Below are 115,343 nucleotides of genomic sequence, written 5' to 3' on the forward strand. Positions count from 1 at the left end.
CTCGATATTGTGAAAGAAATACAGACCAAAATCTACCAAAGAACCACTCATTACTTCGTTGTCAACTAGTATATGTTTTTCGTCCAAATGCAAACCGCGAGGTCGTACTAATAAGACCGCAGTCTTTTCATTTAGATCGTAACGTTTCTGTTTGCGTTCGTCATAAAAGCTGATGGTATTCCTAACAGCGTCCATTAAATTTTGCTGTCCTCCTAAAATATTGGCTACGGTAGGCGAATTGCTATCTTCTAGGTCTGCCATAAAAGTCTTGGCTCCAGAATTAAGCGCATTGATGATCATTTTTCTGTCAACAGGCCCGGTAATTTCTACGCGCCTATCCAACAAATCTTTGGGCAATGGAGCACAAGTCCAATCTCCTTCCCTAATGGCTAGCGTTTCTTTGGGGAAATTTGGAAAATTTCCGGCATCAAAATACGCCTGGTAAATCGTTCGCTCTTCCAAAAGCTCCAATCTCTTGGCGTTAAACTTTCGGTGTAAAGCAACTAAAAATTCGAGAGCAGCATCTGTTAATACCGCACTATAAGCCTCTGGATTAAAACCCATTAAACGCACTTCCTTGGTTAGCATTTCAGTATTCATGAGAATTAGATTTTTTAATGACACTACAATGATATAACTATTTTTTGAACTCCACAAGCGAACGTTCGCTAAATTTACAAAGTTTGCAAAATTTGTTAGTTCGCTTATTTATAGTACCTTTGGTTCTATGCATATAGAAGACGAGTATATACGGCTGATTTTCGGTTTAAAACTGAAACAAATCAGGACCGAAAAAAAATTATCACTTTTCGGATTGGGAAAGCTCACCGGCCTCTCAAAATCGTATTTAAATGAAATAGAAAAAGGAAAAAAATATCCTAAACCGGATAAAATTGCGCTGTTATCGGAACACCTAGAGGTCCCCTATGATCATTTAGTTTCTTTAAAACTAGACAATAACCTCGCTCCTATCGGTGAAATTTTAAAGTCTAAAATTTTAAAAGAGATTCCCCTAGAACTTTTCGGAATTCAAGAGAAAAACTTGATAGACATTATTGCCAATGCTCCGGCAAAGGTAAATGCCTTTATCAGTACCATTATAAAAATCGCACAGAACTACAATTTAACGAGAGAGAGTTTTTTTTTAGCGGCATTGCGTTCTTACCAGGAAGCACACAACAACTATTTTGAAGACATAGAACAGCAAGTACTGGCGTTTGCTAAAGCCTATCACATCGACCTCAACGCTCCTATAAAGGCCTTGGAGCTCGAAGAAATTTTGCGAGAAGAATTTGGTTACCACATCGACAATGAAGAGCTCTCTAAATACGACACACTCGCTGAATTGCGAAACGTATACATCCCGAACAAAAACATCTTGTTGGTGAGTGAAGAGGTATCGGAAGCGCAACGCGCATTTATCTATGCAAAGGAAATTGCCTATAATTACTTAAAAATTTCCAACAGACTTTACACCTTTCCCTGGGTAAAGTTTGAAAGTTTCGATCAGGTATTAAACAATTTTATAGCCTCTTATTTTGCTGGAGCCTTGTTAATTCCAGAAAAGCAGCTCATACAATCGCTCACTACCTTTTTTGGTAAAGAAGCTTGGGATGAAAGAGAATTTCTGGCTATCATGAACCAATTTAATTGTTCTGCCGAATCTTTCTACCAACGTTTAACAAATGTACTTCCCAGTCATTTCCACATAAAGAACCTTTTCTTTTTAAGGTTCACCCACAAGGAACATTCGCCGAAGTACAAGCTTACCAAAGAGCTTCACATTACGCAGCAACAGTCACCACATGCCAATAGAAACAACGAACACTATTGCAGACGCTGGGTTTCTATTAACTCTGTCAAAAGCCTTGAAGCCAACGCTATCGACAGTTCGTTCGGTATTCAAATTTCATCGTATGACGATTCGGACAACGAATATTTAGTATTGGCATCTGCCACATCCGATCCTTTTCGTAAAAATGTCAATCGCAGTGTTTCTATAGGAATGTTACTCTCCTCGCATTTAAAAAGAAAGATCAAATTTGTCAAGGATGCTAGCATTGAAACCCGTAAAGTCGGAATTACCTGCGAATCCTGTGCTATTGCAGCCTGCGACGAACGCATGGCCGAACCCTGGCGCTTAGAAAAACAACAGAATTTCGAAACAATAGACGCTACCGTAAATCACATACTTACTACCTACAGTTAATATGATAAACCGATTGACCCGTAGGAATGATTTTATTATTTTAGCACACGTTTACAAACAACTATAACTATATAAATTATAAATGGACCTTACCTTTAATAAAAACGAAGACCACAATAGACTTTTAGCATCCGATTTAAGAAGAAAATTAAAAAAAGTGCACCTTGGAGGTGGACAAAAACGCATCGACAAATTACACGAGAAAGGAAAGATGACTGCTCGTGAGCGTATCGATTTCTTATTAGATGACGATCGTGATGCTATCGAAATTGGTGCTTTTGCCGGTGAAGGAATGTATGAGGAACACGGAGGATGTCCTTCAGGAGGTGTGGTCGTAAAAATGGGATACGTACAAGGAAAACAGTGTATCGTAGTTGCCAATGACGCTACCGTAAAAGCCGGAGCATGGTTTCCGATTACAGGAAAAAAGAATTTACGCGCCCAAGAAATAGCCATAGAAAACAGACTACCTATCATTTACTTGGTAGATTCTGCAGGAGTATACCTCCCTATGCAAGATGAAATTTTTCCGGACAAAGAACACTTTGGACGAATTTTTAGAAACAACGCAGTTATGAGCAGCATGGGGATAACCCAGATTGCAGCCGTTATGGGTAGCTGTGTTGCCGGAGGAGCTTACCTTCCGATCATGAGTGATGAAGCGTTGATCGTAGATAAAACAGGAAGTATCTTTTTAGCGGGTAGTTATTTAGTAAAAGCCGCTATTGGCGAAACCATCGATAACGAAACCTTGGGAGGTGCTACCACTCACTGTGAAATCTCAGGAGTTACTGACTACAAGGCCAAAGACGACAAAGATGCTTTGACCACCATCAAAAACATAATGGATAAGATTGGCGATTACGACAAGGCTGGTTTTAACCGTAAAGAAGCACAACTGCCAAAAGAAAACCAAGAAGATATTTTTGGAATTCTTCCGAAAGCTCGCCACGAGCAATACGATATGTTAGAAATCATCAAGCGATTGGTAGACAATTCTGACTTTGAACAATACAAAGAAGGCTATGGCCAATCAATTATTACAGGATATGCTCGCATTGACGGTTGGGCAGTTGGTATTGTAGCCAATCAACGAAAACTGGTTAAAACCAAAAAGGGAGAAATGCAGTTTGGAGGAGTTATCTATAACGATTCAGCAGACAAAGCAACGCGATTTATCGCCAACTGTAACCAGAAAAAAATTCCATTAGTCTTTTTACAAGACGTAACCGGGTTTATGGTAGGAAGTAAATCAGAACACGGAGGAATTATTAAAGACGGAGCTAAAATGGTAAACGCTGTAAGTAATTCAGTCGTGCCAAAATTTACGATAGTTATCGGTAATTCTTACGGGGCAGGAAACTACGCCATGTGCGGAAAAGCGTATGATCCTCGTTTAATAGCTGCCTGGCCTAGTGCTGAATTGGCAGTAATGAGTGGAGCCTCTGCCGCCAAAGTATTACTACAAATAGAAACAGCAGCTCTCAAGAAAAAAGGAGAAGAAATTACTCCAGAAAAAGAACAAGAGTTATTCGACAAAATTAAGTCGCGCTACGATGAGCAAATTTCACCGTACTACGCCGCGGCTCGCATTTGGACGGATGCCGTTATCAATCCACTAGACACCAGAAAATGGATCTCTATGGGAATTGAAGCTGCGGATCATGCCCCGATCGAAAAACCATTCAATTTAGGAGTTATTCAAGTATAATTATACAATATTAGTATTCCTATCATGAAAAAGAAGTTATTTATAGGTATTGGTATTTTGGTAGCCCTTTTTTTGGGCTACCAAGCCTATATTTTCACCATAGCCCCTAGTGACAACATCAATCCACTGTACTTAATTCCTGACGATGCCGTATTTGTCATTGACACGGAACGCCCGATTGACACTTGGGATGAAATTAGCGTAAGCCCAATTTGGAAACAGCTATCGAGTAACCCGAGTTTAAAAGAAGTTACTGAAAACTTGAGCAATCTCGACAAGACGTTTAAATCTCAAGAAGATATCATTAAACTTATCGGTGAGCGCGATTTATTAATTTCTGTACACGTTTACAAACCGCAGAGTTACGGCCTTTTTTATACCGTAGACCTGCAAAAATTCTCCAAACTGAGTTTCTTACGAAGCGCCATTGGACAGTTAGCTGGTGACAATTTCAAGGTGACGAACCGCGTATACAAGCAACACGACATTACGGAATTGTACAACAAAGCCACTCGTGAAACGCTGTACCTGTCCTTTATCAAAAACCAACTGATCGCCTCATTTACACATGTCCTCGTTGAAAAATCAATTGATCAATACCAAAGTCCAACTATTGGTAGGGACCTGAATTTTACAGAGATTTACAAAGAGACCCCCAACGACGGTTTTTTCAAATTGTTTGTTCAGTACAAGTACTTACCGAAATACTTGGCTTGTTTTACCAATAAACTACCGGCCAGCACCTTACAAACCATTGAAAAATCATGGTTGTTTTCAGGTTTTAGCGTCGGATTAAAAGAAGGAGCCATTTTACAAGCTGAAGGGTTTACCAACCTTGATTTAACCACAGAAAGCTACCTAAGAGCCCTGCAAAAATCGGGAACAGGAAAACGCAGTATCGCAAAAATAGCACCGCGAAACACGGCGTTGTACTTGAGTTTTGCCTTTGAGTCCTTTGATGAATTTTTAGAAAACTTCGAAGCGATCAAAGAAGAGGACCCGGAAAGTTTTACGAGTTACAACGAGCAAGTAAAAGCCATAGAAGATCGATTAGAAATAAATTTAAAAGAGCAAGTATTTAGCTGGGTAGGTAACGAGGTTGCCCTACTCCACATCAATGATGGTATTTCTAAAAAGAATACCGATATGGCCGTAGTATTGCACACCAAAGACATCGTTGCCGCTAAAAAGCAAATGCAATTTATAGTGGATAAAATTGCCGAAAACACACCTTTAAAGTTTAAAAAAATCAATTACAAAGGTTATCCAATCAACTTTTTAGACCTCAAAGGATTTTTTAAGCTTTTCGCGGCCGATTTATTTTCCAAAATGGAAAAACCGTACTTTACATTTATTGACGATTGCGTAGTATTTAGCAATAGCCCAAACACCTTAAAAGAAATGGTGAATACCCAATTGATGGGCTATACCTTGGCTACCTACGAGCGCTTTAAAGACTTTAACGATCAATTTGACGAAGAGACGAGTTTGTTTGCTTATATCAATACGCCTTATGCTTATGAGGACTTAATTGGTTATGCCGATCGCAAAACGCGCAGGTCCATAGCCAAAAACAAAAACGACGTGATTTCATTTTCTCAGATAGGATTACAACTCGTATCAAAAGGGAGTTATTTTGAAAACTACCTCACAGCTTCGTTTGAAGCACCAGCCGAGGTGAACTCACAATTAGCTATTGATAAGGCTCAGAAAAAGCAATTGAGAACACAGCTAGACACACAGGCTGACAGTACTCAAATTATAGTAGCAGAACAAAAGTTTATCCTTCCTGAAATTTTCCCAAATGATTTGAGTGCCCGTGAATTCATCAAAAAATACGATGACGGTAGTACTCATATCGAAGTAGAACTAAAAAACGGTTTAAAGCATGGAGATTACAAGGAATACTACCGAAATGGTCATTTGAAGTTAAGTGGAAAATTCAAAAATGGCGAATTATCAGGAACTTGGAAAGCTTACAGCAAAGAGGATGAAGACCTCTTATTCAAAAAACGATTTTAAATTGTAAAATTTTCCTGCAATAATTACATTTGCAGGCACTAAAACATAATTATTTAGAAATGGGAAGAGCATTTGAATTTAGGAAAGCAAGAAAAATGAAGCGTTGGGCTGCGATGGCCAAAACTTTTACACGTATCGGTAAAGATATCGTCATGGCAGTAAAAGAAGGGGGTCCGAATCCAGAAACTAACTCTCGTTTGCGTGTAGTCATTCAAAATGCGAAGGCTGCCAACATGCCTAAAGACAACATTGCCCGCGCTATTAAAAAAGCGTCTGACAAGAATACAGAAAATTATAAAGAGGTATTATTTGAAGGCTATGCACCTCATGGAGTAGCCGTTTTAGTTGAAACAGCTACCAACAACAACAACCGTACAGTAGCCAATGTACGTGCCGCATTTAATAAATGTAACGGTAACCTCGGTACTTCCGGATCTGTTGCTTTTATGTTTGACCACACCGTAAACTTCCGTATCAACGAAGCTTCTGTAACTGGTGACTTAGAAGAGTTTGAATTAGAGATGATCGAATTTGAGGTTGAAGAAGTATTTAAGGATGAAGATGGTATAGTACTCTACGCTCCTTTCGGGCAGTTTGGAGCCATTCAGAAATATTTAGAAGAAAATAATTACGAAATCTTATCGTCTGAATTTGAACGTATCCCTACCACTACCACCAAATTAACTGCTGAACAACAAGAAGAAGTAGAGAAATTACTCGACAAATTAGAAGAGGATGACGATGTAAATACCGTATATCACTCCATGGAATTATAAAAACCTAAATCCAAGGTTTACAACTGCTCCCGTAAGTATGCTTGCGGGAGTATTTTTTTTTACTGATTTTCTTTGCAACGAATGAAGCAGTTGTGACTACAAAACACCTATTATTTCGAACATCAATAAACATCCTGGTAATTGATGCCGCAGGCCCTGAAATTGTCATTGTGCAAACAAGCGAGCCCCACGCTACTTACAGCCACTCAAATACTAAGTACCCTCATTAAAAAAAGGGCAGTTTAAATACATTTAAACCACCCCCTACTAACTACTATTTGATTAGGCACTACACCTATCTAAACTAAGTACTACATAAATAAAAATTTAAAATTAATACTGCGTTCAACAGAGCAATCCATTAACATCTAATTAGAGGCTCTGTTATTTTTTATAACTTTTTGATTGGGTTTTATAAAGAAACTGCTGTCCTTACCCAGGAATAGCTGTCTACACTGCAATTCCCTTCTTGAAAAAACAGCACAAGAATGCTATTTCATCAGGGGTACTAAGTAGTTTACTTTGTGTTATTTATTAAAAAATCGATTATTTTAATGTTGAGCGTTTCTAATGACAGGAAGCACAGGTAATTTGATTCATAAGGTTTGACATACAGGAACAAATTGACATTATTCATATACATATTTGATGGTGCATCCGTATTGATGACTCTCTTAAAAAAATCATGTCCAATTTTTACCATCAATGCGCCAAACTTCGAAATAGTATCCAAGGCTTCTTTATCAAAACTTTCAGAATCTGCAGATGCGCTCGTTTGAATCTCCCCTTCCGGTGAGATTAGAAATATGCTATGCGCACCAGACTCATTGAGTAGTTCATCTAAAATCATTTTCCTATCGTCAATTACAAGGCCTCATTTAGTTCCACTCGATGTTTATTCAATAGCGCTTTTACCAAACCAACATTTGTTGACTCCGACTTAATTGCCAAATAGATAAAATACGAGTTACTCGGTGCAATCGAAATAATATGAATCTGAGATTTAAGCGTGATGGTAATTTCTTCGATACTCTCCTTCAAATCCAGTGCCTTAATAGCATTCAGCTTAGACTTTACTACTTCTAGGTTATAGGCAGAAGCAATAGAGGGATCAAAAGTTGGATCAACAGTATAATTGTCCAGAGATTCTCCGTTATCGAGATCGGTCACTGAATAGGCTATAAAATTGGGGATGCTGGTTAAATTCTCTTTTAACCTGTTTAAAATGTCTTGCATGAAATTTGTGTTTATGATTTATTGTTTGAAAAATTATTTTTTCTTGGAAATCAGTGAAAGAGGGGTATCATAAACTGGCTCGAATAAGAGATTCGCCAATTTATTTATGATTTTAATTTTGCTGTATGATTCCTCTTTGGGAAAGGAAGAATAATAGTATTCTTCATATTTTTTGGTAAATAAGTCACCCATAACTAATATTGAATTAACGTAATAAACTAATAGTAAACCTTCTAATACAGGAAGGTTTAAAATGATTTAGAATAATTACATGCAGGTAATAATTCTTATATGTGGGACTTATAAATCGTCAGTTGCTTATTGTAAAACGCAGGTATATTATCGTTATCACAACTACTTCTGACTCAACTGCAGGACAGTCTAAAAAGGTTAAAATTTTTGCGCAAATGTATAAAAAAACATAATAGTAACCATAAATAAAAATTATATTTTTTATCTATGACGCATCGAAAAAAACTATCGAAAAGAGGGTGGCGTACAACTATACTGACATTGTGGAAAAGAGTATTCAACGAGTAAGGCTTAAACTGATTTCTCGTGACTAAACCACCTAAATGTAGCTCTTAAACAAGACATACTACCCGTATAATGGAAAGTAAATAACGAATAGCACTGCCCTATTCTATCCGTAAACAAAAACACTAACAAACAGCCATTGACAAACTATGCCGTGATGATGATGATTGTACAATATTGGTAGGTATACATAAAAAAGTTCCTAAAAGGAAACCTTCGATAGGTAAACCTTCTAGGAACCTTCATATTAACTCGCAGTATTACGACCTAAGTTTACAAAAGTGTAATACGAATACCCTCTTACCAGCTCAGGTGAATGATAAAAATTGCTTTCTTGAAATAGCAATCCTGTCCCATATCCTAAAACTTGATCGTATCCAAAGGCTAATAAAGGAGACTCGTTCAAAGGAAGCACCCCTTTCCCATCTCTAACCCTTAACTCGTACGCATTTGTATGTCCTGGAGCTACATGCATAGAAACGTAGTCTCTATACCTTTTTTGGGTCGTATAAAATGTCCAGGTAGTTAAACTAGCGGTATCCCAATAAAACCATGAACTCCCGTGCTTTGTTTTTGTCAATACGGGTGTGTTGGTATTGATCATCGCTTCTCCAGTTTTTGGTTCAAATACAAACCACGCAGCATTTTCGGCTGTAGTATTCTTATTTTCATTGATCACTAACCTCCTACGATTAGGACTTCTTCTCGATTCAACAAAATAATTATAATTATACCCATACCTTTTAGCTTTTGGTCCATTAATCAATCTAATGGCATATTTGTTTCCGGCTAAAAGAGGGTTCCCATCGGTATCGAGAACGGCGGTCACCTGAGTATAGCTCCTTTGTTGAGCCTCAGTTTGCCCCTTCACTTCTGTGGTTGCAGCCGCTTCTAAGTTTTTAAATGTTTCTTCTTGGCTACACGATGCAAAAGCAGCAACCGCTACAGCCATTAAAAGTAATTTTCTCATTAATCCTTAAATTTTAATTTATCATACATATCATTAATCAACGTTTTAAAACACCTCTATAGCCTTATCCGTTGATGCTGGCCAGCGTGCTCAAAAACGGATTCAACTCATATGGTCTCCTTTGCTTATTACTAGCGCAAACTATATGAAAAGTACTCCACGTGGTTCTTGATAATACTATCCATTTAGTTCCTCTTATATATGTTTATTGAGGAAGCGCAGAAGGTTTGTGTTTTAAAACCATTTCAAAAGTACTACAGTAAGCTAATCGGAAGAAATATAAGAGGTGCAGCAAACTCATTCTGAACAAAGAAGGAGTATACCCCCTTTAAAACAAGCAGCTAACAATAGCTAACCATAAAATATGGTACTTCACTACAGAGACCTAAAACAGGCATTCAGTACTATTGTCCATGCAAATAATTAATAGGGACCAAACAACTTATTCAATAGGCTATCAAATTCCCAATGAGTAAAAAAGTGGTTGAATACGACTTCTGGTTCTATTTCAAAGTTGCCCTTATTCGCGATTATCCAATCGCGAAAAACCGCACATCGTTCAAAAATTTCACAACGTCAAGAGTTGGCTGTAAATATTTGATCACTGACTAAAACTGTGCTTTTCTTGTTAAGAAACTCACGATATTGAGATACCTTGTCTTCAGGGCTGAAATATTAAAGTCCACGAACACTAATAACTTTTTATTGTTGTACCTTTACACAGCTATGAAAACAATATTACCTCAAATTTTAGTCCTACTACTCCTAATGCTATTAGGATGCCAGCCAAGACAACAAAAGGTATACTACCCCAATATTGATCGCTTTCAGGCAACACCTAATAAAAAAATAATCACGCTCAACCACCTACAACATACAGATTCACTGTTTTCTATTCTTACTACCACCGACAGTATTCCTGTACTCGAAATAATTACCCCTATTAAAAAACATTATTTTGTACTTCCCAAAAGGACCTTGGGATGTAGTCCTCACCTCTTAAAACTCCGAAACAGTTTATTTATCACGGAAAGTGCTGTTGAAAAACACAAAAAACTTCCGTTGACATCCCTCCACTTAGCCTTGGAGCGAGACCTTTTAAACAATGGACAGGACCCGGACTACGCCACATCAAGTAAGCAACTTACCTTATACCTATACGTTCCATTACCACAACTGGCAACTGTGCTCGTTGATATTGGTGATGCCTTTAAAACTATAGAAGCCAGCCAACGGAATGAACTCGATTTACAAATTATACCGACACAACGAGACTATAGACTACCTCCTCCCCTTTAAACAAACGAAGACATGGAAACGCACACTGAAGAAAAAATACATCAACAACTCGACGAATTGCTATTGAACTTAGAGCAATTGGTACGAGCATCTTGTACCAATACCTTAGCTAGCAATCACAAATTTACCCTACGAGAAATCAGCTTTAACGAGGAAGTCATCATAACAACTCCTCGACTACATACAAGTCAATTTTCGGAAATAAAAAACGCCTTAGCAGGACAATGGCTAGATTGTTATGACATTAACTTTACTGTAATTAGAAGTACGTATGTAGAAAATCACATTGCCGTTGACATCCTCAAAAGAAAAACATTACAAAAACTGGGTACCCCACAAATAGCAACACAAGCACCCCCTATGCTACACGCTAAGTTGAGACTTCCCCCCTTCCATAAAGCGAATCAAAAATTCGACCTTAACTGGAACCACCAACACGTAAACAAACACTTTAATCAACTCCTAAACAAAAGTTATGTTTACCTTATTAGTTGGTATCGAACTTGCCTAGCGATATTCAGAAAAACGTCTAGCAATACATAGCACAATCAACAGTATCTTTTTTTTTACTACGCATAAAAATGAAACACGAACCCTCGTATTTCTATTATGTCAATGCTTCTTTGAGTACTCTGGCTTGAACCGTATCGTAAATAATGGTAAGTTTTTTAATAGCTCCACGTGTATCAAACTCCAGGATATCAACCACGTCAAAACAGACCTCTTCTCCTGATTTTAACGTCCATTGATAGGTAAAATACAAAGCCAACTCCTTTCCTTCTGTTTTTTCGAAAATACCTTTAGCTGTCAGTTTAGACGCTGTGGTATCCGCTGCCAAAGCAGTGTAAAACTCCTTTGCAGGCATTAATCCATACAAGGGCGATTGCACCATACCTTCAGCTGAAAACAATCCGATCACCTTTGAAACCTCTCCGTTTTCTAAATAGTGTAAATAATCCTCTGCTACTTTTGCTTGTGAACTCATCTGTTATCATTAATAGCTTGTAAAAATAACCACTAACACTGGGGTATTACTTTACCTAGTATTATAAATAACAAGCCTCCCATGTTCAATCACGCCCTACCAAAGTCAACCAAAAAAGTCTTAATTCGTTACTTAAAAAGAAGAAATGACTCATTTTGCGAAAAATGCGAACTAGGGTGTTAAAATTCTAGTTAAAAAGTGGGATTTTGAATACTTTTACCCTCGTTTTGGATAGAAAACGCCTTGAAACCCGGTCAAGTTTCACATCTACAAACACTTAGTGTTTTTTGGGATTGTTCCAAGTAACTCCCCCAAAAAAGCTTCGGCAATAAACCAATATTTTTTTGAAAATTGATATGACATAGGACAGCTATGTCTTTTTTATAACCACAATTGTAAAATGAATAACTATACATCAACTTTACTAGTACTAATTTTATCCTGTTTTGGTATCACGGGATTCGGACAAAGTTTAAAAGGAACTGTTGTCAATGAACAAAACCAACCCTTAGAAGATGTTAACATCGTCAATACTAACAGCGGAATCCATGCGCACACCAACAGTGCTGGCGCCTTTGTTTTAGAGGATGCTAAATCAGGGGACATCTTAAACATCTCGCACTTAGGCTACCGCAGCAAACAATTAACTTTAAACGATTTAAACCAAGAGTTACGCATTGTTTTACAAAGCAAAGCCATCCAACTTACCGAGGTCGTTATTCCGAAGAAGGTAAACGTATTGGAAATGATTACGGATATCGACATTCAAACCAACCCGGTAAAATCATCACAAGATATATTACAGAAAGTACCTGGGTTATTCATCGGACAACACGCGGGTGGAGGAAAAGCAGAACAGATATTTTTACGTGGTTTTGATATTGACCACGGAACCGATATCGCTATCTCTGTCGACGGAATGCCGGTAAATATGGTATCCCATGCACACGGTCAGGGGTATTCAGATTTACATTTCGTGATTCCAGAAACGGTAGCGAAAATAGGTTTTGACAAAGGGCCTTACGAAATGAACAAAGGTAACTTTGCCACTGCCGGATACGTAGCTTTCTCGACCAAAAACAAACTGGATCACAACCGAATTAAACTCGAAGCTGGGCAATTTAACACCCAACGATTATTGGGGATGTTTAACCTAGTAGCAAGCGACCAACACAACGCTTATATCGCTACGGAATATTCTGCCACAGATGGGCCTTTTGAAAGCCCTCAAAACTTTAATCGAATCAATGTATTCGCAAAATACCTAGGACGTGTAAATGCCACTGATCAATTGGGAATTACAGCTTCTTATTTTTCGAGTAAGTGGGATGCCTCTGGGCAAATTCCACAACGTGCGGTAGACCAAAAACTCATTACTCGTTTTGGAGCCATCGACGATACTGAAGGAGGAAAAACGAGCAGAGCCAATGTATTGGTACACTACGATAAATTCATCGATGAAAATACGAGTTTAAAAAACACGGTTTACGCTTCTAAGTACAATTTTGAATTGTATTCAAACTTTACCTTTTTCTTGGACGACCCAACCAATGGTGATCAAATTAAACAGCAAGAAAGCAGAAACATCATTGGATTACAAAGTGAGTTGAAAAATCATTTTTCTTTTGGTAATGTCGATGGTACTTGGCAAGCGGGAATCAATTTCAGAAATGACCAGAGCAATGACAATGAATTATCACACACTCGTAACAGACGAACCACGTTAAATCGATTGAAATTTGGCTCAATTAACGAAACCAACTTCGGAGCCTATGCAGGAACTAGCCTGACATTCAATAAATGGACCATCAACCCATCGGTTCGCTTAGATTATTTCGATTTTCAATACAACGATGCTTTACAAACGCTTTACAGCACACAAACCGCCACAAAAGCCATTGTAAGTCCGAAATTAAACATTATTTACCGCCCACAAGAGTCGTTACAACTGTATTTAAAAACAGGAAAAGGATTCCATTCGAATGACACTCGTGTAGTAGTTGCTCAGAACGGAAAAAAAATCCTTCCTTCTGCCTATGGATTTGATACAGGATTTATGTGGAAACCGAGTTCAAAAACCTTATTAAACGTGGCCTACTGGCATTTATTTTCTGAGCAAGAGTTCGTGTATGTCGGTGATGCCGGAATCGTAGAACCAAGCGGAAAATCGAGACGTCAAGGAGTTGATCTAAGCTTCCGTTACCAACCGCTTTCTTGGTTGTTCTGGAATTTTGACACCAACTATACGCAAGCACGCGCTATTGAAGAGCTCGCAGGAAACGATTTTATTCCACTAGCTCCTAAATTCACATTAGTAAGTGGGTTAAACGTCAATCACTCATCGGGAATCTTTGGTAGTACCCAGGTACGTCATATTGGAGATCGCCCTGCCAACGAGGATAATTCCATCGTCGCACAAGGCTATACTGTCGTTGATTTCAACGTAGGATACCACTGGAAGGACGTAACTTTTGGCGTGCAGATTCAAAACTTATTCGACACTGCGTGGAACGAAACTCAATTTGCAACGGAATCGCGTTTACAAAACGAAGTACAGTCTGTTGAAGAAATTCACTTTACACCGGGAACACCTTTCTTTTTTAAGGCGAGTATCGAGTATAGATTTTAATAGCTTACCTAACAAACAAAAGGGCTGGTGATTACCAGCCCTTTTTTTATATCTAGCATTTACTTACTTTTTCAGAAGTTTTACCGATTTACTAAAGTTATCGGATTGGATATTTAATAGGTACATACCACTTGCGTAGGCAGAGAGATCAAGTTGTTCTTTTCCTGATTTGGATGCACTACGTGTAAGAATTTTACGACCCTTAATATCGAACACCGTTATCTGAGCATTTTGCAAATAGTATTCCGGAATAGCTACTTGAAACACCCCCGTACTCGGATTTGGGCTAATCGTTACCTCGGTTAAGGTTGCTGACTTCTTCATTTTTATGTCCTTGACATCAGCAATAGGATTGTTGACCAAACAGTTGTTCACTCTAAAGGTTTTTAAAGCGCTTAACCACCCCACACAAGGGTTGTTGGCTACCGCTATCTTGATTTGATATTCGTAACCGGGAACAAACACTTCTCCTGGGTGAGCACCTCCGTTCAAAAAGGAATCACGAACATTGATAAGCCCTACAGTTCCTTGTGTCCAACCGTAGTCCGCAAAATGGCTAAAGTTTCCTGAACTTCCAATTGGGCGTCTCCAAGCATCCATAAAATACTGGGTTTCACTTTCACTCGCCACACCGTTTAAAAAGATGGCTTCGTTGGCACAAAAGCTGGTTTTAACCTGACCGTTTGCCGCTTCAAAATGAAACTCAGACTTGATGGACTCTGAAATTTTTGGAATGTATTTTCGGGTTTCCTGCCAACCGTGGTTTGCGCTTGTCACGCCGTGCTTGATGTAATAGAATTTTCCTTGTTGGAGTCCTGTAAAAGTCGCCGTGGTAGCTGAACAACAAACAGCACTACCCACCTGCTGAATAGAAGCCGCATCAGAAGTTGCATTAGCTGCAGACGTTTCAATGAGTCCCCACCAATGGTTTACTCCAGGACGCAGATCCTTGGCAGTCACTTTTACTGTCGTTGTTCCATCACTAGCGCAACTCGTTTCTACAGTGAACAACGAATTATTATAGGCTCGATCTTCAGGATGCAATCCTCCTTCCCAAACACCGCGACCAAAGGTGGCACAGCGAATAATGTTTTGATGTTCATCAATTTCTAAGTCCAATACAGGTACGTTGGGAATTCCATCACTAAAACACTCCCATTGATTCATATTGGTGGTTCTGTAATAAACTCCAAAATCGGTTGCCAAATACAAGAAATCGTGTTTTTTAACCGTATTATTATGGGTTGGTGTCATTACAATCTCATTTACAGGGATCGATGGGAGTCCTTGAGCGTAGTTCGCCCATTTATCGTTCATCCCTCCAGTAGCCGAGTGCAGTACTTTATGTCGTGTATTGTAGTTTCGGTAGGTAATCCATATGCGATTGGGATCGCTAGAATGTACTTCTATACTAGAAATTTGTCCATGGGTCCCCTTCATCAAAGCTCTCGGAGAAATATCGGTCCAAGTGTTCCCCCCATCGGTAGATCTAAACAACTGTCGTTCCATTATCAGGTTCGGATCGTGCCACCAACTCGACATACTACTCAAAGGCACTCCTGTTTCATAGGCAGCGTACAATACATTAGAATTACTCGGAGCTATGGCAAGGGCCGTAATTACCTTTCCTGGAGGCTTGCTCGTATTTGTCAAACTCGTTTGATTACTTCCTGAACGCACCCAAACATCGGTTCTTCCAGCAAACAATCGATTGCTATTATTAGGGTCCAGCTTAAGCGGAGTTACCCAACCGCTGGTTCCCCAACCTACACTGTAGCCCGAAAAACTCACCCCGCCATTCGTTGACCTGCGCACGATACCATTTTGGGCCTCGCTGTATACGATATTGGGATTGTTAGGATCTACGATACAAACCATTCCGTCGCCTCCTGTTCCTAAAGAATGTTTCCAATTAGCTTGGTTATCACGTACCATACAGTTCACATCTTGTAATCCCATTTGAATGATATCAGGTACTCCAGCCGATGTCCTCTTCGACATTCCCAGGTCATATACCTCAGCAACACCAAGTCCTTCAGATGCAATTTGCCAATTCATTCCGTTGTCAGTACTTCTGTACACTCCGGCATCATTGGCCATAAACACCATATTCGGATGCGTTTCCGAAATCTCAAAGTCATTCGTATCCGGATGTACACCACTCAAAGCGCTGTAATTCCAGCTGGTTCCACCATTTGTTGATCGGGCACCCACTGACATGTTTCCGCCAAACAGAAGCACATCTTCGTCAGCATGAGAAACTTCAATAACACCGCGATACCAATTGTGTCCTGGAGTAGTATTGGTATTCTTAGTACTAAAGCTCGTACCTCCATTCGTCGATTTCCACAACACTCTGCGAGGTGCGCCCGTATTATTAAAAAAGTAACCATATACATACAAGACATCTGGATTAGCACGAGTTACCTCTACCTGCATGCGATAAGCATGTCCATTCCAACTGGCTAAATTGTTTATATTCCAGGTATTGGATGCATTGTTGGTATCAACCAAACCTGCAGTTAAATCGGCCAAGTGATAGTTACCGACACCGAGTCTGCGTACCTGCACCAGTTTGTGACCAGAGAGGTATAGGTAATTGGAATTGTTCGTCTTAAACTCTAGGTCCTCAATTGCGAATCCCTCGTAAATTTTTGTCCAGGTAAGTCCGTAGTCTTCTGATACAAACAACTTCCCTCTTAGGTGATCTTGAACATTGGTATTGTTAAAATAATCGTTAATCGGAGTCCATGAAAACTGATTGACACTGGCATATACTCTGTTACGAGCATTGGGATCCACTGCTAACTCAGTAATCGTATTACCGCTGTGATGCGTCCAAGGAGTTCCTTCTAGGTGAATGGTTTTCCAAGTGTTTCCTCCATTGATCGAACGTTTTAAACCGATACTGCGATACGACAATTCACTAGAACTGATTTTTTTTACCCCAGTAGCAGCAAGCAAAATTTCCGTTCCTGAAGGGTCTTGCGTTACAGCAACATCAGAACAGGCAGAGACCTCAAAGTGGTCACTGTTCAAATTCACCCATTTATCGCCATTGTTTTTTGACATCCATAGTCCGGGCTTTCCTCCTGCAAATACCGTTCTGTTGGTGGTTCCATTGTAGTTTGGGTGCAGCTTTACGAAGTCTAATCGTCCAATACCGCGTTGTGTACTGGAAGAGTTCATAGGAAATGACGTTGGTCCTATTTCTGTCCAGTTGGCTTCAGACTTGCAGTAGTAATTGCTACTGTTCTCTGTTTGAATATTCGCTAAAATCTTACTCGTAGTACTAATTTTACCGTATTTTCCTATGCGGGGCTCCCAAAAGTTACGCCATCGTTCAAAGGGCTTTGAAACGCGTTCCTCTCCTTTCTTATAGTTTTTCTTGAGGGTTTGCTCTTGTGCCGTTAACGTTTTAAGCCGTTCGACAATTTCGTAAAAATAGGGTTCTTCCGATGATGAAGTTTCTTTCTCTGTTTGCTGTCCTAAAACGGTACCTGCCGTTAGTACAACAGCCAAACTCATGACAAATTTTTTCATGACATTTGTAGTTTACATTATGGTTATGTGCAGTAGGTAAATCCTTAACAGCTCACTGGCTGTCGCCCCCATAATAGTAAGATACACGTCTTTCTAGCACTTGTACATACTATTTAAAATATACTCTTTTCAGTATTCAAATGGAACACACCCCTATGATCTATTTTTCCGAAAAGAGTCTATTTTATGATCCCTTGGTATTGGATGCATTTTTACTGTGCTTTAAAATTCTTTTCCAATACGCAGGTCAAAGATCAAAGGAATTGACGTTTTTTTACCGCTATTCTTTCCGAATTGACGTTTTGACCTTCTAAACAAATTTTGAGTACTGCTAGAGCTTTAAGATGGTCAAATTTAAAACCGGTGATTTACTCCTCTAAAAACTTCATTTGTAGAATCTCTCTGGCAATCGAAACTTTTAAACCTTGACTTGCAACGCTTATGTTTACCCTTTTGAGCTCTTCTTGTTTTCAAATAATTGCAATGGCCTTCCCTAATTTGTGGAATTAAAAAAACTATGCAATTAATTAATGAAAGAGGTGTAACAGCTTATGAAATAAACAAGAAAACAGGCCTCAATGAAGCTGGGGTTATAAGGATTTTGAAAGAAAAAGTTAAGAAATAATAATAAACTTCGCGAACAGCCTGCTGAATAAAATAGAAACCAATACAAATTCAAATATAATCATTGTAAGAAACATAGAATTAAACGTCGATGGATTTGCTCTGGCAGCATCTCAACACATGGATTTATTAAAGGTAACACCTGTATGCTACAACACTTTCGTAATCGAAGCGATCAAATTAATTAAAGAAGCTCAAAAAGGAGATGGAACTATCGACGTTTCCAAACTTGTAGGAAGAAGTTAAATTGAGTTTGCTAACCGTTATAAACAAACTTCCAGAAATTGCTGTTTTTTTTGAAAAAATAAAACCCTTTTGCTTTATGAATAAGACATACGTAATCGTACTAATATCCTGTATTATAAATTTTATTAGTAGTATCATTATACTTGGCCTCAACTTTAAAGAAAGTCTTATTAATGCACTAATATCAGGTGCAGGGCTATTTCTAGTTATAAAACTTACTCGGTACTACCAAAGTATATACAACGTAAATTAACAATTTTCTTAACCGTCATTTTCATTAAAAAAAAATCCAAACTATGTGCTAAAATGAAAGTCTATATAGTATTTAATAGATAAACACAAAACGGATGTTCCTATACACATCCTCTTTAAATATCAATGGCTTATAAATCTATAGCAAGTTTCCTTCTTTTGATTCTTTGAAGGTTTTTCAAATTAGCTCTTTTAATCGGAAGCTTAATACTATCACTGTAGATTAATACTTCATTACCTTGATACTTCTTTTCTACACTATATATCAAGTTATAAGTAATCTTTTTGAACGCTTCATACAATTGAACTATTTCTTCTTGATTATCATAAGAAAGAACCCATTTTAAGCCTTGAATTTACTAATATTTCGCCTATTTTTTATATACATTGTTATGGGCTTTTATTTTTGTTTTCAGAATGGGAAATTATCATCTTCATTATCATTTCTGTTCTGCTGATAAATCGGATAATCATCTCTTCTTCGATTAGTTTGTGTCCACTTTCTATTAAGCCATTTAAACTTATCTAAATCATATTCAACTTTACATTCTGTGCATTGATAATTGTTTTCATTTAATTCGGTCATCATACCTGAACACTTGTAACAGTAATATTCCTTCTTCTCTAGGTGTCCATTTTGTTGCTCAACATTATCTATTAATTCTTGGTGAATATAACCACCTGCATTATTTAAATTGGCTAATCTTCTTTTAAATAAATCTTCTGAGCAACAAGTACCACAATTATGACAAATGAAAAGTCCGTGGTTACATCTTTTTGAAATTCTACTATCTATTATTGTTTTACACTCGCCATATAAACAATTGTTTAGATAAATTTCTTCTTGTTTTTTAGAGCAAGTTTCTTCAATGCAATAAAACCTAACATCACGGAATAAGGCAAAGTGAGAGGTGTTTTTCGGATAAATTAAATTATTGCATTCTTCGCAGTAAAGTCTCTCCAATAGTCTATTAAAAGCATTAATATGACCTAAAAACTTATAATATTTACCATCTTTTATTTGGTCAAGACCATTGTGTTCATCTACACTAATATTGAGAATTCTTAGAAAGTCAAACAAAGTGTATTGTTCCCAAATATTTTGTTCTAATTCTTTTGTGTATTCTTCCTTTAAGTGGTCTTTTACGCAATTTTGAAAACACTCTTGATTAGCACACCACCAAAATTCTTTTTTGAATCTATTATGCTCATTATTAGCTTTTCTACCTTCGCAATAAACTATACCATTCGGTATATTTTCCTCCCAATTGTTTCTTGAAACCTTAATCTTTCGTGTAAAATTTACTAAATGTAGATTGTTATCATAATGCCTTCTATTTGGAAGTTCAATAAATAATCTGTGTTTACTAGCTATTTGAAATAATTCAGTTTCGCAACTTAACGAAACACCCCAATATTGTTTGTCAGGGTAATATTTTCTCTTTTTATAAGGTAGTTTTTTTAAAGAGTCAACTATATTTTGATTATACTCAAATTCTACTATGAAAAACTCGAATGTTCTTCCGTTCGAATTAGTTGTAATTTTAGAAATTTTCCCTTCCGTATTCCAATCCCAATCAGCAGTTAATCTGCCTTCGCATTTATCAAAATAATGTTCAATTTTGAACTTTTTATCGCTATTATTTCTTAAATCCTTTAGAATCAAATCACTTTCGAAAATAAAGTTCCCTGTTTTTACATAAGACTTTAAGCATTCAATTATTATATGAGTAGAAATATCAAGGACAAAGTCATTATTGTACCGCTCATTCGATAAATACAAGTCCACATCAGATCTTAGTATCTCATCAAGTTTTTCTAAATCGAAATCTATCCGTTGATTGTGTTTTAAATAAAATAACCTTTTGAAAATGTTTACTTGGTCATTTGGCTTAAAGTAAATAAACTTTCCTTTTAGTGTCTCAAAATCAAATTCTTCAATAACTTTTAAGTGCCATAGAATTAAAGGAATGCAAAGGTTTTGTATTGAAATTAAAGAATTGGTAGAAGTGTCGTCAATTTTTAACAATGATTTTATCGCATTGTATAAAGTGTAAAAGTCAAATCTGCTATTTATTGTAGTAGTTTCTTGGATTTTTGAGAACAAAATTTTCTTTGCATCTTCATTTGATATAGTATTTCTCAGAAGCCAATTATCCAACTCACGGTAATTATCTTCATTATGATTGAAATATGTATTCAAATGATTTTCAGGAAGAATCACACCTTTTTTCATTTTCCAAAAAGCAAAGTATTCTTCTTCATTTATGCTATTGAAAATAAGTCTATCATATTTTTTGAATAATTCGTCAGAGTGAGCTTTAGATTTTGCTAAAACTATTTCGTATTCATTTAACTTCAATAATTGTTCAAGTACAATATCTATTTGTTCGGTAGTGGCATTCTCAGAATTCAAGAAGTATTCTAAATCGTTTGGTTTTTGTTCTTTGACTTTTTCATTTACAAATTCATTATTTAGTTCTAATAGGTCTTCATTCCAACTATCTATTACTACTCTAAATGAACAATTCTTAATGATTTTATCTTCAAGTATTTTTTTTATTGATACTAAAATTTCATTATCTAAAAAAGTTGGTTGTTCAGAAATTATTTTTTTTAAATCCCAAATAGAAATTGCCTCATTTTTTGTCGATTCCTCTATGGTTTGATTTATAAGTTCAAGATAATGTGTTTTAGTAATCTTTGTTAAGTCCTTTGTTATTTTGGTTTTGAGTTTTTCAGTATCTATTAAATTTAATATCTGTTCGAAATTTAGAAAATCTTGAAGATTAAAGTTCTCAGCTAAGTTTTGTGTTTTCTTGATTATTACAATGTTTCTTGTTTCATTTTTTTTAATTGCTTTTAACTCGGCTATTTCTAATTCCTTAAAATTATTTGTAAATATTGAATCATTTGGTCTAAAATCGGACAGGATTTTCTCTTTCCAAAATTGAATTATTTGAGTATTACTAAGTTTATTAATTCGGGTATTTATAATCTTAAGAAGTAGGTTTTTAACATTAGCAATTTTTGTGTTTTGATAAGTTTTATAAATCCAATGGTGCTTTTCGAATAATTCACTTTCTGATAGATTTCCGATTACTTCATTAAAAAAGCCTTTAATGATGGAGGAATCGAAGTCCGCATTTAAAGAATTAAATGTAAGCTGAAGTAAATTGAATTCAGAGTACTTTACCTTGATTAAAAAATTATGCTCTTTAATTGTGAAAAGGGTTTCCCAATCAAGTAAGTTATTTTCATCAAAATATTTACAATCTAACGCAGTAGTTTTATTTCTTTGAAATCCTATTGTGAATAGAATAGGATGTTTGTTCTCTGGATTTAAGTTTCTTGAATCCTTCCAATTTGAAATGTGTAAAAACACTTCATTGTTGTCGGCCGTTTTTATCAGTCCAAAACCTTTGCTGTCATCAAACCATTCTATTAATCCAATTTCCATTCTTAAGTAGGTCTGTTTTTTTAATTGCCCATAACGTTTAGTATATTGCAAGTAGGGGACAAGATACAGATAAAGTATCAAGTTTGTACTGAGCCAAAGCGTTATATTTTGTTTTTAATTTTTCTCATTTTAAAAGCCAAATTTAAAAATTTGGCGGTCTTTAAAAATAAGCGCAATCCTTTTGGTTTAGCACTTATTAGCTATGTTTTATACACGTTGTTACCCACTGGCTTTTGCCAGTTTATTTCATCTTTTTCTTCGTTGTAGCCAACACTTTCATTTATTAATTTCTCAACAAATGTTTTGTCTTTAGTCTTTTTAAAAACTGATTTTCGAGCTGCTACAAATTCCAATTTTTTGTCAACAACTTCTGGCCATAGAACAATATTTACACCTTTATACTCCGACTTTACACTCGCATACATAATTCCATCAACTTCTGGTATTTGCTCTTTAATATACATAGCAAATGCGCAAGAGATTTTATAATTAGAATTGTGTTTTTCGATATCAAGAGTAAATTCATTTGCTAAAAATTCATTAAGAATTTTCAAGTCTTCAAATTCTGGACTTTCTTCGAAGCGATTAAAATCAGCCTTCATCATATCAAAGTCTTCGTTATGACCAATAATTTGTTCGCTAGGTAGTATCATTGCTAATGTCAAATTCTCATTCACATCCCAAGCACTAATAGTTAAAACTTCTTCTTCACTATCTTCGTTTCCACGAAATATAGATACAATCTCAGTGATTCCTGTATTTTGATTTTCGTTATCGTTGCAATAGAACAATCCTTGTCCAGATTCGTTTGCACGTCCAAGTTCATTTATATTTAGTATATCAGTTCTGTATGATAACTCTTGAGAACTCTCAAAAAGTTTGTCTCTATTTTCATCATTATGACTTCTATATCTAATTAATTTAAATGGTTTTAGTTCAGTAAAGGCAATAGGAATCCGCTGATTCTTAAGAATATTTTTGATGTGCGGATAGCTTGAAACGGAATTACTCGCTTTTAATTTTGATAGTTTTTCTATAATTTCTTTTGCGGCACTCATTTTCTTTAATTGGAGGTAACGGTCTCGGCTATGAGTAGTTGCGGATTTCTACTCATAAACTTTTCGGGTTTAAACAGACCTTTGTTTTATGTTTATACTTTCGTTTTATCACTTAAACCGCTATTACTTATACACTATGTTGGCTGTAGTATTTTTCTAATGAATCTAGTTTTTCAAAAAGATAATCAATCCTTTGTTCAATCTCTTTTCTCTCATCTTTAGGGAGTTTTTCTTGATTCATTAAGTCCATCAAATGGTCAATCTCAGCTTTTATTTTATTACGCTCAAAAAATGTTTTCTCTTTGAGAATTTCATAATGTTTTAATCTCCTTCTTCTTACTCTCCAAAAATACATAAGTAAAGAAGTCAGAATTAAATACCCACTAATTAAATATATTAGATTTGTTGGTGAACGTAATAGACTGTCAATAAATGATTCCTTTTTTAATTGGGATTTTTGAAGGCTTGAAATTTCCTGTTCATATTTCTGACTGTAACTCAGAAGCATTTTTTTTCCTTCCGACTTATTAGTTTCATTGAATAAAGAAATTATTTTGATTGTCTCTTCTGGAAACCTACTTTCAGAAAACTTATAATTTAATGTATCTGTTTTAAAATCTTTATATAAAGAAGAAATGATTTTTGAATATTCTAGTTTTTTGTCAAAACTTAAGTGTTTACTATTTTGTATATTATATTCCGCCTGAGTAATTAAGTTATATACAGAAGGACGAGTATATAATTTTTCTTCTCTAGTCCTATTGTTAACTAATCGACTAAAACTTTCTAAATCTATACTATCCTTATTAACTATATGCTCTTCGATGATGGAAACTAAGTTCTCTTTAACTTTTTCAAGCCTTTCACTCTCTGCTTGAACTGCTTCTTGCCTATTTATTTCAACTGTATACCAAGTAGCTCCTACAGTTACTGCAATACCAATTAAAATCGAGATTACAGTTGGTTTCCAATCTGTTTTTCCTTTTCTTTTCGGTTCGTGTTCAATTATTTTTTCTTCTGTCATATAGTTTTGATAGTATTACAGCCAACTTGTTTATATACGCATAAAATACGTCGTTATACACCTTACAGTAATTTGTAATCGATGTATTTGTATATCATTATATTTGATTAGTTCGTAAATATAAAGATGTAAGAGTTATGAGAATTACGGAAAGCCGTAATCGAAGCAATCAAATTAATTAAGGAAGCTCAAAAAAGGAGAGGAAACTATCGACGTTTCCAAACTTGTAGGAAGAAAGTAAGTTGAGTTTGGCTGACCTAAAAGAACAAGCTACCAGAAATTGCAATTTTTTCTGAAAAACAAAACTCTTTTGCTTTATGAATAAGACCTACGTAATCCTACACTTATTTTAATACTTGCTTACTTAAATTTTGGACATAAAAAAACACCTTAGTCAAGGTGTTTATAGTAAATAACCTTTAACGTCTCTCTTTAAACTCTGTTACGGATTAGTCAAGCTAAAAGTAAATAAATTATTACTTTTTAGAAAGTCTATAAGGGCTTGCTAAAGTAAGCGATTAACTAGCTATACAGCTTATGCCTTATTAGCAACAGATTATTCCTGTTCTTTTACTGAATTCCAGATAGTATGTATTAAATAATACAACGAAAAAACTATAATACATATCGTTAAAATATACGTTCCTTTTCATATATATGAAACTTAGAAAAACTCTTATATAATTTTCTCAACCATAGATATTCAAAAAAATAAGGTGCTAAGGTTAAAATCACTGTCAAAGGAATAGTAATTATTGCTCCAATGCACCCAACAAATGATGCTTCTTTATGATTTAATTTAAGGATTTCTTCGTATCAAGATATAGGCAACAAAGCTCTAGTAAAATCATCTGTAAATTTAGGTTTTAGCAATTGTATTGTCAATTAAGTAATAAAGCAAAATAACAACAATCATAAAGATTCCAAGTTTGTTATTCTCTTTTGAAATATCTTTCAATTTGTCTATGATAGTAGACAGATAAAACGAAATATCCTCGTCATTGTTTGACTCTATAAATTCCTTAATTTCAATACCTTTCATAAGACCTATTAATTACACCTCGTATAAGAAACGTAGGTACGGTAAGCTATAACTCTAGGTTTATAACAAAGCCAAATATAATGTTTTGTGTTTATCTTTAATATTGAAACACCAAATTTTATATTTGGTAACACAGCGGATAAGCCCCAAATTTTTGAACAAACCAAACCGCTCTATTTTTTTTTAAAGTGTTGGCAATAGTTATTTATTCGAAATTTTGCACCGCTCTACTTATTCCTTCTAGGTCAGGAAATACTAAACTGTCTTTAATTCCTAATATTTTTAGTTCATTTTGTAGAGTCTTTATCTCTTTATGGTTTATTACAATTTTCCTTAAACAATTTTGTCCAATCATCAAATCAACTAAGTTATTATCTTCTCCATCATGAATTGTAAAACAAGAAGCTTGATTTCTCATTCTATCATCTAAATAATATGGGTATATGCATAATGGCTGTTTATTATCTTCAACGTTAACATGTCTGTCAGGTTTATCTTGATGTAAATATAACCTTAGAAATTCAACAAGTCTAAATCTTTTATCTGAATCAAACAGATCAACTTTTTTATCTGTTTCCGGAAAAGGTATAATAGATGATTCTAATTTTCCTTTACTCCAATTTTTCAATACTTCTTTATTCCACCTATAAGGGTTGCAAACCCAGACTACTTTATCATCATTTTTAAACGTATTAGAATTTATTGCAAAGTACAATGAAATTAATGCGCTTTCTGTCCAGTCTAGGAGTCTTGTAGGCATACCATAATGTTGCATCATGAAATATAAATTCCAATCATTAACTTCAATTAGCTTATTCTTTAATTTGGCTACTGCCTCACGTTTAAATCCTGCGCGATACAGATTTTCAAGACTTTTGGCAGAATCATAGTCTTGTTCTCTTAATATTTTTGGAATGAGAGGTGTATTAATATTAGAACTCGGTTCACCTCTGAACCATATTCTAGGAATATCTTCTTTATCTGATATTTCTGAAATTATTTTTTTTATCGATTCTATGAACTCAGAAATATTATTGACTTTATGCATAGAGAATATCTATTTTTTTAAGGATATTGTTGGCAACTTGTTTATATACGCATAAAATACGTCGTTATACAGCTTAAATTAGTTTGTAATCGATGTATTTGTATATCATTATATTTGATTAGTTCGTAAATATAAAGATGTAAGAGTTATGAGAATTACGGAAAGCCGTAATCGAAGCGATCAAATTAATAATTGCTATTTTTTTAAAAAACAAAACTCTTTTGCTTTATGAATAAGACCTACGTAATCCTACACTTATTTTAATACTTGCTTACTTAAATTTTGGACATAAAAAAACACCTTAACTAAGGTGCTTTGTGGTAAGTATGTGTTTTATTTTAAGGCTTAGGATAACAAACGTAGCCTACCGATTGGCGGCTATGCTTTCATATACAGTGTTATCAGTTTTTTATTTCATTAAAGGTTTGGTAAAATTCATCTTCACTAATCAAGTGCTTAATCACTTCTTCTCTGCTATTTCTTGAACAGTCATCGATCAAAATCATATCCGAAACCCAAAAGTACTTACCGTTAAAGCATTCTCCCGTTTTCTTATTTTTTTATATTAAGCTATTGATATTCCCATATGTGAAGAATGTCGCAACGTATTACCTGTTATTATTCAAAGTAATTATTACATCCGTATTATCATCTTCATAATTCCATTCTCCTTCCGCCCAATTCTCAGCCGCTAGTATATTTATTTAATGCCAGTCATATCCACAAAATCTACATTGCTTGGCTTTTGGGGTTCTTGTTATTCTCTCACACTTTGGACAATTGTTATACTCAATAGAATTCGAATCGTCTATACGTTCAGCCACTTTCCTTTCAAATTCATCAATCCCATTTTCTAACAGTTTAAGAATAGTGTCATCGTCAGTCATCCAGCCTTTTTGAAGAGATATCTTTATTCTAATCTCTTTTTGTTTTGGAGAGCAATCACCCATTTTGTAAACAGTTGCCCAATGTCGCCAAGCAATTTTTTCTTCTTTAGTCATTAAAGAAGAATGATAGTTCAATATGTATTTTATTTTGTCCTGGTTCATCCTAATCATTGATAACCGTTTGTGTATGAAACATAGCGTACAAAAAGACACTTACATTCCGGATTAACACAGTGCCGAATTTTATATGTTGTTTTTAATTTTCCCTATTTAAAAGCCAAATTAAAAATTTGGCGAATTTTCGAAAAATACACAAATCTTTCGGTTTTGCAATTATTGGCTATGTTTTATACATGTTGTTGTGTGTTGAACTCTCATTCCCTGAATCATTTTTTGAACTGCTCATAAGACCTACCCTTATTTTCCGCTACAAAATCAAAATAGTGTCGGTCAGTCAAAATTTCTTTTTCTCCGATAACTTGAAAATCATCATCACTTATTGGTAAGTGAATTGGGTATAAGAGAAATAAAACGTGTTAGATATATATACATACATACTCAGGAATAGCACTTTTATTTCACTAGTAAAAAACAAAACACCTTTAAAAAACTAACAAAAAAACTTAAAATAACACTAATTTACTCCTCTTCGGACTCAGTAGTAATTGACACCTGTGGTTGAAAGTCTGCCGGTATGATCATCGGGTCAAAAAAGGGAATAGACTTCGATAGCAAAAAACCACTCGCAGGGCGGGTCAAAGAATCGTAATCACTATTGCTTAACAGGGAACGTTCCGCCTTGCTCAAGGCTGGATTTTTGGTCAACGGTTTCTTGGGTGAGCTGCCATTTATTGTCCTTACAACACATTCCAAAACAAATACTAACACGATTATACTTGCAGTTATTAGTACTGCTAATCGGCTTCTCGGTGTATCCATACTTCTATTGCTTTCTTCAAAAATAGCCTCCTACACAGCTCCAGTAAAAAAACCCTTGTCTACAAATGGTCTACACAGCCAAAACACGCTGAAAAACAGTTCTAAATCTCACCATAGTAGCAAGCACCAATTTAACATAAGGTCGTATATTGCCCCCATGAAATACCCTTCCTTTATCATTTTACTCCTTACTTCTCTCACACTTTGGGCACAGCAAGCACCCATAAATCCCACCCCTTGGCGCATTCCTGCAACAACCTCTGTACCCACTGACAGCTTACCTAAAATTCAACAGTACATACAGCAACTCACAGACAGTTCCAAAGCTGCCTATGTGAACTCGCAAAACACACGCTCTTTAAAACTCGCCTTGAATGCCTTGCAAACTGCTAAACAATACGGTATCAAAGAACACAGAGCCATGCTTAATTTTAGGGTAGGCTATTTACTAGAAAAAATAGAAGCATACGAAGAAGCTGTGATTTTTAGAGCTACTCAAGCCGCTTGGAACCTTAAAAATAACAATCCATTACATGCCTATCACTGTTATTCAGACATTGGAAAACTGTATTACCAACTCAAAAAATTCAGTACCTCACAACAGTACTATCTGATTGCCTTAAAGCTATCCTCGAAACTCGATGATACTGACCTAAAAGGTCATGCTCTCAACAATGTAGGACTTACCTATTTGCGTTCGGACAGCATTACTAAGGCCATTCCTTACTTTAAGGAGGCGCTTCAAGCATTTAAATTAAAAAAGCAATACAAAAATTTCAATGCGCTTATGATCGGTGTCTGTCAGGGGAACCTCGCAGAATGCTACCTACACGATTATACAACAGCCAAACAACTACTCGATTCGTATTTGACAATCGCGCAGCAGCAGCAAGCTTCTGAAAATGTTGCCGAAGCCTATGTTAAACGCGGGACGCTCGCTATGGAACATCACTTGTGGCAACCCGCATTTTCGGACTTACTAAAAGCCTCAGCATTACTCAAATCAAGTGCCCACCCCAAACTGTATTTACGGTGCTTAAAGAGCATGACCAACACTCTAAGTCATCTCAACCAACCCAAAATGATGCAGCAATACCTATCAGCCTACCTACAATTAAACGATTCGTTATACGGTGCGAGTAGGATACAGCAAATAACTGCCTCTAAAGCACTACTGCAACTCGATAAAATTCAATATGAGCTGGACTTGCACCGCATGTCATTAACTGCTAAGAAAAAAGAAATTCACTATTTAAAACAGACAAAAAAAGATCAAAAAGTAAAGTGGTTCCTAAGCTTAGGACTCCTAATTACCTCCGTTGTAGTAGCGATATTGGGTTATATTAAAATGCGCCAAAATCAACGGAAAGACGCTGCCATTCAAGAAATGAAAAAGCAATTGATAAAAGCGGAACTCAAAAATAAACAGCTCGAAAACCTAGAACTCAAAAAAAACCTGAAAACCAAGCATACGGAACTCACTAATTTCGCCATTGAAATTTCAGAAAATTACCACCTCTTAAAAAAACTGAATACCGAATTAAAATCGCTTAAAGAATCGGGAAAATCAGAGAGTCCTGAATACCAATCACTAGTACAACTGCTGGATGGCCAACTCGGTTTAGACAATCAACTCAAAGACTTTCAACGCAAAGCCAACCTATTGCACAAAGAATACAACAATACACTTTTGAGCATTCATCCCAGCTTGACAAAAAATGACTTGTACTTGTGTAGTTTGATACGACTGCATTTAACGAATAAAGATATGGCCATTTTAAGAAACGTTACAGAAAAAGCGGTGCGCATGAGTAAATATCGTCTAAAGCAAAAACTACAACTCGACAAAAGTGCCGATTTACACGCGTATCTGAACAACTTGTAAACTTATGCTTCCACCTACGGCTATTTAGGCCTATATTTGTACTAAAATGCTAGTTCAATTGCCAATGCAAGAGACGAAGTTTCTATCAATATTACAAGGATGCAAAAAACTTTAAACGATTTGAATAAAGACGATTGGAATCGCCTATTCCCCGTTGCATTAGAAAAACACAATCCCCATTGGAAACATCTGTTTGAACGCGAAAAAGCACTGATTCTGAAGCAGCTCTCTCCAAACCAGATCGTACGAATTGAGCACTTCGGTAGTACCGCTATTCCAACAATTATGGCCAAGCCATATATTGATCTCTTAATTGAAATCCCTGAAAACCTCTTGTTTCACCCCACGCTGATACGTGAATTTGAAACACTCGGCTACACCCATTTCAAAGTGCCCGAACGCGATCAAATAGCCGCATATTCTTCTTTTGGAAAAGGGTATTTTCCCGATGGACGTCCAGCGCAAAAATTCCACATTCACCTGTGTCCAAAAGATAATTTCATGTGGCAGCAACTTCAATTCAGAGATTACCTCCTGCAACATCCCGAAAGAGCGAAAGCTTATGAAACGCTAAAGCTAAACTTAGCAAAAAAGCACAAAAATGATCGAGGAGCCTACGTATTGGGAAAAACCAATTTTGTTATGGAAACTATTGCCCTTTGCCACTAAAAATTTAATGCTATGAAAAAACTTATACAACTCTTATCCTTCCTTGTTTTCGGGTACGCCTCTGCTCAAATAACATTTGCACCACTGTTGGAAGCTCAATTGATCAATGAAAAAGATAAAATTCAACTCCACCAAATCTTGCAGCAGTTTGAAAAAACTACTCCTGCCACTATGGTATTAGCTTTACAACAGTTACACCAAAAAAAATTAACCGGTTTCACCGATAGTAGTGACACCAATATCAATTATTCTACATTTCCATACACTACAGAAGACAAAAAACAACTGTTGTTGTGGAACCAGCAACTGTGGAAATCGAAAGTACTAGACACAGCGATGTACAACGAGCAATTAACAAAAATCAATAACGATCGCTATCGACACTACCTAGAATATTTCCAGCACTTATTAAATACCTTGGGGTATCGCGAATTAATATCCAAACCAAGACTGAAACAATTTGCACTTCAACTCAAAAACCTCAAGCTTTTAACGCCTTCAAAACACGCAGATTTCCTTCGTTCTATTCACACTGTGAAATCTCCCTTAGATCTTCTAAAATTCTGTTCGAACGCTGCCGTTTTCGACTTGGCGACCTACCCTAAACATCTGACGGGCTACTTAGAAAAAATACATCACAAAACAGCTGCGCTACTCCCTTCACTAGCTTTTGAAAATTTTGACTATCAAATAAAGCCGCATGAAGTGATAGATGACGGTCAGGAAGTTTATTGTTCGCTAACCATTGACGGAACCCCCTATCATCAAAAGAGTTTTTACCTCAGTCATCGCGAACTCGACAACTCCTATGAGTACTTTGGAAAAGTAGATCACCTAACCTACCTCGCTATTTTCAATAAAGCCCTCCGTGATCAAGGTTCAGCAGTTCGCCTGTTTTCTGTTAGCAGTTTAAGTGAAACCGACCTAAACACCATTGATCACAGATACTACGGCGTTATAGCCCTCAACAAAAAACAGTATGAACAACTGAACAATTTTATGTACGGTCAGTTTTGGTTGTTGTCGCATTCAATTGGTTTTGATAATCAATTCAACACCAAGGTGCTTCAAGAGTTTCAAGAGAAATTGCTGCGCTTGAATTTACTGTCAGCAACATCGGCTAAAGCTCTAAAGCAACAAACGCAATGCAACCCCCTTAATAGCGTGTATGACCTATTTACATATACTCCTGAGCTCACCTGTCCTACTGAATATTATTTCGGAGATTACGACAGTCCTTTAAAAGCCTTTATCACAGCCTTAAAAAAAATCAGCCGAGGAGCTTTTACCCCTGAGAAAATTCAACTTATTGCACAGCCCAATCCGCGCGAACAACTCATTGTATTTCAGTGGAACAACGAGCATCACAGCATTAAACTAACTTCTGATAAACCGGACCTACTCCCACAAATTAATACTATTTTACAGCGAACAGGCAGCCGCGGTAAATTTTACCAGATTGGCAACTTCGATCAACAGTGGTTATTATTTTTAACGGATATACAATACCAAGAACTTCAACAAGATTTAAACTTACACTAAATGCTAGACTTTATTTCACCGATCCTTTTACTCATATGCGGCTTAGCTATTTTTTACGGAATTTTGCTCGGATTAAAAAAGATTGTCTCCCATTTAACGAGACCCCAACTCGTTGTATTACTCCTAGTATGGATCAGTATTGGCTTCTATTTCAACTTGGACTACAACACGCAATTTGGTTGTATGTTGACTACACAATACACTTGGGCTATCCCTAACATTGTATACAGTTCATTGGCCGCAGTTTTAATTTTCTGTTCTTATGCCGTACAAAATCGAAGGTATCAATTGTACCTACTCAATATAGAGTTGTGCATTTGGCTGTATAAACTACTCTTTATCAAAGGAGGTTATTATATTGGGATTGGTGGAGCACCCGACGAAAGCATTTTATTCTACGATGTTATCTCCTTAAATTTGCGCTTACTATTTCGAAGCAAAACCCAAGAAAAGCCTATATCCATCCGTTATCTAATACTTATAAACTTCCTAGTATTCAAACTACTTAAATAGTTAATCATGAAAAAATTACTGGTTTACCTTCTGTTATTTACTACCTACCATCTGTCCGCTCAAAATACCCTTTCTGAGGATATTATTAGCCATAATAAAGAACTCCCTAAACAATGCAGGACTTGTACTAAAAGGCGTATCCGAATTTCCCAGCCAGCAAAAAAAATGATTGCGCAAGATCTCGCATTCATCAAACAAACGCTCAATAAATTACCCGAATTAAACCCATCTCTTAGTTTGTATGCCGAGTACCTTCCTGAGCTGCAAACTCGTCAGGCTCCTCAGTATTCCGCTATTAATCTGAATGACGACCTTCGCTACATCACTGTTTACAAAAACATAAACTACCTTAACTTAACCTTTCGATTTTTGGTGTATAAAGACGCCGTATTGCACAGTCAATATCAAATGACAGTCTATGATGGTATTTTTGAAAATCACTTTGCCCAGGTCTTAGACTTCCCGTGGTCGTGTGCTGGCAATAATGTAGAATACACTCGAAAGTATCCTAAACAGCTCAGCCGTTATCTCCAAAAGTATCCCAAATTTCAATTTGATCTTAAAGAAGCTACTTTAAACGCGTATACTCCTAGCATCCTTACGGCTTTCGTCAATCTGATCTCGATTGAAAACCTCACTGCTACGTTTACAAGCGCTGACACACTGTCGTACGAATTTGACCAAGCGAATCTACTTTTAAAAGCAAAGCAGTATCCACTCTTTGAAAAACTCCTTTACGGACCCAATCCCATTGCGCGTATTTTTGCTTACCACGCGCTTACCAAGGCGCTAAAAGAAGGCTATACGGCCTCAGAAGATTTAAAAGTCAGACTGGCGAAAACAAAAAAAGAAGGCCTGCTATTTTACGATCGTTTTCAGCAATATGAAATCCGAGGCATTGCACAAGAGCAATTTGTCATTCACCGAACGCACAGGACTCATTAGCAAAAAAAACACCCTTTGAAAACTCAAAGGGTGTTTTTTTATATGGCATACTTACCTAGTAATTTCTGTGCTGTGCACTTAGTTCAAATACTTTTTCTAGAATGGCTTTCTCGCGTTCATCAAAATCAATATTACGGCGTTTCATTACCACTTCGGCCACTTCAAATACCTTGTTGGTTTTGTACTCGGTAAATCCTGAAGCTCCTCCCCAGCTAAACGACGGTACAAAGTTTCGAGGAAATCCACTTCCGAAAATATTTGCAGATACTCCTACAACTGTTCCGGTGTTAAACATGGTATTGATACCACATTTAGAATGGTCCCCCATAATCAATCCACAGAACTGTAATCCCGTTTTGGCAAAACGCCCCGTTTCATAACTCCACAAGCGCACTTCGGCATAGTTATTTTTTAAGTTCGAATTATTGGTATCGGCACCTAAATTACACCATTCTCCCAATACTGAATTTCCGAGAAATCCATCGTGTCCCTTGTTGGAATACCCGAATAAAACGGAGTTATTTACCTCTCCTCCAACTTTTGAATAAGGCCCGACGGTTGTTGCTCCGTATATTTTAGCTCCCATTTTTAGCACTGCGTTATCACATAAAGCCAAGGCTCCACGAACCACACAACCTTCCATAATTTCGGCATTTTTCCCGATGTATATCGGCCCCGTTGAAGCATTGAGAGTCGCAAAACTCAACTTAGCTCCTTCTTCTAAAAAGATATCTTCACGTTGAATACAATTCACTGTTTCTGGAATCGGTGCTGAGGTTCGCCCTTCGGTTAACAGTTCAAAGTCGGCACGAATGGCCTGATCATTTAAAGAAAATATGTCCCAAGTATTGCGTACCTGAATACAATCATCTTCAAACTCTAACTGTTCATATTCCTCAAAGTCCACCTCTTCTTGTGACGCTGAGGTATAAAATGCAATCACATCTTCCCCTTTAAAAATGGCTTGATTAGCTTGCAAATTACGGACCATTTCTACCAGTGATTTGGTTGGTAAAAATGACGCATTTAACATAATATTCTCCTCCATTTCTACCATGGGATACTTTTCTTCAAGGTACTCCTCGGTTATCGTGGTGGTTGTAAGACCTAAAAATTTCTCCCATTTTTCTCTAATGGTCAAAATCCCGATGCGGATATCCGCTACCGGACGAGTATATGTAAATGGTAATAAGGCTGTTCGCACATCCCCATCAAATAAAATGTAATTCATTGTTCTACTTTTTTGAAGCAACACAAACTTACCAATTTCCATTCATTTTACAAGTCAAAAATTTAACCTTACTTTTGTTGTTAAAATACGAAGAGCATATGAAGAAAATTTTAGCCCTAATTCTCATCGCGATAGCGCTAATAGCAGGCTTGTACTACGCCTTTATTTACTACGTTCCCTACAGTGAGGGCGTACGATCAGGAGAACTGATTAAGATTAGCTATAAAGGAGTTGCTATCAAAACTTGGGAAGGAGAAATTAGCCAGGGAATCTCCGGAGCCCAAATTTTTTCCTTTTCTGTTGAAGACCGCGAAGAACAGGTAATCGCCGACCTGCAAAAATACCAGGGACATTATGTAAAAGTTCATTACAAAGAGCGATATGGAACTTTTTTCTGGTTGGGAGACACTAAATATTTTATAACGAAAGTAGAAAAAGAAGCCTCTCCTCATTTTAGAGGATTACTCGATGACAATGAAAAACAATAAGTACATACCCATTAACAATACGCGTATCAGTATATCGGAACTCATGCTTCCATCACATGCGAATTTCAGTGGTAAAATTCACGGAGGTTACATATTAAACCTCATGGATCAGATTGCCTTTGCCTGTGCTTCCAAACACTCCGCTACCTACTGTGTTACAGCATCAGTAGACACCGTGGATTTTTTAAACCCCATAGAGGTCGGAGAATTGGTTACCATGAAAGCATCCGTTAATTACGTAGGAAGAACATCAATGGTTGTAGGAATTCGCGTAGAAGCCCAAAACATACAAACCGGCAAAGTAAAACACTGTAATTCATCGTATTTCACTATGGTAGCCAGAGATGAATCGGGTAAAGGCGTGGCCGTACCAGGCTTATTGCTGCAAACCCCAGTAGAAATGCGACGCTTTTTAAAAGCCGCCAAACGTTTGGAAATGAAAAAAACGCGTCAAGATGAATTTGATAGTGACGATTTTAATCCAACCGATTACCTACAGGAACTCACAAAGCACAACGTTAAGATCGCTTTGTAGTCCCCATACAATATTTTACACCCTAAAAGCCAAACCATTGACACCAAACCAACCTAGCTGGAAAGAGAAATTACACGAGATTATCTATGAGGCAGATACCCGATCGGGTAAACTGTTCGATATCGTATTGCTAATAGCCATTTTGGCTTCTGTGGTACTCGTGATGCTAGAAAGTGTTCCTGAAATTCAAAAAACGCATGGAGACCTCCTCAATATAGGAGAATGGATTTTGACAATTTTATTTAGTGTTGAGTACGGTATGCGCATCATCAGCATTAAAAAGCCGCTGCGGTATATTTTTAGCTTTTACGGTATTATCGATTTGCTGTCAACCGCACCAAAATACCTGTCGATATTCTTTGTGGGTACCCACAGTTTGGTTGCGTTAAGAGCCCTGCGACTACTCCGAATATTTAGAATACTCAAATTAGCTCGCTTCATTGGTGAATCGAATAACTTTATCAAAGCTCTCAATGCCAGCAAAGCCAAAATCTCTGTATTTTTGTACTTTGTACTTATACTCTGTATCATTATCGGAACCATCATGTACTTAATTGAAGGAGCGGATAACGGATTTACGAGTATACCGAGAAGTGTTTACTGGGCCATCGTTACCATGACTACGGTCGGCTATGGCGATATTGCTCCACAAACACCTTTAGGGCAGCTCATAGCTAGTATTGTTATGATACTAGGTTACGGAATTATTGCGGTACCTACCGGAATCGTGAGTTCTGAAATGACCAAGCTCAACGACGTACACTTAAACACCCAAGCTTGTCCGAACTGTTCGTATGAAGGACACGACGACGATGCTATTTTTTGTAATCACTGCGGTAGTAAACTACACGATTAATGACAAACACACTCATCACCATAGTTGGGGCAACAGCCATCGGGAAGACCTCATTGAGCATAGCGCTCGCACAACATTTTAACTGCGACATTCTCTCGTGTGATTCCAGACAGTTTTTTAAGGAAATGCGCATTGGTACGGCCGTACCAGAACCCGAAGAACTCGCTGCAGCGCCGCATCATTTTATACAAAACCTCAGCGTATTAGATGAGTATAGCGTAGGTCAGTTTGAGCGTGATGCCTTAGACAAGCTCGACGAGTTATTCGAAAAAAATCCGATTCAAATTATGGTTGGCGGAAGCGGTTTATACGTCGATGCCGTGCTCAAAGGACTGGATTACTTTCCGGATATTGAACCGGCAATTCGAGAAGCGTTGAACCAACGTTTGGAAAGCGACGGCTTGGAAAGCCTTCAACAACAACTACAAAGCTTAGACCCTGAAACTTACAACAATATTGCTATTGACAATCCACATCGTGTGATTCGAGCGCTCGAGGTGTGTATTGGCACTGGAAAAACCTACGCCTCCTTTAAAAACAAACCCAAGAGACCTCGTAACTTCAACAGCATTAAAATCGGACTAAACGCAGCCCGTGAAATTACCTATGAGCGCATTGAAAAACGCGTAGATATCATGATGAATAAAGGCTTGCTAAAAGAAGTTGAACAGCTCGTTCCACACAGGCAACTCAATGCATTACAAACCGTAGGATACCGTGAATTGTTTGACTACTTTGACGGTCGCTGCTCGCTGGAAACTGCCATTGCGGAGATCAAAAAAAATACGCGTCGCTTTGCCAAAAGGCAAGGCACCTGGTTTCGCAAAGATCCCGATACGCTCTGGTTTGATTTTTTAGAAGATCGCAACAATATTATTCATAAAATTGAAAGTATCCTCAAAGAAAACTCCTAAAATTTAACGAATTTTAAGGGCTTTAGCGTAGTGGCTTTTATATATTTGTGCAAAACATAATCTATAATGAAGTTAAAATTATTACTTATTGCTAGCTTATTTACCACGAGCTTGTTTTTTGCTCAATCAAAGGTAGGTACCATTGACACCGAATTGATTGTTGGTAAAATGCCGCAAATGAAAGATGTTTTAGTTCGTATTAATGCCTATGCAAAAGAACTGGATTCGAGCTATCAGATTAAAACAACTGCATACAAAGAGAAAATCGAGGCTTTTAAGAAAGTAGAAAAGACCTTAACAGAACAACAACGCAAAGAGAAGATTCAAGAGCTCGCTGCCTTAGAACAAGAAATGGGGAAATTCCGCCAAAATGGGACAACACTCATGAAATTAAGACGCGACGAATACATACGTCCGTTGTATAAAAAGCTCAACGAAGTAATTCAAGAAATTGCTAAAAGCGAAGGGTACACCCAAGTATTAACTACTAGTGGTAACGAATTTGCTTTTATTGATCCGAACTTCGATTTAACAAAGAAGGTAATGGCTAAATTGGGTATTCAGGAGTAAATCCATGGCTTTTAGCTATTTTCAAATACAACGACAATACAAAGGATTTTATGAGACACCTTTTCTGTGGCAAGGAAAAGGTGTTTTTGATTTAGCTCCTTATACTGCTGTCTATGAACCTTCTCCTGTACGCTTTAGCGATACTATTGACGCCAAGTTACGCCTGGGAAAGTTCGTTGAACGCTTTGTTTCTTTTGAACTCAACCAACGATCAGACACGCAGATTTTAGCAGAAAACCTTCAAATTCAACAAGAAAAAATCACCTTAGGAGAATTGGATTGCCTCCTGTTGCAAAACCACCTTCCCATTCACCTTGAAGTGGTGTATAAATTTTACTTATACGACCCTACGGTAGGTAGCCATGAACTAGAACACTGGATTGGTCCGAATCGCAAAGACTCACTGATTGAAAAGTTGAACAAATTAAAAAACAAACAGCTTCCACTACTCCATCACCCCGTATGCCAACAACAATTGCGAGCAGCAGCAATTGCCTATCCAAATTGGCAACAACAGGTGTACTTTAAAGCCCAGCTATTTATTCCTTTACAAGCACACAAAGCCCCCTCTTTTCATTTGTTAAATGCCGATTGTATACAGGGCTACTACGCAGGTATTTCAGAATTGGCAAACTGGAAAAAAAGCAAGTTCTACTTACCTGTCAAACACGATTGGCTACAACAACCGCATACCGATGTAGCATGGAACTCCTACGAACAATTTTATCACAGTTGCTCAGAACAATTAGCTGATTCCTACGCACCGCTATGGTGGGTAAAGCACCCCAATGGAGAATTGCTTAAACTTTTTGTGGTTTGGTGGTAACCTTTGTTTTGCTCACGCGCTTTCGCGAATTGATAAAATAAACGCCTGTTAACAATACCGCTGATGCAATCATCGATTGCTTGGACAAGCTCTCATCCAAAAAATACCAGCCTAATAGCATTGCAATCACCGGATTTACGTAGGCAGAAGTAGCTACCTTCTCTGTCGAAACTTCCTTTAGTAAATAGTTAAAAGAGGTAAACGCTACGATGCTTCCAAATACAATTAACAAGCCCATGGACCAACGCGTTTCTACTGTCCACAATTCCGGACCTGTCCACGGTTCTCCTATGATACCACTGACGATAAACAACAAGATTCCAGCTATCAGCATCTGATAGCCCGTACTTACGAAAAAGTTTTTCGGTAAGTTAGCCTTCGAAACGAAGACACTACCATAACTCCAACTCAACACACAGCTAAAAATCATGAATATTCCCAAAATACTATCCTCTGATGCAGTGATGGTATCTTGACTTACCAACAAATACATTCCCAGAATTCCCAATGCCACACCTATAATCGATCGGGGTTGCATGCGCTTACCGTCTATCAAACGCATTAGAAACAATACAAACAGAGGTTGGGTTGATGCCAAGAGCGCAGCAAAACCACTGTCAACGTATTTTAATGCCCAAACAAAGACCCCATTTCCATATACCAAAAACAAAAATCCGGCTATGGTTGAATTGGTTAGTTGATGTCGGCTTATGCGTAGCTTTTTACCCAATAATTTGGCGATGAGCATAATCAATACTCCCGCAGTAGTAAAGCGGATGGCTGCCAAAAACATAGGAGCGATTTCCCCTACCGCTATTTTGTTTAACAAGTACGTAGAACCCCAAATAACATAAATAGAAAAAAAGGCCAATACGATGAGAATTACTGATTTTTTCATTACTTGATTTTTAAGTCTTAAATGTATCAATAAACTTTCAGTAAAGACCTTTTAATCTCAATTATTACTGTCTGCCAAAATCGGCGGTTACTACTCTTGAGGTACGACCGCTTCACGTTCATTGATATACGCCATATCACGTGTATTTTTCTGAACAGAGATTGCGGCAAAAACACTTAAGGTAAACGACATTCCATAAAATCCCTTTTCACTCAGTAACAAATCGGCATTCCAAAGTCCAACTACCAAAAGCACTATAGCGGTAATCGTGGTAAACCACGATATTCCGTAATACAATTCCGTTACTTGAATACCCTCGAGCTTATCGCGAACTGCCTTTTGAACTGAGATAACAGAAAACAACCCAAATAGCAATACCGTAAAGTAATACCCTTTTTCATTCAACTCCATGTCGGCGTTCCACAACCCTATACAATAGGCGGTCACACCGATAATCAACACCGCCCAAGAGGCTCCTATATACGCAGGTGTAGGACGCTGATCATACACCTTTACCTTTGCTTGTTTTCTTTTTGAAATTACATCTTTCAATTCCATCTGTTTCATTTTTAAAATTAATTACGGGTCAAAGATGCGGTCCTCATATAAGAGTTTCAAATCAGTTTTTATAAAAAACTCATGATTAAATAAACACAAATTAACGAATTAAACCATCTAAATTAGTATTTTTAAACCTAAAAACTCATGATTTAATGAATGGAATTTCACCTATAATTCAAGCATTTTCGGAACGAGAATACCTGGAATTTGAAGCATTTTTAACTCATAAAAACCGTCGAGGGGACGTAAAGAACACAGCCTTAGTCCGTTTGCTACGCGCAGGAAAAGCAGACACTGCTTTTCTTTGTGAACAACTATATGCAAAGCCTAACAAACAAGCCTTGTACAGTTTGAGAAATCGGGTTTTTGAAGTGCTGATCGATTTTATCGCGTCTAGTAAAATGCAAGGAGAAAACTCCATCGATATCTCACTAGCGAAATACATACTTACAGCTCGTGATTTTCTCTATCAAAAGAACTACAAGCTAGCTTACAAGCTGCTCATCAAAACAGAAAAAATTGCCTTGGCTCATGATTTGTATACCCTACTTACCGAGGTATACCATACACTTATTCAGTACGCTCATCATTTTGAACAGGTAGATTTAAAGGTCCTCATTGAACGATTTCGGAAAAACCAACAGTTACAATACACCGCAGAGGAATTCAACATCATCTATGCAAAAATCAGAAATGCCTTACAGGAACAGCAGCAACAAGGGACTTCGGTGAGCTTTTCAGAGTTGCTTAGTAGGATAAGCTCGGAACACGCTGTGAGCATCAACGACATCCTTTCGTATAAGTCGCTCTATCAAATGATTACCCTGACCAATTTATCGGCATACTTGAGTAAGGATTATTTAAAAATAGAATCGTTTATCATTGCGCAACACCAAGTATTAAAAGCCAAGAAAGATCAGGAAAAACAATTGTTTTACCATATCAGAGTGTTGTTTTTAATTGCCAACACGCTGTTTCGCAACAAGAAATTCGAATCCTCTTTATCGTATTTACAACAGATGAAGCAAGCCATGGTTTCACAACAAAAAAAGTATTACACAACTTTTTTACCTGAATACACACTCCTACTAGCGCTTAATACAAACTATTTAGGCAATCAACAAGAAGCCATTCGCATCTTGGAAGCACGCAGAGCTACAAAAAACATTCAGGTCAAAATTCAATTGGAAAGTGATTTAACCCTGATTATGTGTTACTTTCAAAATCAAAACTATACGGCGGCCTACAAGGCGTATACAAAACTTCAGCACTCCGATTTGTGGTACGAACAACAAGCGGGCATAGAAATCACCATCAAAAAAAATCTCATCGCACTCCTACTACACAAAGAACTCAATCACTTTGATCTCTTCGAATCGAGGTTGCTGAGTTTTCGCAGAAAGTACCGTACATTTTTACTAACGCATGGAGAAGAGCGCGTATTGCGCTATCTGGAGATCGTTGAACGCTTCCATAATGATCCGCAATGGATTCGTTCGGAAGACTGTTTTCAAATGGTCGAAAGTTCTTTTGACTTTATTGGCGCTTTACAAGAAGACATTTTCGCCATGAGTTTTTACGCTTGGCTCAAAAGTAAAATGCGTTCTAAAGACCTATTTGCAACGACTCTTGAACTTATCAAAACTGCACGAATGGATTAGTTTAAAAGTGAGTTGCAGTACAAAATCTCAATTTAATTTCAATTTGTTGCTGTTCTCAAAAAACTAGCTAACGCTACATCGCTGCCTTTTTTTCATGGTCACGGTTTAACCAATTTATGATGACTCCACTCTGTTATGTTTTAAAATCATGCAAATTGGAAAAAAATACATCATTATACATCCCATCAACAAAACACTTGAGACTACAGGTGCTTTAGAGCAAATCACAGTTGAACCTCAAATGTATAACACACATAGCATTTTTGATTACGTAAAGCCGTTATTCAAAACACCATTTTAATTACCTTTGTCCTGTTGAAATCAAAAAAACGTTATGAAAAAAATTCTATTTATCCTGGCACTAGGAATCACTTCTGGTATCCACGCTCAATTCAATCAATCCTATCAAGGAAAAAATCACACAACCCCATCACAGACCCCATTGAATCAATTTTATAGTGGATTTGTTTCTAATGATGGAAGTAACTATCCCGCTAATTATGGATCTCTGTTTGGATATACCAATAGTAGTAATGGCTACGGATATTCTTATCAAATTTTTAAAGGTCATACGATACCCCGTTTAAAAATTCGATTTGCTGATTACTCATCAGGAGGAAATACCTGGTATTCTTGGAAATCAATTTTAGATAGTGGAAACGACATAATTTATGAGGGTAATAACGAAGAAAGCGCTATTACAGGCTATTCAAAAATCATCGGGAGATCATCTGACGGAATCTTACACTTAATGGCAGGTACCCATGACGGTTCTATATATCTAAATTACAACAAAAACGGTAATATTTACTTAGCTAATCAAGGAGGAAATGTCGGTATAGGCACACTCAACACAGGAAATTGGAAACTTTCTGTAAATGGAAATATTAGAGCTAAAGAAATAAAAGTCGAAACCGGATGGTCTGATTTTGTTTTTTACGACTCATATAAACTTCCCACACTAAAGGAAGTAGAAGAACACATTAAAGAAAAAGGACACCTACAAGGTATTCCCAGTGCCAAAGAAGTAGAAGAAAATGGTATCTTTTTAGGAGAAATGGATGCTAAATTACTTCAAAAAATAGAAGAATTAACGCTTTATACCCTACAACAAGAGAAAGAAATAGCTCGTCAAGCTAAGGAAATTGAAGCGTTAAAATCGCTAAACAAAAAACTTCTCGACATTCAAGCCAGACTTAAAAAACTAGAGTTAGAAAAACCTTAAACTTATTGGTTAAAACCTCAACATTAAACATTCATCAGTAAAAGAACCGATGAGGAAATCACCATTTACAACTAGCTCAATTTTCATTGAGCTTTTTTTGTACTACTTTTTATCTAGTACTGATGTTTCCATCTTTGACAGCAGTATTTTTTAACCATGCCCTCCCGAAAAAGAGCTCTTAATTGAGTTCCTTGAATTCAAGGAACTCAAGAGTTTTAAAGTTGCTCCAAAAGCAAGGTTGCTACCTTTTCTGAAGAGGCCGGGTTTTGTCCGGTTATTAGATTTCCATCTACTATCGCATACGATTCCCAGTCGTTGGCTTTGCTGTAAACAGCTCCGCGTTCTACGAGCATGTCTTCCACTAAAAACGGAACCACGTCTGTCAATTGTACAGCCGCTTCTTCGGTATTTGAAAACGCTGTGAGCTTTTTACCTTTCACAAAAGGCATATCGTTTACCACCACATCTTTAAATACTGCTGGGGCATGACAAACAGCTCCTATCGGCTTGTTCGCAGCAGCAAAAGCATTTAATAGATTTACTGAAGCAGTATCTGTAGCTAAATCCCACAACGGACCGTGACCTCCTGGGTAAAATACCGCAGCATAGTCGGCCGCATTTACTTCAGACAACTGTAGTGTTTTAGCTAATAACTCCTGTAATTCAACATCCTGATGAAAGCGCTCGGTTGCCGGAGTTTGAAAATCTGGTTCGTCACTCTTCGGATCAATTGGCGGCTGTCCTCCTTTAGGCGACGCCAACGTAATATCGATTCCCTGATCTTTGAGCACGTAATATGGCGCTGCAAATTCCTCTATCCAAAATCCTGTTTTTAATCCCGTATCTCCTAATTGGTCATGGCTGGTAAGTACCATTAAAACTTTTTTCATACTATCTTTATTTAAATTACTTTCAAAAGTACTCTTTAGGAATATGAAAAAAATTGACCTATGGTAATTTCGAACTACTGAAGCTCTTTTCTTATTCTACTCAAGCTTTCTGTAGTAATTCCGAGGTAAGACGCCAAGTGGTAGTTTTTTATTTGCTGTTCTATATTGGGGTATTGTTTTAAAAATTGCAGGTAACGTTCCTTGGCAGTATAGGCGAGGTTATACAGTATTCGCTTTTGAAATCGAACCGTGGCGCGTTCTAATTTTTTTCGGTAAAAGTTAGTCACTTCAGGTAGGCTCTCCATTAAAATATCCATATCTTCTTTCGCTACCTTAAAAACTACAGCTTCCGAGATGCTCTCGATATACAGTTCTGAGGGTCCTTCTAAAAAGTACCCCATATAGTCACTAATCCACCAATCGGTAATCGCAAACTGAACCGTGTGCTCTTTGGCCTTATCATCGAGAAAGTAAGTTCTTAAGCAACCGTCCATCACATAGTATTGATAACGCGCTTCCTCCCCTGCTTTCAAGAGTTGCTCTCCCTTTTTCAATCGCAATTCTGTAAATACCTTTTGTATGCGGTTCCAGTTCGCTTCTGTCAGGTCAAGTCCCTTAAATGCCGTAGTTACTTGCTGTCTATTCATGCTACAGCAATCCTTCTAGATAGTGTTGTTCAATACCAAAACTTTCTTTTAGCGCCGCAATTTTACTATCATAGAAGTCTGCATCTACTTTTTTACTGGTTCTCGCTCCGACGAGCATCACATTTTTACGCGTGTGCTCATTGCTAATAAACTCAAATACTTTGGTTTGATAGTTGTGCTTTTCCATGATCAACGCACGCAAGGTATCGGTGACCATTTCAAACTGGCGTTCCTTAAAAATACCGTATTTTAAAATAGGACTTTCTTGCTCCTTCCCTTTTACCTGCTGACGAACTTGTTTATGACAACAAGGAGCACAAATAATGAGTGATGCATTTGCCACCAATCCTTTGTAAATTGCATCGTCCGTTGCGGTATCACAGGCGTGTAAGGCAATGAGTATATCGATTTGTTTTTCGTTGTACTCCTCGATAGGCTTAGCGGCGAAATCCAACTTTGTAAAGTTACATTTTTCAGCTAGCTCATTACAATAATTCACCAATTCTGTGCGCAATTCTATTCCTGTCATACTCACCTCGAACCCTTTCTTATTGACCAAATAATCATAAAGGGCAAAAGTCAAATACCCTTTTCCAGAGCCCATGTCAACAATATGAATTTGTTTCGGAAGCTTTACGGACTTTAACTGCGCTTCAATTACCTCTAAATATTTATTAATTTGACGGTATTTATCCGCCATTTTAGGAATGAGATTCCCTTCATTATCCAACACTCCCAACTCTTTTAAATACAGACTGTCTTCTGCTCGTTTTAACTTGGGTTTGTCGTGGCTTTGTGGAGGTTTATTTTTAAAGCTTGCCGCCGTTGTTTTAAAACTCACTTTTTTCTTTTTGGATACAAATGTTAAAAAGTCATTTTCCATTGAAAACAGCGTAGCTGCTCGAAAGTTTTCTGCTAGCAAAGTCACCAGCACTGACACGCCCTCTTCAAACGAGTAATTTTTAACCTGATCGTTGGTCGTATAACGGTATAAAAATTGATAATTTAGCTCGTCTTTGATCAAGACCTGCCTGATGTAAACATTTTGTAATTTTTCGCTCTTGCGGATAGGCTTGCTCAAAGTTAATTTTACAAAACTGTCATCACTAACACGTTGTTCAAAGGCTGATATTAATGGGGTCAATGCTTCTTTCATTTTGCAAAAATACGCAAACTTTAAAGGAAAGTCACAGGAATACCAAAGCAATTTTAAAGAGTAGTTCGGACAAACAAGTCCATTCAATAAAAAGGAAACCGGCGATAAATAACCAACAATTTACCACCGATTTACCAACTATTAAGCTATGAAAAAATAACTGTTACGTTCCTGGAATCAATACTTTGTCAATGACGTGAATTACTCCATTAGCACCTTGTACATCGGTAGCTGTAATATTTACCTCTTGGTTGCTAGCACTTTTTAATTTTGCGCCGTTCGTTAAATCAACCGTTACTTTGGCGTTATTCAACATAGTAATTTCTTGTTTGTCTGTCAATTGTTTTGCCTGTACGTTGGCTGCATTCACTACGTGATACTTCAATACCGCTTCGAGGGTTGCAATCGGAATATCGGCGATCGAATTCCACGATGCATTGCTGTCAAGTAAGTTTTTGAAAGCGGCATTGGTAGGAGCAAATACCGTAAATGGACCATTCCCTTTCAATACAGCCACAAAATCAGTGGTGTGTCGGCTATCTGTCAATGCTGCTACCAAGCTTGAAAAGTCAGGATTGTTTAACGCTAACTCTACAACATTTGGTGGTAACATGACCTTGTCAATTACGTGTACTACTCCGTTTTTAGCGTCAATATCTACACTAACTGGAGCTGCTGAACCGTTAAACTTAACTCCTCCAGTCGTGGCAACTTGTAATGATAAGTATTCAGAATTTGGTCCTGTAGCCAAGGTTGGCGTATATCCATTTGTCAATTGTCCTGATTTCACTTCTGATGACAGTACGTGAAATTTTAACACATTTACCAATACATCTTGTGGAATATCATTTAAGGTATTCCAACTACTATTTGAATCTAATAAGGCTTGAAAAGCTGCGTTGGTTGGTGCGAAAACCGTGAAAGGTCCGTTTCCTTTTAACACACTTGCTAGTCCTGCTTTGTCTACCGCAGCTACTAAGGAACTCAAGTTCGAATTTGCTGCTGCGAGTTCAACGATATCTTTTTGGGTTTCTACTGCTGGTGTATCATCATCGCTGCACGACAATAATACCGTGGTTCCCATCAACATGCTAAGTACAAGAATTGATTTTAGTTTTTTAATAAACATCGTATTAGTTTTAAGTTAGTGCCTACTCGATTATTTGCGTCTGCTTTCGGCATTACCAAGACGTTTGTTTAACTTTTAAAGAGAAAAAATAAACAAAAACTCACTAGTGAAAAAAATAACACTTATCCGTTTGCTTGTCAAAGTGTTACTCCAAAGATATAAATTTTGTTTAACTTTTAATAATTTTTATTAAACATTTTTAACTTCTTGATTTTAAAATTGCTTCAATGTCTGATAAACTCAGGCCTTTTGCATATAATAATATGAGAAAGTGATAAAGTAAATCGGCGGCTTCATTGACAAATAAGTCGCGATTATCGTCTTTTGCCTCAATAACGAGCTCTACAGCTTCCTCTCCTACTTTCTGTGCCATTTTGTTGATACCTCTTTTGTATAGACTATTGGTATATGAGCTCGAGTCGTCAGTAGCAATGCGCTCGGTAATGGTTGCCTCTAGTTGGTATAAAAAGCCTTTCGAACTGGCTTCCCCAAAACACGAGGACGTTCCTTTGTGGCAGGTAGGGCCCTTCGGAATTGCTTGTACCAAAATGGTATCTGCATCGCAATCGATCTTGTATGACTGGAGTTCGAGGAAATTCCCCGATTCTTCTCCTTTGGTCCACAACCTATTTTTTGACCTACTAAAAAAAGTCACTTTGTTACTTTGTACGGTTGTATCAAAAGCTTCTTGGTTCATATAACCCAGCATTAATACTTCTAGGCTTAGGGCATTTTGAACGATAACTGGCACCAGTCCGTTTCCCTTTTCAAAATCTATGTTCATCGTATGGCAATATTTTCTGTTTTTAAATACTTTTTTAAGGTCGGTATTGGAATTTCTCCGAAGTGAAAGATGCTTGCAGCGAGTCCTGCACTGGCTTCTGTTTCAGAAAACACCTCTTTAAAATGGGTTACTGCCCCAGCTCCTCCAGATGCGATAACAGGAATTGACAAGTTTGCACTCACTTCTCGGGTAATGTCAAGGGCAAAACCTTCCTTGGTTCCGTCGTTATTCATCGAAGTCAATAAAATTTCACCTGCGCCTAGCTCGGCAACTTTTCGAGCCCAATCGAGCGTGTTTAAGTTGGTTTCATGGGTACCTCCTTTGGTAAATACTTTCCAAGTTCCATCCACGTATTTTGTGTCAATAGCTACCACGACAAATTGGCTTCCAAATCGCTCTGACAAGGCTACAATTAATTCGGGATTTCTCACCGCTGCAGAATTGATACTCACTTTATCAGCTCCTGCCTCTATCAAGCGCAAGGCATCGTCTACGGTGTTAATACCTCCTCCAACAGTAAAAGGAATATCAATAACTTCACCGATGCGCTCCACCAATGCAACCAAGGTTTTTCTATTCTCCAAAGTCGCTGTAATATCGAGAAATACCAATTCATCTGCTCCTTCTTCTACATAGCGTTTCGCTAATTCTACAGGATCTCCGGCGTCAATAATATCAACGAAGTTCACTCCCTTTACCGTCCGTCCATTTTTAATATCCAAGCACGGAATAATTCTTTTCTTTAACATAGGGCTACGAGTTCTTTTAGGGTGATGTATCCTTCGTAAATAGCCTTACCAATAATAACGCCTTCACAGCCCAGTTCTTTTAGTTTGTATAGATCCGATACAGAAGAAACTCCTCCACTTGCAATCAAACTAACTCCTGTTTTTCTCAAGATCTCAGCATACAATTCAAAGGCGGCTCCTTGCAGCATTCCATCCTTTGCCACATCCGTACAAATTACTTGCTCAACACCTAATTTTTCGTAGGATTTCACAAAATCAACTACGTCCAACTCCGATACTTCCATCCATCCGTGGGTGGCAATTTTCCTGTTTTTGCAATCTGCTCCTAGTATTATTTTGTCTGCTCCATATCGCTGTAACCAATTTGTAAAGAGTTCTTTGTTTTTTACAGCGATACTTCCTCCTGTAACCTGGTTGGCCCCCGATTCAAAAGCGATGCGTACGTCATTGTCAGATTTTAATCCGCCACCAAAATCAATTTGTAAATTTGTTTTGCTGGCAAGGGTTTCTAAAACCTTGTAATTGACAATTTGCTGCGCCTTTGCACCATCTAAATCCACTACGTGTAGATACGTTATTCCGTTTGCTTCAAATTCCTTAGCTACTTCTAAGGGGTTTTCGTTGTATATTTTTTTAGTATCGTAATCGCCTTTGGTCAAGCGCACGCATTTTCCTTCTATTATATCTATTGCTGGTATGATTCTCATAATTCTAAAAAGTTTTGTAATAGTACTCGTCCTACTTGTGCCGATTTTTCCGGATGAAACTGCATTGCGTAAAAATTATCGCGCTGCATCACACTGCTAAACGGAATTCCATAATCACAAACTGCGATGGTTGATTCGCATGGTTCCGCATAATAGCTGTGTACATAATACACATCATCAACAGCATTCATGGACTCTAAAATTGGCTGAGCAGCTAGACTCGTAAAATTGTTCCATCCCATATGAGGGATCTTCTTCCCCTCTGGAAAGCGCTTGGTTTTGGTTTTAAACACTCCTAAACAAGCTACTTCTCCTTCTTCAGAATAGTCACACAGCAACTGCAAGCCTAAACAAATTCCCAATACGGGTTGTGTCAAGGAAGTCAATACTGTATCCAATCCTCTTTTTTGTAAGTAGTTCATTGCGGAACTCGCCTCTCCCACCCCAGGAAAAATTACCTTGTCAGCTGCTTTTAACTCCTCCGGATTGTCCGTAATAATACAGTCATACCCCAAGGCAGTTACCGCATTTTTCACCGAACGAATATTTCCTGCGTTGTATTTTACTATTGCTATCATTACAGAACTCCTTTAGTCGATGGTAAAATCATTTTCTCTGGATCTCTTCGAACGGCTGCCTTCATGGCCTTTGCCATGCCTTTAAAAATCGCCTCAATCTTGTGGTGCTCATTTTGACCTTCCGCTTTGATATTCAAGTTGCATTTGGCGCCATCGGTAAACGATTTAAAAAAGTGATAAAACATTTCTGTCGGCATCTTTCCAATCATCTCTCTCTTGAACTCAGCTTCCCAAACCAACCAATTACGTCCTCCAAAATCGATAGCTACTTGTGCCAAGCAATCGTCCATCGGCAGGCAAAATCCGTAGCGTTCAATTCCAATTTTATCACCCAATGCCTTAGCAAACAACTCTCCTAAAGCAATAGCTGTATCTTCTATTGTGTGGTGCTCATCAACTTCGAGGTCACCTTTTACCTCAATTGATAAATCCATTTGACCGTGACGCGCAATCTGATCGAGCATGTGATCAAAAAATGGGATACCCGTATCGATGGTCGCCTTTCCTGTTCCGTCCAAATTCAAGCTCATGGCAATCTCCGTTTCCGACGTATTGCGAACGAGTTCTGCTTTGCGTACTGTGAGTTTTAAAAATTCGTAAATTTCACACCAATCATTGCTTTCCAGCGCTATGTACTCTTCCAACTCACGTTCTTCTCCAGCCACCTCTTCGGCTCCCAGATACGTTTTATCATTAATAAAAATTGCCTTTGCTCCTAAGTTTTTAGCCAGTGCTACATCGGTGAGTCGATCACCAATCACCAGTGAATTTTCCAAATCATAAGCCTCAGAAAAGTACTTCGTTAATAGGCCTGTATTCGGTTTTCTCGTAGGCTGATTGTCCTTTGCAAAAGTGACATCAATATGTTCAGCAGCAAATTGAATACCTTCATTTTCTAAGGTAGCCATCACAAACTTGTGGACAGGCCAAAACGTAGCTTCTGGGTATACATCGGTTCCTAGGCCATCCTGGTTGGTGACCAATACCAATTCGTAGTCCAATTCTTTGGCTATTTTTCCCAGGCCTTCAAATACTTTCGGGTAGAATACTAATTTTTCAAATGAATCAATTTGTTCATCTGCAGGTTCTTTAATGAGCGTTCCATCTCTATCTATAAATAATACTTTTTGTTTCATTTTACTCAGTTACTAAGCGTTCACTTAATGCTTTTAATGCGTTGATTAATTGTTTGTTTTCTTGCTGGGTACCTACACTTATTCTCAAACAGTTGGCGATCAATGAAGACCTATTTCGAATAATAATTCCTCGAGCTACCAATTGTTCGTATACGGTATCCGCATCGAGCATTTCCACGAGGATGAAATTAGTTTCGGTTGGATAAATTTTCTTTACTAATCCGATTGTAGGCAATTCTCGTAATAGCACTTCACGTTCATTGAGCACTTTGGCTTTGTTACGTTCGTAAAGTTCCACTGCATCTAAGCTAGTCAATACGGCCTGTTGGTTTAGACTACTGATATTGTAAGGAGGCTTTACTTTATTAAAAAGCCCAATAATTTCTGATGATGCATACGCTACTCCAACACGTGCTGCGGCCATACCCCAAGCTTTGCTAAATGTTTGTGAGATAATTAGGTTCGGATACGCTGCCAATTGTTCCGTCCATGAGGTCTGCGTACTAAAGTCTATATAGGCCTCGTCAACGAGCACTACCCCACGAAACGCCTTGGCTATGCTTGCAATACGCTCAACCGACAAACAGTTTCCGGTAGGATTGTTGGGGGAGCACAAAAAGATCACTTTTAAGGACGCGTCGGTTAAATACGGCTGTACCAACTCCAAATCAATATCAAAATCATCTGTTAACGGTAACTCGAGTAACTCAATATCATTGATGGACGCCGATACTTGGTACATACCATAAGTAGGTACAAAAGTCAAGGCTTTCTCTTTTCCAGGTTCACAGAAAATTCGCAAACACAAATCAATTACTTCATCACTACCATTTCCGATAAATACCTGATTTACAGGCAGTCCTTTTAATACACTCAATCGCTCCTTCACTGAACGCTGATAAGGATCTGGATAGCGGTTTAAGTTTCCAAAAGGATTTTCATTGGCATCTAAATACACCTCTGCCTTCCCTTGAAATTCATCTCTGGCGGAACTGTAAGCCTTTAAATTCCATATATTTTTTCTGGTAATCGCTTCTAAATTAAACATTTTCTACTTGGTTTAAGCGCAGGGTTACTGCATTTTTATGTGCATCTAATCCTTCCGCAGCTGCCATGAGTTCAATGGCCGGACCGATGTTTTGAATTCCTTTTTTTGTGAGTTCTTGAAAGGTTATTTTTTTGACAAAACTGTCTAAGGACACTCCGCTAAAATTTTTCGCAAAACCGTTTGTCGGCAAGGTATGATTTGTGCCACTAGCATAATCTCCTGCGCTTTCACAACTGTAATTCCCCAAAAAAACAGAACCTGCATTTACAATAGCATCCATCACAGTACTGGCATTTTCTGAGGCTAGGATAAGGTGTTCCGGAGCGTACTCATTACTAAACGCAATTCCCTCTGTCAACGATTCAACTAAAATAGCACGACTATTATCTAAGGCCTTACTAGCAATAGTTTTCCTTGGTAGTGCTGCTAATTGCTTTTCCAATTCTCGGAGTGTTTTTTCGAGTATCTCAGCTGTTGTTCCTACCAAAATCACCTGACTATCAGGTCCGTGTTCCGCCTGTGAAAGCAAATCGGCAGCCACAAATTCGGGTACCGCAGTTTCATCGGCCAGTACCAAGACCTCACTTGGCCCAGCAGGCATGTCAATAGCTACTCCATCAATCTGAACCAATTCTTTTGCCTTGGTTACATACTGATTTCCCGGTCCTAAAATTTTGTATACTCTGGGTACGGACGTCGTGCCGTAAGCCATGGCTGCAATTGCCTGAGCCCCCCCGACTTTCACTATTTTCGTAACCCCCACTAAATCCGCCGTAAACAAAATTTCAGGAGCGATGCTACCCGCTGCATTCGGAGGTGTACACAATACTATTTCTTTGCATCCTGCGATTCGGGCTGGAATTGCTAACATCAGGATGGTTGAAAATAAAGGAGCACTTCCACCCGGGATGTACAGGCCTACCTTTTCGATCGCCACACTTTTCCTCCAACAAACCACTCCCTCAATCGTTTCTACCTTCTTCTCTTTAGATTGTTGCGTTTTGTGAAAGCGTTCAATATTGTTTTTTGCCAATACAATAGCCTCTTTTAACTCGGTACTCACTTTAGTTTTTGCCTCGGTTATCTCCTCAGGTTGCACCACTAGACTGTCAAGTGCTACGCCGTCAAACTTTTCAGTAAAATCGAGTAAAGCACGATCCCCCTTTAGTTTTACGGTTTCTAAGATATCAGCAACGCTACTCGTGAGTGTTTTACGTTCAATTTGTGTGCGCTGGCATAAGTTTTGCCAAGTTTCACGCTTTGGATACTTAATTACCTTCATCATTACACCACCATTTTTTCGATTGGACAAACCAAAATTCCCTCAGCTCCATTGCGTTTTAACTCATCGATGATTTCCCAGAACTTGTTTTTATCCAACACAGAGTGTACAGAACTCCACCCTTCTTCTGCCAATGGCAATACTGTTGGGCTGCGCATTCCCGGTAAGATGTCTATGATTTTATCAAGCTTTTCATTAGGTGCATTTAGTAATACATATCTCGAATTTCGTCCTTTAAGAACTGCTCTAATTCTAAACAAAAGCGTTTCTAAAAGGGCTTGCTCTTCCGCAGCAATTTTAGGAGCCACAGCAAGCACGGCTTCTGATTTTAGCAATACTTCTACTTCTTTTAAGTTGTTTTTAAACAAAGTAGAACCACTCGAAACTATATCACAAATACCATCTGCCAAACCGATATTGGGTGCAATCTCTACCGATCCGTTAATGATATGTAACTGATACTTTACTCCTTGAGCATCGAGATATTTTTTTACTGTATTAGGATAAGATGTCGCGATACGTTTGTTTTCGAAGTAGTCCAAACCAGCATAAGACTCTGATTTTGGGATCGCAAGGGATACTTTACATTTGGAGAAACCTAATTTTTCCACATAAGAAATACCCGCTCCTTTTTCGACGAGGAGGTTCTCACCAATTATGGCTGCATCGATCACTCCATCTTTTAAATACTGAGGAATATCACCATTTCTCAAATAAAAAACCTCCAAAGGAAAATTGCTAGCCGAAGCCTTTAACTGATCTTTTCCATTATCGATGGAGATACCACAGTCTTTTAATATTTGTAAAGAATCTTGATTAAGTCGACCCGATTTTTGAATCGCTATTCTTAATTTACTCATTGTTATTTTTGTTGGGTTTGAGTAAATCGGAGAAGTATTTTAGATTTCTGGTACCTGGAAATAAAAAACCCGTTCGATTTACTCAAACGGGTTGTTAATATATTTACATTTATTCAATACATCGTCAGCTCGCCTGAGTGCAAGTATGATGATGATGATGATGTAATTGAATAAAACTCATGTCTTTGTTTTTAACGCCACAAATATTTGTAATAAATTTTTAGTTTTCCAAACTTTATTTAAAAATTTAACATTGCCTTTACACTAGGGCATTTCTAAAAGTGGCAATAGTACGACAAATGTACTACATCTTTAAAACATGCAGGAACTCCTAGTATTTTAGCCTTAATAAAGTTCAGGCTTTCTTTTTTCGAAAGAAGGTCTCCCTTTTTAGAGTTTACCGTTGATAAAGTTATCAATTCAATTGTATTGTTTTGATAACTTTTCTTTTTTACAGACTACTCAGTAAATCGTACAAATTGTCTTCGCGTTCTAAACCTAGCTTTTTCTTGATGCGGTATCGCGTTGTTTCCACACTTCTCGGAGACACATTGATCAACTGAGCGACCTCTTTACTTTTCAAATTTGATACGATATACGTACAATGTTTAAGGTCATTGACTGATAAATTCGGTGCAAAATCCTTTAATTTATTAAAGAATTGCGGTCTTATTTTTTCGAATTGTATTTTAAAATCTTCCCAGAGTTCCTCCTCTGAAATTAAATCGAGCAATTTTTTATTCACCTTGCTTAAATAGGGTGATGAACTGGATGCATTATCTTGATAGGCATCGATATCGGCACTTATTTTGCGAATAGTATCGTTGTAGGTAGAAATTTTCAACACCCTTGAAAACATCGCCTGTTCATTCATTTGCAACAACTCTTCAATTTGTTTCTTGTTCGTTACCAAATCGGAATTCTTATTTTTTAGGTCGGCAATCAAACGCTGTAAATCCTCATTTAAATCCTGGATTTTAATTTTTTTCTGACGATTGTTTCGAATTACCCAAAACAACAGTATGAGCAACAATACAAGCAATAAAATTACTGTTGTACTTAACAAAAGACGTTGTTTTTGGCTGGCAATAACGCTGTCTTTTTGAATTTTCACTTTGTTTTCAAGTTCGAGCTCTTTAACAAAAGAAGCTCGGATATTCCCTTGGTATTGCTGATTGTAATCTCGCAAGTTGGAAATTGCTTTTTCATAATACATTAGGGAACGCTCATACTCTTTTTTCGCAGCGTACAAACGGGCATAAGATTCATCTACCAGTCCTTCTGTATAGACATCACCTCTGAGGTGCACACTATCCGACTTTTGAAGGTACTCCTCAACCTTATCGAGCTGATTCATTTTCAAATAATTGTCTCCTATAAAGTAATACAAGCGTTTTACTCCTCCCCTTTTAAACTGATACTGGGCTATGAGTTCAAGGCAGTCTTGTGCGTACCTATTAGACTTATTCCATTTTTGAAGCTTTCGGGAGTTCACTGTCAAATTATAAAAAGCGTCTATTTGCTGGGGTAGCTCGTTGATTAGCTGAAAGTTCGCTATTGCTTCTCGATACAGTTTTTCGGCCGTGACAAAATCTTTCATTCCCATAGAAAATGTAACTCCCCGTGAATTGGCAATGGTCCCTTTTAATAGTACATCATTCGTTTTTTCCGCGAGTACTTTTGATTGTTGGAATAATGATTCTGCCTTTTCAAAACGTTGTAAAAACAGATTATTGACTCCTTGTAAATAGCGTATTTTACTCGTGATGGAATCTTCTTTAAATTCGAGTTTATTGAGCTTTACAAAACGTAAAATACTATCTAACAAGCGTTCATCCTCACTCTTCTGAAAGCGATAGTAATCTTTAATAAGTCGGTCTTTCACCTGCCGGTCATCTGAAGAAGATTGCTGCGCCTGCACAGCCTGCAATAGCCCCGACATAACATAGATACACAAAGAGAAAAAAAGTAGTTTATATTTTACCATATACATCACTTTTAGCAGCACGTCAAACGCACTACATCTGTTTACTAAAAAATGTTTCCCCTTCTCTCTTGTTCTAAAAGATGTTTTAAATATACATCAAAAACACTACACCGTAAATTTTTTACACATATTTTTTACTACTAACAAATAAAAAAATTATCACCGAACCTCCTTTATTTACTCGCTTTTTTCGACATATAACACTGTAATCTACCTCGTTAAAAACCACTGCATTCATACTACACCCTCAAATCCACACTATTTAACCTGTACATTTAGACCAGATTTATTAATTCTTTCCCCTTAGTTATTAATATCTCACAATGAGTTACCAAAGACGTCGTAATGTAATCCCTTGAACCTACTACATTCCTACTTTTGGTAACTTTTTTTTGTTTATACGCCAACGAGGCGACAATACCACTAATTACATCACAATAAATTACGCTTTTCATTAAAAATAAATAAACATCTAGTTAACAATAGGTTAACATTAAGATTTTCTACAGTGTAGTAAAAATATAGTACGCTACAAAACTACTACACCAGCAAAAGCAAGCAATAAAGCCTGTATATTTGTATCAAAGTTTATTAATTTTTTCCCTTATTTATTAATAACTAAGTTATAGTTACCAAAACATAACAAGCGTTTTTCCCTTAAGTTTATTACATCGCAAGTGATTTTGGTAACTTTTTTTCTTTTTTGTCAGTTACGCTAACTGATTTCAATTTCCTTTTTTTTTACAAAAACAACTCACTGATTTACAGTACTAAGCGAAAGAAACTATTATTTACATACATGTTTAGCTAATTTCTTGGCACGCTGTTTGAATATCCAAGCATAAGAATATTAAAAATAACCTTATGAAGTTTCAAACTACACTACTGTATTTCCTCTTACTTAGTACCTTGAGTTTTGCTCAGCAACGTGATTCTTTCAAACAATTTAAAAGCCAGTTACAAAAGCAGAAATCTGCCAAGGAACTAGTTTTGACCAAAGCCTTGGATTACACCCATGATCACGAGTTGTACGTAGATGACCTCATTGATTTATGCAGTTACTTTCCTCGTGAAAAGATGAAATACAAGCTCTGTTTAGAAGCCTACCCAAGAATTCGTGACAAGCGAAACTTTTTTAAGGTCTACGACGTGTTTAGCTCTTTTGCCTATGCAATCAAATTATATCATCATACACAAGGGAAGGCAGTAGTAACTCCAGTACATGAACCTGTTGTTAACTACCCAAAGCTAAAGCACTATCACGGAATACTCAACGACCATTGCAAACAACCTATGTCAAAGTTTGCTTTTAAAGCACTCATGAACACAGCTAGTAATGCACCTAATGATCAAGAGCTCTTTTCGGATTTAAAAAAATTGACCGACGGAAATTGCTTTAGTACTGCTCAACTCATGAAGTTAACCCAAAAAATTGGACTTACAAGCTATAGAATGAGCTTCTTGAAGTTCGCCTTTCCTGGCGCCATTGATGTAGAAAATTACTATTATACCCTACAATTAATCGATAGTGATATGGAAAAGCAACGCCTGCGTTTGTTTATCGATGAACAGATCGAAACGTACAGCACTCCTGAGCCTGTTGACACCTGTCATACACCTCCGAGTGAATTTGACTACATCCTTAAAACGATAAAAGACGAGCGCTTTCCGAAAGACAAACTCAATCTGGCAAAAAAGCAACTTGCCAAAAACTGTTTTAACCCTTCGCAACTGCGTTTAATTATTAAGGAATTCTCATTCGATGATGATAAATTAGTCCTGCTGAAGTACAGCTTTGATTTTGTAGACTACAAAGATCAATTTTACAAGTTCAGAGATTTGCTTCGATTCATCAACAACAAAAAGGACTTTGATCGTTTTTTACTCGAACACAAGCAATAAAAAAACTCCACCGTAAACGGTGGAGTTTTTTTATAATTCTTTCTACGAACTAGCGTACAAAGTTAATTTTACGCATTCTCAAGCTTTCAGGAGTTACTTCTAAGTACTCATCATCCTTGATGTATTCCATACACTCTTCTAAAGACATATCGATTTTTGGAGCAATTTTAACTCCATCATCAGATCCAGAAGCACGTACATTCGTCAATTTCTTTCCTTTAATTAAGTTTACAGCTAAGTCATCTTGCTTTGCATTCTCTCCCACTACCTGTCCTTTGTAGATTTCTTGGTTAGGATCGATAAAGAACTTTCCACGATCTTGTAATCTGTCAATAGCATAGGCTGTCGCTTTTCCTGCTTCCGACGAAACGATTGCTCCGTTTACAACATCAGAAAACTCTCCTTTATACGCATCATATCCACGTAAACGGTGGTTAATAATAGCCTCTCCTTGAGTCGCTGTCAACAACTTATTTCTAAGTCCGATTAATCCTCTAGATGGAATATCAAACTCTAAGTGTTGTAAATCTCCTTTAGGCTCCATTACCAATAAGTCACCTTTACGCATCGTAACGAGGTTAATGGCTTTACTTGCTAACTCTTCAGGTACATCGATTACTAAAGTCTCATAAGGCTCGCACTTTACACCGTCGATTTCCTTTAAAATTACTTTAGGACGACCTACTTGTAATTCATAGCCCTCTCTTCTCATCGTTTCAATTAAAACAGATAAGTGAAGAATTCCACGTCCGAATACGTTGAATTTATCTTCCGTATCGGTATCTTCAATTCTCAAGGCTAAGTTTTTCTCTGTTTCTTTGTACAGGCGATCACGTAAGTGTCGTGAAGTTACGTATTTTCCTTCTTTACCGTAAAATGGTGAGTTGTTAATGGTAAACAACATACTCATCGTAGGCTTATCAACTTCAATACGCGGCATAGCTTCAGGAGCTTCTAAATCGGCGATGGTATCTCCAATCTCGAAATCATCTATTCCGGTAACGGCACAAATATCTCCACTTCTAACTTTATCGGCTTCAGCTTTCCCCATTCCTTCAAAGACGTGTAATTCTTTGATACGAACTTTTTTGGTAGTCCCGTCAGCTTTACAAAGCATATAATCTTTATTCTTTTCCAAATCACCACGGAATACACGTCCGATGGCAATACGTCCTTTAAATGAAGAATAATCTAATGACGTGATTTGCATTTGAGGAGAACCTTCTCTGTAAGGCGCTTCTGGAATCGTTTCCAACACGGCGTCTAACAACGGAACGATATCTTCAGTAGGCTCATTCCAATCGGTACTCATCCATCCGTTCTTTGCAGAACCGTAAATGGTTGTAAAATCTAATTGCGCTTCAGTAGCTTCCAAAGCAAACATCAAATCAAATACTTTTTCGTGTACGAGATCAGGAGTACAGTTCTCCTTGTCTACTTTATTTACTACCACAATCGGAGTCAATCCTAATTCAATCGCTTTCCCCAATACAAAACGCGTTTGCGGCATTGGTCCTTCAAATGCATCTACCAATAAGAGTACACCATCAGCCATTTTTAAAACACGCTCTACTTCACCACCAAAATCGGCGTGACCAGGAGTATCGATTACATTAATTTTAACGCCTTTGTAGTTTACAGATACGTTTTTAGATAAAATTGTAATACCACGCTCTCTTTCTAAGTCATTATTATCTAATAATAAGTCAGTGCGTTCTTTACGTTCATCTAAGATTTTAGCTTGGTCTATAATTTTATCAACCAAGGTAGTTTTACCGTGGTCAACGTGTGCTATAATAGCGATGTTTCTAATTGATTGCATTTTGCTCCGTTAAATTTGCGGCAAAAGTACTATATATTATGTAAATAAAATGGATTTTGGGTTTTGATTTTTAAAAGAAAGCTAAGAATTGCTAAAAATCATCCCGAATTTCTTAGGAATCAGTAGGTAGTTCTGGAAGGGAATCCGAATCATCGCGCTCCTCGTCATCCTGGTTTTCTTCCAATTCTTCGTCATCTTCACGGAACGCACTGGGCAGTATATCCGGAATCAATTTGATTAACAAAGGAAGTAATAGCGCTCCGCCTGGAAGCATAAACACTGTAAAGGCAGGAATGGCCTTACAGATATCTAACATCTGCTCTTTGATTTTGGTTTTTTCTTCAGCAGAGAGTGAGGTAGTTAGTGATTTACGTATTAAATACACCAACTCCTTACTCTCTTGAAGTTCTTTTGCCAAACGTTTTTTATTCTTTCGAATGGCTTCTTTTATTTCATCTACCGTATTCATTAAAGTTTACGGCGAGCTTTTTCTGTTTTTAATAAATTCAATTCTCTGGAGGTTTGTCCAGCAACTGAAGTATTTTCTTCCGCCCTGCGAATTAAGTAGGGCATCACATCGCGAACAGGGCCAAACGGTACGTACTTCGCTACGTTGTATTTTTCTGTGGCTAAGTTAAAACTAATATGATCACTCATACCGTACAATTGCCCGAACCACATGCGTTTATCATCAGCGGCAATTTTATGGTCTTGTGCTAATTTCATTAATAAGTACGAACTCTCTTCGTTGTGTGTTCCTGCAAAGATCGCCATATTTTTATGTTCCATCATATAGGTAATGGCTTCGTTGTAATTAACGTCTGTAGCTTCTTTATCCACACATATAGGCGACTCATATCCTTTTTCAGCAGCACGAGCTCTTTCTTTCTCCATATAAGCCCCGCGAACAACTTTCATTCCGATATGGAATCCTTTTTGATGTGCGCGTTGGTGTAGGTTTCTCAAATATTCCATACGATCGTGTCGGTACATTTGCAAGGTATTGAATACGATTGCCTTTTCCTTGTTGTACTGCTCCATGAGCTCTTCAATAAGGTCATCGGCTGCGTCTTGCATCCAACTTTCTTCCGCATCAATTAACAACGGAACATCTTTTTCAACGGCTGCTTTACACACCAAATGAAAACGCTCAACGACACGTGCCCACTCCGTTTGCTCTTCGTCGGTTAACGTCTCTCCTTCCGTAAGTTTCTGGTACAACTCAAATCGACCAAATCCGGTTGGTTTAAATACAGCAAAAGGGATCGCCTGCTTTTCCGCCGCAAACTCTACTGTTTTTAAGGTCATTTTTAAGGCGTTCTCAAACTGATCCTCTTCTTCCTTACCCTCAACAGAGTAGTCCAAAATACTGCATACATTACCTTTACTATACATCTTTTCGATGTTCGGTAAACAATCTTCTTCCGTTACTCCACCGCAAAAGTGATCAAAAACAGTAGAACGTATCAATCCTTCTACTGGCAAATGAGCTTTCAGCGCAAAATTGGTTACAGCTGTTCCAATACGAACCATTGGCTGACTTTGAATCATTTTAAATAAAAAATACGCACGCTCTAACTCCGAATCGGACTTTAACTTGAATGCTATTTCTGTGTTGTCAAAAAGTTTCATCAACTACGTAATGTTAAGGTTTATTGGAAGACAAATATAATTGTATAGGGTGATATATTTCAATTTTTTCTATTTAATTTGCGACTTTATAAATTAATAGGAAATGACCACTATTCAAGCGGTAAGCTACCCGATACACTTTGAAAACAAAGCCTATGAAGAATTGGCTTTGTTATTAGACCAAAAACAATACTCTTCTATCTTTATTTTGGTAGATGATAATACGATGCGTTGTTGTTATCCTCGATTTATGCAGTTGCTTCAAACAACTTTACCTATGGAGGTACTGCAAATCGATGCCGGAGAGGTACACAAAAACATCGATACTTGTATCGGCTTGTGGAATGCTATGACCGAGCTCGGTGCCGATCGAAAAAGTGTGCTAATTACCCTAGGTGGAGGAGTGATTACCGATCTAGGTGGTTTTGTCGCTTCGACCTTTAAGCGCGGCATTGATTTTATTAATATCCCAACAACCTTGCTCAGTATGGTTGACGCCTCAGTTGGTGGAAAAACAGGTATCGATTTAGGCGTACTTAAAAATCAAATTGGCGTCTTCGCCAATCCGGAATTAATTGTTATTGACCCGGAATTTTTACACACCCTCGACCCTAGAGAAATTCGCTCTGGATCGGCTGAAATCATCAAATACGGAATGACACATGACCAACAGTTATTTCAAGAAATAACTGCGAATCCAGAGGTCAACATCATCGATCTAATTCACCGCTCCATCTCGATTAAAAACGAAGTGGTTTTAGAGGACCCTAAAGAACGCGGATTGCGAAAAGTATTGAATTGGGGACATACCATAGGACACGGTGTAGAATCGTATTTCTTAGAATCTCCTGCCAAGGAAAACTTAACGCACGGAGAGGCGATTGCCATCGGTATGATTTGCGAAACCTACCTCTCTGCAAAGCTATTAGAGTTTCCAACCGAGATGGTATCCGTAGTCAAAGAACGACTGATCGCTATTTTTGGAAAAGCCAGCATCGAAGAAGCCGATTTACCAGCAATTTACGAGCTTATGAAGCACGATAAAAAGAATGTTGGCGGCACGATCAACTTCGTACTTTTAAACGATATCGAAACATTTAAAATAGATTGCAACGTTCCTGAAGAACTCATTCTAGAAAGCATTAGGTATTACGCTAGTTAACACTAGCGTATTGCCTTACTTTGCTACAGCATAGCAACGTTTGTAAATAGCCTCGTACTGGGGTAAAATTTTACTGAGTGAAAACTCTTTCACATGTGCTTTTGCATTGGATTTAAAAGTCGTAAGCACTGTTTCATCGCGCAATACCTCGAGGGCTTTAGCAGCCATGTCCTCAACATCTCCTACGGCACTCAAATATCCGGTTTTACCGGGAATATTAACTTCGGGAAGCCCTCCAGCATTGGTTGAAATAACTGCAGTTCCGGCAGCCATTGCCTCCAAAGCAGCCAATCCGAAACTCTCGGTTTCTGAAGGAAGTAAAAAGACATCGGTATAACAGAGTATTTTTGCTACTTCGCTACTATTTCCTAAGAATAGAACGCGGTCTTCAATCCCAAATTCTTTCACTAAATTTTCTACTTTTAAACGCTCTGGACCGTCACCTACCATAAGTAATTTCGCGGGAATCTCTCGTTGCACTTTCTCAAAAATACGCACTACATCATCCGTTCTTTTCACCGGTCTAAAATTACTGATATGCGTTAAAATACGCTCTTCTGGATTTGCTAAGGCACTGCGTTTACATTCAGCTTCATGGGCTCTATCGTACTTTTCCGCATCGATAAAATTATAGACTACTTTAATATCTTTTTCGATAGAGAAAAGTCGCAAAGTATCTTCCTTTAAGCTTTGAGATACCGTTGTTACCTCATCCGATTTGTTGATGCTAAACTCCACTGCTGTTTTGTAAGTAGGATGGCTCCCTACTAAGGTAATATCTGTTCCGTGCAAGGTTGTAACGACCTTTACATTAATCCCCTTATCTTCGAGCATCTTTTTCGCCATGTAGGCCGCATACGCATGTGGAATAGCATAGTGTACATGCAATACTTCAAGTTCAAATTTTTGAACCACTTCCACCATTTTACTCGACAAGGCCAATTCGTAAGGTTGATATTGAAACAGTGGATATTCTTCCATAACCACTTCGTGAAAATGCAATCTATGAGAAATAAAATCGAGTCGGACGGGTTGGTTATACGTGATAAAATGTACTTCGTGTCCTTTATCAGCCAGTGCCATTCCTAATTCTGTTGCCACGACTCCACTACCACCAAAGGTCGGGTAGCAAACGATACCTATTTTCATATTTGCGTTGATTATTGGGTTTGGGAAATAAAAGTAAATTTACGAGAATAGACTATGAATTATGTAAAATTTATCATAAAAAAAACCGTTGTTTTCACAACGGTTTCTATCTCAGTATTTTATTCTAGTAATCTCCTAAAGTTTCAGGATTTTGAGCTAAAGCACTTTCTAACTGCTCATCATTAGGAGCTTTTCCGTGCCAAGCATGGGTGTGCATCATAAAGTCGATACCATTCCCCATTTCTGTATATAACAATACACAAATTGGTTTACCATTACCTGTTTTTGACTTCGCTTCAGCCATTCCAGCCAAAATTGATTCTACGTCATTTCCTTTTTGAATTTCAACAACATCCCAACCAAAAGCTTCAAATTTTGCTTTGATGCTTCCCATTGCTAAAACCTCGTCTGTAGTACCGTCAATTTGCTTTTCGTTAACATCAATCGTTGCGATTAAATTGTCTACTTTTTTTGCAGATGCATACATTGCTGCTTCCCAAATTTGACCTTCTTGAATTTCTCCATCTCCGTGTAATGAGTACACAGTTTTGTCATCACCGTTAAGCTTTTTAGCTTCCGCAGCTCCAATAGCAACACTCATCCCCTGCCCCAAAGATCCGGAAGCAATACGTACTCCTGGCAAATCTTCGTGTGTTGTAGGGTGTCCTTGCAAACGCGTGTCTAATTTTCTAAACGTAGCCAATTCCGCTACAGGAAAGAAACCACTACGAGCCAAAGTACTGTAATACACTGGAGAAATGTGTCCGTTAGATAAGAAAAACAAATCTTCGTTCTTTCCATTCATATCAAAATCTGTAGAGTAATCCATAATCTCTTGATACAAACAGGTAAAAAATTCTGCACATCCTAATGAACCTCCTGGGTGTCCTGAACTTACAGCGTGAACCATTCGAACAATATCTCTTCGAACTTGTTGTGTGAAATCTTGAAGTTGTTGTGTTGTTGGCATTCTTGTTTTTGTTTTAAGCGACAAATGTAAGTGATTATCGCTTATAGCGCAATTACTTTTTTCTTTTCTTTTCCGTCGCAACAAGGCCCCACTTTTAAGACCTTAGTAGTCCTTAGGTTTTTTGCTTTTTCTTTTTCGCTGCCGGGAACAACACATTGTTGAGTATCAAACGGTATCCCGGTGAAGTCGGGTGTAAATCGAGTTCTGTTTTCGGATCTCCAACGCGATGTTGGTAGTCCTCCGGATCGTGACCACCGTAAAAAGTAAACATTCCTTTCCCCTTGGTTCCGTGTATGTACCGCGCTTCTCTGTTGTGCTTACTCTCTCCTAACACCATCACAGTAGGTTTTACATTGGCGGGGTCAAAAGCCGTAGTCTGCCCCATAAAACCTTTAATTAATTGCGTATGGTTTTGGGTTAACATGGTGGGGACCTGATCCCACTTTGCAGAAAATTCTCCGAGTGTAAAGTAATCCGTTTCTTTGTTGATCCGTCTTTTACGAGTCATATCAATCGAAGAAAACTCATACGTCATCGGGTTGCGTACCAATTCAAAGTTGGTAAAAGCAAAGGTGTTTTGAAAATCAATTTTCGCTTGATAATTAGGTTCTGAAGGATCTCCGTCAAACATCGTTTCACAAATATCAACACCATCCGCTGCAAGGGCTATGTCAAAGCTATCTGTAGCCGAACACATGGCAAACATGAATCCTCCTCCTATTACGTAGTCTCTAATTTTTTTCGCCACTGCTCCCTTTTCATGAGATACCTTGGTGTAGCCAAGTTTTTTTGCCAAAGCCTCAGCATCTTTTTTTTGCTGTACATACCAAGGTGCCGTGCGATAGGCGCCGTAAAAACGACCGTATTGCCCGGTAAAATCCTCGTGATGTAGGTGCAACCATTCGTACATTAGCAGTTTGTCATTCAATACATCTTCATCATACACCACGTCAAAAGGAATTTCTGCATAGGTCAATACCATCGTTACAGCATCGTCCCAAGGCATTTTATCTTTAGGTGAATACACTGCTATCTTCGGAGCTTTCTCCAAGGGTACTGCCTCTTGATTTTTGGCAGGCGAACTAATTTCTTCTAAAATAAGCTGCGCTTTTGCAGCGCTAATCAACTGGTAACTCACCCCACGAATTTTACACTCCTTTTCCAAGCTCGCCTCATTCTCCATTAAAAATGCCCCTCCGTCATAGTTCAATAACCATTTCGCTTTCACTCCTTTTTCGAGAGCGAAGTACACGATTCCATAGGCTTTTAAGTGGTTTTTTTGATTGTCGTGACTCATTGGAATGTACAAGAAATCAGCAAAGGCACTTTGAACTCCCAGAACAAAAAGTACACATAAAATAAGTAGGTTCTTCATCATTAAAAACTAAAATACACAATTATAAGATATAATTGTGTATTTGTATTTATTTTAACGCATTTGTCAATTTTAAAAAGGAACATCGTCCATTCCTCCACCTCCAGTTTCCGAAGGGCCGAAAGCATCTTCTGGTGAGGCAAAATTCCCTGAGCTTATTTCGTCATTAAAGCCAGAGTTCATACTCGATTGGAATTCACTGCTAAAGCCTTCTTCCAGATCCGAGAATTTGGCGAGGTGTCCGGTAAATTTCAATCGTATGTTGTCAAGACCACCATTACGGTGTTTAGCGACGATAAATTCTCCCTGTCCTTCACACGGTGAATGATCATCATCATCCCATTCGGTCATTCCGTAGTATTCTGGACGGAAAATAAAAGATACGATATCCGCATCCTGCTCAATTGCTCCAGATTCACGTAAATCCGATAGTAACGGACGTTTACTACCTCCACGAGTTTCTACCGAACGCGACAACTGTGAAAGCGCAATCACTGGTACATTTAATTCTTTTGCCAAGGCTTTCAAGTTACGAGAGATGGTCGAGATTTCTTGTTCTCGGTTACCTGCCGTTCCTCCTGCTGTCATTAACTGCAAATAGTCAATAACCAAAATACGGACATTGTGTTGCGACACCAAACGTCGCGCTTTTGCACGTAAATCAAAAATTGAAAGCGCCGGTGTATCATCGATAAAGATAGGAGCGTCAGACAAGCGTTTTACCTTGACATTTAACTGCTCCCATTCATGGGGCTCTAGGTTTCCTTTACGCAATTTCTCAGAAGTCAAACCTGTTTCCGATGATATCATACGCGTAATCAACTGTACCGATGACATCTCTAGTGAGAAAATTGCTACGGCATGATTAAATTCAATAGCCATGTTTTTTGCCATCGAAATTACGAAAGCCGTTTTTCCCATACCCGGACGAGCCGCAATAATAATAAGGTCCGTAGGTTGCCAACCCGAAGTCAAGGCATCGAGTTTGGTAAAACCTGTTGCCAAACCACTCATTCCTTCCTTGGTTGAAATTTCTTGAATCTTAGTAATCGACTGTTGTACTAAAGAGTCTGCTCGTTCCGCTCCTTTTTTCAAGTTTCCTTGGGTTACTTCGAACAGTTTCCCTTCGGCGTCGTCGAGTAAATCAAACACATCCATGGTTTCATCATAGGCATTTTCAATGATTTCCGAAGAAATGCTAATCAACTTACGCTGGATGTATTTTTGGAGAATAATTCGCGAATGAAATTCAATATGTGCCGAAGAGGCCACCTTTTGCGTCAAGCCGATCAAATAAAAGTCACCTCCTACGAGTTCGAGTTTGGCGTTCTTTTTTAATTGGTTTGAAACAGATAATAAATCAATAGGCTCCGAATTTTGGAACAGCATGTAAATGGCCTCGTAGATTTCTTGATGCCTTTTATCGTAAAATGCTTCCGGATGCAAGATATCAATAACAGTATCAATACCTTTCTTATCAATCATCATCGCACCTAACACCGCCTCTTCCAGCTCTAAAGCTTGAGGTGGCAGCTTTCCTTTTTCTAAACTTATGATTCTAGATTTATCTATTTTGGTTCCCCGTACCGATTGCATTTTCTCCATGGTGACAAAAGTAAATTTTTATGATGATATTTGCTCGGTTTCCTCCCAACTTTCTTTTTACACAAATCCTGTAAACAAAAATGTTATTAACTTGTTGATAACCTAGTATGTTTCTTATTTTTGAAGCTATGAAATACAGTAAAACAACCCTATTCCTCTGCCTCTTTCTACCTATTCAAATAGTCTTTATTCGCTATTTGAGTGGGCAAACTGAATGGATTGAAACTCATTACAGCCAATCTTTTTATCCGTTTTTATCAGAAACGCTGCGCTATTTATTAGGCTGGATACCGTTTTCTGTGGGAGATGTGATCGGGTTTGTGCTCGCTTTCTATTTCTTAAAAAGCACCGTGCAACTCATCAGAACTAAATTTACAAATTTCATTCCAATATCCTTGAAATTTATCAGCTATTTATCGGTAGTCCACTTTCTTTTTTACACTTTTTGGGGGTTAAATTACTTCAGAGCTCCTATGGCCGAGCGCCTAAAATTACAGCAAGAAGCCTATAGTGACCAGGCGCTGCTACAAACTACCGAACGCATCATTTACGAACTCAACAGCCGTCACTTCCAGTTAACGGCCTCTGACACTGCGGTCGTAAAAGTTCCGTATTCCAGAGCTACTATTTACAAAATGGCTCCGGAAGGATTTGCTGTGTTAGCCAATACCTATCCTCAGTTAGAATACCATCATCGCTCTATAAAAAGTTCTTTAGTTAGCTTGTTCCATTCTTACGGTGGTACTGCGGGCTACTTCAATCCAATTACTGGTGAGGCGCAGGTAAATTACCAAATTCCCTTAAACGGATACGCCGCAACCACCTGCCATGAAATGGCACATCAATTGGGTTGGGCCGCGGAGAACGATGCCAACTTCCTAGGATTTTTGGCCACAATTCACCATAAAGACCTCTATTTTCAATACGCAGGTTACCGCATGGCCTATCGCTACTGCATTGATGAAATGTACAAACGAATGCCACAAGAGGCCGCACATCTGAGGTCGACCTTGCGTATGGGAATTCGAAAAGATTATTACCAAACCCATTTGCACTGGAACAGCTTTAAGAACCCCATAGAACCCCTCCTTAAGAAAGGATACAGTAGCTATCTCAAGGCCAACAATCAAACCCACGGAATTGAATCTTACGATTATGTCGTAGATTTGCTTATCGCATATTACAAAACTAAAACCAACAGTAATGATTAAATACCCCCTACGAATTCTCGGACTCTTTTTATTAATGTCCTGTGCTAACCATACCCTAGACCAAGATTTTAATTGCAGTGGTTATAAAATTATCAGCAAACAAAAAACTGTACGGGATTTTAACAACAAGTTTAGCATAGTCATTCCTCAACATTGGAAGACGAGTTTATACGACGAAGAGGGTTTGTCATCACTCCTCGTTGCAGATACCACTATTAGTTTACAAAACTCCATCCTTATGGATATTAGTTTTTTAAACAATAGCACTCCTATTGACAGCAAGTTTTCGGACAAAATTAGCAGTGACAATAAGAAAATGGGCTTTAAAGAAGTCAAAACAAAGCGATTTACCATTGATGACAGCCCTGCCTATTACACCTTGGCAAAAGGTAAAAAAGGCGCTTACCCTTATACCATCCTGAACATTTTTCACAAACCTTCAGAAGAAGCGCTTCTCCATTCGAAAGTTGAAATTTACGGTGATTCTCTCGTCGATGAGCGCCTTTGTAAAAGTGTTCAACTGATTAAAAAAATTAAAACCTTGTAATTTCACCATAAAATTTAAGTTTCCCCTGCAAATTCAAGTAATTTATAGTTCCAGTATAGCAAGTATTTCAAATCGTATAAGTATTTTTGAAGCCTAAATTTAGACACATGAACAAACAGCATATTATAGACAGATTTATCAAGTACGTAACTGTAGATACAGAAAGTGATCCGAACAACCCTGCATTTCCTAGTACGGAAAAACAATGGGACCTAGCACGTATCTTAGAACAGGAACTCAAAGATATCGGGATGTCAGAGGTTACCCTTGACGAAAACTGTTATTTAATGGCTACCTTGCCTAGCAATTTAGGCTATGAGGTTCCGACCATTGGATTTGTAGCACATATAGACACGAGCCCTGATTTTACAGGTGCCAATGTCAAACCTCAAATTCATGAAAACTACGACGGTCAAGACATCGTTTTAAACGCTGAAGAGAACATCGTTCTTTCTCCGAGTTATTTTGACGATTTATTGCAATACAAAGGACAAACGATCATCACCACTGACGGAACTACTCTTTTAGGTGCTGATGATAAGGCTGGAGTCACTGAAATCGTTTCAGCTATGGAGTACCTACTTCAAAATCCTCAAATTAAACACGGAAAAATACGTATCTGCTTCACTCCAGACGAAGAAGTGGGGAAAGGAGCACACATGTTTGATGTTGAAAAATTTGGCGCTGAATGGGCGTATACCATGGACGGTAGTCAAATTGGTGAATTGGAATACGAAAACTTCAATGCCGCTGGTGCTAAAGTACATATACAAGGTAAAATTGTTCACCCTGGGTACGCTAAAGGTAAAATGGTTAACTCTATGACTATTGCCAGTGAGTTTATCAGCAAACTCCCTAAAGAAGAAGTACCTGAGCGCACTACAGGCTACGAAGGATTTTTCCACTTACACCACATGGAAGGAGCTGTAGAAAGTACTACACTCCACTATATTATCCGCGACCACGATATGGATTTGTTTCAACAACGCAAGGAGTTCATGCTAAACGTTGCTAAGGAAATGAATGAGCACTTAGGAAAAGAACTCATAGAGGTTCAAATCAAGGATCAATACTTTAATATGAAAGAAAAGGTGACTCCGGTAATGCATATCGTAGATATCGCAGAGGAAGTTATGAATGATATGGGTATTACACCTATCATCAAGCCTATACGAGGTGGAACTGACGGTTCACAGCTTTCTTACAAAGGACTCCCTTGTCCAAACATCTTTGCTGGAGGACATAATTTCCACGGACGTTACGAATACGTTCCTGCAGAAAGCATCGTTAAAGCAAGCCAAGTAATCGTAGGAATCGCTGAAAAGGTAGGTCAAAAATTTGCCTAAGCCATTTGCTACATACTATAAAAAGAAAATCCAGAGCTAAGCTCTGGATTTTTTTATTTAAAAGATATAGCGCAAGCCCAATTGCATTTGCCATCGCGACAATAAACTACTGTCAGCACTAAAAGTTTCTTTTAGCTCCGAATCAAAACTGTAGATAGGTTGTTGGGTATAATCAGCTTGGTAAACTGCTGGATCGGGATTTGCATCTGGGAACCTCACCCCTAAAGGCTGTACATTGGTTGGTACTTGTACAACTCCCCAATCAGAATTCAATAAATTCCCGACGTTCAAAATATCTATACTCAATTGAATAGTGTGTTCCTTCTTATCAGTAAACTTTAGTTTAAAGTCTTGCAACACCTTGATATCCCAACGTCCACGCCAAGGAGCCAAAGCACCGTAGCGTTCGGCATACTGCCCTCTTCTCGAACTCAAATACGCGTCCTGCTGTAAAAACGATTCAAAAGCCGTTCTCTGTGCTGGTGTTGTAAACTGCATTTGATTGAGTTCTGTTGTCGTTGGTATGTATAACAAATCGTTGACCGCGGAACCGTCATTATTGATATCTCCTCCGTAAGTATAATTAAAACGCCCTCCTTGAGCATATTCAAAAAAAGCGGTTATGGTAGTTGCAAATCTGTCACCTCCGTAACTGAACTTTTTTGATGCAACCCCTATAATTCGATGCGTATCTCCGTACTTTGAATAACTCAACACATCGGTGTTGGCATTGCCCACTACTGGATTAAAAGCAAAGGCATCACCGGTAATCTCAGCTTCGATAGAGTTTACATCTTTAGCATTCAAATAACTGTAAGCTACATTGGTGTATAAACCGTTGTCAAACGTCTTTGTCAACTTAAACGAAGCGTTGTACACTCGTCCTTTGTCCGAATTGGTGAACACATAGGCATTGTTTCCTTTGTTGGTATAGTACTCGCGATTGTCTACTCCAGTCAATCGCTCTGTAGGTGTTCTAAGTCCCCAATTCTGAACGTGCGCACCATTAATATCTTTGGTATACGACACATCTGCTGTGAACACCACTCCATTCTCGAATCGATAATCGGCTCCCAAATTAGATCGCCAGACCTGCGGGAATTTAAAGTCAGGTGCAACTATCTGGAAAAAACCATCGTCTGCACCACTCACCTGATTTCCTAACCAAACAAAGGGCAATCGTCCTGTAAACACTCCAGTTCCTCCGCGGATTTGAAGTTTATTTTCTTTGTTCACATTCCAATTAAAGCCGAGTCTCGGCGACACCAACCATTGATTTGTCGGCATTTTTGTCGAGTTAAGGCTCACTTCTTGGCCGGTATTCGGATTAAAATATCGAATCGCATTATTTCTGGTCGCACCATTATCGGTATCGATAAACTTTTGAACGAGAGAAGCTGTATCAAAGTACAAAGGTTTATCAAAGCGGATTCCATACGTCAGTTTAAACGCCTCATTAAGCTCCCATTCATCTTGTATATAAAATGCCAATTGCCCTACATTGAGTTCCGAAAGTTTCCAACCTCCGTCATTTCCAGTTCCGTTGGCATTAAATCGGTCATAGGCCTGTTGGGTAGCAGCTAAATACTGCGCTACAACGCCTCCCGGCTGCGCATTGGCCAAGAAAGTCGCAACATCTGGATAAGGATTAAACAATCCGTAATACGGGAATATTCCGAAATTAAACGACTCGTAATTGGTCAGGTTAAAGGAATTTTGAAACATGAATTTTTCAAAAGAAAATCCTATCGTAAACGTGTGATCTCCTTTAAAAAAGTTCATATTATTTGTCAGCTGCCACACGCGTTGATCTAATTTGTTATTAATTGAAAAGGGTTCGTGCCCCGCAATAATATGATTACTTCCGGCCCCGTTTTGAATGGCTATCACCGGAGCTGGAGTTGACAAGGGATTTCTAAAATCATCGAAATAGGTATATCCTATTTGCAATTTATTAGTCGTCGTTTCATTAAACGTCGAGTTCAGTTCCAATAAAAAGGAATCTATATTGTTATTGATTTCATATCCCGAGTTTTGAAACTGCAACATATTCGCACTCGGTCCTCTCAAACCCAATGCTGTCGGATGTGCTGGCTTTTCTTTTGACGCTCGTAAAAAATTATATACTAAGGCCATACGATGCTTGGCATTCAGATTCCAGTCCAGCTTAAACAGCCCTTTGGTTGATCCCGAAGTAAATGTAAAATCTCGATACGCCCCTGTTTCATATCCCAAGGCACGCAACGCTGAACTCACGGCAATTAAATCGGACTCCAAAACAGAAGACTCATTTACTGCTGTTACCCCGTCTCCGTTATTCGGAATCCATCCATTGGTTCCGAGATCTTCTCGATCGTCCTTTTCAAAATTTGCAAAAAAGAACAAGGTATCTTCTATTAGTGGACCTCCAATACTCACTCCGTACTGGCTTTGCGACAACTTAGGCTTTACCACCTCTTGGCCCTTAATCGCTCCTCCTGTCATGTCTTGATTTCTAAAAAATCCGTAAACTGTTCCTTTAAACTCATTGGTTCCGCTTTTCGTAACGGCATTTACAGAGGCTCCAGTAAAACCAGACAAGGTAACATCATAAGGAGCCGTGGCAACGGAAATTTGCTCAATGGCATCTAGCGAAACAGGCTGTGAATCGGTTTGACCACCTGGAGTTGCTGCATCCAAACCAAAAGGATTATTAAAGATCGAACCGTCTAAAGAGAAATTATTGAACTGATCATTTCGTCCTCCAAAGGAACCATTACTAGCTGTGGGCTCCAAACGCGTAAAATCGGCCGCCGATCGTGAAATAGTCGGCAAGGTTTTTAATTGGGTGGCACTCACACTTGTCTGTGCACCTGTGCGATCGCTGTTAAATGTTTTGTTTCTAGATGTCGAAATGACGACCTCTTCCAAAGCCATGCCTTCCTCAGCGAGTACAGCATTAATTTCCGTAGTTTTCCCGAGTGTCAAGAACACGGCTTCTACTTCAAAACTCTTAAATCCTACATAACTAATCGTTACCGTATAGGGACCTCCAACGCGTAAGTTTGGAATGGTAAAACGACCGTTGTCTTGAGCAATTGCTCCTGCAACCGTCCCTGTTGGTTGATGTTTTACTTGCACATTGGCACCAAACAGCGGTTCGCCCGCTGTATCCGTTACAATTCCTTTAATTTTCGAAGTGGTCACTTGGGAAAAAAGCCCGAACCAGGTAAAAAAAAAGAAAACTGTTAAAATTTTTCTCATGTTCATTTGATTTTATTGATACCCTAAAAATAACAAATGCCTCTAAAATATTTTAACAGTTCCCTCTCTGATATTTAACTATTTTTTAAACGCTATTTAATTGATATCCAAACGGACTCCCATAGCTATATTTCGAGTTTTTGAGTTTTTAAACAGTGGATTTAAATCGTATTTAACATAGAGTCCTATGCCTTGATAAGCGACATACGTACTCAAACCGTAGTTGATGGTATTCATATTAAAATCTCCTTTTTGCACTTCTTCAACGCGAATGCCTTCGGCATTAACATACTCTAAATACTGCCTCGTTCCGAGTTTAAATCCGAAAAATCCTCCAATTCCAATACGCAAGGCATCGTGCGTATCATCAATCACTCGTTTATCTGACAACACTTTATTATCCGTAAAATCGAACTCTAAATGCATCGGAAAAGTCATTTGTACGTGTCGCAATCTGCTTTCCGACAAGGGACGACCATGCACTTGTAGACCGAGAGAGTTCGGTTGTAATATGTGGTATTGATTGTTTTTTGCACGTAAATTGTTCCACAAAAAAGACAATCCATATTTAAAATACGTCTTTGATGGTAATTTGGACATACGCGTTTTAAACGTAAAACCAATTTCGTAAAAATGGGACTGCCAAAACTTGTATTTCGAATCGTTTAAACTACTCAATTGATTATTTTCCAACACATTATTCACCCCCATTGCAAACACTATTTGAGTGGTTGTACGCTTGTCTCTTTGGCCTCGAAATTTCTTTTTCCTTCTGTTGGTTTCAAAAACTACAAAATCCTTTTCAAAAAAACTCACCGTGAAGGCATCATCGTCAGAGCTCGCAATTTTACCATCAGTTTTATCTTGTACGAGTTGCTGCAATTTGTACTCCTGAATCCCAACTTTACGAGCAATTTCTTTGGCGTGATACTCAGCTGCTTGTTTCTTTTGTTTTTTCGCTTCTCCTGGAGTAATTTTTTCTTCGGCCAAAGCTGCATTGATGAGGCGCACCTTTTCTTTGAGTGAATCTTTCTGGGTTTTCGTAATTTTATCGATGGTTTTCGATATTTTCTTTACTTCTTTTTCAAAGGTCTTTTCTTGAGAAAAAACCATAGTCGTGCTTAACAACACTAGTATTAATAGTATTCTTATCATAATAATTAGTATTAAATGTTTTGTAAATAGACTGGAGAATACACAGTCCTTTATTTTTATTTATTTCTCTCTGCTACGGCAACAGCGATGTCTGAAATTTTAATTTTTAGTTTATCCAAAAAATCCCCCTTAAACTCTTCATTGATCAATTCCTCCTCAGCCGCCGCCAAGAACTCTTCTGCATCAATGTTCAATTTAAATTTTGTAAATTCTTTACGAATACTGTCGAGCATACTTTTTCTCGTCATGCGTTGTGCGATGTAATATTGCTTTACTTCTTCAGCATTATGCGTCACTGCATACAACAAGTCATCTCCACTCACCTGTATTCTTGATTGCTGTTTTAACGTCTTATTTACGGTACTATGCTCTTTAGAGGTATTAAGTTGATGGTCCCTATTTTCTGCAACTGCTGTTACGGGGGCAGTCACTTCTTCCAAAGGTGTCATTTTTCCAACCTCTTTTAACAAGCGGCTATCCGCTTCAACTTGCGTTACGAGTACAGTCTTCTCATCTTTCGACTTCCTATCAGAGGATGCTTTTATCCTTTTCGTCATGGCAATAGTTGTCGAATTTTTAGCCAATTGCGGAGCAGACTTCTGATGTAGCTGTTCCTTGTTAGAATCCTTCTCTCTTGTCTTCGTTGAATCAATGGAAGTTTCGGCCATTTCTTCTGGGTGTGAAAGGGGCTTCTCAGCAGCGGTAAACCACAAGGCTACACTGAAGAGTACTACTACTGCTGCCGCTATGTTTAGCCATCTCCAATTGCGGCGTTTTGCTGTTTGCTGCTCTTCTTCCTCTAACTTAGACACCATTCGTTCCCAAGCAGAATTGGAAGGCGTTAGCTCTCGATCAGAAAACTGACGCTTTATCAACTGATCAAACTCCTTATTATTTTCCATCTTCTTTAAGTGTATTCAATTTAACATAATTTGTTTGCAACAACTTTCTAGCCTTAAACAATTGGGATTTGGATGTGCTGATAGAGATTCCTAACCTATCAGCAATTTCAGCATGCTTATACCCTTCAATAGCGTACAAATTAAAAACCACTTTGTATCCTTCGGGCAGCCCATCTATCAAACGTTGAATATCTTCTACATGGGTACCTTCCAAATTGTCGGTTGCACTCTCCACAAATTGGTACTCGTCATCAGTATACTCAAAAACACGTTTCTTTTTTAAGTGCGTAAGACAGGTATTCACCATTATTTTACGTATCCATCCCTCAAAACTTCCTTCGTTTTTGAATTTCGCTAGGTGGGTAAATACTTTTAAAAACCCTGACAGCATCATTTCTTCGGCGTGGTGCATATCTTTTACGTACTGTCTGCACACCCCTAACATTTTAGGAGCGTATAGTTCAAAAATTTGTTGCTGCGCTTCTCTGTCTTTTTTCACAGCTTTCGCTAACAATGAACTCGTGGTTTTATGAAGGGCTATTACTTTCAATTCGCTTTAGCTTTTGTTGCTTACACTTATATAGACGATTGCAATTTAAAAAAGGTTGCCTGAAAAGTAAAAACTCCCCAATTAAAAATTAATTGGAGAGCTCTCACTAAAATTAGAATGATAAATACGGGGGGATCACTAATTTCTTATTTTTACTCAAAGATAGCCATATAACTCAGTTTTTTCTCAGGAAAAACACTGATTATCACCTTTTTTTCGTTAAAAACAGAAAAAAAACAATTTTAACTATTTTCCAAAACTTTTGTTTTTCTGATTGGGCTCTACTAGAACGCACTTTCTGCAGAGTATTTAGAGTTCTCACTTTTATCTTATTTGATAAAACCCGATATTTGCAAGCTAAATCAGACAGATGAATTTTATAGTATACCTCATAAGCTACCCAATACTCTGGTGCTTATCAATGCTGCCTTTACGGGTGCTATATGTCTTTTCAGACTTTTTATTTTACATACTTTACTACCTCATAGGATATCGAAAAACGGTTGTTAAGGACAATTTAAGAAAGGCTTTCCCGGAAAAGCCCAACGAAGAAATTGACAGACTTTGTAAAAAGTTTTTTAGTCATTTCTTAGACATAATGATGGAGAGTGTCAAATCACTGACCATCAGCAAAAAAGAAATTGCCAAAAGATATCGATTTAAAAACCCTGAATTAGTAAATAATTTAGCAGCTGAAGGCAGAAGCATTGCCTTGGTTGGTGCGCATCAAGCCAATTGGGAGTGGTTTTTTAGTATTCCGTTGGCCTTAGATCCTCCGGTTTATGCATCGTATACAAAATTGGCCAACCCGTATTTTGATAAAGTAGTCAAAAATATGCGTTCACGCTTTGGTGTGATTACTGTAAAATCAGAAGATACCGTAAAAACAATGTTCAAGAATTACAAAGCTAATAAAACGGGATTGTACCTCCTACTCAGCGATCAGTCTCCTATGTTGTTGCGCGCCACGTATTGGACCGAGTTCTTTGGAATTAAAGTACCAGTACACACAGGAGCCGCAACCCTTTCTAAAAAGTTCAATTTTGCGGTGGTAAACTACTCTGTTGAAAAGGTTAAAAGAGGTTATTACGAAGCCGAGTTGACCTTGATAACAGACGAACCTAAGAGCTATCAGAATTTTGATGTTATCGATGAATACTTACGACTGACAGAAATGGCGATTCGCAAACAACCTGGATATTATTTATGGTCACACAAACGCTTTAAGCACGAGCACAGCTATGACGAATGGCTGGCACATCAGAAGAAGTCATAATAAACAAAAAAACCGAGTGTTTCGAAACACTCGGTTTTTTTTATGATCTTTGGAGAACCGTCTCTTAAAATCTGTACGATAATCCTACAATTATTTGATTTACTCTCGTATCAAATCGTTCTGTATTGCTTCCGCTAATAAACTTAGACTCTACATCAGAAAAAGCGCGTTCCCAACGTACATCCAAACCTATTTTACCCAATTCAACACCAGCCCCCATTTGTAATCCCACAGTTAAACCATCGGCTTCTGTAACGACATTTCCTAGGGTTTGTAAATTAAAATCTCCATTAATTACATACTGAAAAGAAGGACCTGCAAATACATGTGCTACCTTAAGAAAGCGTTTTCCCAACAATACAGGAATATCGATTTTCTGAAAGTTATAGGTAGCCATCGTATTACTTCCCTTTGCTTTGTATTCACTTTTCAAATTGGTATACACCAATTCTGGACGCACGTACAAACCAATTACAGGAATCTTGATTCGAGTCCAAATCCCCGCATGAAAACCTGTTCTACTTTTAGCACCTTCCAAAATATCGGTCGATACTTCACGGAACGAATCCGAGTTGTAGTTAATTCCTCCCTTTATACCAAAGGCGATTTGCCCTTGTGAAGTTTGAATAAAAGCGACTAATGCTATTAACGCTAATGCAAATTTTTTCATAATCGTTTTGCTTTTTAAATTTCTATAGTAGAACGCGAGGTTCAACAAATTATTTTCTGCTTATTACTTTCTCAACAGCAGCAACGATGGCAACATCATTCAATCCGTACTTCTCCATAAGCTCTGCAGGAGTTGCCGATTCCCCGAAACTATCGTTTACAGCAACGAATTCTTGTGGTGTTGGATTGTTGGTTGCTAAACAACGTGCAACGCTTTCTCCAAGACCTCCGAACTTATTGTGTTCTTCAGCAGTTACGATACACCCTGTTTTTGCCACAGACTCTAAAATCGCTTCTTCATCTAATGGCTTAATAGTATGAATATTGATTACTTCAGCAGAAATACCTTTAGCTTCCAATTGCTCGGCAGCCTGTAATGCCTCCCAAACTAAATGACCAGTAGCTACTATAGTTACATCGGTTCCTTCAGTCAATTGAATCGCTTTCCCGATTTCAAACGGCATATCCGTCATGAATACAGGCACCTTTGGACGTCCAAATCTTAAATAAACTGGACCTTCGTGTGCAGCAATTGCTTTGGTAGCCTCTTTGGTTTGACTGTAATCACAAGTATTGATAACGGTCATTCCAGGTAGCATTTTCATCAATCCAATATCTTCTAAAATTTGATGGGTAGCACCGTCTTCTCCTAAAGTTAATCCGGCGTGAGAAGCACAAATTTTCACGTTTTTATCAGAGTAGGCAATTGACTGACGAATTTGATCGTATACACGACCTGTTGAAAAGTTCGCAAACGTTCCAGTAAAAGGAATTTTTCCTCCAATCGTTAAACCAGCTGCGATCCCCATCATGTTAGCCTCGGCGATTCCTACCTGGTAAAAACGCTCTGGATGATTGTTCGCAAAGTCATTCATTTTCAACGACCCTGTTAAATCGGCACATAAGGCAACGACATCCGGGTTCGTTTTACCTAATTCTGTTAACCCATCTCCAAATCCTGAACGGGTATCTTTCTTCTCTGTATACGTATATTTCTTCATTAGTATGTGTTGTAAATACGGGTCAAAAATAAACTTTTAATGCACACCCGAGTTATATTTTTTTTAATTCTTTATAAAGTTTATGAACGGGAAAGCCCATCACTGTAAAATAGCTCCCTTCAATCTTGTCAATTCCTATTTTTCCAATCCACTCTTGAATACCGTAAGCTCCTGCTTTATCGTATGGTTTGTACGTATTTATGTAGTAATGGATTTCATCGAGTGTCAGTGTTTTAAAGAAAACGCGCACGGTATCACTAAAAACAGTGAGCTGATTTCCCCTTCGCAAGCATACCGAAGTAATTACTTCGTGCTCTTTTCCTGACAATTTTAAGAGCATGTTTTCCGCTTCTTTAAAATCTTTGGGTTTCCCCAGGGCTTCATCAGCCAACCAAACAATGGTATCAGAGGTAATGACAATATCCTTTTCTGAACAGTTTGTTGCGAAGGACTCCGATTTTAATTTTGCGAGGAATTCTGTAATCTCGGCACCTTTTAGGGTAGCCGGATACACCTCATCAACCGGTCTGACATCGACGACAAAATCGATGTCCAAATCACGGAGTAGCTGTTGTCTTCGCGGTGATCCCGAAGCCAGTATCAGCTGGTAATCTTTTAAATTATTAAATGACATATCTAAAATAATAGGCTACTACAGGAACACTTAACAACGCCAATGCGTACAATACAGCCGATATTTTTAACAGAAACTGAAATTCTCGCTGTGTTCTGGCGTTGAGTAGGTGATAAATGAAATACATTTCAGGAAAGGTTCCCAATAGTAAAATAGTGGTAAGTATAAATTTATTTTTGATAAAAACTATCGCAAAAGCAAACACTATTAAACTCGCTATAAATGCAATAATTAAGGCTATATTCTTAGCTCTTTTTCTTCCCAAAACTATGGGAATCGTTTTATGGGCATAGGTGTAATCGTGATTGATATTGACAATATCTCTAACCGTTTCTCGGACGATATTTCCTAAAAAAGACACTGAAACATAAAACATCGCTATCAGTTGTAACTTAAAATACACATCCCATTGTTCTTCGTTTAAACCTACAGGAGTATCAAACCACCATACGGTAAGTACGCTTATCGTTTTTACGAAAGCGTTAATAATATTACTAAAAAACGTTTTTTTTGTCACGTATATAGAATATACATTGACTAAGATTACCGCGACGATTCCTATGAGTACGTATAAAGGCTCTTGTATTTGCAGCGATACAAATGTACACAGAGCGAGTGCCGCTAGTACAGAAAGTACTGCCGCGCCTATAGCTCTTTTAACGGTATATTTTAAATGTTTTTGATGGTACTTACGCACCGAATAGCTGGTCAAATACCCCGAGGCCAAGGTAAATACTGTCGCCAAGGACAACAGACCAAAAAGCCAAAACGACAAGCGTGTCTCAAAGCCCTGATCGTGTAAAAAACAAATCTTGAACAAAAATTGTACTAAAACAATGTACAGTAGTTTTTTCCAATGTATTATTTTGAAAAAGTTCAAGCTCATTAATTAAAACTCTTTTTTAGTCTAGCCAAATCGCGTTTGTTATCGCGATCTTTCATCGTTTGTCTTTTATCGTGTGTTTTTTTACCTCTTGCCAACGCAATATCGAGTTTCGCCCATCCATTTTCATTGATAAAGAGTTTCAACGGAACGATGGTATTTCCCTTTGCTTCAACTTCGCGATGCAATTTCTTCAACTCTCTCTTGTTTAACAACAAGCGACGTTCACTTTTGGGCTTGTGATTGTAATGATGACCAAAAGCGTATTCTTCGATATACATATTAACTACAAAAAGCTCTCCTCGCTCATTAAATTCACAAAAACTTTCCGTAATTCTAGCCTTGCTTAAACGAATCGATTTAATCTCTGTACCTGTCAATTGGATACCCGCTGTATATTTATCTAAAATCTCGTATTCAAACCGAGCTTTTTTATTCTGTATATTGATGTTCTTTTGCATAATTAAAAGCAAATATACTCATTAATTTAAGGTAAATAAAAAATTGCTAAACTATGATTTTCATCATTTTTTAAGGTCTTTTCTCCCAGTAATTTTGTCTAGAACTTAAAGATAATTTAAAAATAGAACTTATGAAAAAAGTTTTTACCAGTTTAGCACTACTACTCGTTTGTTTTTCATCATTATACGCGCAAGAAGACACCAAAAAAGACAAAAAATGGCAAGCGCGTTTTCGCTGGGTGACTGTGGTTCCGAACGAATCGGCTACCATCGGTACTATTGGAGGTGATGTAGCTATTAGCAACAATGTTATTCCAGAACTCGATTTTAGCTATTTCTTTACTGAAAACATCGCTGTGGAGTTGATTCTCGGAACGAGTAAACACCAAGTACAAGCCGTAAATACCGCTTTAGGAAATGTCGATTTAGGACATGTATGGCTATTGCCTCCGACCCTATTAGCTCAATACCATTTCAATTTCAACAGCTTCCGTCCGTATGTAGGTGCAGGTGGTAATTATACGTTGTTTTACAACAGCAACCCCGGAGCCGTAGTGGATGTCAGTTACAAAAACTCTTTTGGCTATGCTTTTCAGGTAGGATTTGATTACGATTTAGACGATACCTGGTTTTTAAACGTAGATGCAAAGTACGTAAACCTAGAAACTGATGTTACGGTAAATGCCGGTGTTGCAACAGTACCTGCTGCTGTTAAAATCAACCCTTTACTCATCGGTTTTGGTGTTGGTATAAAGTTTTAACACGTCATATTCATCATAAAAAAAAAGCTCGGAAAATATCCGAGCTTTTTTCTTTCCTGTATGCTTATTCTGCCATTAACAGGGCAGCTGCTTTTTTATAGGTTCCGTTTTCTAATTTCTCTCGAATTGCTGAAAAGGCCTCAATTGTTTCGTTTACATCTTCTACGGTATGTCTCGCAGTTGGAATCAACCTCAGGATAATCAATCCTTTTGGAATCACAGGATAGACTACAATAGAACAGAACACCCCGTGATTTTCACGTAAGTCATGTACCATAGCCATCGCCTCTGGAATATCTCCTTTTAAGTACACCGGTGTAATACAGGTTTGCGTAGTTCCCAAATCGAATCCGGCCGCTCTCAATCCCGATTGCAAGGCATCCGTGATTTCCCATAAGCGATCTTTCAACTCAGGCATCGTACGAATCATATCTAAACGCTTTAACGCTCCCTTCACCATTGGCATTGGTAAAGACTTTGCAAACATCTGAGAACGCATGTTGTACTGTAGGTATTGCACCACATCTTTATCACCTGCAAAAAAGGCTCCTATTCCTGCCATCGACTTTGCGAAGGTTGCGAAGTACACGTCAATACCGTCCTGAACACCTTGCTCAAATCCAGTACCACGTCCTCCTTCACCAAGAGTTCCAAAACCATGTGCATCATCTACCAACAATCTAAAGTTGTATTTTTCTTTGAGGGCAACGATTTCGGCAAGTCGTCCTTGCTCTCCTCGCATTCCAAAAACTCCTTCAGAAACAAGTAAAATTCCGCCACCTGTTTTTTCGGCCATCTTGGTTGCTCTCTTCAAATTTTTCTCACAACTCTCAATATCGTTGTGACGGTATACAAAGCGCTTTCCAGCGTGCAAACGCACACCGTCAATAATACAGGCATGAGTATCCATATCGTAAACGATGATATCGTCTTTAGAAACTAAGGCATCGATTGCTGATACCATTCCTTGGTATCCAAAATTCACTAAATAAGAAGCTTCTTTTCCCACGAATTCAGCACATTCGCGTTCCAATTGCTCGTGGTACTTTGTATGACCTGACATCATACGCGCCCCCATAGGATATGCCATACCATCTTCCGCAGCCGATTCACCATCAACTTTTAACACTTCAGGATGATTTGCTAATCCTAAATAATCATTAATACTCCAAGTAATTACTTTTTTTCCATTGAAAGACATGCGGTTAGAAATAGGTCCTTCTAGTTTTGGGAATACGTAATAACCTTCAGCCTTATCAGCCCATTTCCCTAGCGGTCCCTTATCTCCTTTGATTCTTTCAAATAAATCTTTAACCATTTTTACTTTTTGTTTTTAGTATGATGCGAAAGTAACCTTTTTTGCAACGATTTCAAAACAACAAGCTACTCAACTTATGCCAATTCAACAACTAAATCGTTGGCATCAACCAAGGCCCCTGCCTCCAATTGAATTTTAGCGATGACCCCCGAGTTTACCGAAGTTACTGTCGTCTCCATTTTCATGGCTTCAATGACAAATAAGGGTTGGTTTTCCAGCACTTTTTCGCCCGGCTTAACCAATACATTCGACAACAAACCTTGTAGTGGTGCACCTATCTGCTTCTCATCACCCTCAGAGGCCTTGACGTTCTCTATCTTTTCTACCGCAATGGTTTCATCTTTGATCAGTACCGATCTCATTTGACCATTTACTTTAAAAAACACCTCTACCATTCCGTCTTCATTGGCGGCACTCTTTTGTATCAATGAGATCAAAATGCGCTTTCCTGGCTCAATATCAACCATAATTTCTTCTCCTTCCTCTAAACCAAAAAAGAAGTTCTTGGTAGGCAGCTGCATGATATCTCCGTATTTTTCATGCTTGTTAAAAGCATCGACAAACACTTTAGGGTACAACTTATAGGATAAGAAATCCGTGAGCTGCAATTCCCTGTCAATTCCCGTCTGAAATTGATTTTTAAACACGTCGAACTCCTTTTCAAAATCGATCGGTGCTAAATGTTCATTGGGTCGGTCTGTATAAGGCTTTTCACCTTTGAGGATAATCTTTTGCAATTTCTCAGGAAATCCTCCAACAGGTTGTCCGAGATCTCCTTTAAAAAAGTTAATCACCGATTGTGGGAACGAAATTGTTTCTCCACGTTCCAAAACTTCTTGGACCGTCAAGTTATTCGTAATCATATACTGGGCCATGTCTCCCACAACTTTCGAACTCGGCGTCACTTTGATGATATCACCGAAAAGTTGATTAACCTCTCCGTACATCTTCGTCACTTCATTAAATTTATCTTCCAAGCCTAAAGCTATTGCCTGTCCTTTTAAATTCGAATATTGCCCTCCGGGAATTTCGTGGGTATACACTGCTCCTGTACCCGATTTTAAGCCTGATTCAAAAGGGTAGTAATAACCTCTTACAGCCTCCCAATAGTTGGAGTATTCTGCGAGTTTTTCCGTATCGAAGTGCGGCGCCCTCTCATGGTGAGCCAACACCTCCACCAATGCATTAAAGTTAGGCTGCGAGGTCAAACCTGACAGTCCTCCTAACGCTACGTCTACCACATCAACTCCCGCTTCTATCGCCTTGATATACGTGGCCGATTGCAAGGAAGAAGTATCGTGGGTATGCAGATGGATAGGAATCGAAATTTCTGATTTCAAGGCACTGATTAGTTCATAAGCCGCCTGAGGCTTTAACAAGCCCGCCATATCTTTAACACCGAGAATATGCGCTCCTGCATTTTCAATGTCTTTAGCCAGTTGCAAATAGTACTTTAAGTCGTACTTTGTTTTTGAAGGATTTAAAATATCTCCTGTATAGCAGAGCGACGCTTCTGCCAATCCATTCGTTTTATTTCGTACGTGACTAATACAAGGAGCGATCGATTTCATCCAATTCAACGAATCAAAAATTCTAAAAACATCTACTCCAGTTTCCCAAGATTTTTCGACAAACTTCTCAATCAAATTATCTGGATAAGCTGTGTATCCTACTCCGTTTGACCCTCGAATCAACATTTGCAAAAGTACGTTGGGCATTGCTTTTCTCAGAAGTGCCAGTCGTTCCCAAGGATTTTCTTGTAAAAATCGGAGACACACGTCAAAAGTTGCTCCTCCCCAAACTTCCATACTAAAAATTTCCGGATGATTCTTACTGTAGCCCTCTGCCACTTTTAGCATATCAACAGTTCGCATTCGCGTCGCCAACAAACTCTGATGTGCATCGCGCATGGTGGTATCTGTAAAATGAACTTTCTTTTCACTGCGCAACCACTTTGAAAAACCTTCGGGTCCGAGCTCTGTCAAAAGGTCTTTCGTTCCTTTAGGATGCTTGTCTAGGAGCGGAAATGAAGGAACTATAGGCGTGCTAAATTTGTGATTCGGGTTCACCACCTTGACATCGGGATTCCCGTTTACGATCACCTCACCCAAATAGTTAATTATTTTATTTGCTCTGTTCCTCGATTTTCTGAGCTTGAATAACTCAGGGTGTTCCTTTATAAAGTTCACCGTTACCTCGCCTTTTCGGAAGGTTTCGTGTTTTAATATATTGTCTAAAAACGGAATATTTGTCTTTACGCCTCGGACTCTGAATTCCCCCAAAGCTCGGACCATTTTTCGACAGGCACCATCAAAAGTTCTACTTCGCGCAGATACCTTTACGAGCATCGAATCAAAAAATGGTGAAATTTTCACTCCTTGATAAATACTTCCCGCATCCAAACGAATTCCAAAACCAGAAGCACTACGGTAGGTTGTTACCGTTCCGTAATCAGGTTTAAAATCGTTAGCTGGATCTTCCGTGGTAACCCTGCATTGCAAGGCATGACCAACTACCTTTACCGATGCTTGATTTGGAATTTTAATTTGTTTGTCTGCTAATTTGTAGCCTCCAGCTATGAATAGCTGTGTTTTAACCAAATCTATATTGGTTACCATTTCAGTAACCGTGTGTTCTACCTGAATTCTAGGGTTGACCTCGATAAAATAAATGCTTCCGTCTTGATCCACCAAAAACTCTACAGTTCCAATATTGTTATAATCTACCGCTTTACAAATAGACAAGGCATAATCGTATAAGCGTTCTGTAATCGCGGTATCTAAGTTAATTGAAGGAGCAATTTCTACCACTTTTTGATAGCGTCTTTGAACCGAACAATCACGTTCATAAAGATGTACCATATTCCCGTGTGCATCAGCTACGATTTGGATTTCTATATGCTTTGGATTTTCTATGTACTTTTCTAAAAACAAGGTATCGTCTCCGAATGCATTTAACGATTCTCGTTGCGCTTCAGGAAAGGCTTTGCGAAGCATCTCGTCATTTCGAATCACGCGCATTCCTCTTCCTCCTCCTCCAGAGGCAGCCTTGAGCATAACAGGGTAGCCAATTCTGACCGCTTCTTCAAGAGCAACCGCTACTGAAGTCAAACTTTGGGCATTGCTTTGAATAATAGGCACCTGATTATCAACAGCTACTTGCTTTGCTGTGATTTTGTCACCAAGAGCCTTCAAAACTGACACTTTGGGTCCGATAAAGATGATTCCATGATCCTCACATTTCTGGGCAAATTCAGCATTTTCAGAGAGGAAACCATATCCTGGATGAATCGCATCTGCTCCGGTCTCTTTGGCAACCTTTATAATTGCATCCATGTTTAAATACGGCTTTAACGGATCGTTGTCCGCTCCTACCTGATAGCATTCGTCCGCTTTGTAACGATGGAGTGAATAGCGGTCTTCAAAAGTGTAAATCCCTACTGTTTTGATACCAATTTCATAACAAGCCCTGAATACTCGAATGGCGATTTCTCCACGGTTAGCTACGAGAACTTTTTTGATGTTCATTGTACGTAAATGTTTTGATAAATATTAATTGTGTTGTTGATTTCCAACAAAGTTAGCTCTTTTTTGTATTTTTTATCAAACTATGTTAAAATGATATAAATTTTTAACCAAAAACTAAATTTAAACCATTTTTAAAACAAAAACACACACCAATAGTTATAATACAAAAGAAAAACAACTCAAAATGCAGTAGTATTTCTCAATTTACGAGTAAAAAATTAAATTCTCAACAAAAGGGCTAAAAAAAAAGACGCAAAATGCGTCTTTTCCTTTTGTATATTCAATTCAAAACCCAGAGCTAGCTCTTGAGTTCATTAGTAGAAGTTTCCAATTCTTTTGTAAAGGGTTGTGAATACATTCGAGTATTTAGTGCTTTAAAAACCGCATTGGCCACAGCTCCTCCTGCCGGAGGTAAACCCGGTTCTCCCAAACCTGTTGGAGACAATTCATTGCTCACAAAATGCACCTCGACCGCTGGTGTTTCTTGCATTCGTATTAGACGATACGAGTCGAAATTTTTACTTGATGGTTTGCCGTCCTCAAAACTAAAATCACCGTACATCGCATGGCCTATTCCGTCCAAGACACCTCCTTGAATTTGATTTATAGCACCCGTCGGATTCACTACGATACCACAATCCACCGCTGCCACTACTTTGGTTACACGAGGCTTCCCATCTTCTAGGACTACCTCTGCTACCTCAGCAACGTGTGTATTATGACTGTAATATGCTGCAAACCCCTGATACACTCCCTCTTTGGCTTTGCCCCAGTTTGCTTTTTCGGCTGCTAGTTTAATAGTTTGCTCCATACGCTCACCAGAATATTCAATTTTCTCATCACTTGAGCCTTTTACTTCTTGCAAAAGTTCTAATCGCAATTGAACAGGGTCTTTTGCTAATTTTTCGGCCAGCTCATCGAAAAAACTCTGCTCGGCAAATGCTAAGAAATTGGTGTATGGAGCTCGCCATGCCCCCGTTGTAATAGCACTTTTATAGTTTTGAGTGGATACTTTGTAATTTGGAATACAGCCTGCAGGAAAAAAATGAGGTATGAGTCCGTACATATTTCCATTAATAGCCGCTTCTTTTAAATGATATCCGGTTATTTTACCTTCTTTAATTGCGGCCTTTATTCGATACTTAATCGCCGGTCTGTAGATTCCGTCCGTCATATCATCTTCTCGGGAGAACACTACCTTTACTGGTTTTTTGGCTATATTGGAAATCTCTGCAGCTTCCAGTGCAAAATCTCCGTAAAGACGCCTTCCAAATCCACCTCCCATACGCGTCATTTCGAGTTCGAAATCGCTTTCATCTCGGTTGAGCAACTTTGCTATTCTTCCTGCTGTCCACTGAGGTGTTTGTATGGGGCCTACCAAATGCACTCGTTCTGGGGTGACATCGGCATAAAAATTCATCGGCTCCAAACAATTGTGCGGTAAAAAAGGGGAATGGTAAGTGCGTTCCAGTACTTCATCAGCCTCTTTAAAAGCGCGGGCTACATTTCCATCTTCTCTTCGTACATCAAAATCATCAGCATCCAAAATACCGTTTAAAATTTTATCGTGATCTGCTGTACTTTCCAAACTCCCCTCTGCTTTCCATTCTGCAAGCAAGGCTTTCTTTCCTTTCATGGCAGCCCAAGTACTCGTGGCCAAAACGGCCACCTTATCACCAAAACGGTGTACTTCTTTTACTCCTGAGACTTCTTTTGTCACACGATCGTCAAAACTGACGAGTTTTTTTCCAAACGCAGGAGGTCTGAGTACTGATACATACAGCATTCCTTCGGCCTTATAATCCAATCCGAACAGCGGCTTCCCTGTGACAATTTTACTCAAATCTACATTTATAGCATCTGTACCTATCAAGGTAAACTCACTAGGCTTCTTAAGTTTTACATCTTTCGGAACCTCCAATTTGGCGGCCGCTAAGGCCACCTCTCCATAACCTAAGGTTTTTCCGTCAGCATTACTGATAATTCCTGCACGTGCAGTACACTGGTCAGGACTCACCCCCCACTTTGCAGCAGCGGCGTTCACTAACATTTGTTTGGCAGTTGCCCCAGTTTGACGCAGCGCATCCCAGCCCTGTCGAATACTCTGGCTACCACCGGCTACTTGACGGGTGTATTTTTTATTGTCGTATTTTGCTTGTACCACCTTAACGTGCTCCCAAGGAACATCCAATTCTTCTGCGATGATCATGGGCATTGCTGTTTTCACTCCTTGCCCAATTTCTGGGTTAGGAGAATAAATGCTCACATAACCATTATCCGCTATTTCAATAAAGGCATTAAAGTCGTTAAAATTTAACTGGTCGATATTTACAGGAGGTTTTGCATTGGATTTACAAGCAGTAAACAAATTAAACCCAATGAGCAAACCACCACTGGTAAGCGCGCTGGCCTTTAAAAAATTTCTCCTACTTACACCTGAAGTTTTTACTGTTGTTTTCATGTAGTTATTTTTGTAAAGGTTAGCTCATTTTCTCAGCAGCTATCGCCACAGCTTTCTCTATTCTATTGTAAGAAGCGCAACGGCACAAATTTCCGTGCATCGCCTCTCTAATTTCATCTTTGGTCGGATTGGGATTGTCCTTTAGGAAGGAAGCTGCAGTCATTATTTGGCCAGCCTGACAATAACCACATTGTGGAACATCAACCGCTTTCCACGCTTCTTGTAATGGATGATCGCCTTCAGCAGACAGCCCTTCGATCGTCGTAACCGCCTCGGTCGTCAGTGCAGAAACTGGCAACTGACAACTCCGCATGGCTACACCGTCAATATGGACTGTACAAGCGCCACATTGGGCAATTCCACAGCCAAATTTTGTTCCTACTAAATTGAGTTCATCTCTCAGTACCCAAAGTAATGGGGTATCTGAATCAACGGTCACCTGTTTCGATGCACCGTTAATTTTCAGTGTATAGGTTGGCATTATTTTGAAAGTTTTGTTCGTTCTGTGTAAGTTACAAAAAATCCCATAGCCAAGAAAAGCTACACTCCTTTTTAAGATATTTTTAAATAAAAAAACAGTCCGAAGACTGTTTTTTTGAAATACTCATCTAAGCTCAGTGAGCTTGTTGTAAATGTTTATAGACTATCTCTAAAACGCTGTAAAATCATTTGTTGAATTCTCTTATCGTACTCTTTTCGTCCTGCCAAATACACCTCGAGTTCTGACGTGGAAAACTGGCCAATGACCGTACCTATGAGCGTTGCCTTCACACTTCGCTGTTTTTGAACTAAATTGGTGACTTCTTCTAAAATAGTCTCCTTCGTTCCACGGTATACGTCCAACTTAAACTGTGCAGCATATTCATCTATTAGCCTTAGCAATAATTCGTGCTGTAATTTTAGCACAGGTCGCAATACAGTATTCTGAAACTCCTCAGCTTCACTAGTGCCCGACAAATTCAATTCCGGTCTGATTTTAGGCGTTCTGTTCATTTAAAAAATTTAACACGTTGGTTTCTATTCGCTGCGCCACATTGGTAGTATCGGCTTTCACAAAGCGATCTCCGGTAATTTGCTCGAAAAGTTCGATGTATCGATTCGAAATTTCTGTAATTTTCTCTGTAGACATCTCTGGGATTTCCTGTCCTTCTTTCCCTTGAAAACCGTTTTCGATAAGCCACTGACGGACAAACTCTTTTGACAGCTGCTTTTGTTTTTCTCCGCGTTCCTGGCGTTCTTCATAACCATCCGCATAGAAATAGCGCGACGAATCTGGCGTGTGAATTTCATCGATTAAAACAATTTCTCCTGCAGGCGTTTTACCGAATTCATATTTGGTATCTACGAGTATCAATCCGCGCTCTTTAGCTATCTCAGACCCCCTTTGAAAAAGTGCACGTGTGTACTTTTCTAGTACGAGGTAATCTTCTTCTGAAACAATTCCCTTGCTCAAGATGTCTTCTCTAGAAATATCTTCGTCATGGGCTCCATTATCTGCCTTGGTAGAAGGCGTAATGATAGGCTCAGGAAATTGATCGTTTTCTTTCATTCCTTCAGGCATGGCTACTCCGCACAATATCCTTTTTCCTGCACTGTATTCTCGCGCTGCGTGTCCTGACAAATACCCTCTGATAACCATTTCTACCTTAAAAGGCTCGCAGGCATGTCCGACAGCGACATTCTCATCCGGATTTGCCACCAACCAATTAGGAACCAAATCTTCGGTATCTTTCATCATTTTCGCAGCGATTTGATTTAAGATTTGCCCTTTAAACGGAATTTGTTTCGGTAAAATCACGTCAAATGCAGACAAACGATCAGAAGCGATCATCACTAGCAAATCGTTTTCTAAAGTATATACTTCTCTTACTTTCCCTTTGTAAACGGCCTTTTGCCCAGGAAACTGAAACGCAGTTTCGTTAATTGTATTCATGTATTCTTGTAAGTTGTGTTGTAGCTCACAAATGTAAGTGATTTCGGGAATATTACCGGCTATTTAGATCGGAAAAATCAGCAAATTTCGCTAGGTAGCACTGTCGTTAAACAAGCGCTCCATATTACCCTTAAACACCTCCCCTATAGGAATTTCCTTTTCTCCTAATTCGAGATCGTTTTTGGTATATGCGGTAATTCTGTTTTTGTTTACGATATACGAACGATGAATTCTAACAAATCGATGGTCCAGTTTTTTTTCGAACTCCGAAATGCCGTATTTGACCACGTGAACTTCGGTATCGGTAACTATCTTCACGTAATCTTTCACGCTTTCCACATACGCAATTTCAGCGAGTATCAGCTTGCATTGCTTGCGATTCTTTCGAATAAAGATGCTCTTTTGGCTTCCCGTTTCCGGCGCCGTTGCTCGTACCTTCGTCGGTGTGGTAGTTTGCAATGCTCTGAACTTCTCAATCGCCTGAAAAAAACGATGAAAAACGATGGGCTTTAAAAGGTAATCAACAGCGTTCAATTCGAAACCTTCCACCGCGTAATCCCTGTAAGCAGTCGTAAAAATAACTCTAGGTTTATTTAGTAAATTCTTAAAGAACTCCGTTCCTTTTAACACTGGCATCTCTATGTCTAAAAACAGTAAATCAATCGCCTCTTGTTGCAATACCTTGCTCGCCTCTATCGCGCTCCCACAAGAAGCTACCAACTCAAAATCATCGATTTGTGACAAATGCGTTTCAATGAGTTCTCTGGCTAATTCCTCATCATCGACTATCATACAAGTATACTTCATCGTTTTTCAAGTGTTAATCGGACACTAAACTCGGTATCGGTTTCAGAAATGTCCAATGTATGTGCCTGTGGATACAAAAGCGCCAACTGTTTTTTTACATTCTGCAGTCCTATACTGGGTTTGTTTGTGCTTAATTGTTTTTTGGGTTTTGAATTTACTACCGTAAATACAATTTGATTCGCTACGATCGATAAATGTATCTCAATAGTAGCCTGTTCGAGTTCTTGAGCCACTCCGTGCTTAAAGGCATTCTCTACAAATGTCAATACGATCAACGGGGCTATTTTCACTTCTTCTGTAACTTCGCTCCTACTCACGACCTTGACGCGTTTTCCATAGCGGATTTTTTCTAAGGTGATGTAATTCTCTATCAACAGCCACTCTTTTGACAAACTCGTAAAATTAGCGGTACACCCGTAAAGCATATAATCCAATATAGCCGACAACTTTTCAATAATCACAGGAGCCAATTCTGATTTTTTTAAGGTCAACGCGTAGAGATTGTTGAGGGTATTGAATAAAAAATGAGGATTCAACTGCTGCTTTAGTACTTTTAATTCAGCGATCTTCTTTTGCTCGTTTAACTCTAACAACTGACGCTGTTTACGGTAAAAATCGTACATCAACAACATCGCTGCCGGTGTGACAAACTTAATGGCCTTGCTTAAAATAGCTCTAAAATTCCAGACCTTCTCCCAAAAGGGACGGAGTATAATTTGCTGCTTTTTGATGGGATAATACGAAAGATAACGCGGTTCATACCAATACGTGCGCATGGCTAAATACAGTACATAGGCCAGAAAAAGCAACAGCACGGTGCTCGCGATGAATTTATAAAACTGCCCCTTATTCAAAAATGTAGGTACTAACCACTGACGGATGAGTTGTGCACAAATAAACTGAGCAAATACCAAAATCAAAATGCTTTCAAATACTTGTAAATACCCCGCCTCATAAAAAGAAATATCGGTGGTGAGGTAAAAATAGCTAAAGACCAAAAGCCAAAAAAGGCTTTGCTTTACATAGGTATATTTTAACAGCTGAACATTCATAACAGAAACTCAAAAACTACTTATCTAGCGAATGTACAGTTAATTTTTAAATTTTAGCCATAGCAAAGACGTAAACCCCTTTGACGACAACCAAACCAAGATTTAGGTCGACCAACACCGTTTTCGACTCCTATAGAGTTTCTGTATGCCCTGGTACTAGGTTGGTCTACTTTCCGAAAATAGCTCCTATCAAACTTATAGTTTGGTCCTCAATAAACCTATTACACAAAACCAAATCTATGAAATCATTACTCACCGTCATCGCACTGTTGGCCACATTGCAATTCACCCGAGCACAGGAGCAGACAATTCCTTTTATCAATCAACGCCCCTCCATCGATGGAAAGCTTCAAGAAGCGGTATGGCAAAGCTTACCTTCCTATAGTAACTTCCGCAACTTTATTCCAGAAAATGGCAGTTTATCCGAACAGCAAACTGAGGTTAAAATTTTCCACAATGGACAGTCGCTATTTATCAGTGCTGTCTATCACGATTCGACTGAAAGAACGCAAATTGGCTCCTTAAAAAGAGACGACATCCGGAATTCTGTTGCGAGCAGTGATGCTTTTGTCTTGGTACTCGACACCAATAATCAACATCAAAATGCCTTTTATTTTGCCTGCAATATCGGAGGAGCTCTTTCCGATGCTCTGATTGAACGCAACGGTCAATTTTACAATATCAACAACAGTTGGAATGCTATATGGACTGCTGAAACCTCACAGGAAAACACACGTAAAATCTACGAAATAGAAATCCCGCTCTCTTCTATTGGGTTCTCAGAAAACAGCCCTGAATTTGGTTTGCTGTTTTACCATCGAGACATTAAAAAAAATTCCTGGTCTAGTTATAGCGCCATAACGCGCAACTATCAAATCTTCGATTTGCGGTTTACCAAGAAATTTCACGTTGAAAAACTAAATCAGAGCAGTACTTCTCGAATCACTTTAACGCCTTCTATCACCTCACAATATCAACACACACTCCGTCCAGCACTTCACAAAAGTCAGTTTACCCCGAGTTTAGACCTACAGTATTCCATCAACGCATCCTTGCGACTCGACGCTACAGTGAATCCCGATTTCTCACAGATCGATGTGGATCAGCAAGTAACCAATTTGAGTCAGTTTTCTATTAACTTTCCAGAGAGAAGAAATTTTTTTCTCGAAAACAGCGATCTGTTTTCTAATTTGGGGATCCCTGCGGTAAACCCGTTCTATTCTCGTCGCATTGGAGCAAAAAGCGATATTTTATTCGGTGCAAAACTCTCCGGAAACCTCAGTCCAAAAACGCGTTTGGGATTTTTAGACGTATTCACTAAAGCCAATGCCAATACCTCTGCAGAAAACTACGGAGCTTTAGTACTCGAACAGCAATTAAATCGCAATTTTAGCACAACTGGCTTTATTGTCAATCACCAAGAAATGGACGGGTTTCGGTTTGGAGATCAATACAATCGCGTTGCAGGGGCGAATGTAAACTATCGGTCAGACAACAACAAATGGACTGGCCTAGCCAATTACGCCAAAAGCCTCGGAAACGACTACGACAGCGCCAACAATTTTTATCATTTAGGAATGTGGTATACCAGTAATAAAAGTGAAGTTGGCTTTTCGGCACATCACGTGCAACAGAACTACCTCACCAATATTGGCTTTGTACCTCGTTTGTACACCTATGATGCCGCGAGTCAACAAACCATGAGAGAAAGCTATACCCAGGCCAACGCACGACTTTCCTTTCGAACTTTTTTCAAAAATCACGCATCCCTCGATTCTTACCGTTATTTTCTTTTGCGAAGCAGCGGTACCTGGAATGCTCGTGGGCAACTCATACAATCGTCTTTATTTTTCAACAATGCCCTGTGGTTTAAAAACCTTTCTTCTATCTATTTCAATGCTTTCTACGACTATAACGAACTCCAATACGCCTTTGACTTATTGCGAAATGGGAACTACTTGCAACCCGGAATTTATCATTATGCTGGCGTGCAGGCAGGATACAACTCCGTTCGCAATCGAAACTTTCGGTACAACGCTTCCTTGCGTCATGGTAGCTACTATCACGGCACGCGGTCAAGACTATTTGTAAATGCAGAATATTTAGTACTCCCCACAGCTAAATTCAGAGCTACCTACGAAGTAAATGCCATAGACTTAAAAGCACTGGGAAAACGCACGTTTCATTTATTGCGAATGACCAACGAGCTCTTTTTTTCACGTCGATTAAATTGGACGACTTACATTCAATACAACACCCAGCTCAACAATCTGAACATCAACAGTCGCTTGCAATGGGAGTACCTTCCATTGTCTTATGTATACCTCGTTGTAACGGACAACTTTGACCAGCACGTACACAGAACGAATTGGGGTGTGGCACTTAAACTCAACTATCGCTTTAACATATAGCTAAAAAAAGCGAGTAGTGAACTACTCGCTTTTTTTTATTCTGATTCTATGCTTTTATACGCTGAGATAATTTTTCTCACCAATCGATGCCTGATAACATCTTTATCGTCTAGGTATACTTGTCCGATGCCCTCTATATCTTTTAAGGCCAACAAGGATTCTTTAAGACCTGAAACTTGTTTACGCGGTAAATCAATTTGCCCCGGATCTCCCGTAATAATAAACTTTGCTCGTCGTCCCATACGGGTTAAAAACATTTTCATTTGGGCGTGGGTAGTGTTCTGAGCCTCATCTAAAATTACAAAGGCATTGTCTAGAGTACGTCCACGCATAAACGCTAAAGGTGCAATTTGAATGGTTCCGTTTTCTATATAGGCTTGTAATTTCTCATGCGGGATCATATCTCTCAAGGCGTCGTAAAGCGGTTGCATATACGGATCGAGTTTTTCTTTTAAATCTCCTGGCAAAAACCCGAGGTTCTCTCCAGACTCTACCGCTGGACGCGTTAAAATAATTCTGCGAACTTCCTTTTCTTTTAATGCGCGCACCGCAAGGGCTACTGCTGTATAGGTTTTTCCGGTACCAGCAGGTCCGACAGCGAAAAGCATATCATTTTTCCCCATTAAACTGACCATTTTGCGTTGGTTTTCTGTTTCCGCTTTGATCAATTTCCCACTCACTCCATGCACTAACACATCCTTACTGCTCCCCGATTTCCTCAGTTCTTCTTCTTTACCGGTAGAGGTCAAAATTCGTTCAATACTATTCTCGTCCAATCGATTATATCTGTGAAAATAGCGCACCAACATGTCAAAGCGCTTTTCAAACTCATCCAATATCTCCGATTCTCCGTAAATTTTCAGGGTATTTCCTCTAGCAACTATTTTTATTTTTGGGAAGTACGTTTTTAATTGAGCGATGGTGCTATTTTGCGCACCAAAAAAATCATTTGGGTTGATTTCTGTTAATTCAATAATACGTTCGTTCAAATGTAATAGATTTTAAATATTATTCTGTTTAAAAATACCAATTATTTTTAATGAATTACTTAGTTTTGCTTTAATTTTCGAGTAATTTTTTAACAAAACAATTAACAACACGCTAACGCAATGTCTCTCATCACCTTAACCACCGACTTTGGAATCAAAGACCACTTTGTGGGAGCTGTCAAGGGAGCCATATATTCGGAATTACCCGATGCGAAGATTGTTGATATTACCCATAGCATATCGCCATTCAATATCACGGAAACGGCGTATATCTTAAAAAATGCCTACAAGAGTTTTCCGAAAAACACGATTCATATCGTCGGTGTAGACTCGGAACTCAGCGTCGAAAATAAACACATTGCTATACTCTTAGACGATCATTATTTTATTTGTCCTGACAACGGCTTAATTTCTATGATTGCCTCAGAAATACAACCGACAAAAATTGTCGAAATCAACATCCATAACCACATAAGCACGAGCTTCCCGGTGTTGGACGTCTTTGTTAAGGTTGCCTCTCACATTGCTCGAGGTGGTAGTTTAAACGTTATCGGTAAAGAAATTACCGACTACAAAAAACTGATTGAAATTCAACCCAAAACCAATCAGCGACAAACCATCATCAAAGGAGGTGTTTTGTACATCGACAATTACGGTAATGTTATCAGTAATATACACAAGAGATTTTTTCAAAAAATTGGAAAAGGACGTCCTTTTGTCGTATCGGCAGGACGATACCGCTTCAAAAAGATCTTCAACCGTTACAATGAAATTGTAGATCTCACTTTACCGGAAGAGAAGCGGCAATACGACGGAGAGAAACTGGCCCTTTTTAATTCAGCAGGTTTTTTGGAAATTGCCATTTACCGCAGTAATTTAGGAACTGTTGGAGGCGCCTCTACCCTTTTAGGATTGCAATACAGAGATACTGTAACTATTGAATTTGAAGAAATCGTAAAACCTGAATTTATCCCCATAACTTAATATATGTTTGTAAGAATTGTCAAGCTTAGTTTTGCTCCAGAACACATCGAGGAGTTTTTAGCCAACTTTGAAGAACAAAAAGAACACATACGAAACTTCCCCGGCTGTCGTTTATTAGAAATGTACAGCGATAAGCACGACCCTAGTATTTTTTTTACGTATAGCTATTGGGAACGTGAAGAAGATTTAGAAAATTACAGAAATTCAGAACTCTTCCAAGGAATTTGGGCCAAAACGAAAGTTTTTTTCAATGGAAAACCCGAGGCTTGGAGCGTAGACAAACTAGTGAGCCTGCCTTAAGGTGAGGAACACACGATAACCCTATAAACCGTATATCTCTATGATCTCAATAATTAAAAAAGAGTTTAACTCCTTTTTCTCGTCCCCTATTGCCTATTTGGTTATTGGTGTATTCCTCTTAATCAACGGCTTGTTTTTATGGGTTTTAAAAGACGATTTGAATATACTTCAAGCTGGTTTTGCCGATTTGAGCAGTTATTTTTTTCTAGCTCCTTGGCTGTTTTTATTTCTCATTCCAGCAATAACAATGAAGTCTTTTGCCGATGAATATCAAACGGGAACTATTGAGTTACTCAAAACCCAACCCCTATCAGATTGGCAAATTATCGTCGGAAAATACTTGGCGGCACTATTATTAGTTTGCATTGCTATCTTGCCAACACTGAGTTATACTTATACTATTTACGCGCTTGCAAACCCTATAGGAGGGATTGATTTCGGGAGCATTGCAGGGTCATATGTAGGCTTGTTTTGTATTGCCATTTGCTACACCGCAATTGGGATCTTCACTTCGACACTGACCAAAAATCAAATTGTTGCTTTCATCGCGGCGGTGTTTATTTGTTTCCTGCTATTTTACGGATTTGAAGCAGCTGCAACAACACTTGACAACAATAGGACGCTTCAACTCCTCGGACTCAACGAGCATTATAAAAGCATTAGTCGAGGTGTTATCGATACCCGAGATGTATTGTATTTCGGAAGTTTGACCTTTTTCTTTTTATTTATGACCAAACAACAACTACGCAATGAATAAGAGCATAAAAAACAGTTTACTGGTGCTTTTAGGCATCGCAGTTCTCAATTATATAGCACAACGTAGCTACCTCCGATTTGATTTAACTGAAGACAAGCGCTATACGCTTTCAGAGGTCAGTGAAGACTTATTAGATTCCTTAGACGAATCACTCTATATCGACGTTTATTTACAAGGAGAATTCCCTGCCGAATTTAAACGATTGCAAATCGAAACCGCCCAATTTTTAGATGAGTTACAAGCCAGAAATGGCTCAGTTAACATCCGTTTTATCAATCCTGACGACTATCGTGAAGATCTAATCAAAAGAGGCATGCTACCTAGCAGGCTCACCGTCGAGGAAGATGGCAAGCTGTCAGAAGCCATTATTTTCCCTTGGGCCGAACTCACCTACGGTACCCGACGTACCTCAGTTTCACTATTACCATCAACCCAGGCAAAGTCGCAAGAAGAACAGCTACAACAAGCTATTGAAAAACTCGAATACTCGTTTGCTAATGGAATTGCCACCCTATTAAAGGACCAAAAACCAAGCATCGCCGTATTAGCAGGAAATGGAGAATTGGACGATAAGTATCTCTACAGTTTACTATCTGACATTCGCACAAAATACCGATTGGCAAAATTTACCCTCGACAGTACCGCTTCGAACCCTGAAAAAACGTTAAAAGACCTTCGAAAATACGATCTTGCATTCATCGCAAAACCTACGGAACGATTTAGCGAACGCGAAAAGTTAGTATTGGATCAATTTATTACACACGGAGGAAAATCTTTATGGATGTTGGATGCCAACTACTCCGATACCGACAGTTTGTACAACGAAGGTAAAATGATGGCCTTTCCGAGAGACCTCAACCTCACCGATTTATTGTTTGGCTATCAAGTTCGTATTAATAACAAGTTGATCAAAGACCTGTACAGTGCAAAAATCCCACTTGCCACCGGAAATGTAGGAAACCAATCACAGTTTCAGCAGTTGCCTTGGTTTTATTACCCTTTAGCACAAGCAAATCCGTATCATGTTATTACAAAGAATGTATCGCCTGTACGTTTTCGATTTACAACTCAAATTGACACCTTAAAAGGCGGGCTCCAAAAAACACCTTTATTGGTCTCTTCTCCTTTGAGCAAGAAAATAGGAACCCCTAAAATCATTGAATTACAAAGTATTACTCAGGAACCTCAACAGCGCGATTATTCCGATGGACCGCAATTACTGGCCGTACTGCTTGAGGGGGATTTCGCTTCTGCCTACGAGCACAGAATTAAACCTTTTAAAACTCAAGACTACCTAGCTAAAGGCGGTCCGAACAAAATGATAGTCATCGCCGATGGAGATTTGGCCAAAAACGAAATGCTCAAAGGTAAACCCATGGATTTAGCGAAAGATAAATGGACAGGTGATTATTATGGAAATAAGGAATTTTTAAGTAATGCGATTGATTATCTCATGGATGATGCAGGATTACTTCCGTTAAAAAATAAGACTATCAAAGTAAGACTATTAGACAAAAAAGCCGCCTACGAATCAGCTGACACTTGGAAGCTGTTTAATATAGGAATGCCTTTACTCCTCTTGGGGCTTTTCGGTTTTGGTTTTAATTATCTCAGAAAACGCAAATACAGTAATTAAAAAAAGGAAGTACTGTGGTACTTCCTTTTTTTAATTTTATTACTTTCTTCTAACAACCCGACGCACAACACTGGTCATCTTTTACCAATTTGCAGGATATCACGGCTAACAACGCTCCTAAAAACGGGGCCGTCAAATACAACCATAAATGCTCGTAATGACCAGAAACTATTGCTGGAGCTAGGGATCTAATCGGATTCATAGATGCCTTGGTCATCGGACCGGCAAACATCGCCTCTAACAGCACTACCCCTCCAATAGCAATTCCTGCCATCACTCCTGTTTCTTTACTGCCTGTCGAAACATTGATAATAGTTAGCATTAAAAAGAACGTCAGTAATAACTCCAACACAAACGCTCTCCAAGCATCCATAGCCGGCAAGGTCGCTCCGTAAAATTCACTTGTCGGAAAAAGTATCCAAAGAACTACACTTGCCAATAGCGCCCCTAAAAACTGCGCAGTGATGTATCCTGGAACTCGTTTCCAATCAAACTTTTTTGCGTAGGCAAATGCTACGGTCACTGCGGGATTAAAATGTGCTCCTGAGCTCTCACCAAAAGCGTATATCATGGCCATTACTATAAGTCCCCAAGTCATGGCTACGCCAATATGGGTTAAATCTGCCCCTTGGGTCACCTCACTGATGGTCATGGCTCCTGTACCACAAAAAATCAATGAAAACGTACCGATAAATTCTGCAATTAATTTTTTCATGCTTGCAAATATACACTACCTTATTTTAAGTTTTTGTTAACATTAATAGGCATATTTCGTTGTAATTTTAGCTAAATTTTTAATCAAACACACCATAACATGAAAAAAGTACTTTTAAGTTTGGTAGCGCTGGCTTGTACAAGTCTGCTTAACGCACAGGTGAAAACACCTGCTTCAAGTCCATCTTCCAAATTGGAGCAACAAGTTGGTCTAACAGATGTATCTGTTGAATACTCTCGTCCTGGGATGAAAGGAAGAAAGATATTTGGCGATTTAGTTCCTTTTGGGAAGCTTTGGCGCACCGGAGCAAATGCTAACACTAAAATCACTTTTAGTGACGATGTTACTATTGATGGAAAAGAATTAAAAAAAGGAAGCTATGCAATCTACACCAAACCCAATAAAGATTCTTGGGAGGTAATTTTTTACAACGACACCAATAACTGGGGAACTCCTAGAAAATGGGACGCGTCAAAAGTTGCTTTAACAACCACAGCCAAAGTGGTACCTATGCCCGTGAAAATAGAAACTTTTACCATTACTATTGATGATATCACCAACAATTCAGCAGCAATAGGTATGTTGTGGGAAAATGCTTATGTAGGAGTTACGTTTACAACACCAACTGACAAAGGTGTAGAAGCGAGCATTACAAAAATTATGAATGGACCTTCGCCTAATGATTATTACGCGGCTGCTGTGTATTACTTAACTGAAGGAAAAGACATTAACAAAGCAAAAACTTGGATTAACAAAGCCGTTGACATGACTAAAGAACAGCCAAGATTTTGGTACTTGCGTCAACAATCATTAATCTTAGCTAAAGCAGGAGATAAAAAAGGAGCTATTAAGGCTGCTAAAGGATCTTTGGCGGGTGCTGAGAAAGCGGGAAATGCTGACTATGTAAAAATGAATAAAGAGTTTTTAGCAAAAATGAAGTAATTCGTTGCTTTTGCTATATACCTCAAGAAAAGCCTGCTTTTGCAGGCTTTTTCATTTTAACAACTATTAGTCTAAATTATTTCACTATAAGTAAAATTTATACACTTTTTTTAACAATAACACAACTATCATTTAACTTAGTGAGTAACTAAAAATCACTAACCCAATGATTTACTCAACCCTTCTAATGAAAAGGCTGCTCACAAGCCTTTGTTTCCTTGCGGTTATTCACCTACAGGGACAAACCAATAACTATGAAATTGGTATCGGGATCTCCGATATCACTGGTCAAATTGCACAAAGTAACTTTTTCGGTTACGGAAACCCTTTTTTTAGTAATTCGGGAATCAAAGACCGGCAGTACGCTCGCGCTTTTATTGTCAAAGAACCCAACGGGAAACCGGTAGTCTTTGTCAACATCGACAAAGGAGCCGTGTTTCAATCGGTCAATCAAGCTGTACTGCAAGCACTGCGCAATGAGTTCGGAACACTTTACACCGACAGCAACTTGATTATCAGCGCAACACACACCCATGTGTCACCGGGTGGTTATTCACATTACGAACTGTACAACACAGCTACCGGTGGACATTACAAAACCAATTTTTCCATTCTCATTTCCGGTATCGTCCAAGCGATAAAGCAAGCGCATGAGCACATGAGCCCTGGAAGAATTTACTATAACAAAGGCTATTTAACGAATGCGAGTATCAACCGCTCTTTAGTGGCTTACCAGCTCAACAAAGACGCCAATGCCTACCCTAGTATCGACCAAGAAATGACAGTACTCAAATTTATCCAAGGAAATCGTCCTGTAGGAATGCTTTCATGGTTTGCTGTGCACCCCACTAATTTGACAAAAACGTACAAGTTTTGTAGTGGTGACAACAAAGGGTACGCTGCTCTTGAATTCGAGCGACTCCAAGGTACACAATACCGGGCTTCACACCCACAATTTATCGCGGCATTCGCCAATTCCAATGCGGGTGACATGTCACCAAACCTCCGTCAACCCGCCCCTGACGACCCGCGAACAGATGCCTCAGGACCAGGAGCTACAGAAGAAGAAAGCGCAGCCATAATTGGGATGCGTCAGTATCAAAAAGCCTACGAATTATTTAACAGTGCCACCATTCAATTAACCGGTTCAGTGGTTGCCGTTACTAGGTACAGTGATTATTCAAAGCTGTCCATAGCGCCCAAATTCACCGATGGTGAATGGCGTCAAACCTGTAAAGCAGCATTGGGCTTGTCATTCCGAGCTGGAGCAGAAGATGGTAGAAGTGGCATAGGACGTGAGGGTGAAACTCGAAGCAACCCTACCAGCGGATGTGCCAATGCTCAGTGTCATATGGAAAAACCTATTGATATACTCTTCAATATTGGCGCTAATGACGCCAACCCAAGAACCCCAAAAATACTCCCTACCAGTTTGCTAAAAATTGGTCAGTTAGGAATTTTAGCAGCTCCAGGTGAATTTACGGTAATGGCAGGAAGACGCATGCGTAAAGCCGTGAGTGATGTGCCTGATACCGGTATACAATACACCGTATTCACGGGGTATGCAGATGCCTATGCTGGCTATGTAACGACTCGTGAAGAATACGCCTCTCAACAATACGAAGGTGCCAGCACACATTTTGGCCCTTGGACCTGTGCTGCCTATCAACAAGAATTTGAACGCTTGACTACAAAAATTCGCACGCCTTTGGCCAATCCTTGGCCCGTTCCGGAACCTCAAGCACCAGTAAAGTCCTTTATTGGCCTCGACAAAACGGCTCCTATATTGTTTGATGACAAACCGCTCTTTAAATCTTTTGGGAGTACCATCCAAGACGCTACTTCTTTTTACACTGCCAATCAAACTATAAACGTTAGCTTTTGGGGAGGACATCCGAACAACAATCCCAGAACCAATGGCAGTTATTTAGCAGTACAACAACTCATTGAAGGCTCGTGGATTACCCGATATGAAGATCGTGACAATTCGACCAAAATGGAATGGAAACGCAGTGGCATTGCCAATTCAAAAATTTACATCCAATGGAAAATCCCCACCAATGTCGATGCAGGCACCTACCGCATTGTTCATTACGGAGCATGGAAAAACGGATGGACAGGAGCTGTAAAACCCTATACTGCCACCAGCCGAACTTTTGCCATTGGGCAACAGCGAAAGGCTCTGCAAAAAGAAAATGCCAACACGAGTATTTCGCTTTTCCCCAACCCAGCAAAGCAATACGTCCAATTTGCAAATCCTCAGCGATGGAAAGGCACAGTATTCCTGATGAACACTTTAGGACAAAAAGTATGGGAACAATCCTTGGGAACATCCGATATTGAAAAGGTCCCCTTGCGTACTTTGCAACGCGGTGTCTACCTCGTTCATATCCGTTATGAAAACCAGCCCATAGTAAAAACAAAACTCATTAAGCTATAAACAAAAAGCGTTCCTCTGTGAGGAACGCTTTTCTTATAATGATCGTCTCATTTTTATCAAATGTTGTTTGAATCCAACCTTTTCATAGGCTCTTATCGCTCCTGCATTTTCAGCAAACACATCCAGTCGAACCTCCTCCATTCCTCGCTCTTTACACCAGCTGAGTAAGGCCTCCATAATCATTTTATTTACTCCTTTCCCCCTGCTTTCCGGAACGGTATACATAAACCCGAGGTAGGCAAACTTGTCGTATTTGTAATAATTTTTAAAATCGGCTATCCTAGCATACCCTGAAGCGATGAGTTCACCGGCCTCTTCGGCCACCAAAACCAATACCTCTTCTGCGTGAATCATTGCCTCGATATCGTAATAATGTATGGTCCCCTTTTTAAAGGTGGGCTCAAAAGGTCTTTCTGCAGTTATTAAATCTTGTTCAAAATCTAATAATCTAGGCAAATCAGATATTGTTGCTGTGCGAATTGATATCATGTATTTCTCGAATGAATTTTTCTAACTAATTTTTATCAAATTTACTGAAAATATCCATGAAAAAGGGGATCGAAAGCTATTGATCAGTATCGAATTTTAGCTCAGTCACTTACCAACTACTCACGGAGAAAAAGCAAAAAGCGAAAAGGTACCTTTCCGCTTTTTATTTTATATTTTGAACAAATTCTGAAAATACAAAATCGATTCAAAATTCATTCTTCTGAGAATTCTAATAGTATAGGTATCGCTATTCCACTAACGAGCCTTGTCTACCCTCCATTAAAGCTTGGATGAAAACCGCCAATACCATGACGATGATACAACCTACGGCATTCAACCACAAAAATGAAAAATAGTCAATTTTATAGAGGATAAAAATTGCGAACTGCGTAATAATTGCAGCGACAAAAACCGCATTCCCTCTGGTAAATTTAACAAAAAAGGCCAACAAGAAAATTCCGAGAACATTTCCGTAAAACAAGGACCCTATAATGTTTACTAACTGAATTAGATTGTCAAATAGATCGGCCACACAGGCAACAACTATGGCCAAAATACCCCAACCAAACGTCAATAACTTTGTGACTTTTACATAATGCGCTTCATCGTAATCTCGTGAAACATTTCGCTTGTACAAATCGATGGCTGTTGTAGAGGCCAGCGCATTGAGCTCAGAAGCTGTAGATGACATGGCTGCCGACAAAATTACGGCTAACAACAAACCTATTAATCCCGTGGGCAAGTATTTTAAAATAAATTGAATAAACACGTAATCTTTGTCATTCAAAACCACAGTATCATCGGCTTGTTTAATCAATGTTTTAGCCTCAGCTTTTAATTCGGCATCCCTTGCATTCAGACGCTTTAAACTGGCTTTTACCTCCGGTGTTAAGGAAGCAGTTAGCAAGGTTTTCTTTTGACGTTCTATGCTCTTATGCTCCTCTCCTAGCTTTTCGTAAGCGGCACTGTGTTTAGATACTCGAACGGCTTGTTCTGCTTTTGGATTAAAGTGTAAAGGACTGCTGTTAAATTGATAAAACACGAAAACCATGATTCCTACGAGTAGGATAAAAAACTGCATAGGCACTTTTAGTAAACCGTTAAAGATAAGCCCCAGTTGACTTTCTCTACTCGACTTTCCCGATAAATAGCGCTGTACTTGACTTTGGTCCGTTCCGAAGTAGGAAAGCATTAAAAACGTTCCTCCTAAAATCCCCGTCCAAACGGTATAACGATTATTTAAATCCCAAGAAAAATCTAAGATATTCATCTTATCACTCGCTCCTGCAATGTCAAGAGCTCTCGAAAAATCAACTCCTTCAGGCAACTTATCTAAAATGACATAAAATGCTACGAACATCCCGGCAAAAATAACTGCCATTTGCTGTTTTTGAGTAACACTTACGGCCTTCGTTCCTCCTGATACGGTATATAAGATTACTAAGACTCCGATTAATATGTTTAGAGTGATCAGATCCCACCCTAACACCGTTGACAATACGATGGCTGGAGCATAAATTGTTATTCCTGCAGCCAATCCGCGTTGCACCAAAAACAAGAAAGCCGTCAGCATCCTGGTTTTTCCATCAAAGCGCTGTTCCAGGTACTCATAGGCGGTAAACACCTTTAATTTGTGGTACAACGGAATAAACACCAAACAAATAATCACCATTGCAATAGGGAGTCCAATATAAAATTGAACAAAGCCCATACCGCTGTGAAAAGCCTGTCCTGGTGTTGATAAAAAGGTTATGGCACTCGCTTGAGTTGCCATTACTGACAACCCAATTGTCCACCATTTACTTGAATTTCCTCCTTTAATATACTCTTCTACGCTGTTGTTTCCTTTTGTTTTCCAAATTCCGTAGCCTACGATAAAAAGTAACGTAGCGCTCAATACTATCCAATCGACTAATTCCATAGCTTAAGCGGCATACATTTTCGTTAATACGTAAAATAAAATCAGGTAAATTACATTGGCTAACAGCACCCAGCTGTATTCTTTTTTCCACTTGTATTTTGGGGAGGTCATTTATATGTAGTTTTAATTATTCTTTCGGTTTTACAAAAAAGCTGTGAGCCAAAGCAGCTTCACTAACTAAACCCGAAGAAAACTCTATAGGAGCTCTCGCTGGAGCATCAGGATTTCCGTTCTCATCTTTTTTATACCACGTAATCGCTTTGGGCAACAAGAGTCCATTAACAGATTCCCATTGGTCGTATTTAATTAAATTAAACGAATCTGAAGGTTTTTTAGAGAAATACGTCACGGTATATCCTAGCCATTCCATCTGAAAAGTTTCGGGATTGTAATATATAAAATAATTATCATCGGGAGAGGTACCCACATTGGCTTTGTACGAAATTTTAACACCTGGATACTCTTTTCCTTCGAAAGTTAAGGGTTTTGCCTCGCTGTAGACAATTCCATCATCGGCTAAAACAAATGGCATTGCGTAAAAATAAAAGTACAAATTGTAGTAAAATTCTGGATTTCCTTTAAAAGCGGTAGAATCTTGCTGATGTAACCACACATTTTCTCCGTCAAATCCCAAAGAATAGGCATCGGTATTCACCACTGTTTTACGCGTGTGTAAATCGACGGTATGTTCTTGGTCATTCACTTTGAAACTCATGGTTTTCGCTTTGTTCCACATAGCGATTCCTCCGTGCTTTTCAAACACTTTTGCTAAACTTTCAGGATACGTAGGCGCTTTTGCTTGGGCAATTACTTTTTCGGGAGTTTGCTCTTTTTGTTTTGTTTCTTTTTTACAGGCGCTGAGCACTACACTTAGTGCTACGAGTACAGTTGCTAATCTCATGTTTGTTTTTAGTTTATACTCATCAGTCGTAATTTTTTAGCAGCATTACAAAAAGACATAAAAAAACCTGAGAATTAACATTCTCAGGCTCTGTATCAATCATTTGACACTCTTTTAATCGTTGTGCATAAAACGTTGTTTTGCCAAAAGCTCCTCATCCGTTTCCACATTATTATCATCTGGAACACAACAATCTACAGGACATACTGCCGCACATTGTGGTTCTTCGTGAAATCCTTTACACTCTGTACATTTATCGGCAACGATGTAGTATATTTCATCAGAAATCGGTTCTTGCTCATCTTCAGCATTCGCCTTATTTCCGTTCGGTAATACGATATCTCCTTCTAAATCGGTACCATCTGCATACTTCCAGTCTTCTGCACCCTCATAAATAGCCGTGTTAGGGCATTCTGGCTCACAAGCTCCGCAGTTTATGCATTCATCAGTTATTATAATTGCCATAATAAATCTCTTTCAGTTTTGTAACTTTGCAGGCACAAAAATAGTTCCAATTTAATTTAGAACCAATATAAATGGATACGAATACAACACGCGTAGAAGCGTTTTACCAACTCGGAAGGTTTTTAAGTCAGTTTAGTCGTGAAGGTATCACTCAAAAAGAAGAGATACAATTTAATGATCTATTTTTTGATGGATTCAAACATCAATTAAAAGTTGCAGCAGAACGCAATACTTGGTTTACCCAAGAAAATTTGCTTTTCGCAACGGAAAATTGGTCTAAAGCTCTCAGTAAAGAGGCTCTAGAAACGTGGACAGCACCCTTTGAGAAAGGCATCGATACTCCGAAAAACATCGCTGTTATTATGGCTGGAAACATCCCTATGGTAGGATTTCACGATTTTTTATCGGTTCTTATTTCAGGGCATACTATTACCGTAAAACAATCGTCAAACGATAAGCATTTACTCCCTTTCTTAGCTAAGTACTTGGAGTATGTTTGTCCAGAATTAAAGGGAAAAATCCAATTTACGGAAGAAAAGCTCCCTGAATTCGACGCTGTGATTGCCACTGGAAGCAATAATACGGCACGTTATTTTGAACATTATTTCAAAGACAAACCGAGTATCATCAGAAAAAACAGAAATTCAGTAGCCGTGCTCAGCGGTAAGGAAAGCAGTGATGACTTAGAACAACTCAGTGAAGACGTTTTTCGTTATTTCGGGTTAGGATGCCGCTCTGTTTCCAAGCTCTTTGTACCTAAAGGCTATGATTTTGATGCTTTCTTTAGAGGAATGTACAACCGCCATGAAATTATAAATAACGCCAAATACGCCAATAATTACGACTACAACAAAGCCGTATACCTCATGAGTGAATTTGACATTTTAGAGAATGGTTTTTTAATGATCAAAGAAGATGCGAGTTACGCCTCTCCAATAGCTTCTGTATTTTACGAGTATTACGATACCAAAGATAGTTTACTCCAAAAATTAGCAGACGACGCTGAACAAATTCAATGCGTAGTAAGTTCAGATACCGCTGCGGGGCATATACCATTCGGAAAAACTCAATTCCCTGAGCTATGGGACTACGCAGATGGTGTAAATACCTTAGAATTTTTACACAAACTTTAAACAAAAACAACAACACAACATAACACCCTATGAAAAAACACAACTTTAGCGCCGGACCTTGTATTTTACCAGAAGAGGTATTGCAAAAAGCTTCAGAAGCCGTGGTAAATTTTAATAATGACAATTTATCACTGATAGAAATTTCACACAGAAGTAAGCCTTTTGTAGATGTCATTGAGCGTGCGCGTTCACTGGCTTTAGAATTACTAGGCTTGAAAGGAAAAGGCTATCACGCTTTATTTTTACAAGGAGGAGCCAGCAACCAGTTTTTGATGACTGCGTATAATTTATTGAATAAAAAAGCAGCGTATCTAAATACCGGAACTTGGAGTAGCAAAGCCATAAAAGAAGCCAAATTATTTGGTGACTTGGTAGAAGTTGCTTCATCAGAGGACAAGGGATTTAACTATATCCCAAAAAATTACGACATCCCAACCGATGCCGACTATTTTCACTGTACCAGCAACAATACTATTTACGGGACTCAGATGAAATCGTTCCCAAAAACGGAGGTTCCTTTAATTTGCGATATGAGTTCTGATATTTTTTCCAGAAGTCTCGATTTTACAAACTTTGATTTGATTTACGCTGGAGCTCAAAAAAACATGGGGCCTGCCGGAACCACTTTGGTCATTGTAAAGGAAGGGCTGTTAGGAAAAGTTGAGCGCGCTATACCATCGATGCTCAATTATCAAACACATATCGACAAGGATAGTATGTTTAATACCCCTCCTGTGTTTGCTGTGTACGTTTCTATGCTTACCTTGCAGTGGTTAAAGGATCTCGGAGGAATTCCGTTTATAGAAAAAGTAAATGAGAAAAAAGCAGCTTTATTATACGCTGAAATCGACCGTAACCCCTTATTTAAAGGCGTGGTAGCTCCAGAAGATCGCAGCATCATGAATGCTACTTTCCAATTGACCAATCCGGATCACGCAACAGCATTTGATGCGATGTGGCAAGAAGCTGACATCAATGGATTGCACGGACATAGAAGTGTGGGTGGATATAGGGCAAGTATGTATAATGCATTACCTTTGCACAGCGTTCAAGCATTGGTAGATGTCATGCAAGAGTTCGAACGCAAAGCACAATAATAAAACAACGCGTTTATACAACGTATTAGAGTATAGATAATGAAGATATTAGCAAATGACGGACTGGCGCAAAGCGGAATTAGCGCTTTGGAAAATGCAGGATTTGAAGTAGTAGTTACAAAGGTTGCACAGGAGCAACTTCAGAATTTTATCAATGACGAAGGCATCGATGCCCTCATCATTACCAAGAATACAACAATACATCCCGAACTGCTCGAGGCTTGCCCGAGTATTAAATTAATAGCGCATCAAGGTACTAACCTCGATCATATAGACGTCGAGTTTGCAGCTGACAACGGAATTCACGTAATTCACAGTGCAGACGGAACTGCGAATGCCATTGCAGAATTGGTATTTGCCCACCTTTTGGGGATGGCGCGATTTTTACCACAAGCAAACCGCGAAATGCCGCTCGAAGGAGAACTCCGCTTTAATGCACTTAAAAAAGAGTTCTCAGAAGGTATTGAACTTCGAGGAAAAACCTTGGGTATCATCGGTGATACTGCAGATGCTGAACAGGTAGCTAGCTTAGCACTAGGAATGGGAATGAACGTTATTTTTAGTGGAGACTACAGCGAAGAAAAATCAATTGCTGTACTCTTCTACAACGGGCAACAAATAGACATTCAAGTTGCGACAGAACCTTATGCAGAAGTTTTAAAGCAAGCGGATTTCTTAACCCTGCACATCGAAAACCAAGACAGTCACTTAATTACCCAAGAACACTTTGAGCATATGAAAGACGGTGTTGGGATCGTGAATACCGCTGCTGGAGGATTGATTGACGAAGTGGCTTTAGTAAACGCTATTGAGAGTGGAAAAGTTCGCTTTGCTGGACTCGATGTATTCGAGAGTCAGCCAAGGCCAGAAATTCAACTTTTAATGAATACCGACCTATCACTTACACCCAATATTGCTACCTTAACTCAAGAAGCAAAAACAAAATCGGGAAGTGATTTATCAAAACAAATTATTGCGTTACTCGCTGAATAAACTATGGCAAAAGTTAAACCTTTTAAAGCGGTAAGAGCTACTCGTGACAAGGTAGCTCTCGTTTCTTCTAAATCGTATGAGATTTACGAAACGGATCACCTAAATGCAAAATTAGACTTTAATCCTTATACTTTTTTGCACGTTATTAACCCTGGTTACAAGTATCACCAGGACAAGGTAACGGGTGAACAACGCTTTAAATTAGTGCATAATAGGTATTTGGAATTCAAAGAGGATGGGTATTTTACACAAGACACCAAAGCGGCGTATTACTTGTACAAAAAGATTACCCCTAATGAAACATTTTGCGGTATCATCGCCGCAACCTCGGTGGCAGATTACCACGACGATATTATCAAAAAGCACGAAGGTACCTTGCACGAACGTGAACTATTGTTTGAAGACTACCTCAAAAATACAGGATTCAATGCAGAGCCCGTGCTCCTCACCTATCCCGACAATGATGTCATTAGTGATATCGTCAAAAAATACCAAGAACAGCGTGCTGAATACGAATTTACAACTACGGACAAGGACTTGCATTTTTTATGGGTTATTAACGACGACGAAGACGTAGTAAAAATAACTGAGGCATTTCGAAACATCGACACGCTTTACATAGCCGACGGTCATCACCGCTCGACTTCCTCATGTATGCTAGCCGAAAACCTAGCCAAAAACAATCCGTCACATGACGGAACGGAAGCTTATAACTTCTTTATGAGCTACCTACTTCCCGAGAGTCAGTTATGTATCTATGAATTCAACAGGTTTATTCGCGATTTAAACGGATTGAGTTCAGAAGAGTTTTTGATGGAATTGGACACTATTTTTAAAATCGAAAACAAAGGTTTAGAACTGTACAAACCCAAAGAAAAGCATCAATTCACCATGTATTTGGACGGTAATTTTTACGCCTTGACCCTCCGAAAGTCGGCCTATGAATTCAGTGATGCACTGAGCAAGTTAGACGCTCAAATTCTATATCAGACAGTGCTAAAACCCATCTTGGGAATTGAAGATATACGCAACAGTAAAAAAATTATTTATTCGCAAAACAAGTCAGGCGGACTGGAATTAAAGACTAAAGTTGATGAAGGTAGTTTTAAAGTATCTTTTGGAATGCTCCCGACGAATATCGATGAATTAAAAAGTATCGTCGACGGAGGGGCACTCATGCCTCCAAAGACCACCTATATCGAACCGAAGTTACGCAGCGCCATTACGATTTACGAATTTTAGCAATACAGAATATGATTAAAGAGAACTTGAAACGCATCAAGGAAGCCCTCCCAGAAGAGGTAACGCTCGTTGCGGTATCAAAAACAAAGCCGATCAGTGACTTACAAGAAGCCTACGAGGCTGGGCAACGCATTTTTGGAGAAAACAAAATCCAAGAAATGGTAGAAAAATACGACGCTCTTCCGAAGGACATTCAGTGGCATATGATTGGGCATTTACAGCGTAACAAGGTTAAGTACATGGCACACTTTGTCGATTTAATCCACGGCGTTGACAGTATTAAAACACTGCAAGAGATCAACAAGCAGGCAGCAAAACACCAACGTGTTATTCGCGTATTATTACAGGCAAAAATTGCGAAAGAAGACAGCAAGTTTGGGCTGAGTTTTGATGAAATTCAAGAGATCTTAGCATCGGACTTACAAAATTCTCTTTCTAACATACGCGTTGTTGGATTAATGGGAATGGCGACCTTCACAGATGATCGAACACAAATTGGAGAAGAATTCACCAACCTAAACAACTTATTTACAACACTTAAAGAACAGCAACACCCCCTCGAAATACTATCTATGGGTATGAGCGGTGATTACGAATTAGCCATTGAAAAGGGAAGCAATATGGTCAGAATTGGTAGCTCAATATTTGGTGTTAGGAATTATAATGCTTAGCTTTATAGAGTAAGCAATTAAAAAAGGGAAAGAATTGTACGCGATATTAGATATTGAAACTACCGGAGGTAAGTTTAATGAAGAGGGCATTACAGAGATTGCCATATATAAATACGACGGTCACGAAATTATTGATCAGTTTATCAGCTTGGTCAATCCTGAACGTGAAATTCAGGACTTTGTGGTAAAACTAACAGGGATTAATAACAAAATGCTACGCAATGCTCCGAAATTTTACGAGATTGCCAAACGCATTATTGAAATGACCCAAGACTGTATACTGATAGCACACAATGCCAGTTTTGATTACAGAATTTTAAAAACTGAATTTAGTCGCCTCGGTTACGATTATCAGAAAAACACACTTTGTACCGTTAGCCTCAGTAAGAAACTGATTCCAGACGCACCGTCATTTAGTTTAGGAAAACTGTGCAGGCATTTGGGAATTCCGGTCACGGACAGGCATCGGGCAAACGGAGATGCACTGGCAACGGTAAAGCTTTTTAAGCTCCTTATAGACAAGGACAACAACAAAGAAATCATTCAGGAAACGGTAAAGTATTTTGACAATCGTCACGAAAAAATGCGCATCGTTAAGATACTCGATAAATTACCGGAAAAACTCGGTGTTTATTACGTTCATAATGAAGAAGGCAACATCATCTTTATAGGACGAGGCACCAATATAAAGCAAGAGGTAAACAAGCAATTTTTAAAGAAAACCTCCAAAGCGGAAAAGGTCCTAAAGCGGGTGCACGAGGTCAGTTATCAAGAAACCGGAAACACCTTGTTAACTCGCCTAAAATACCACTTAGACCTAGATGGTATGCGACCGAAATACAATATTATCCGCAAGCGTAAAAACTCGGTTAAAGAGTTTAACAATCACAATTTCATGATTGTGGATAAAGGAAGAACTCCTGAAGAACACAGCGTGATTTTGATAGAAAACAATGAGGTTATCGGATATACATTTACCAATTTAGCCTTTCAAGAGAATCAGCTCGACGTGTTAAAATCAATGCTTACCCCTATCGAAAACAAAGCATTAGCACGAACGATTATCAAAAATTACCTACTTCGTAACAACGTACAAAAAATTGTTCGTTTTGACGATATGGACATCGCTTAAGA

General features: G+C 38.5%; 99 protein-coding genes (1 of these 99 running past the window's edge). 41 read left to right on the top strand and 58 right to left on the bottom strand.

Annotated features, from left to right (window positions below; translation table 11 throughout):
* Positions 1-600, bottom strand: partial view of a malate synthase A gene (gene aceB, locus ACXAG7_RS02815; protein WP_408044012.1) — the 5' end (the start) only. 996 nt of this gene lie to the left of the window's left edge; the window shows 600 of its 1,596 coding nt (coding positions 1-600); it begins with the start codon at positions 598-600; its stop codon lies beyond the left edge, outside the window.
* 127 nt (positions 601-727) lie between these two features.
* Between aceB and ACXAG7_RS02820 the strand changes: the two genes are divergently transcribed.
* The 4 genes from ACXAG7_RS02820 (at position 728) to ACXAG7_RS02835 (ending at position 6,718) form a co-directional block, all read left to right on the top strand.
* Entirely contained in the window at positions 728-2,209 is a 1,482-nt protein-coding gene (locus ACXAG7_RS02820; protein WP_476665888.1) for a helix-turn-helix domain-containing protein, read from the top strand.
* Positions 2,210-2,291: 82 nt separating this feature from the next.
* Positions 2,292-3,920 carry an acyl-CoA carboxylase subunit beta gene (locus ACXAG7_RS02825; RefSeq protein ID WP_476665889.1) on the top strand — a complete coding sequence of 543 codons (1,629 nt, stop codon included), beginning with the start codon at positions 2,292-2,294 and terminating at the stop codon, positions 3,918-3,920.
* Positions 3,921-3,944: 24 nt separating this feature from the next.
* Entirely contained in the window at positions 3,945-5,942 is a 1,998-nt protein-coding gene (locus ACXAG7_RS02830; protein WP_476665890.1) for a DUF3352 domain-containing protein, read from the top strand.
* Positions 5,943-6,001: 59 nt separating this feature from the next.
* The gene (locus ACXAG7_RS02835) at positions 6,002-6,718 is read left to right on the top strand and encodes a YebC/PmpR family DNA-binding transcriptional regulator (protein ID WP_408044016.1); all 717 of its coding nucleotides are present in this window, start codon (positions 6,002-6,004) and stop codon (positions 6,716-6,718) included.
* Between the two features lie 517 nt (positions 6,719-7,235).
* On the opposite strand, the gene ACXAG7_RS02840 is transcribed toward ACXAG7_RS02835, so the two are convergent.
* The 3 genes from ACXAG7_RS02840 to ACXAG7_RS02850 all read right to left on the bottom strand — a co-directional run bounded on the left by ACXAG7_RS02840 (position 7,236) and on the right by ACXAG7_RS02850 (position 9,461).
* A complete protein-coding gene (locus ACXAG7_RS02840; protein ID WP_408044017.1) occupies positions 7,236-7,568 on the bottom strand; it encodes a hypothetical protein in 333 nt (110 codons plus the stop codon).
* Between the two features lie 14 nt (positions 7,569-7,582).
* Positions 7,583-7,954 carry a hypothetical protein gene (locus tag ACXAG7_RS02845; RefSeq protein ID WP_408044018.1) on the bottom strand — a complete coding sequence of 124 codons (372 nt, stop codon included), beginning with the start codon at positions 7,952-7,954 and terminating at the stop codon, positions 7,583-7,585.
* Between the two features lie 784 nt (positions 7,955-8,738).
* Entirely contained in the window at positions 8,739-9,461 is a 723-nt protein-coding gene (locus tag ACXAG7_RS02850; RefSeq protein WP_476665891.1) for a hypothetical protein, read from the bottom strand.
* A gap of 726 nt (positions 9,462-10,187) precedes the next feature.
* On the opposite strand from ACXAG7_RS02850, the gene ACXAG7_RS02855 reads away from it, so the two are divergent.
* Positions 10,188-10,760: a hypothetical protein gene (locus ACXAG7_RS02855; protein WP_476665892.1), complete on the top strand. Its 573-nt coding sequence runs from the start codon at positions 10,188-10,190 to the stop codon at positions 10,758-10,760.
* Between the two features lie 12 nt (positions 10,761-10,772).
* Positions 10,773-11,303 carry a hypothetical protein gene (locus tag ACXAG7_RS02860; RefSeq protein ID WP_476665893.1) on the top strand — a complete coding sequence of 177 codons (531 nt, stop codon included), beginning with the start codon at positions 10,773-10,775 and terminating at the stop codon, positions 11,301-11,303.
* Between the two features lie 64 nt (positions 11,304-11,367).
* Here ACXAG7_RS02860 and ACXAG7_RS02865 read toward each other — a convergent pair whose 3' ends face one another.
* Positions 11,368-11,745 (bottom strand): nuclear transport factor 2 family protein, encoded by a 378-nt coding sequence (locus tag ACXAG7_RS02865; protein WP_476665894.1) that lies wholly within the window; start codon positions 11,743-11,745, stop codon positions 11,368-11,370.
* Positions 11,746-12,145: 400 nt separating this feature from the next.
* On the opposite strand from ACXAG7_RS02865, the gene ACXAG7_RS02870 reads away from it, so the two are divergent.
* Positions 12,146-14,374 carry a TonB-dependent receptor gene (locus tag ACXAG7_RS02870; protein WP_476665895.1) on the top strand — a complete coding sequence of 743 codons (2,229 nt, stop codon included), beginning with the start codon at positions 12,146-12,148 and terminating at the stop codon, positions 14,372-14,374.
* A gap of 63 nt (positions 14,375-14,437) precedes the next feature.
* Here the strand turns inward: ACXAG7_RS02870 and ACXAG7_RS02875 are convergent, their stop codons facing one another.
* Positions 14,438-17,917 (bottom strand): T9SS type A sorting domain-containing protein, encoded by a 3,480-nt coding sequence (locus ACXAG7_RS02875; protein ID WP_476665896.1) that lies wholly within the window; start codon positions 17,915-17,917, stop codon positions 14,438-14,440.
* A 744-nt stretch (positions 17,918-18,661) separates the two neighbouring features.
* On the opposite strand from ACXAG7_RS02875, the gene ACXAG7_RS02880 reads away from it, so the two are divergent.
* Entirely contained in the window at positions 18,662-18,787 is a 126-nt protein-coding gene (locus tag ACXAG7_RS02880) for a hypothetical protein (protein ID WP_476665897.1), read from the top strand.
* Between the two features lie 664 nt (positions 18,788-19,451).
* Here ACXAG7_RS02880 and ACXAG7_RS02885 read toward each other — a convergent pair.
* From ACXAG7_RS02885 to ACXAG7_RS02910, 6 genes are all read right to left on the bottom strand, one after another.
* On the bottom strand, positions 19,452-22,499 hold the full coding sequence (locus tag ACXAG7_RS02885; protein ID WP_476665898.1) for a cold-shock protein: 3,048 nt from the start codon (positions 22,497-22,499) through the stop codon (positions 19,452-19,454).
* A gap of 200 nt (positions 22,500-22,699) precedes the next feature.
* Complete coding sequence (locus ACXAG7_RS02890; RefSeq protein ID WP_476665899.1) at positions 22,700-23,557, bottom strand: hypothetical protein; 858 nt, start codon at positions 23,555-23,557, stop codon at positions 22,700-22,702.
* A gap of 127 nt (positions 23,558-23,684) precedes the next feature.
* Positions 23,685-24,581 (bottom strand): hypothetical protein, encoded by an 897-nt coding sequence (locus tag ACXAG7_RS02895; RefSeq protein ID WP_476665900.1) that lies wholly within the window; start codon positions 24,579-24,581, stop codon positions 23,685-23,687.
* 1,247 nt (positions 24,582-25,828) lie between these two features.
* Complete coding sequence (locus ACXAG7_RS02900; RefSeq protein ID WP_476665901.1) at positions 25,829-26,671, bottom strand: FRG domain-containing protein; 843 nt, start codon at positions 26,669-26,671, stop codon at positions 25,829-25,831.
* Positions 26,672-27,375: 704 nt separating this feature from the next.
* Positions 27,376-27,672 (bottom strand): hypothetical protein, encoded by a 297-nt coding sequence (locus ACXAG7_RS02905; protein WP_476665902.1) that lies wholly within the window; start codon positions 27,670-27,672, stop codon positions 27,376-27,378.
* Between the two features lie 525 nt (positions 27,673-28,197).
* Positions 28,198-28,497 (bottom strand): hypothetical protein, encoded by a 300-nt coding sequence (locus tag ACXAG7_RS02910; protein WP_476665903.1) that lies wholly within the window; start codon positions 28,495-28,497, stop codon positions 28,198-28,200.
* Positions 28,498-28,654: 157 nt separating this feature from the next.
* Between ACXAG7_RS02910 and ACXAG7_RS02915 the strand changes: the two genes are divergently transcribed.
* The 5 genes from ACXAG7_RS02915 to ACXAG7_RS02935 all read left to right on the top strand — a co-directional run bounded on the left by ACXAG7_RS02915 (position 28,655) and on the right by ACXAG7_RS02935 (position 34,051).
* Positions 28,655-30,382: a tetratricopeptide repeat protein gene (locus tag ACXAG7_RS02915; protein WP_476665904.1), complete on the top strand. Its 1,728-nt coding sequence runs from the start codon at positions 28,655-28,657 to the stop codon at positions 30,380-30,382.
* Positions 30,383-30,481: 99 nt separating this feature from the next.
* Positions 30,482-31,051 (top strand): GrpB family protein, encoded by a 570-nt coding sequence (locus ACXAG7_RS02920; RefSeq protein WP_476665905.1) that lies wholly within the window; start codon positions 30,482-30,484, stop codon positions 31,049-31,051.
* Between the two features lie 12 nt (positions 31,052-31,063).
* A complete protein-coding gene (locus tag ACXAG7_RS02925; RefSeq protein ID WP_476665906.1) occupies positions 31,064-32,593 on the top strand; it encodes a hypothetical protein in 1,530 nt (509 codons plus the stop codon).
* Positions 32,594-33,106: a hypothetical protein gene (locus ACXAG7_RS02930; RefSeq protein ID WP_476665907.1), complete on the top strand. Its 513-nt coding sequence runs from the start codon at positions 32,594-32,596 to the stop codon at positions 33,104-33,106.
* A 6-nt stretch (positions 33,107-33,112) separates the two neighbouring features.
* Entirely contained in the window at positions 33,113-34,051 is a 939-nt protein-coding gene (locus ACXAG7_RS02935) for a hypothetical protein (RefSeq protein ID WP_476665908.1), read from the top strand.
* Between the two features lie 55 nt (positions 34,052-34,106).
* On the opposite strand, the gene ACXAG7_RS02940 is transcribed toward ACXAG7_RS02935, so the two are convergent.
* A complete protein-coding gene (locus tag ACXAG7_RS02940; RefSeq protein WP_408044046.1) occupies positions 34,107-35,282 on the bottom strand; it encodes a GlmU family protein in 1,176 nt (391 codons plus the stop codon).
* A gap of 98 nt (positions 35,283-35,380) precedes the next feature.
* On the opposite strand from ACXAG7_RS02940, the gene ACXAG7_RS02945 reads away from it, so the two are divergent.
* From ACXAG7_RS02945 to ACXAG7_RS02970, 6 genes are all read left to right on the top strand, one after another.
* Positions 35,381-35,770, top strand: coding sequence for a 6-phosphogluconate dehydrogenase (locus ACXAG7_RS02945; RefSeq protein WP_408044047.1), 390 nt, complete (start codon positions 35,381-35,383; stop codon positions 35,768-35,770).
* On the top strand, positions 35,757-36,305 hold the full coding sequence (locus tag ACXAG7_RS02950) for an acyl-CoA thioesterase (RefSeq protein ID WP_408044048.1): 549 nt from the start codon (positions 35,757-35,759) through the stop codon (positions 36,303-36,305). The genes ACXAG7_RS02945 and ACXAG7_RS02950 overlap by 14 nt, the downstream gene beginning before the upstream one ends.
* A 37-nt stretch (positions 36,306-36,342) precedes the next feature.
* On the top strand, positions 36,343-37,161 hold the full coding sequence (locus tag ACXAG7_RS02955) for an ion transporter (RefSeq protein WP_408044049.1): 819 nt from the start codon (positions 36,343-36,345) through the stop codon (positions 37,159-37,161).
* A complete protein-coding gene (gene miaA, locus ACXAG7_RS02960) occupies positions 37,161-38,075 on the top strand; it encodes a tRNA (adenosine(37)-N6)-dimethylallyltransferase MiaA (RefSeq protein WP_476665909.1) in 915 nt (304 codons plus the stop codon). The genes ACXAG7_RS02955 and miaA overlap by 1 nt, the downstream gene beginning before the upstream one ends.
* A gap of 66 nt (positions 38,076-38,141) precedes the next feature.
* Positions 38,142-38,645, top strand: coding sequence for an OmpH/Skp family outer membrane protein (locus tag ACXAG7_RS02965; RefSeq protein WP_408044051.1), 504 nt, complete (start codon positions 38,142-38,144; stop codon positions 38,643-38,645).
* A gap of 4 nt (positions 38,646-38,649) precedes the next feature.
* Complete coding sequence (locus ACXAG7_RS02970; protein WP_476665910.1) at positions 38,650-39,471, top strand: DUF1853 family protein; 822 nt, start codon at positions 38,650-38,652, stop codon at positions 39,469-39,471.
* Here ACXAG7_RS02970 and ACXAG7_RS02975 read toward each other — a convergent pair.
* Together ACXAG7_RS02975 and yiaA are read right to left on the bottom strand one after the other, a co-directional pair.
* A complete protein-coding gene (locus ACXAG7_RS02975; RefSeq protein WP_476665911.1) occupies positions 39,446-40,369 on the bottom strand; it encodes an EamA family transporter in 924 nt (307 codons plus the stop codon). The genes ACXAG7_RS02970 and ACXAG7_RS02975 overlap by 26 nt on opposite strands.
* 90 nt (positions 40,370-40,459) lie before the next feature.
* Positions 40,460-40,927: an inner membrane protein YiaA gene (gene yiaA / locus ACXAG7_RS02980; protein ID WP_476665912.1), complete on the bottom strand. Its 468-nt coding sequence runs from the start codon at positions 40,925-40,927 to the stop codon at positions 40,460-40,462.
* A 155-nt stretch (positions 40,928-41,082) separates the two neighbouring features.
* On the opposite strand from yiaA, the gene ACXAG7_RS02985 reads away from it, so the two are divergent.
* Both ACXAG7_RS02985 and ACXAG7_RS02990 read left to right on the top strand, forming a co-directional pair.
* A complete protein-coding gene (locus tag ACXAG7_RS02985; protein WP_476665913.1) occupies positions 41,083-42,591 on the top strand; it encodes a hypothetical protein in 1,509 nt (502 codons plus the stop codon).
* A gap of 334 nt (positions 42,592-42,925) precedes the next feature.
* Complete coding sequence (locus tag ACXAG7_RS02990; RefSeq protein ID WP_476665914.1) at positions 42,926-43,816, top strand: hypothetical protein; 891 nt, start codon at positions 42,926-42,928, stop codon at positions 43,814-43,816.
* Between the two features lie 215 nt (positions 43,817-44,031).
* Here the strand turns inward: ACXAG7_RS02990 and ACXAG7_RS02995 are convergent, their stop codons facing one another.
* The 13 genes from ACXAG7_RS02995 to ACXAG7_RS03055 form a co-directional block, all read right to left on the bottom strand.
* On the bottom strand, positions 44,032-44,706 hold the full coding sequence (locus tag ACXAG7_RS02995; protein ID WP_476665915.1) for a type 1 glutamine amidotransferase domain-containing protein: 675 nt from the start codon (positions 44,704-44,706) through the stop codon (positions 44,032-44,034).
* A gap of 74 nt (positions 44,707-44,780) precedes the next feature.
* Entirely contained in the window at positions 44,781-45,353 is a 573-nt protein-coding gene (locus ACXAG7_RS03000; protein ID WP_476665916.1) for a Crp/Fnr family transcriptional regulator, read from the bottom strand.
* 1 nt (position 45,354) lies between these two features.
* A complete protein-coding gene (locus tag ACXAG7_RS03005) occupies positions 45,355-46,509 on the bottom strand; it encodes a class I SAM-dependent methyltransferase (protein ID WP_476665917.1) in 1,155 nt (384 codons plus the stop codon).
* A 163-nt stretch (positions 46,510-46,672) separates the two neighbouring features.
* The gene (locus tag ACXAG7_RS03010) at positions 46,673-47,638 is read right to left on the bottom strand and encodes a fasciclin domain-containing protein (protein WP_408044061.1); all 966 of its coding nucleotides are present in this window, start codon (positions 47,636-47,638) and stop codon (positions 46,673-46,675) included.
* A 199-nt stretch (positions 47,639-47,837) separates the two neighbouring features.
* On the bottom strand, positions 47,838-48,422 hold the full coding sequence (gene hisIE / locus ACXAG7_RS03015; protein ID WP_408044062.1) for a bifunctional phosphoribosyl-AMP cyclohydrolase/phosphoribosyl-ATP diphosphatase HisIE: 585 nt from the start codon (positions 48,420-48,422) through the stop codon (positions 47,838-47,840).
* On the bottom strand, positions 48,419-49,171 hold the full coding sequence (gene hisF, locus ACXAG7_RS03020; RefSeq protein WP_476665918.1) for an imidazole glycerol phosphate synthase subunit HisF: 753 nt from the start codon (positions 49,169-49,171) through the stop codon (positions 48,419-48,421). Before hisF ends, hisIE begins: the two co-directional genes overlap by 4 nt.
* On the bottom strand, positions 49,165-49,878 hold the full coding sequence (gene hisA / locus ACXAG7_RS03025; RefSeq protein WP_476665919.1) for a 1-(5-phosphoribosyl)-5-[(5-phosphoribosylamino)methylideneamino]imidazole-4-carboxamide isomerase: 714 nt from the start codon (positions 49,876-49,878) through the stop codon (positions 49,165-49,167). The genes hisF and hisA overlap by 7 nt, the downstream gene beginning before the upstream one ends.
* Complete coding sequence (gene hisH / locus ACXAG7_RS03030) at positions 49,875-50,456, bottom strand: imidazole glycerol phosphate synthase subunit HisH (RefSeq protein ID WP_476665920.1); 582 nt, start codon at positions 50,454-50,456, stop codon at positions 49,875-49,877. Before hisH ends, hisA begins: the two co-directional genes overlap by 4 nt.
* Positions 50,456-51,592 (bottom strand): bifunctional histidinol-phosphatase/imidazoleglycerol-phosphate dehydratase HisB, encoded by a 1,137-nt coding sequence (gene hisB / locus ACXAG7_RS03035; RefSeq protein ID WP_408044066.1) that lies wholly within the window; start codon positions 51,590-51,592, stop codon positions 50,456-50,458. The genes hisH and hisB overlap by 1 nt, the downstream gene beginning before the upstream one ends.
* 1 nt (position 51,593) lies before the next feature.
* Positions 51,594-52,640, bottom strand: coding sequence for a histidinol-phosphate transaminase (gene hisC / locus ACXAG7_RS03040; RefSeq protein ID WP_476665921.1), 1,047 nt, complete (start codon positions 52,638-52,640; stop codon positions 51,594-51,596).
* Positions 52,633-53,922 (bottom strand): histidinol dehydrogenase, encoded by a 1,290-nt coding sequence (gene hisD, locus ACXAG7_RS03045; protein ID WP_476665970.1) that lies wholly within the window; start codon positions 53,920-53,922, stop codon positions 52,633-52,635. Before hisD ends, hisC begins: the two co-directional genes overlap by 8 nt.
* A 2-nt stretch (positions 53,923-53,924) precedes the next feature.
* Positions 53,925-54,782 carry an ATP phosphoribosyltransferase gene (hisG, locus tag ACXAG7_RS03050; RefSeq protein ID WP_408044068.1) on the bottom strand — a complete coding sequence of 286 codons (858 nt, stop codon included), beginning with the start codon at positions 54,780-54,782 and terminating at the stop codon, positions 53,925-53,927.
* Positions 54,783-55,233: 451 nt separating this feature from the next.
* A complete protein-coding gene (locus tag ACXAG7_RS03055; protein ID WP_476665922.1) occupies positions 55,234-56,769 on the bottom strand; it encodes a tetratricopeptide repeat protein in 1,536 nt (511 codons plus the stop codon).
* An 864-nt stretch (positions 56,770-57,633) separates the two neighbouring features.
* Between ACXAG7_RS03055 and ACXAG7_RS03060 the strand changes: the two genes are divergently transcribed.
* Positions 57,634-58,671, top strand: coding sequence for a DUF4476 domain-containing protein (locus ACXAG7_RS03060; protein ID WP_476665923.1), 1,038 nt, complete (start codon positions 57,634-57,636; stop codon positions 58,669-58,671).
* Positions 58,672-58,720: 49 nt separating this feature from the next.
* Here the strand turns inward: ACXAG7_RS03060 and typA are convergent, their stop codons facing one another.
* The 3 genes from typA to ACXAG7_RS03075 form a co-directional block, all read right to left on the bottom strand.
* The gene (typA, locus tag ACXAG7_RS03065) at positions 58,721-60,493 is read right to left on the bottom strand and encodes a translational GTPase TypA (RefSeq protein ID WP_408044071.1); all 1,773 of its coding nucleotides are present in this window, start codon (positions 60,491-60,493) and stop codon (positions 58,721-58,723) included.
* Between the two features lie 112 nt (positions 60,494-60,605).
* Positions 60,606-60,962 (bottom strand): LETM1 domain-containing protein, encoded by a 357-nt coding sequence (locus ACXAG7_RS03070; protein WP_408044072.1) that lies wholly within the window; start codon positions 60,960-60,962, stop codon positions 60,606-60,608.
* Entirely contained in the window at positions 60,962-62,128 is a 1,167-nt protein-coding gene (locus ACXAG7_RS03075; protein ID WP_408044073.1) for a proline dehydrogenase family protein, read from the bottom strand. Before ACXAG7_RS03075 ends, ACXAG7_RS03070 begins: the two co-directional genes overlap by 1 nt.
* A 100-nt stretch (positions 62,129-62,228) precedes the next feature.
* Between ACXAG7_RS03075 and aroB the strand changes: the two genes are divergently transcribed.
* Entirely contained in the window at positions 62,229-63,287 is a 1,059-nt protein-coding gene (gene aroB, locus ACXAG7_RS03080; RefSeq protein WP_476665924.1) for a 3-dehydroquinate synthase, read from the top strand.
* A 15-nt stretch (positions 63,288-63,302) separates the two neighbouring features.
* On the opposite strand, the gene bshA is transcribed toward aroB, so the two are convergent.
* The 4 genes from bshA to dnaB form a co-directional block, all read right to left on the bottom strand.
* Complete coding sequence (gene bshA / locus ACXAG7_RS03085) at positions 63,303-64,436, bottom strand: N-acetyl-alpha-D-glucosaminyl L-malate synthase BshA (RefSeq protein WP_408044075.1); 1,134 nt, start codon at positions 64,434-64,436, stop codon at positions 63,303-63,305.
* Positions 64,437-64,560: 124 nt separating this feature from the next.
* Complete coding sequence (locus ACXAG7_RS03090) at positions 64,561-65,406, bottom strand: transketolase (RefSeq protein ID WP_408044076.1); 846 nt, start codon at positions 65,404-65,406, stop codon at positions 64,561-64,563.
* Between the two features lie 112 nt (positions 65,407-65,518).
* Complete coding sequence (locus ACXAG7_RS03095) at positions 65,519-66,784, bottom strand: asparagine synthetase B (RefSeq protein WP_408044077.1); 1,266 nt, start codon at positions 66,782-66,784, stop codon at positions 65,519-65,521.
* 69 nt (positions 66,785-66,853) lie between these two features.
* Positions 66,854-68,386, bottom strand: a complete 1,533-nt coding sequence (gene dnaB, locus ACXAG7_RS03100; protein ID WP_408044078.1) for a replicative DNA helicase — start codon at positions 68,384-68,386, stop codon at positions 66,854-66,856.
* A gap of 128 nt (positions 68,387-68,514) precedes the next feature.
* On the opposite strand from dnaB, the gene ACXAG7_RS03105 reads away from it, so the two are divergent.
* The 3 genes from ACXAG7_RS03105 to pepT all read left to right on the top strand — a co-directional run bounded on the left by ACXAG7_RS03105 (position 68,515) and on the right by pepT (position 71,490).
* Positions 68,515-69,597 (top strand): DUF3810 domain-containing protein, encoded by a 1,083-nt coding sequence (locus tag ACXAG7_RS03105; protein ID WP_476665925.1) that lies wholly within the window; start codon positions 68,515-68,517, stop codon positions 69,595-69,597.
* A complete protein-coding gene (locus ACXAG7_RS03110) occupies positions 69,590-70,144 on the top strand; it encodes a hypothetical protein (RefSeq protein WP_408044080.1) in 555 nt (184 codons plus the stop codon). Before ACXAG7_RS03105 ends, ACXAG7_RS03110 begins: the two co-directional genes overlap by 8 nt.
* A gap of 107 nt (positions 70,145-70,251) precedes the next feature.
* Positions 70,252-71,490, top strand: a complete 1,239-nt coding sequence (pepT, locus tag ACXAG7_RS03115) for a peptidase T (RefSeq protein ID WP_476665926.1) — start codon at positions 70,252-70,254, stop codon at positions 71,488-71,490.
* 57 nt (positions 71,491-71,547) lie between these two features.
* Here the strand turns inward: pepT and ACXAG7_RS03120 are convergent, their stop codons facing one another.
* From ACXAG7_RS03120 to ACXAG7_RS03135, 4 genes are all read right to left on the bottom strand, one after another.
* Complete coding sequence (locus tag ACXAG7_RS03120; RefSeq protein WP_476665927.1) at positions 71,548-74,739, bottom strand: TonB-dependent receptor; 3,192 nt, start codon at positions 74,737-74,739, stop codon at positions 71,548-71,550.
* A 90-nt stretch (positions 74,740-74,829) separates the two neighbouring features.
* Complete coding sequence (locus ACXAG7_RS03125) at positions 74,830-75,888, bottom strand: hypothetical protein (protein ID WP_476665928.1); 1,059 nt, start codon at positions 75,886-75,888, stop codon at positions 74,830-74,832.
* 56 nt (positions 75,889-75,944) lie between these two features.
* Positions 75,945-76,790 (bottom strand): hypothetical protein, encoded by an 846-nt coding sequence (locus ACXAG7_RS03130; protein WP_476665929.1) that lies wholly within the window; start codon positions 76,788-76,790, stop codon positions 75,945-75,947.
* A complete protein-coding gene (locus ACXAG7_RS03135) occupies positions 76,780-77,340 on the bottom strand; it encodes an RNA polymerase sigma factor (protein ID WP_476665930.1) in 561 nt (186 codons plus the stop codon). Before ACXAG7_RS03135 ends, ACXAG7_RS03130 begins: the two co-directional genes overlap by 11 nt.
* Positions 77,341-77,710: 370 nt before the next feature.
* On the opposite strand from ACXAG7_RS03135, the gene ACXAG7_RS03140 reads away from it, so the two are divergent.
* Entirely contained in the window at positions 77,711-78,616 is a 906-nt protein-coding gene (locus tag ACXAG7_RS03140; RefSeq protein WP_476665931.1) for a lysophospholipid acyltransferase family protein, read from the top strand.
* A gap of 64 nt (positions 78,617-78,680) precedes the next feature.
* On the opposite strand, the gene ACXAG7_RS03145 is transcribed toward ACXAG7_RS03140, so the two are convergent.
* From ACXAG7_RS03145 to smpB, 5 genes are read right to left on the bottom strand one after another with little or no spacing between them, the layout of a single operon-like run.
* On the bottom strand, positions 78,681-79,286 hold the full coding sequence (locus tag ACXAG7_RS03145) for a porin family protein (protein ID WP_408044087.1): 606 nt from the start codon (positions 79,284-79,286) through the stop codon (positions 78,681-78,683).
* 49 nt (positions 79,287-79,335) lie between these two features.
* Positions 79,336-80,286: a transketolase family protein gene (locus ACXAG7_RS03150; RefSeq protein WP_476665932.1), complete on the bottom strand. Its 951-nt coding sequence runs from the start codon at positions 80,284-80,286 to the stop codon at positions 79,336-79,338.
* Between the two features lie 52 nt (positions 80,287-80,338).
* Positions 80,339-80,920, bottom strand: a complete 582-nt coding sequence (locus ACXAG7_RS03155; protein WP_476665933.1) for a Maf family nucleotide pyrophosphatase — start codon at positions 80,918-80,920, stop codon at positions 80,339-80,341.
* Complete coding sequence (locus ACXAG7_RS03160; RefSeq protein ID WP_476665934.1) at positions 80,910-81,806, bottom strand: UbiA family prenyltransferase; 897 nt, start codon at positions 81,804-81,806, stop codon at positions 80,910-80,912. Before ACXAG7_RS03160 ends, ACXAG7_RS03155 begins: the two co-directional genes overlap by 11 nt.
* Positions 81,806-82,264 carry an SsrA-binding protein SmpB gene (gene smpB, locus ACXAG7_RS03165; protein ID WP_408044091.1) on the bottom strand — a complete coding sequence of 153 codons (459 nt, stop codon included), beginning with the start codon at positions 82,262-82,264 and terminating at the stop codon, positions 81,806-81,808. Before smpB ends, ACXAG7_RS03160 begins: the two co-directional genes overlap by 1 nt.
* 131 nt (positions 82,265-82,395) lie before the next feature.
* Between smpB and ACXAG7_RS03170 the strand changes: the two genes are divergently transcribed.
* A complete protein-coding gene (locus ACXAG7_RS03170) occupies positions 82,396-83,025 on the top strand; it encodes an OmpW/AlkL family protein (protein WP_476665935.1) in 630 nt (209 codons plus the stop codon).
* Positions 83,026-83,089: 64 nt separating this feature from the next.
* On the opposite strand, the gene capB is transcribed toward ACXAG7_RS03170, so the two are convergent.
* The 8 genes from capB to ACXAG7_RS03210 all read right to left on the bottom strand — a co-directional run bounded on the left by capB (position 83,090) and on the right by ACXAG7_RS03210 (position 94,123).
* Positions 83,090-84,343, bottom strand: a complete 1,254-nt coding sequence (gene capB, locus ACXAG7_RS03175) for a cysteate-C-fatty acyltransferase (RefSeq protein WP_408044093.1) — start codon at positions 84,341-84,343, stop codon at positions 83,090-83,092.
* A 74-nt stretch (positions 84,344-84,417) separates the two neighbouring features.
* Complete coding sequence (locus tag ACXAG7_RS03180) at positions 84,418-87,870, bottom strand: pyruvate carboxylase (RefSeq protein ID WP_476665936.1); 3,453 nt, start codon at positions 87,868-87,870, stop codon at positions 84,418-84,420.
* Positions 87,871-88,168: 298 nt separating this feature from the next.
* A complete protein-coding gene (locus tag ACXAG7_RS03185; protein WP_476665937.1) occupies positions 88,169-90,331 on the bottom strand; it encodes a xanthine dehydrogenase family protein molybdopterin-binding subunit in 2,163 nt (720 codons plus the stop codon).
* Between the two features lie 19 nt (positions 90,332-90,350).
* Positions 90,351-90,812 carry a (2Fe-2S)-binding protein gene (locus ACXAG7_RS03190; RefSeq protein WP_408044096.1) on the bottom strand — a complete coding sequence of 154 codons (462 nt, stop codon included), beginning with the start codon at positions 90,810-90,812 and terminating at the stop codon, positions 90,351-90,353.
* Between the two features lie 155 nt (positions 90,813-90,967).
* Positions 90,968-91,324: a hypothetical protein gene (locus ACXAG7_RS03195; protein WP_476665938.1), complete on the bottom strand. Its 357-nt coding sequence runs from the start codon at positions 91,322-91,324 to the stop codon at positions 90,968-90,970.
* Positions 91,308-92,264: a phosphoribosylaminoimidazolesuccinocarboxamide synthase gene (locus ACXAG7_RS03200; protein WP_476665939.1), complete on the bottom strand. Its 957-nt coding sequence runs from the start codon at positions 92,262-92,264 to the stop codon at positions 91,308-91,310. The genes ACXAG7_RS03195 and ACXAG7_RS03200 overlap by 17 nt, the downstream gene beginning before the upstream one ends.
* 90 nt (positions 92,265-92,354) lie before the next feature.
* Positions 92,355-93,071 carry a LytR/AlgR family response regulator transcription factor gene (locus ACXAG7_RS03205; protein ID WP_476665940.1) on the bottom strand — a complete coding sequence of 239 codons (717 nt, stop codon included), beginning with the start codon at positions 93,069-93,071 and terminating at the stop codon, positions 92,355-92,357.
* Entirely contained in the window at positions 93,068-94,123 is a 1,056-nt protein-coding gene (locus ACXAG7_RS03210) for a sensor histidine kinase (protein ID WP_476665941.1), read from the bottom strand. Before ACXAG7_RS03210 ends, ACXAG7_RS03205 begins: the two co-directional genes overlap by 4 nt.
* A gap of 239 nt (positions 94,124-94,362) precedes the next feature.
* Here ACXAG7_RS03210 and ACXAG7_RS03215 point away from each other — a divergent pair, with 239 nt between their 5' ends.
* Positions 94,363-96,534: a DUF5916 domain-containing protein gene (locus tag ACXAG7_RS03215; protein ID WP_476665942.1), complete on the top strand. Its 2,172-nt coding sequence runs from the start codon at positions 94,363-94,365 to the stop codon at positions 96,532-96,534.
* 35 nt (positions 96,535-96,569) lie between these two features.
* Here the strand turns inward: ACXAG7_RS03215 and ACXAG7_RS03220 are convergent, their stop codons facing one another.
* The gene (locus ACXAG7_RS03220) at positions 96,570-97,523 is read right to left on the bottom strand and encodes a PhoH family protein (RefSeq protein WP_408044102.1); all 954 of its coding nucleotides are present in this window, start codon (positions 97,521-97,523) and stop codon (positions 96,570-96,572) included.
* Between the two features lie 120 nt (positions 97,524-97,643).
* Between ACXAG7_RS03220 and ACXAG7_RS03225 the strand changes: the two genes are divergently transcribed.
* From ACXAG7_RS03225 to gldG, 4 genes are read left to right on the top strand one after another with little or no spacing between them, the layout of a single operon-like run.
* The gene (locus ACXAG7_RS03225) at positions 97,644-98,507 is read left to right on the top strand and encodes an SAM hydrolase/SAM-dependent halogenase family protein (RefSeq protein WP_408044103.1); all 864 of its coding nucleotides are present in this window, start codon (positions 97,644-97,646) and stop codon (positions 98,505-98,507) included.
* Positions 98,508-98,510: 3 nt separating this feature from the next.
* Positions 98,511-98,807, top strand: coding sequence for a putative quinol monooxygenase (locus tag ACXAG7_RS03230; protein ID WP_408044104.1), 297 nt, complete (start codon positions 98,511-98,513; stop codon positions 98,805-98,807).
* Between the two features lie 40 nt (positions 98,808-98,847).
* Complete coding sequence (gene gldF, locus ACXAG7_RS03235) at positions 98,848-99,564, top strand: gliding motility-associated ABC transporter permease subunit GldF (RefSeq protein WP_476665943.1); 717 nt, start codon at positions 98,848-98,850, stop codon at positions 99,562-99,564.
* Positions 99,557-101,200, top strand: a complete 1,644-nt coding sequence (gene gldG / locus ACXAG7_RS03240) for a gliding motility-associated ABC transporter substrate-binding protein GldG (protein ID WP_476665944.1) — start codon at positions 99,557-99,559, stop codon at positions 101,198-101,200. Before gldF ends, gldG begins: the two co-directional genes overlap by 8 nt.
* A 49-nt stretch (positions 101,201-101,249) precedes the next feature.
* On the opposite strand, the gene ACXAG7_RS03245 is transcribed toward gldG, so the two are convergent.
* Positions 101,250-101,915 carry an aquaporin gene (locus ACXAG7_RS03245; RefSeq protein ID WP_408044107.1) on the bottom strand — a complete coding sequence of 222 codons (666 nt, stop codon included), beginning with the start codon at positions 101,913-101,915 and terminating at the stop codon, positions 101,250-101,252.
* A gap of 99 nt (positions 101,916-102,014) precedes the next feature.
* On the opposite strand from ACXAG7_RS03245, the gene ACXAG7_RS03250 reads away from it, so the two are divergent.
* Both ACXAG7_RS03250 and ACXAG7_RS03255 read left to right on the top strand, forming a co-directional pair.
* Positions 102,015-102,857, top strand: a complete 843-nt coding sequence (locus ACXAG7_RS03250) for a DUF2911 domain-containing protein (RefSeq protein WP_408044108.1) — start codon at positions 102,015-102,017, stop codon at positions 102,855-102,857.
* A 166-nt stretch (positions 102,858-103,023) separates the two neighbouring features.
* Positions 103,024-105,297 carry a neutral/alkaline non-lysosomal ceramidase N-terminal domain-containing protein gene (locus tag ACXAG7_RS03255; protein WP_476665945.1) on the top strand — a complete coding sequence of 758 codons (2,274 nt, stop codon included), beginning with the start codon at positions 103,024-103,026 and terminating at the stop codon, positions 105,295-105,297.
* 33 nt (positions 105,298-105,330) lie between these two features.
* On the opposite strand, the gene ACXAG7_RS03260 is transcribed toward ACXAG7_RS03255, so the two are convergent.
* From ACXAG7_RS03260 to ACXAG7_RS03275, 4 genes are all read right to left on the bottom strand, one after another.
* Complete coding sequence (locus ACXAG7_RS03260) at positions 105,331-105,786, bottom strand: N-acetyltransferase family protein (protein ID WP_476665946.1); 456 nt, start codon at positions 105,784-105,786, stop codon at positions 105,331-105,333.
* Between the two features lie 247 nt (positions 105,787-106,033).
* On the bottom strand, positions 106,034-107,707 hold the full coding sequence (locus ACXAG7_RS03265; RefSeq protein ID WP_476665947.1) for a sodium:solute symporter family protein: 1,674 nt from the start codon (positions 107,705-107,707) through the stop codon (positions 106,034-106,036).
* A 127-nt stretch (positions 107,708-107,834) separates the two neighbouring features.
* Positions 107,835-108,608, bottom strand: a complete 774-nt coding sequence (locus ACXAG7_RS03270; protein WP_476665948.1) for a DUF6503 family protein — start codon at positions 108,606-108,608, stop codon at positions 107,835-107,837.
* A 114-nt stretch (positions 108,609-108,722) separates the two neighbouring features.
* Positions 108,723-109,073: a 4Fe-4S dicluster domain-containing protein gene (locus ACXAG7_RS03275; protein WP_408044113.1), complete on the bottom strand. Its 351-nt coding sequence runs from the start codon at positions 109,071-109,073 to the stop codon at positions 108,723-108,725.
* A 71-nt stretch (positions 109,074-109,144) separates the two neighbouring features.
* On the opposite strand from ACXAG7_RS03275, the gene ACXAG7_RS03280 reads away from it, so the two are divergent.
* From ACXAG7_RS03280 to ACXAG7_RS03305, 6 genes are read left to right on the top strand one after another with little or no spacing between them, the layout of a single operon-like run.
* A complete protein-coding gene (locus ACXAG7_RS03280; RefSeq protein WP_476665949.1) occupies positions 109,145-110,206 on the top strand; it encodes an acyl-CoA reductase in 1,062 nt (353 codons plus the stop codon).
* 29 nt (positions 110,207-110,235) lie between these two features.
* The gene (gene serC / locus ACXAG7_RS03285; protein ID WP_476665950.1) at positions 110,236-111,303 is read left to right on the top strand and encodes a 3-phosphoserine/phosphohydroxythreonine transaminase; all 1,068 of its coding nucleotides are present in this window, start codon (positions 110,236-110,238) and stop codon (positions 111,301-111,303) included.
* 39 nt (positions 111,304-111,342) lie between these two features.
* Positions 111,343-112,296, top strand: a complete 954-nt coding sequence (locus tag ACXAG7_RS03290) for an NAD(P)-dependent oxidoreductase (protein ID WP_408044116.1) — start codon at positions 111,343-111,345, stop codon at positions 112,294-112,296.
* A 3-nt stretch (positions 112,297-112,299) separates the two neighbouring features.
* Complete coding sequence (locus tag ACXAG7_RS03295; protein ID WP_476665951.1) at positions 112,300-113,538, top strand: DUF1015 domain-containing protein; 1,239 nt, start codon at positions 112,300-112,302, stop codon at positions 113,536-113,538.
* 11 nt (positions 113,539-113,549) lie between these two features.
* Positions 113,550-114,209: a YggS family pyridoxal phosphate-dependent enzyme gene (locus ACXAG7_RS03300; protein WP_476665952.1), complete on the top strand. Its 660-nt coding sequence runs from the start codon at positions 113,550-113,552 to the stop codon at positions 114,207-114,209.
* Positions 114,210-114,243: 34 nt separating this feature from the next.
* Positions 114,244-115,341 carry an exonuclease domain-containing protein gene (locus ACXAG7_RS03305; RefSeq protein WP_408044119.1) on the top strand — a complete coding sequence of 366 codons (1,098 nt, stop codon included), beginning with the start codon at positions 114,244-114,246 and terminating at the stop codon, positions 115,339-115,341.
* The last annotated feature ends 2 nt before the right edge of the window (positions 115,342-115,343 follow it).

The sequence above is a fragment of the Tenacibaculum sp. AWR4_210 genome, from assembly GCF_056160945.1.

Excerpts from the sequence above, each read along its gene's own strand:
- ACXAG7_RS03155 (WP_476665933.1), bottom strand. The coding sequence starts at position 80,920 with ATGTCATTTAATAATTTAAAAGATTACCAGCTGATACTGGCTTCGGGA.
- ACXAG7_RS03095 (WP_408044077.1), bottom strand. The coding sequence starts at position 66,784 with ATGATGAAGAACCTACTTATTTTATGTGTACTTTTTGTTCTGGGAGTT.
- smpB (WP_408044091.1), bottom strand. The coding sequence starts at position 82,264 with ATGCAAAAGAACATCAATATACAGAATAAAAAAGCTCGGTTTGAATAC.
- ACXAG7_RS02970 (WP_476665910.1), top strand. The coding sequence starts at position 38,650 with ATGGCTTTTAGCTATTTTCAAATACAACGACAATACAAAGGATTTTAT.
- ACXAG7_RS03275 (WP_408044113.1), bottom strand. The coding sequence starts at position 109,073 with ATGGCAATTATAATAACTGATGAATGCATAAACTGCGGAGCTTGTGAG.
- ACXAG7_RS02890 (WP_476665899.1), bottom strand. The coding sequence starts at position 23,557 with ATGAGTGCCGCAAAAGAAATTATAGAAAAACTATCAAAATTAAAAGCG.
- ACXAG7_RS03265 (WP_476665947.1), bottom strand. The coding sequence starts at position 107,707 with ATGGAATTAGTCGATTGGATAGTATTGAGCGCTACGTTACTTTTTATC.
- ACXAG7_RS03290 (WP_408044116.1), top strand. The coding sequence starts at position 111,343 with ATGAAGATATTAGCAAATGACGGACTGGCGCAAAGCGGAATTAGCGCT.
- aroB (WP_476665924.1), top strand. The coding sequence starts at position 62,229 with ATGACCACTATTCAAGCGGTAAGCTACCCGATACACTTTGAAAACAAA.
- ACXAG7_RS03055 (WP_476665922.1), bottom strand. The coding sequence starts at position 56,769 with ATGGTAAAATATAAACTACTTTTTTTCTCTTTGTGTATCTATGTTATG.
- ACXAG7_RS03250 (WP_408044108.1), top strand. The coding sequence starts at position 102,015 with ATGAAAAAAGTACTTTTAAGTTTGGTAGCGCTGGCTTGTACAAGTCTG.
- ACXAG7_RS02920 (WP_476665905.1), top strand. The coding sequence starts at position 30,482 with ATGCAAAAAACTTTAAACGATTTGAATAAAGACGATTGGAATCGCCTA.
- ACXAG7_RS02945 (WP_408044047.1), top strand. The coding sequence starts at position 35,381 with ATGAAGAAAATTTTAGCCCTAATTCTCATCGCGATAGCGCTAATAGCA.
- ACXAG7_RS03130 (WP_476665929.1), bottom strand. The coding sequence starts at position 76,790 with ATGGAAAATAATAAGGAGTTTGATCAGTTGATAAAGCGTCAGTTTTCT.
- ACXAG7_RS03110 (WP_408044080.1), top strand. The coding sequence starts at position 69,590 with ATGATTAAATACCCCCTACGAATTCTCGGACTCTTTTTATTAATGTCC.
- hisH (WP_476665920.1), bottom strand. The coding sequence starts at position 50,456 with ATGATAGCAATAGTAAAATACAACGCAGGAAATATTCGTTCGGTGAAA.
- ACXAG7_RS03190 (WP_408044096.1), bottom strand. The coding sequence starts at position 90,812 with ATGCCAACCTATACACTGAAAATTAACGGTGCATCGAAACAGGTGACC.
- ACXAG7_RS03150 (WP_476665932.1), bottom strand. The coding sequence starts at position 80,286 with ATGAAGAAATATACGTATACAGAGAAGAAAGATACCCGTTCAGGATTT.
- typA (WP_408044071.1), bottom strand. The coding sequence starts at position 60,493 with ATGCAATCAATTAGAAACATCGCTATTATAGCACACGTTGACCACGGT.
- ACXAG7_RS02855 (WP_476665892.1), top strand. The coding sequence starts at position 10,188 with ATGAAAACAATATTACCTCAAATTTTAGTCCTACTACTCCTAATGCTA.
- ACXAG7_RS03180 (WP_476665936.1), bottom strand. The coding sequence starts at position 87,870 with ATGAACATCAAAAAAGTTCTCGTAGCTAACCGTGGAGAAATCGCCATT.
- ACXAG7_RS03120 (WP_476665927.1), bottom strand. The coding sequence starts at position 74,739 with ATGAACATGAGAAAAATTTTAACAGTTTTCTTTTTTTTTACCTGGTTC.
- ACXAG7_RS02950 (WP_408044048.1), top strand. The coding sequence starts at position 35,757 with ATGAAAAACAATAAGTACATACCCATTAACAATACGCGTATCAGTATA.
- ACXAG7_RS02850 (WP_476665891.1), bottom strand. The coding sequence starts at position 9,461 with ATGAGAAAATTACTTTTAATGGCTGTAGCGGTTGCTGCTTTTGCATCG.
- ACXAG7_RS03215 (WP_476665942.1), top strand. The coding sequence starts at position 94,363 with ATGAAATCATTACTCACCGTCATCGCACTGTTGGCCACATTGCAATTC.
- ACXAG7_RS02830 (WP_476665890.1), top strand. The coding sequence starts at position 3,945 with ATGAAAAAGAAGTTATTTATAGGTATTGGTATTTTGGTAGCCCTTTTT.
- ACXAG7_RS02875 (WP_476665896.1), bottom strand. The coding sequence starts at position 17,917 with ATGAAAAAATTTGTCATGAGTTTGGCTGTTGTACTAACGGCAGGTACC.
- hisF (WP_476665918.1), bottom strand. The coding sequence starts at position 49,171 with ATGTTAAAGAAAAGAATTATTCCGTGCTTGGATATTAAAAATGGACGG.
- ACXAG7_RS03225 (WP_408044103.1), top strand. The coding sequence starts at position 97,644 with ATGTCTCTCATCACCTTAACCACCGACTTTGGAATCAAAGACCACTTT.
- ACXAG7_RS02940 (WP_408044046.1), bottom strand. The coding sequence starts at position 35,282 with ATGAATTACATTTTATTTGATGGGGATGTGCGAACAGCCTTATTACCA.
- ACXAG7_RS02925 (WP_476665906.1), top strand. The coding sequence starts at position 31,064 with ATGAAAAAACTTATACAACTCTTATCCTTCCTTGTTTTCGGGTACGCC.
- dnaB (WP_408044078.1), bottom strand. The coding sequence starts at position 68,386 with ATGGAGAAAATGCAATCGGTACGGGGAACCAAAATAGATAAATCTAGA.
- ACXAG7_RS02900 (WP_476665901.1), bottom strand. The coding sequence starts at position 26,671 with ATGCATAAAGTCAATAATATTTCTGAGTTCATAGAATCGATAAAAAAA.
- ACXAG7_RS03145 (WP_408044087.1), bottom strand. The coding sequence starts at position 79,286 with ATGAAAAAATTTGCATTAGCGTTAATAGCATTAGTCGCTTTTATTCAA.
- ACXAG7_RS03260 (WP_476665946.1), bottom strand. The coding sequence starts at position 105,786 with ATGATATCAATTCGCACAGCAACAATATCTGATTTGCCTAGATTATTA.
- capB (WP_408044093.1), bottom strand. The coding sequence starts at position 84,343 with ATGGTTAAAGATTTATTTGAAAGAATCAAAGGAGATAAGGGACCGCTA.
- ACXAG7_RS03125 (WP_476665928.1), bottom strand. The coding sequence starts at position 75,888 with ATGATAAGAATACTATTAATACTAGTGTTGTTAAGCACGACTATGGTT.
- bshA (WP_408044075.1), bottom strand. The coding sequence starts at position 64,436 with ATGAAAATAGGTATCGTTTGCTACCCGACCTTTGGTGGTAGTGGAGTC.
- hisG (WP_408044068.1), bottom strand. The coding sequence starts at position 54,782 with ATGAGTAAATTAAGAATAGCGATTCAAAAATCGGGTCGACTTAATCAA.
- ACXAG7_RS02985 (WP_476665913.1), top strand. The coding sequence starts at position 41,083 with ATGAATGGAATTTCACCTATAATTCAAGCATTTTCGGAACGAGAATAC.
- gldG (WP_476665944.1), top strand. The coding sequence starts at position 99,557 with ATGAATAAGAGCATAAAAAACAGTTTACTGGTGCTTTTAGGCATCGCA.
- ACXAG7_RS03140 (WP_476665931.1), top strand. The coding sequence starts at position 77,711 with ATGAATTTTATAGTATACCTCATAAGCTACCCAATACTCTGGTGCTTA.
- ACXAG7_RS02860 (WP_476665893.1), top strand. The coding sequence starts at position 10,773 with ATGGAAACGCACACTGAAGAAAAAATACATCAACAACTCGACGAATTG.
- ACXAG7_RS02930 (WP_476665907.1), top strand. The coding sequence starts at position 32,594 with ATGCTAGACTTTATTTCACCGATCCTTTTACTCATATGCGGCTTAGCT.
- ACXAG7_RS03200 (WP_476665939.1), bottom strand. The coding sequence starts at position 92,264 with ATGAATACAATTAACGAAACTGCGTTTCAGTTTCCTGGGCAAAAGGCC.
- ACXAG7_RS02845 (WP_408044018.1), bottom strand. The coding sequence starts at position 7,954 with ATGCAAGACATTTTAAACAGGTTAAAAGAGAATTTAACCAGCATCCCC.
- ACXAG7_RS02840 (WP_408044017.1), bottom strand. The coding sequence starts at position 7,568 with ATGATTTTAGATGAACTACTCAATGAGTCTGGTGCGCATAGCATATTT.
- ACXAG7_RS02990 (WP_476665914.1), top strand. The coding sequence starts at position 42,926 with ATGAAAAAAATTCTATTTATCCTGGCACTAGGAATCACTTCTGGTATC.
- ACXAG7_RS03185 (WP_476665937.1), bottom strand. The coding sequence starts at position 90,331 with ATGAAAACAACAGTAAAAACTTCAGGTGTAAGTAGGAGAAATTTTTTA.
- ACXAG7_RS02910 (WP_476665903.1), bottom strand. The coding sequence starts at position 28,497 with ATGGATACACCGAGAAGCCGATTAGCAGTACTAATAACTGCAAGTATA.
- ACXAG7_RS03295 (WP_476665951.1), top strand. The coding sequence starts at position 112,300 with ATGGCAAAAGTTAAACCTTTTAAAGCGGTAAGAGCTACTCGTGACAAG.
- ACXAG7_RS03230 (WP_408044104.1), top strand. The coding sequence starts at position 98,511 with ATGTTTGTAAGAATTGTCAAGCTTAGTTTTGCTCCAGAACACATCGAG.
- ACXAG7_RS02820 (WP_476665888.1), top strand. The coding sequence starts at position 728 with ATGCATATAGAAGACGAGTATATACGGCTGATTTTCGGTTTAAAACTG.
- ACXAG7_RS02825 (WP_476665889.1), top strand. The coding sequence starts at position 2,292 with ATGGACCTTACCTTTAATAAAAACGAAGACCACAATAGACTTTTAGCA.
- ACXAG7_RS03300 (WP_476665952.1), top strand. The coding sequence starts at position 113,550 with ATGATTAAAGAGAACTTGAAACGCATCAAGGAAGCCCTCCCAGAAGAG.
- ACXAG7_RS02935 (WP_476665908.1), top strand. The coding sequence starts at position 33,113 with ATGAAAAAATTACTGGTTTACCTTCTGTTATTTACTACCTACCATCTG.
- ACXAG7_RS03245 (WP_408044107.1), bottom strand. The coding sequence starts at position 101,915 with ATGAAAAAATTAATTGCAGAATTTATCGGTACGTTTTCATTGATTTTT.
- ACXAG7_RS03005 (WP_476665917.1), bottom strand. The coding sequence starts at position 46,509 with ATGAAAGAAGCATTGACCCCATTAATATCAGCCTTTGAACAACGTGTT.
- gldF (WP_476665943.1), top strand. The coding sequence starts at position 98,848 with ATGATCTCAATAATTAAAAAAGAGTTTAACTCCTTTTTCTCGTCCCCT.
- ACXAG7_RS02965 (WP_408044051.1), top strand. The coding sequence starts at position 38,142 with ATGAAGTTAAAATTATTACTTATTGCTAGCTTATTTACCACGAGCTTG.
- hisA (WP_476665919.1), bottom strand. The coding sequence starts at position 49,878 with ATGAGAATCATACCAGCAATAGATATAATAGAAGGAAAATGCGTGCGC.
- ACXAG7_RS02870 (WP_476665895.1), top strand. The coding sequence starts at position 12,146 with ATGAATAACTATACATCAACTTTACTAGTACTAATTTTATCCTGTTTT.
- ACXAG7_RS03170 (WP_476665935.1), top strand. The coding sequence starts at position 82,396 with ATGAAAAAAGTTTTTACCAGTTTAGCACTACTACTCGTTTGTTTTTCA.
- ACXAG7_RS03000 (WP_476665916.1), bottom strand. The coding sequence starts at position 45,353 with ATGAATAGACAGCAAGTAACTACGGCATTTAAGGGACTTGACCTGACA.
- miaA (WP_476665909.1), top strand. The coding sequence starts at position 37,161 with ATGACAAACACACTCATCACCATAGTTGGGGCAACAGCCATCGGGAAG.
- ACXAG7_RS03060 (WP_476665923.1), top strand. The coding sequence starts at position 57,634 with ATGAAGTTTCAAACTACACTACTGTATTTCCTCTTACTTAGTACCTTG.
- ACXAG7_RS02895 (WP_476665900.1), bottom strand. The coding sequence starts at position 24,581 with ATGACAGAAGAAAAAATAATTGAACACGAACCGAAAAGAAAAGGAAAA.
- ACXAG7_RS03205 (WP_476665940.1), bottom strand. The coding sequence starts at position 93,071 with ATGAAGTATACTTGTATGATAGTCGATGATGAGGAATTAGCCAGAGAA.
- hisD (WP_476665970.1), bottom strand. The coding sequence starts at position 53,922 with ATGAAGGTAATTAAGTATCCAAAGCGTGAAACTTGGCAAAACTTATGC.
- ACXAG7_RS03070 (WP_408044072.1), bottom strand. The coding sequence starts at position 60,962 with ATGAATACGGTAGATGAAATAAAAGAAGCCATTCGAAAGAATAAAAAA.
- ACXAG7_RS03270 (WP_476665948.1), bottom strand. The coding sequence starts at position 108,608 with ATGAGATTAGCAACTGTACTCGTAGCACTAAGTGTAGTGCTCAGCGCC.
- hisC (WP_476665921.1), bottom strand. The coding sequence starts at position 52,640 with ATGTTTAATTTAGAAGCGATTACCAGAAAAAATATATGGAATTTAAAG.
- pepT (WP_476665926.1), top strand. The coding sequence starts at position 70,252 with ATGAACAAACAGCATATTATAGACAGATTTATCAAGTACGTAACTGTA.
- ACXAG7_RS02915 (WP_476665904.1), top strand. The coding sequence starts at position 28,655 with ATGAAATACCCTTCCTTTATCATTTTACTCCTTACTTCTCTCACACTT.
- ACXAG7_RS02880 (WP_476665897.1), top strand. The coding sequence starts at position 18,662 with ATGGATTTATTAAAGGTAACACCTGTATGCTACAACACTTTCGTAATC.
- ACXAG7_RS03195 (WP_476665938.1), bottom strand. The coding sequence starts at position 91,324 with ATGAACAGAACGCCTAAAATCAGACCGGAATTGAATTTGTCGGGCACT.
- ACXAG7_RS03160 (WP_476665934.1), bottom strand. The coding sequence starts at position 81,806 with ATGAGCTTGAACTTTTTCAAAATAATACATTGGAAAAAACTACTGTAC.
- hisIE (WP_408044062.1), bottom strand. The coding sequence starts at position 48,422 with ATGAACATAGATTTTGAAAAGGGAAACGGACTGGTGCCAGTTATCGTT.
- ACXAG7_RS03010 (WP_408044061.1), bottom strand. The coding sequence starts at position 47,638 with ATGTTTATTAAAAAACTAAAATCAATTCTTGTACTTAGCATGTTGATG.
- ACXAG7_RS02835 (WP_408044016.1), top strand. The coding sequence starts at position 6,002 with ATGGGAAGAGCATTTGAATTTAGGAAAGCAAGAAAAATGAAGCGTTGG.
- ACXAG7_RS03105 (WP_476665925.1), top strand. The coding sequence starts at position 68,515 with ATGAAATACAGTAAAACAACCCTATTCCTCTGCCTCTTTCTACCTATT.
- ACXAG7_RS02865 (WP_476665894.1), bottom strand. The coding sequence starts at position 11,745 with ATGAGTTCACAAGCAAAAGTAGCAGAGGATTATTTACACTATTTAGAA.
- ACXAG7_RS02885 (WP_476665898.1), bottom strand. The coding sequence starts at position 22,499 with ATGGAAATTGGATTAATAGAATGGTTTGATGACAGCAAAGGTTTTGGA.
- hisB (WP_408044066.1), bottom strand. The coding sequence starts at position 51,592 with ATGAAACAAAAAGTATTATTTATAGATAGAGATGGAACGCTCATTAAA.
- ACXAG7_RS02975 (WP_476665911.1), bottom strand. The coding sequence starts at position 40,369 with ATGAAAAAATCAGTAATTCTCATCGTATTGGCCTTTTTTTCTATTTAT.
- ACXAG7_RS03280 (WP_476665949.1), top strand. The coding sequence starts at position 109,145 with ATGGATACGAATACAACACGCGTAGAAGCGTTTTACCAACTCGGAAGG.
- yiaA (WP_476665912.1), bottom strand. The coding sequence starts at position 40,927 with ATGGAATTGAAAGATGTAATTTCAAAAAGAAAACAAGCAAAGGTAAAG.
- ACXAG7_RS03210 (WP_476665941.1), bottom strand. The coding sequence starts at position 94,123 with ATGAATGTTCAGCTGTTAAAATATACCTATGTAAAGCAAAGCCTTTTT.
- ACXAG7_RS03090 (WP_408044076.1), bottom strand. The coding sequence starts at position 65,406 with ATGCCAACAACACAACAACTTCAAGATTTCACACAACAAGTTCGAAGA.
- ACXAG7_RS03255 (WP_476665945.1), top strand. The coding sequence starts at position 103,024 with ATGATTTACTCAACCCTTCTAATGAAAAGGCTGCTCACAAGCCTTTGT.
- ACXAG7_RS02995 (WP_476665915.1), bottom strand. The coding sequence starts at position 44,706 with ATGAAAAAAGTTTTAATGGTACTTACCAGCCATGACCAATTAGGAGAT.
- serC (WP_476665950.1), top strand. The coding sequence starts at position 110,236 with ATGAAAAAACACAACTTTAGCGCCGGACCTTGTATTTTACCAGAAGAG.
- ACXAG7_RS02905 (WP_476665902.1), bottom strand. The coding sequence starts at position 27,672 with ATGACTAAAGAAGAAAAAATTGCTTGGCGACATTGGGCAACTGTTTAC.